The organism is Amycolatopsis palatopharyngis (assembly GCF_003385185.1).
GTDB lineage: Bacteria > Actinomycetota > Actinomycetes > Mycobacteriales > Pseudonocardiaceae > Amycolatopsis > Amycolatopsis palatopharyngis.
The window spans coordinates 171,861-277,446 of the sequence record NZ_PQHZ01000002.1; the positions used below are offsets into that span (position 1 = coordinate 171,861).

Here is a 105,586-nt window from a genome sequence, read left to right on the forward strand (position 1 = left end):
GAGGGCAACCACGTCTTCATCGAGATGAACCCCCGCATCCAGGTCGAGCACACCGTGACCGAGGAGGTCACCGACGTGGACCTGGTGCAGTCGCAGATGCGGATCGCCGCGGGCGAGACACTCGCGGACCTCGGTCTCTCCCAGGACCGGATCTATCTGCGCGGCGCGGCTCTGCAGTGCCGGATCACCACCGAGGATCCCGCCAACGGCTTCCGGCCGGACACCGGGATGATCAGCGCGTACCGCTCACCCGGCGGCTCGGGTATCCGCCTCGACGGCGGTACCGCCTTCGCCGGCACCGAGATCAGCGCGCACTTCGACTCCATGCTGGTCAAGCTCAGCTGCCGCGGCCGGGACCTGAAGACCGCGGTCGGGCGGGCCCGCCGAGCCCTCGCCGAGTTCCGCATCCGCGGTGTGGCGACGAACATCCCGTTCCTGCAGGCGGTGCTGGACGATCCGGACTTCCAGCAGGGCCGGGTCACCACGTCGTTCATCGAGCAGCGCCCGCACCTGCTGACCGCGCGGCACTCCGCCGACCGCGGCACGCGGCTGCTGACCTACCTCGCCGACGTGACGGTGAACAAGCCGAACGGCGAACGGCCCCGGCTGATCAACCCGGCGGAGAAGCTGCCGGAGATCGCGGATCAGGAACCCCCTGCCGGCTCCCGGCAGCGGCTGCTCGAACTGGGCCCCGAGGGGTTCGCCCGCTGGCTGCGTGAATCCCCGACGATCGGGGTCACCGACACCACCTTCCGTGACGCGCACCAGTCCCTGCTGGCCACCCGGGTCCGCACCAAGGACCTGCTCGCGGTCGCGCCTGTGGTGGCCCACACCGTGCCGCAACTGCTCTCCCTCGAGTGCTGGGGCGGCGCGACCTACGACGTGGCGCTGCGCTTCCTCGCGGAGGATCCGTGGGAGCGGCTGGCCGCACTGCGCAAGGCCGTGCCCAACATCTGTCTGCAGATGCTGTTGCGTGGCCGGAACACGGTCGGCTACACGCCGTATCCCACGGAGGTGACGAACGCCTTCGTCGAGGAGGCGACCGCGACGGGAATCGATATCTTCCGCATTTTCGACGCGCTCAACGACGTCTCCCAGATGCGGCCCGCGATCGAGGCCGTGCGGGAGACCGGGTCGGCAGTGGCCGAGGTGGCGCTCTGCTACACCTCGGACCTCTCCGATCCCGGCGAGAAGCTGTACACACTGGACTACTACCTGCGCCTCGCCGAACAGATCGTCGACGCCGGAGCGCACGTGCTCGCGGTGAAGGATATGGCGGGGTTGCTGCGCGCACCCGCGGCGGCACGGCTGGTCTCCGCGCTGCGCAAGGAGTTCGACCTCCCGGTGCATATCCACACTCACGACACTGCCGGTGGTCAGCTGGCCACCTACCTCGCCGCGGTGCAGGCAGGCGCGGACGCGGTCGACGGGGCCGTGGCCTCGATGGCGGGAACCACCTCGCAGCCATCCCTTTCGGCGATCGTTGCCGCGACCGATCACTCCGACCGGCCCACCGGCCTGGACCTGCAGGCAATCGGCGATCTCGAGCCCTACTGGGAGATCGTGCGCAAGATCTACGCGCCGTTCGAAGCGGGACTGGCGTCGCCGACCGGCCGCGTCTACCACCACGAGATCCCCGGCGGTCAGCTGTCCAACCTCCGCACCCAGGCCATCGCACTCGGCCTCGGTGACCGGTTCACCGACATCGAGGCGATGTATGCGGCGGCCGACCGGATCCTCGGACACCTGGTCAAGGTCACGCCGTCGTCCAAAGTGGTCGGGGACCTCGCCCTGCATCTCGTCGGTGCGGGTGTCTCGCCCGAGGAGTTCGAGGCGGAGCCGAACAAGTACGACATCCCGGACTCGGTGATCGGCTTCCTGCGTGGCGAGCTCGGCGACCCACCCGGTGGCTGGCCGGAGCCGTTCCGGACCAAGGCTCTGGAGGGCCGTGCCGAACCCAAGCCGGTGGTCGAGCTGTCCGAAGAGGACAACAAGAGCCTGGCGTCGGACCGGAGGGCAACGCTGAACCGCCTGTTGTTCCCTGGCCCCACCAAGGACTTCGAAACGCATCGGGCCGCGTACGGCGACACCAGCGTGCTGCCGAGCAAGGACTTCTTCTACGGGCTGCGCCCCGGTGAGGAGCATGCCGTCGACCTCGAGCAGGGCGTACGGCTGCTGATCGAGCTCGAGGCGATCGGTGAGGCCGACGAGCGGGGTATCCGCACGGTGATGGCGACGCTGAACGGTCAGATGCGGCCGATCCAGATCCGTGACACCTCGGTGGCCGCCGACCTGCCGGCGGCGGAGAAGGCGGACAAGTCCGATCCCAAGCAGATCGCCGCGCCGTTCGCCGGAGTGGTCACCCTTTCGGTCGGGGAGGGCGACGAGGTCGAGGCAGGCGCGACGGTCGCGACCATCGAGGCGATGAAGATGGAGGCCGCGATCACCGCGTCCGAGGCCGGCAAGGTCTCCCGCCTGGCCATCAACTCCGTCCAGCAGGTCGAGGGTGGAGACCTGCTGGTGGTGCTGGAGTGAGCACGGCGCCGGTAGAAGTTCCCCAATGTGGCATTGGGGACGTTGAGGTTCCCCAATGTGGCATTGGGGACGTTGAAGTTCCCGAAAGCCACATTGGGGAACTCCCCTGGGCGGTGCCGGCGTGAGCGGGGTGGCACCGGAAGCATGAGCGTGAGCCCGCTCGGGTCCTGGCTGCTGGGGTCGGTGCACCAGCGGGACTCCGTGCTGCGCCTGCGGGTGCAGTTGCTGCTCACCGCGTCACTGGTGATCGCCAACCTGGTCGGCATCGTCGCCGTCGTGACGCTGGTGACGATCGTGCTTCCGGGCCCCAGCGTCTTCGTCGGGGACCTCACGCTGGTCCACTTCGTCGCGCTGCCTGCCTACATCGTGTTCGCGCTGGTGATCGGCGTCGTCTGGGGAACCAGAAGGGCCCTGCGCACGCTGCGGTGGGTGCTGGAGGGCAGGCTGCCTACCGAACGGGAACGCAGGGCGACGCTGCGTGTGCCGATCCGTCTGTTCCGGCTGCAGGCCGCCCTCTGGTTCGGCGGCACGATCCTGTTCACCACGATCTACGCCTTCGAACTTCCCGACGCGGTGTTCAAGGTCGGCTTCACCGTCGGCCTCGGCGGGCTCGTCGTTTGCGCGAACGCCTATCTGCTCAGCGAGTTCGCCCTCCGGCCGATCGCCGCCAGGGCCCTCTCCAGCGGCCCAGCCCCGCGCAGGCGGATGGTCGCCGGAGTGACCATGCGAGTGCTGATGGCCTGGGCGCTCGGCTCCGGGGTGCCACTGACCGGACTCATGCTGGTCGCGCTGTTCGCCCTCGCGAGGGGTGACGTCTCGGCCACCCGGCTCTCGATCAACATCCTCGTGCTCGGCGGCATCATCCTGGTGTTCGGCTTCCTGATCGTGCTGCTGATGGCGCGGGCGACCGTGGCGCCGATCCGGACCGTGCGCTCCGCGCTGGCCCGCGTGCAGGGCGGGGACCTCGGCGCCGAAGTGGTGGTGTTCGACGGGACCGAACTCGGACTCCTGCAGGCGGGCTTCAACCGGATGGTGGACGGGCTGCGGGAGCGCGAACGCATCCGCGACCTGTTCGGCAGGCACGTCGGTCACGAGGTCGCCACGGAGGCGTTGCTGGCGAAGGACATCGAACTCGGCGGGGAGGTGCGGGAGGTCGCCGTGCTGTTCGTAGACGTCATCGGGTCAACCACGCTGGCCGCAACACACCCGCCTGCCGAGGTGGTCGCCGTGCTCAACCGCTTCTTCGCGGTGGTGGTGGCCGAGGTGCACGAGCACGGCGGCTCGGTGAACAAATTCGAGGGCGACGCCGCACTCGCCGTCTTCGGCGCTCCCACGAGCGTGCCCGACCCCGAGGGACAGGCACTGGCCGCGGCAAGGTCCATGGGCAGGCGGTTGCGGGCCGAGGTGACCGAATGTGAGGCCGGGATCGGCGTAGCGGCAGGCCCGGCCGTCGCGGGCAACATCGGCGAGGAGAACCGATACGAGTACACCGTGATCGGCGACCCCGTGAACGAGGCGGCGCGGCTCACCGAGCTGGCCAAGTCCGTTCCGGGGAGGGTGGTGGCCTCGATGCGTGCGGTCGAACACGCGGACCAGGCGGAGGCAGGGCGCTGGACGCCGATCGACGAGACCACCCTGCGCGGCCGCACCGAGCCCACCCGCGTCGCGGCCCCGGTGACCGAAACTCCCGCACTTTCCCGGGAAAGTGCGAGATGACCCCCGGCCGGGGGTCAGCCGGCCAGGGCGGAGACCAGTTCGTAGGAGCGGCGCCGGTCTTCGTGGCCGTGGACCATCGTGGTGATCATCAGCTCGTTCGCGCCGGTTTCGGCCAGTAGGTCGTCGAGACCCTTGCGGACCGTCTCCGGGGAGCCGACGATATTGCTCGCCATCCGCTCCTCGATGAACATCCGGTCCAGATCCGTGTACGGGTAGTCGGCGGCCTCCTGCGGACTTGGCAGCGGGATCGGCCTGCCGTGTCGCAGGCTGAGGAACGTCACCCCCGACGGCCCGGCGATCCACTGTGCGTGCTCGTCGGTTTCGGCGCAGATCACCGAGGCTCCGAGCATCACGTACGGCTCGTCCAGCACGGTGGACGGCTGAAACGCATCCCGGTAGATCCGCAGTGCCGGACCGGTGTTCTGCGCGCTGAAGTGGTGGGCGAAGGAGAACGGCAGACCGAGCATCCCCGCGAGCTGTGCACTGAAACCGCTCGAACCCAGCAGCCAGACCGGCGGGCGGTTGCCCTCGGCGACCGCGGCGCGAACCGCCCGGCCTTCTTCCGGCTCGAAGTACTCCATCAGCTCCGTCAGCTGCTGGGGGAACTCCTGGGCGGACAGTGCCGCGGCCGAGCCGCGCAACGCGACCGCCGTGCGCTGGTCGGTCCCCGGGGCCCTGCCGATCCCGAGGTCGATGCGGCCGGGGTGGAACGCCTCCAGGGTGCCGAACTGCTCGGCCACGACGAGCGGCGCGTGGTTGGGCAGCATCACTCCGCCGGAGCCGACCCTGATGCGCTCGGTGGCCGAGGCGACCTGGGCGATCAGGACAGCGGTCGCCGAACTGGCGATGCCCGGCATGTTGTGATGCTCGGCGAGCCAGTACCGGCGATAGCCGAGCGACTCCGTGTGCCGCGCGAGATCCACCGTGTTACGAAAGGAGGTCGCGGCGTCGGAGCCGCTGTTGATCGGCGAAAGGTCCAGAACGGACAGCGGTATTTCGGGCAGGCTGGTGCTCGGCTCGGAAGTCACGCCTGTGTGTAACGCGAAAGTACCTGCGTTGCTTCCCGTCCGTGGGCAGCCCTTGCGACCAGGCTCTGGTCGCTCAGGAACCGGCTGCCGAGCCGATCGCGGGCGGCGCGGGCGGGTCACCCGCGACCACGGTGCCGAGCGACTGCTGCCATGCCTGCTCCCACAGCCCGGCGTCCTCGATCTTCTGCAGCCAGGTGTTGATGAACTGCTTGAACTCCTGGTCGCCGTGGCGCAGACCGATTCCGTAGGGCTCGCTGGTGAACGGCTCGCCGACCACCTGGATCTTCTCGTTCAGGAACGCGAATCCCGCCAGCAGAGTCAGGTCGTGCACGTAAGCGTCACCGGTACCGTCCTCCAGTGCCTGGATGCACTCCGGCGCCGTGTCGAAGGTCTTGATCTCGGCCTCAGGGGCGTACTCCCGAATGGCCGCAACGCTGGTGGCACCGTTGACCGCGAGCACCGTCTTGCCGTTGAGGTCTTCCGGCTCGGTGATGTTCGTTTCCGATTTCAACGTGGCAATGGCCTGGCCCGAGGTGAGGTAGGGGCCCGCGAACGAAACCTTTTCCGCTCGTGCCGGGGTGATCGAGTAGATCCGGATCACCACGTCGACCGTGTTGATCTGCAGCAGTGCCTCGCGTGTCTCCGGAGTGGACTTGATGATCTTCGTGTTCGGTTCGCCGATGATGTACTTCGCGAGCATCTTGCTGAGCGCGGCGTCGAAGCCTTCGGTCTGTCCCGTCGTCGGATTCCGCTGCGACAGCAACGGCATGTTCACCTCGCCGCCGACGAGGAGTTCCCCGCGGCGCTTGATCGCCTGCGCCGTACTGGAGGAGCCGAGTTCCTCCGCGGTGGCAACGGGTGCCAGGTCCAGCAGGCTGGGAGCACCTGACGAAGCGTCCTCGCTCGGAGCTTGCTGCGCCGGCTCCGACGTGCAGGCGGCGACGGCCACCAGTACGAGGACAGCGCCGACGGCGGTCCGCACCCGGCGCGCTGAACCGCGGCGCGCGGACGGGGACAGCATGGAAGTCAACAGTGTCATCGAGACACACTCCATCTCGGCTTGCGATGTTCGCCCGCCTGATGGATCTGCATCGACGGGCTGCTTGAGCGGAGCCGCTCACGGAATACGGCCGTCGTGAATGGTACGCACTTTGGGGTGAATTCCGAACGGTGGTGTCGTCCAATTCATCGAGCCGAATAGTCGGTGACAAACCAACTCCGGCCTGAAAACGCGCGTAGTTGCCTTTGTGCTCTCTGTTGCCGGCCGGGCCGTCCGCTGTGGAGTTCAGTCCTGATCCGGCAGCCAGTCCGGATCCGAGGCCAGCACGGTGAGTTGCTGGGTGGCCCGGGTCAGGGCGACATAGAGCACCCTGCGACCGGTCGTCGACTCGGTGATCAGTTCGGTGGGTTCGAGCAGGACCACCGCGTCGTACTCGAGTCCCTTCGAGTCCAGGCTGCCGACGATCTTGAGGCGTTCGTCGGCTTGGCCGCGCAACCACCGCCGCAGTTCGCCGACCCGGTCCATGGCGCAGATCACGCCGACCGTGCCCTCGACCGAGCCGAGGAGCTCCTTCACCGCGGCCTGCACGGCGCCCTCGGCCGTGCCCCGTTCGATGGTGCGGACCTCCGGTACGAGCCCGGTCGTGCGTACGGCGTGGGGGAGGTCGCCTGCCTCGGCGTGCCCGGCGACCACCTTCGCGGCGAGTTCGAAGATCTCCGCCGAGTTCCGGTAGTTGGTCCGCAGCGTGTAGCGCCTGCGCGCGGTCCGCGAGCCGAACGCCGTGTCCCGGGCCTGCGCGGCTTCCTCCGGGTCCGGCCACGAGCTCTGCACGGGATCGCCCACCACGGTCCAGCTCGCGTATCGCCCCCTCCGGCCGATCATCCGCCACTGCATGGGCGAGAGGTCCTGCGACTCGTCCACCACGATGTGGGAGTACTCGTCGTAGTGCTCGGGACGGTGACGGTCCCGGACTGTCGTGCTGTCGCGAGTCTGCTCGGCGTCCAGCTCGAGCCTGCTGTCCCGCCTGCGACGCTTCGGCGGGGGACCGAGCAGCACGCGCAGCTCGTCCAGCAGTGCGATGTCGGCCACCGACCAGCCGCGCGTGCGATCGCTCATGGAAGCGGCCAACAGGCTGATCTCGTCCCGCGAGAGCACGTGCTTGCTCGCCTTGGCGAGTCTGCGCTCGTCACCCAGCCAGCCCAGCACCTGGGCCGGGTAGAGCACCGGCCACCACGTCACGAGGAACCGGTGGAAGTCGATCCGCTCGCCGAGGTCGTTGATCAGCTCGGCACGCTCGATGGTCCTGCCGTCGGCGCTCGCGTACTCCTCGGCCTTGTCGGCGAGGGCGTTGAGCAGGGACTCGGCCGCCCGGATCCTGGATCGGTTCGGCGGACCCCCCTGGGTGTGTACCTTGCGCCGCACCTTGTCCAGCTCCCGCGCATCCAGCCTGAGCACCTCGCCCCGGTAGACGATCCGCATCTCGTCCGGTGCCTCCGGCGGCATGGCCCGCAGTGCCTTCAGCAGCACCTTGCGCATGCGCAGGGAGCCCTTGATCGCGGCGAGCGGGGCGGCGTCCTGCCGGGTCGCCTCGATGCCGTCGAGTACCTCACCCAGCGCGCGCAGCTCCACGTTGGTCTCGCCCATCGAGGGCAGCACCCTGGAGATGTAGGTGGTGAACACCCCTGAAGGGCCGATGACCAGCACGCCCGCCCCGCCGAGCTGCTTGCGGTACCGGTACAGCAGATAGGCGGCGCGATGCAGCGCGACCGCCGTTTTGCCGGTGCCGGGGCCGCCGGTGATCTCGGTCACCCCGCGCCATGGTGCGCGGATCACCTCGTCCTGCTCACGCTGGATGGTGGCCACGATGTCGCGCATCTTCTCGCCACGGGCCCGGCCCAGTGCGGCCATCAGCGCGCCCTCGCCGACGATCCGCATGTCCTCGGGCACGGCGTCCGCCATCAACACGTCGTCGTCGACGTCGAGCACCTTCTGGCCGGAACACCGGATCACCCTGCGGCGCACGACGTCCATCGGTTCCTCGGCCGTCGCCTGGTAGAAGGCGGCGGCGGCGGGGGCGCGCCAGTCGGTGACGAGGTTGTCGAAGTCGGCGTCCCTGATGCCGAGCCTGCCGACGTAGAGCGGCTCGGTGTCCTGGGAGGCGTCGGCCCCGGAGTAGTCCAGCTTGCCGAAAACCAGGCCCTCGTACTCGGCATCGAGGGTCTGCAGTGTCTGGGTGGCGTGGAACACCATCATGTCGCGCTCGAAGAGCATCGACGCCTGCTCGAACACGGCCTCCCGCTGTGCGCCGTGGCCGATCTCGTAGCCCTTCGTGCGCATCGACTCCGCCTGCGTCCGCAGTTCCGCGAGACGGGCGTAGACGCGATCGACGTGGTTCTGTTCGACAGCGATCTCGGCTCTTCTGACCCGAGGTTCCGACACGCAGGCTCCTAGCAGCTCAAGTCGGGAGGGGGAAGAACGACAATACGCAACTCGCGCGGGCACTTCACCAGGTCCCGGCTAAAAACACACCTGCCGCCCTGTTCGATGCCGGGTGGCGCACAGTCGCTGGTTCGCCTGCCGTTGGTGTCTCCCTCGCATACGCCCGCCACGAGCCGCCCCTGCGGTGGCGGAAGAGCGTTGTCACAGCGGGGGCAAGCTCCGACCGGCCCCTGCCGGCCGTAATGCCCGCAAACCTCCTGGCCGTCCATGAGTCAAGATGTCGGGGTGACCAGGATCGTGGCCGGACAGGCGGGTGGCAGGCGGCTGCGGGTGCCGCCGCGCGGTACCCGGCCCACCTCCGAGCGGGTCCGCGAGGCGCTCTTCAACGCACTGGAGGTCGCGGGCGAACTGGACGGGGCACGGGTGCTCGATCTGTACGCCGGCTCCGGTGCGCTGGGGCTGGAGGCGTTGTCGCGCGGCGCCGCGGACGCGCTGTTCGTGGAGGCGGACCGCGTGGCCGCCGAGGTACTGCGTGGCAACGTCGCGACGGTCGGTCTCGGCGGCAGGGTGCGGCACGGGCGGGTGGACCAGGTGCTGGCCGAGTCGGGGACGGACCCGGCCGCGCCGTTCGATCTGGTGCTCGCCGACCCGCCTTATGCGGTAGAGGGGCCGGAACTGGCCGCCGCACTCGGCGCGTTGTCCCGCGGCGGCTGGATCGCGGCGGGCGGGCTCGTCGTCGTCGAACGCGCCGAGCGCGATGGCGAGCCGGACTGGCCCACCGGCTTCGAGCCGCTGCGCAGCAGACGTTATGGCGACACCGCGCTGTTCCGCGCCGAGTACGCGGGCTGAGCGATTCGGCGGCGGGCCGGAGAGGGACAGGTTCATCACAAACCGCGCAGCCGTGCGCCCGGCTTGGTAGCGTCCGCGCCATGCGGCGAGCGGTGTGCCCCGGCTCTTACGACCCGGCGACCAACGGTCATTTGGACATCATCGAGCGCGCGTCCAACCTCTTCGACGAGGTCGTGGTCGCCGTGCTGATCAACAAGAGCAAGAAGGGCCTGTTCTCCATCGAAGAGCGGATGGAGATGCTGCGCGAGGTGACCGCCAAGCTGCCCAACGTGCGGGTGGACTCCTGGCACGGGCTCCTGGTCGACTACTGCAGGCAGCACGACATCGCGGCGATCGCGAAGGGCCTGCGCTCGGTCAGTGACTTCGACTACGAGCTGCAGATGGCTCAGATGAACCGGGAACTGTCCGGCGTCGAGACCCTGCTGATGTCGAACAATCCGTCCTACAGCTTCCTGTCCAGCTCACTGGTCAAGGAGGTCGCCACCTACGGCGGGGATGTCGCGCAGATGGTGCCGGAATACGTGCACGAGCGTCTGACCGAGCGGCTCGCGGAGCGCGGCTGACCCCTCCGTTCGTCGGTGTCGGTTGGCAAACGCGCGTCACGATCGACTCGGCGGGGCTCGGACCTGGAGTCCGAGACATCACCACCGCACGTCACACGCCCCGCCTCCCCGCTCGTGGGCTCCGCCGCGCGCGTTCTCCGGGGCACCATCGCCACGGCAAGCGTTGCCCAGCAGGCTGTCGCAGAATTCACCTGAGCGCTATCGGGCGATCACTGTTGTGGCTTACGGTCGGAAAATGGCCAACATAAGGACACGTTCAGCCGCGACCCTGCTCGTGCTTCTCGTCGCCCTGTTCGGCGGTTTCGGTGCCGCCGCGCAAGCCCTGCCGGCCCAGGCTCCGGCTGTGGGCTCCCAGGCGGAGTGTGGCGACACCTCGGGCTTCGAAACGACTCCGCTCTCGGCGCTCCCGCCGGAGGCCGGGCAGACCTACGACCTCATCCAGTCCGGTGGACCGTTCCCGTACCCGGACCGGGACGGCACGGTGTTCCAGAACCGGGAGGGCCTGCTTCCGGACTGCTCGTCCGGCTACTACCACGAGTACACCGTGTCGACGCCGGGCAGCCCGGATCGCGGCGCCCGCCGGATCGTGACGGGTTCGGGCGGCGAGTACTTCTACACCGCAGATCACTACGCCAGCTTCGTCCTGATCGACGTCGAAGGAGAGCCCGGAAGCTCGTGCGGTGACCTGTCCGGACTGGACAGCGTCGCCTACTCCGCGCTGTCCGCCGCCGCACGGGCTGTCATCGACGACGTCCGCGAAGGCGCCACCGGCATCACCTACGAGAACCGGGAAGGTGTGCTGCCCTCCTGTGACTCCGGCTACTACGAGCTGCACCGGGTCGGCGACGACGACAGGGTCATCTCGGGCGAGGGCGGCGAGTTCGCCTACACCCCGGACCACTACCGCAGCTTCCTCGCGGTGGACCTCGGCGCCTGACTGCGACAGACACGCCCGGTAGTCGCCGCCTGCCCGGAATTACGGGGGTGACCAGGCAAACTGGTCACAGCCGTACGGGGATGAATGGCCACTAGGGAGTTGCCGTGTACCGGGTGTTCGAAGCTCTGGACGAGCTCGTCACGATCGTGGAAGAGGCACGCGGGGTGCCGATGACCTCCAGTTGCGTCGTGCCGCGTGGCGACGTCCTCGAGTTGCTGGACGACGTGCGGGATGCGCTGCCCGGCGAGGTCGACGACGCCCAGGACGTGCTCGACAAGCGCGACGAGATCCTGACGAAAGCCCGCGCCGAGGCCGAGTCGACCGTGGGCGGTGCCGGCGCCGAGGCGGAGCGGCTGCTCGCGGACTCCCAGGCCGAGGCGGAGCGGATGGTCGCCGAGGCGCAGGCACGTGCGGAGCAGGTCGTCGCCGATGCGCACGCCGAGGCCGACCGCGCCGTGGCGGCCGGGCAGGCCGAGTACCAGAACCTGACCGAGCGTTCGCGCCACGAGTCCGAGCGGATGATCCAGGCGGGCCGGGACGCCTACGACCGCGCGGTGGACGAGGGCAGGGGTGAGCAGGCGCGACTGGTCTCCCAGACCGAGATCGTGCAGGCCGCCCACGCCGAGTCCGCCCGCATCGTCGACGAGGCGCACAGCGAGGCGGACCGGCAACGGACCGAGTGCGACGCCTATGTAGACGGCAAGCTGGCCGAGTTCTCCGAGTTGCTGGCGACGACACTGCGCACGGTCGATTCGGGCCGCAACCACCTGCGCGCCCCCGGTGTCGCGGCAGGACAGCGCACACCGGTGTACGACTACCAGTAGTAGTTGGTCGATCCGGACCGTAACCGCGCCGTGGGCGTCCGGTTCGAACTCGCGTACGCTGGACGGGTTGCGCCAGTACCACCCGACACGCGTGAAGAGAACGATGCCCGAGAACAGAACTGCCACCGGCCACCTCGATGCGCGCAGCCCGTGGGTCGTCGACACCCGCGAACTCGGCCGCCGTGCCGGCCTCAGTCGCACCCTGCAGCGTCAGGCGCCGTTCGACGTCTCGCTCGGTGTGCCCGACGTGATCATCGTGCCCAAGGGTGCGGAGATCGATCTCGACCTCCTGCTGGAATCGGTCGTCGAGGGCGTGCTGGTGACGGGGACCGCGATGGCGCCGACCACAGGGCACTGCTCACGTTGCCTGGATCCCATCGGCGATGAGGTCGAGGTCGAACTGACCGAACTGTTCGCGTACCCGGACTCGACGACCGAGGCCACCACCGACGAGGACGAGGTCAGCAGGCTGGTCGACGACCGGATCGACCTCGAGCCCGCGGTGCGGGACGCGCTGGTGCTCGCACTGCCCCAGGTGCCGCTGTGCACCGAGGACTGCCCAGGTCTATGCGCCGAGTGCGGCGTGAAGTGGGCCGATCTCGAGCCCGGACACGGGCATGAGACCATAGATCCTCGGTGGGCCGCGCTGGTCGAACGTCTCGAAGGTACCTCGAATGGGACCGACGATGAGACTCCGGCGAGCGGTGCCGACGACAACGCTTGAGAGAGCAGCCGTGCACGGGTAACCGTCCGCGCCGGTGATGACGAAAACGCTCGCGTCCGCGAGCAAATGTTGATGAGGAGAACCAGTCGTGGCCGTCCCGAAGCGGAAGATGTCGCGTTCCAACACCCGCTCGCGCCGCGCCCAGTGGAAGACGAGCGCCGTGCACCTGGTGCCGTGCTCCAACCGCGCGTGCAAGCAGCCGAAGCCGCAGCACACCGCCTGCCCCACCTGCGGTCAGTACGACGGTCGCCAGGTCGTCGAGCCCGCCTGAGACGGCCGGTTCACAGATAATGGGGGGAAAGTCGTCACACGGCGGTCCGGCAGCTGACCCCACGCCATTGCTCGAGGCGCTCGGCGTCGATTTCGACGCCGAGCTGCTGACCCTTGCGCTCACGCACCGTTCGTATGCGTACGAGAACGGTGGCCTGCCGCCGAACGAGCGGCTGGAGTTTCTCGGGGACGCGGTGCTCGGTCTGGTCGTCACCGACCACCTGTACAACCAGCATCCCGACCTGCCCGAGGGACAGCTCGCCAAGTTGCGGGCCAGCGTGGTGAACATGCACGCGCTGGCCGGGGTGGCAAGGGGTCTCGGCGAGGGTGGGCTGGGTGCACACCTGCTGCTGGGCAAGGGTGAGGAGCTCACCGGTGGCCGGGACAAGGCGAGCATTCTCGCTGACGGTCTCGAGGCCGTGATCGGTGCTGCCTATCTGGCTCACGGCATCGACACCGCCCGCATGCTCGTGCACCGGTTGTTCGACGGGTTGCTGGCCGAGGCGCCGCTGCGCGGGGCAGGTCTGGATTGGAAGACCAGTCTGCAGGAACTCACGGCTTCGGCCGGGCTCGGTGTGCCGGAGTACAAGGTCGAGGACACCGGACCTGACCACCGCAAGGAGTTCACCGCCATCGTGCTGGTCGCGGGTCGCGACCTCGGACACGGTGACGGCAGCACCAAGAAGGAAGCCGAGCAGAAAGCCGCCGAGTCCGCGTGGCGCGCATTGTCCGCGGAACTGGGGTCCGACGGCGCGGCTCAGGGGTAAGCGCGAGTGCCTGAGCTTCCCGAGGTGGAGGTCGTCAGGGCCGGTTTGCAGGAGCACGTCGCCGGCCGCACGATCGCCGAGGTCGAGGTACTTCATCCCAGGGCAATCCGCCGCCATGTGCTCGGTGCGGCGGATTTCACCGGCCGCCTTGCCGGCGTTCGGATCGTGGCAGCTCGTCGGCGGGGCAAGTACCTGTGGCTCGAACTCGCCGATCACTCCGCGGTTCTCGCGCACCTAGGAATGAGCGGTCAGATGCGGGTCCAGCCCGAGACCGCGGCTGACGAGAAGCATCTGCGGGTCCGGATGCGGTTCGACGACGACGGTCCTGAGTTGCGTTTCGTCGACCAGCGGACCTTCGGTGGTCTCGCGCTCGCCGATCTCGTCGAGTCCGACGGCACACTGCTGCCGGAGACAATCGCCCATATCGCACGCGATCCGATGGATCCGGCGTTCGATCCCCGCCACGGCGTTCGGGCACTGCGCTCACGCAGGACAGAGGTGAAGCGGGCGTTGCTCGACCAGACCCTCGTCTCGGGTGTCGGCAACATCTACGCCGACGAGGCGCTGTGGCGCTCGCGGCTGCACTGGGCCCGCCCGGCCGATCGGCTCACGGCGGCCCAGGCTCGGACACTGCTGGAGTCCGCGACCGAGGTGATGAACGAAGCCTTGCGTGCCGGTGGTACCTCCTTCGACGCGCTCTACGTCAACGTCAACGGGCAGTCCGGGTACTTCGACCGAGCGCTGGACGCCTACGGGCAGGAGGGTCTGCCCTGCCGCCGTTGCGGCACACCGATCCGGCGTGACCCGTTCATGAACCGGTCTTCGTTCTCCTGCCCGCGCTGCCAGCCGAGGCCGCGCCGCACTCGCTGAACTCCCCCGTTACGGTCTGCGAGCCAGTGCTGTGCGCGCTACTGCGGAATGCGTGGTACTGTCCAGAACGCAAGTCGGGAGGAACACGTGGAGATCAGTCAGCTACTCAAGGGTGTGCTCGATCTCGCGGTGCTGGCGGTGCTGCGCGAGCAGGACGGTTACGGCTACGACGTACTGCGCAGGCTGAGGCAGGCCGGGCTGGACGAGGTGGGCGACGCCTCGGTGTACGGAACGCTGCGGCGGCTGTACAAGGCAGGCGTGCTGACGTCGTACGTCGTGCCGAGCGAGGAAGGCCCGCACCGCAAGTACTACAGCTTGAACGAGTTGGGGCGCCAGAGACTGGCGGAGTCGGGCAGGACCTGGCACTCGTTCGCCAAGACGATGGACGACCTGCTGGGCGAGGCGGCATGAACGTCCGCAACACGACACAGGGGTAAACACATGAGCACACAGAACTCGGGTGGGGTGCGCGACTACCTGGCGCGGGTCAGGACGTCGCTGGCCGACCTGCCAGCTGTCGAGGTGGAAGAGATCCTGGAGGACGTCCGCCCGCACCTGCAGGACATCGGCACGGAGCTGGGGGAGTCCGCGACGCTGGCCGCGCTGATCGAGCGGCTCGGCTCGCCGGAGAGTTACGCCGCGGAGCTGCGGGCAGCCGGTGGCTACCCCGCCGCTCCCGTGGAGGAGACGGCGCGGGCCGCGGCGGAGCCGAAGCGCCAGCTGGGTGCCCGGCTGGCGCTGTGGGGCCTCGTGCTCGGGGTGTTCGGCGTGCTGCTCACCGGCTTCGCGGTCGCCGTCAACCTGGCCGACGACTACCTGTTCCCGTTCATCGTCCTGCTGCCCGTGCTGGGTGCGAGCGCGTGGTACGTGTGGCAGCACGGTATTCGTCCTATGGAGGACCTTCCCGAGATGCGCCGGATCAGTACCGCCGTGGGCCGGGGCGAGAGCAGCAAGGGCGGGTCGGTCCTGCGCTACCTCGCGTCGTTGCGGCCCGCGTGGTGGCTGCTGTGCGCCGCCGTCCTGGTCGGACTTGGCGTGCTGCTGTTGCTGGGAAGCGTGAGTGCGGTGCTCGCGCTGCCGGTGTTCCTGGCCGTCGGAGTGGCCGTGTTGTGGGCCGGGCCGAAGTCCGCGACCGACCGCCGCCTGCTCTGGGTGAGCCTGCCGGTGTCCGCGTTCGTGGTGGGCAGCCTGCTTGGACTTTCGGGCCAGTTCGTGGAACTGGTGTACGCGAGGAGCATCTCCGGTGACCCGTACTACTCCACGGGTACGTACTCCTCAGGGCCGAACGAACTGACCTATGGCAATGAACTGGTCGAGAACATCTACGTGTTCGATTCCGAGGGCAAGCCGCTGACCGGCGTTTACCTCTACGACGGCGAAGGCAATCCCATCACGACGGCCCGCTACGGCTGTGACAAGAGCACCGGTAGCCAGATGCAGCTCGGTGAGGACAATCGCTTCCCGCGCCCGCACATCGAGTACGGCGCGTACGACGACCAGGGTTATTACAACGGCTACAACGCCTATCGGCCGACGTGCAGGGAGGACACCGGGGTGCCGTTCTCCGCGGTCATCCCCAAACAGGTGACGCCCCAGCCGCCGGCCGGGAAGTAGCAGGGGCGAGGAGCGAGTGGCGTCGGGGGCCGCTCGCTCCTCGTTCCGCTCGGCGTTGCTAGTTCACCGCCGCCGAGCTCATCGAGAGCCGCGCGAGCATTTCGCGCCCGTGCTCGGCGTTGCGCGGCATCGAGAGCACGTCATAGCGGCTGGCGACCAGCTGGCTGTGGGACACGAAATCGCGCCTGCCGCGAGTGGCGGCGTACCCCATCGCCGAGGACGCCAGCCCGAAGCCGACACCTGCGACGAGGCCGATCACGATCGGCAGCAGGCCACCGTCCGGGGTGAACAGGCTGAGCAGAAGTCCGACGAAAAGCCCGAACCAGGCACCCGATGCCGCTCCTCCGGTCAGCACCTTGGCCCAGGTGAGCCGGCCTTTGACCCGTTCGACCAGCATCGGCTCAACGCCGACGATCGTCACATCCTCGACCGGGAAGGCGTTGTCCGCGAGATGATCCACGGCTCGCTGCGCCTCGGCGTAGGAGTTGTAGGAGCCGATGGGCCAGCCCTCGGGCAGGGTCGGCAGTGTCGGCCCCTTCGACGGTCCGGCGAACGCGGTCCGGCTGAATGCGGCGGTCATGGTCCTCACCTCGGCAACTACATCTGTGGGTGTTACACCTTGGTCAACGTCGAGACTGCCCGTATCTGTGCCCGCTGCCGGAACTTCACAGTCGACTATCAGCCGATGCTCAGGTTCAGTGCTTGTCTGTGCGCTTGTCTGTGCGCTTGTCTGTGCGCTTGTCTGTGCATTCGGATCGCTGTGACCTCGGCATCCGCCGTTCTCACCATGCCCTCTCAGGCGAGAATTCCGCTCCTGCCGTTCGTCGTATGCATCTCCGGCATGCCCGCGGGTGTCCCGCTCGGCAGCCACTGGCCGAAGTGACGGCTGGAGAACAGTTCGTCGAGCACCATGTAGGCGGCGCCGACCAGCCCGCCTTCCTCGCCGAGGCGCGCACGGTCGATTCGCAGCTCTCTGGTGGACAACGGCAGTGAGCGCCGATAGATGGTCTCCCGGATCGTCGCGAGGAAGAGATCTCCCGCGTCGGCGACCTGGCCGCCCAGCAGTATGGTCGACGGATTGTAGAAGTTGACCATCGTCGCCAGCATCGTGCCGATCCGCCTACCGGCCTGGACGAGCAGCTGTACGGCGTGGTGATCTCCGGCTCGGGCCGCTGCCGTCACGTCCTCCCCGGTGATCGCGCCGCGGTCGGTGAGTACCTCCGCGAGCAGCTCACTCGCGCCGGAGCGCCCCAGCGTCGTGCCGTCCCTGGCGAGAGCCGCACCCCCGGCAAGCGCCTCGAGGCACCCGGTCTTTCCGCAGCGGCACACCACACTGCTGTCGTCGGAGGCCGCCGCGTGCCCGATGTCGCCGGCGCAGCCCTGGGCGCCCCGGTGCAGCCTGCCTCCGTTGCTGATGCCCGCGCCGATGCCGGTACCGATCTTGATGTAGAGCAGATCGCCGCCCAGCGGTAGTCCTGGAGTACGCAGCTCCCCGAGGCAGAGCAGGTTCACCTCGTTGTCTATCCACACCGGCGCCTGGTAGTGCCGGGCCAGCCGGTCCCGGACGGGGTGGTTGTTCCAGCCGGGCATGATCGGCGGTTCGGACGGCCGTCCCGTCGCGAACTCCACCGGGCCGGGCAGGCCGAGGCCCACCCCCCACACCTGGGCGGGGGACGTGCCGGTGTCCCGCAGGATCTCGTCCAGCGTCGCCTCGACCTCGGCGAGCACCGGGTCAGGACCCAATGCGATGTCGCAGTCGCGATGGCGCAAGGTGAGAACGTTGCCGAGCAGGTCGGTGATACCGGCCATGAACCCGGTCGCGCCGAGTTCGGCCGTCAGGATCCGGCCCGCGTCCTTGCGGAAGCGCAGTGTTCGGGCCTGCCGCCCCCCGGTGGAGGGGTTCAGGTCGCCCTCCTCGAGCAGGCCCGCCTCCAGCAACGTGGTGGTGCGCTGGGTGATCGCGGTACGGCCGAGGCCGGTGCGGAGGCTGAGCGCTGGTCTCGTCTCGGCCTCACCGGTACGGACGAGTTCCAGCAGCTTCGTGTAGCTGTCGAGCAGCTCGGTGCTCGGGGCCTCTGGAACCGGCCTGGTGTCCATACGGGTGCCCCCTTCTGTGTGGTTGGTCCAATCATATACCTCCTGTGACGTTACTTACGTTTACGAACGACATTACGCCGGAAAAAACCAGCCGAAGGTAGGGGATGTCAGCGGGGCGTTAGGGGGCAGCGGGGGCGCGTTAAGAAGTCGTCAGGGCGGGTGGGTCCGGCGGTCCATCGGCCACACGATCGGACGCACCAGGTCCACGACATCGGACCGGCTCACCGAGAGGCACCGAAACGACATGGCCGACTTGCTCTTCGCCGTTCTGCTGATCGGCGTGTTCCTGACGCTGGCGCTCGCCCTGCGCGGGCTGGAGCGACTGTGAGCGGCTCGGGATGGTGGTGGGCCGCGCCGGGCAGTTAGCCGCGAGTCGTGCCGATGCGAATCATTCGACGGGAGCACACTGAGATCGTGGAGCCTGCTGAGGACGCGCGCGCCGGATCGCGCCGGGGTGAGCTGCGCATCTATCTCGGTGCGGCGCCGGGGGTCGGCAAGACCTTCGCGATGCTCGGCGAGGCACGCAGGCGGCTGGAACGTGGCACTGACGTCGTCGTCGGATTCGTGGAGACGTACGAAAGGCCGCTAACGGCCGATGCGCTCGCCGGCCTCGAGGTGCTGCCGAGGCGTACGGTCGCGCACCGCGGGCACGAGCGCACCGAACTGGACACAGACGCGGTGCTCGCCCGCGCGCCCGAGGTCGTGGTCGTCGACGAGCTGGCCCACACCAACGCCCCCGGTTCCCGGTACGGCAAACGGTGGCAAGACGTCACCCGGCTGCTGGAGGCCGGGATCGACGTCATCTCGACGGTCAACGTCCAGCATCTGCAGAGCATGAACGACGTGGTCGAGCGGATCACGGGCGTGCGCGAGCTGGAGACCATCCCGGACGAGGCGGTGCGGGCGGCGGGGCAGATCGAACTGGTCGACATCACCCCGGAGGCGCTGCGCCGCAGGCTGGCGCACGGCAACGTGTACCCGGCAGCCCGGGTGGACGCGGCGCTGGCCAGTTACTTCCGGCCGGGCAACCTGACCGCACTCAGGGAGCTGGCGTTGCTCTGGGTCGCCGACCAGGTCGATGTCGCACTGCAGCGCTATCGAGCCGAGCAGCGCATCACCGACACCTGGGAGGCCAGGGAGCGGGTGGTCGTTTCGGTCACCGGCGGGCCGGAGAGCGAGACCCTGATCCGCCGCGCCAGCCGGATCGCGGCCAGAGCGGGCGCCGAACTGCTCGTGTTGCATGTCCTGCGTGGGGACGGTCTTTCCGGATCGGGGGCGGTTCCCGACTGGCCCGCGTCCCTGACCCGCTGCCGCAGGCTCGCCGACGAGCTCGGTGCCACCTTCCACACTGTTGTCGGCGACGACGTGCGCCATGCCCTGCTGGACTTCGCCAGAGGCGTGAACGCGACACAACTGGTGCTCGGCACCTCTCGCCGGTCGAGGCTCGCCAGGCTGTTCGACGAGGGCATCGGTGCGGCGGTCGTGCAGGACTCGGGGCCGATCGACGTGCACATGGTCACCCACGAGCAGGCGGGTGGGCGCCGTCGCCGCAGGTTCGTCCGAAGTGAACTGGCACCGTCGCGGCTGAGTCTGGGCTGGCTACTGGCGGTGCTGTTTCCCGCTGTCGTGACGGGCATCGGAGTGCTACTGCGCGCCGAACTCGACTTCTCCACCGCCGTGGTGGGCTACTTTCTCGCCAGCGTCGTCGTGGCGCTCGTCGGCGGCCTCGGACCCGCCCTGCTGACGTCGTTGTTGTCGGCGCTGCTGCTCAACTTCTTCTTCACCCAGCCCTACTACACATTCACGGTCGACGCGCAGAGCGACGTCATCACCCTGATCGCCATGGTGGTCGTTGCGCTGCTGGTGTCGGTGGTGGTCGATCTCGCCGCCCGGCGCGCTGTGCAGGCCTCCCGCGCTCGCACCGAGGCGGCCCTGCTCGCCACCTATGCCAGGACGGTGTTGAGCGATCCTCGGCCTCTGGAGCGGCTGCTGGAGAAGGTGAGGGAGAACTTCGGCCTGAAGTCCGTCGCGCTGCTGGAGAAGCGTGACGGTCGCTGGCACCGGATCGCCCACGCTGGAGTGACGCCCTGCGCGGAACCGGACGAGGCCGACGCCGATGTTCCGGTCACGGCCGATGTCCACCTCACGATGAGCGGGCGGGCCCTGCCCGCGTCCGATCGAAGGGCACTGGAAACCGCCGCCGGGCAGGCGTTGCTCGTCCTGCGTCAACAGCGTCTCGCGCAGGCGACGGCGAAGGCGGAGCGCAAGGCCGAGGCCACCGAACTGCGTACGGCACTGCTGTCCGCCGTCGGTCACGACCTGCGGACCCCGCTGACGTCGATCAAGGCGGCCGCTGGGAGCCTGCGCGCACAGGACATCGAACTGTCCATGGAGGACACCGAGGAACTGCTGGAGACGATCGAACAGTCCGCCGATCGGCTCGCCGGCCTGGTGGACAACCTGCTCGACTCCTCCCGGTTGGCGACCGGGGCGGTCAAGCCCCTGTTGCGCCCGGTCGGCTACGAGGAGGTCGTCGCCCACGCGCTGTCCAATGTGGACGGGACGGAGTCGGTGGCCGTGGAGATCGACGACAGTTTGCCGGTCGTGCTGGCGGACCCGGGACTGCTGGAACGCGTGGTGGCCAATGTCGTCGACAACGCACTGCGGCACGGGCGATCCGCGCGGCCGATCGCGGTGCGCGCGAGCGCCCACTCCGGCCAGGTGGAACTGCGGGTCGTGGACTACGGACGCGGACTGGCCAAGGGCAGGGCCGAGTCGGCCTTCGCCCCGTTCCAGCGCCTCGGCGACCGGGGTGGCACTCCCGGCGTCGGGCTGGGACTCTCCGTCGCGAAGGGGTTCACGGAGGCCATGGGCGGAACGATCAGTGCCGAGGACACACCGGGGGGAGGCCTCACGGTGGTGATCTCACTGCCGGCACGCTATCGGGCGGGAGGAAAGGTGTCGTGAACTCGACGAAGGGACACCAGCCGGGCCAGAACAGCACGGTGCTGGTGGTGGACGACGAGCCGCAGATCGTTCGTGCCCTGCGGATCAACCTGTCCGCCAGGGGTTACCGGGTGATCACCGCGCACGACGGCACCGCGGCCCTGCGCGCTGTCTCGGAGAACAAGCCGGACGTCGTCGTGCTGGACCTCGGCCTGCCCGATATGGACGGGACCGAGGTGATCGGCGGCCTGCGCGGCTGGACGACCGTGCCGATCATCGTGCTCTCGGCGCGCGGTGACTCGGCGGACAAGGTCGAGGCACTCGACGCGGGCGCCGATGACTACGTGACCAAGCCCTTCGGGATGGACGAGCTGCTCGCCCGGCTGCGTGCGGCAGTCCGCCGTTCGGCGGGCAGCGCGCTGGACGAGGCCAATTCGGTCGTGGAGACCAGCTCGTTCACGGTGGATCTCGCGGCGAAGAAGGTCATCAGGGACGGTGCGGAGGTGCACCTGACCAAGACCGAATGGGGTGTGCTCGAACTGCTGATCCGCAACCGCGGCAGACTGGTCGCCCAGAAGCAGCTGCTGCACGAGGTCTGGGGACCGACCTACGACTCCGAGTCGCACTACCTGCGGGTTTACCTGGCGCAGTTGCGCAGGAAACTGGAACGCGAGCCGTCCCGGCCGCGGCATCTGTTGACCGAGCCGGGAATGGGCTACCGCTTCGAGCCCTGAGCGTCAGTCGGTTGTGGTGCTGGAGGACGACGTCGCGGAAGAGGTCCCGGAGGTCTCACTGCCATCGTCGGGAGGCGAGGATGGCGGCTCGCTTGACGACGGTTCGCTCGACTCCGGGGGAGTCGTCGGCTCGGAGCTCGAAGTCTCTGGGGGTGGGCTGCTGGGCTCTGTCGAATCGTTGCTCGACGGCGGCAGTACGGTGCCGCCGCCGTCGCCCGGGTTAGTGGTCGAGCCGGGCAGATCGGAACGACCGGACGTGCCCGGCTGCTGCGTCGTCCCAGGTGCGCCCGAGGTTCCCGGCGCCCTCGGCGGCAGCACAGTCGTGGTCGGGGTGCCGTCAGGACCGATGCTCACGACGGTGGTCGGGGCAGCGGTGGCGGCGGAGGAGGGCAACTCGCCCGCTTCCGCCACACCGGTGACGGTCATCGTGTCCGTTCCCGGCACACCGTTGCCGGGGACCAGCTGGGCGCCCCCGGCCGGGGCGGTGCCCTGCGCGGGCGGCCCTCCAGCCGCGGCGTTGCCGCCCCCCGCCAGCTCGGCGACACCCGCGAACGCGGTGGCCACGACGAGGCCGCTCACCGCGAGCATCGCGTAGCCGGAGCGCTGGAGCTTCTCCGTCGGCGCGACGGGTGGCTTGGTCTCACCCCGTTGGCTCGGTCCTGACCCGGGCACAGGCGTCATGCATGGCTCCTTGGTACAGCTCGTGGTGGCTGGCAGATCCTCAGTCCGGTTCGTGTCCTTCAGCGGTGCGGGTCCTCGGCGTCTTCCGAGCGCCGCGACCGCAGCAATTGCACTCGGACGGGTGAGCCCGAATGGCGGACGGCGGCACGCTACCACTGTCGGGTAACTATGGGCGAGTGGCTGTGCGCTCGCTGTTCACTCTCCGCGCACGCCAGGCGTCAGGCACCATGGACGCCGTGAGAGCCATGACCGACGAGACAGCGCACGAACGTCTGACCGCCTGGGTGCACGGATCCGTTCAGGGGGTCGGTTTCCGCTGGTGGACGCGGAGCAGGGCGTTGGAACTCGGGTTGGTGGGCAGCGCACGCAATCTCGCCGACGGCCGGGTGGAGGTCGTCGCGGAGGGGCCGAAGGCACACTGTGAGCGTCTACTGACGGCGTTGCGCTCCGGAACGTCACCCGGACGAGTGGATCGTGTCGTGGAGCGGTGGTCGGCGGCCAAGGGCGGTATCGAGGGCTTCGTCGAGCGTTGAGTTCGGCAAGGGTCGCGATGAGCCACAGCCGGATCACGCCCCAGGTCCCACGGTCTCCAGGGCCTGGCGGGTAAACTCCGCCGACACCGAACTTTGCGAACCGGCAGCGGAGAGGTCAGCACCAAGTGCACCTGAAAAGCTTGACGCTCAGGGGCTTCAAGTCCTTCGCCTCGGCGACCACCCTGCGTTTCGAGCCGGGCATCACCTGTGTCGTCGGCCCCAACGGATCGGGTAAGTCGAACGTCCTCGACGCCCTGCGCTGGGTCATGGGTACCCAGGGGGCGAAGGACCTGCGCGGCGGCAAGATGGAGGACGTCATCTTCGCCGGTACCGCGGGCCGGGCTCCGCTGGGCCGCGCCGAGGTCACGCTGACGATCGACAACTCCGACGGTGCGTTGCCGATCGACTACGCCGAGGTCTCCATCACCCGGCGCATGTTCCGGGACGGCGCCAGCGAATACGAGATCAACGGCAGCAACTGCAGGCTGCTCGACGTGCAGGAACTACTGTCCGACTCCGGTATCGGCCGGGAGATGCACGTGATCGTCGGGCAGGGGCAGCTCTCGCAGATCCTCGAGGCCAAGCCGGAGGAGCGCAGGGCCTTCATCGAGGAGGCCGCCGGGGTGCTGAAGCACCGCAAGCGCAAGGAAAAGGCGCTGCGCAAGCTCAACGGCATGCAGGCGAACCTCGACCGCCTCGGTGATCTCACTACCGAGCTGCGCAGGCAGCTCAAACCGCTGGGCAAGCAGGCCGAGATCGCGCGCAAGGCGCAGGCCGTGCAGTCCGAGCTGCGGGACTCCCGGCTGCGGCTGCACGCCGACGACCTCGTGACCCAGCGGACCGAGCTGGCCAGGGAGGAAGCCGACGAGAACGCGGCGCGGGCTCGGCGGGCTGAGGTGGAGCAGGCTCTGGAGGTGGTGACCTCGGAGCAGACCGACCTCGAGGCGTCGCTGGCCGAGGACGCGCCGAAGCTCACCGCGGCCCAGGACACCTGGTACAAGCTCTCCGCGCTAGCCGAGCGGCTGCGCGGCACCGTGCGATTGGCGGTGGAGCGCCAGCGGCACCTGTCCAGCGAGGTGGAAACCGGTACGGCTGGACGCGACCCCGAGGAGATGCTCGCCGAGGCCGATCGGGTGGCCGAGCGGGAGCGAGAGCTGACCGATGTGGTCACCGAGGCCCGGTCGATGTTGTCGGCCACCGTGCAGAGCCGGGAGCAGCTGGAGCGCGAGGTACAGGCCGCGGAGAAGGCCCATATGGCCGCCGTCCGTGCCATCGCCGACCGCAGGGAGGGTCTGGCGAAGCTGACCGGCCAGGTGGAGGCGCTGCGCAGTAAGACAGGTGCGACAGCGGAGGAGATCGACCGCCTCACCATGGGTATCGAGGAGGCCTCCGCGCGCGCCGAGGAGGCCGCCGAGGAACTCGAGCAGGCCCGCGCGGAGGGCGGGGTCGAGGAGTCCGACGACGCGGACCTGCAGGATCGCCATGACCGGGCGGTGCGGGCCAACGAAGCCGCCAAGGCCAGGGTTGAGGAACTTGTCCTGGCGGAGCGGACCGCGGAGCGGGAGATCGCGTCCGAGAAGGCCAGGGTGGACGCACTGTCCATGGGCCTCAAACGCAAGGACGGCGCCGGTGCGCTGCTCGGGGCGGCCGACGACCTGCCCGGCCTGATCGGCTCGGTCGCCGCACTGCTCACAGTGGACGCCGGTTACGAGGTCGCGCTGGCCGCGGCCCTGGGCCCGGTCGCCGACGCGGTGGCTGTCAGCGCGGGCGACGACGCGGTCGCGGCGCTGAAGTACCTGAAGGACAACGAGTCCGGTCGCGCGGGCGTTCTGCCCGCCGCACAGCAGTACACAGTGGACACTGCCACCTGGCCCGCGCTGCCTACCGGGGCGCGCTGGGCCAGGGAGGTGGTCACGGCACCCGAGGCGTTGCGCCCCGCCGTCGAGCGTGCGCTGGATCGGGTGGTCATTGTGGACACTCTGGAGCGGGCACAGGACTTGGTCCTCGCCCACCCGGAACTGAGCACCGTCACCCAGGACGGTGATGTTTACGGCGCGAACTGGGCGGTCGGTGGATCGGCTCGCAGCGAGAGCGTCATCGAGGTGCAGGCCGCCGTCGACGAGGCGCAGGACCGCATGCTGGCCGCGGAACGGCTGCTGGAACGCACGGCCGCCGAACTGGAGGGCGCTCGCGCCGAACAGCAGGACCGCAGGGACGAGGTCGGCCAGGCCAAGGAAGCGCTGAGCGAGGCCAAGGTGCGCAAGGCGCGCTCCTCCGAGCGACTGAGCCGGATGCAGCAGGCCGCCCGCTCGGCCGAGGCCGATGTGGAGCGGTTGCGTAGCCAGCGCATGAAGGTCGAGCAAAGCCGGGAGCAGGCGCTGGAGCAGCTCGGTGAGCTGGAGGAGCGACTCGCCGCGGTCGCCGAGCAGCCGGTCGACGAGGATCCCGACACCAGTGAGCGGGACGAGGCGGCCGGTGCGCTGGCCACCGTGCGCCAGGAGGAGGTCGACGCCAGGCTGGCGCTGCGCACCGCGGAGGAACGGGCGAGGGGTATCGCCGGCAGGGCCGATGCGCTGCGCCGCGCCGCGCAGGCCGAGCAGCAGGCACGGGAGCGGGCGGAGAAGGCCAGGATCGCTCGGGCTCGTGGCGCCGAGATCGCCGCGGCCGTGGTGAACGGCGGGGAGACCGCACTCGAGCGCATCGAGGTGTCACTGCAGCGTGCCGCCGCCGAGCGCGACGAGATCCAGAGCCAGCGGCTGCGGCGGGAGTCGGCGCTGAGCCAGGTGCGGAGCAAGGTCAGGGAACTGTCCGGTGAGCTGGAGAAGCTGACCGACGCCGTGCACCGTGACGAGGTGCTGCGGGCCGAGCAACGGCTGCGGCTGGAGCAGTTGGAGACCAAGATCGCCGAGGACTTCGGCATGGGACTCGACGACCTGATCGCGGAGTACGGCCCGGATGTCCCGGTGCCCCCCGGTGCGGGCGAGATGGCCGAGTACGAAGCCGCGAAGGAGCGCGGGGAGACCGTCATGGCCCCGCAGCCGATTCCGTACGACCGCGATACGCAGACCCGGCGCGCGAAGCGGGCGGAGAAGGACCTGGCCCTGCTGGGCAAGGTCAACCCGCTGGCGCTGGAGGAGTTCGCCGCGCTGGAGGAACGGTACAAGTTCCTGTCCACGCAGCTGGAGGACCTGAAGGCGACCCGCAAGGATCTGCTGACCGTCATCAAGGAGGTCGACGACAAGATCCTCGAGGTGTTCGCGGGTGCCTACGAGGACGTCGCGCGGGAGTTCGAGATCGTCTTCTCGGTTCTGTTCCCCGGCGGCGAGGGGCGCATGGTGCTGACCGAGCCGAACGACCTGCTTGCCACCGGCGTCGACGTCGAGGCTCGCCCCCCTGGCAAGAAGGTGAAGCGGCTCTCGCTGCTCTCCGGCGGGGAGAAGTCGCTGGTCGCGGTCGCGATGCTGGTGGCGATCTTCCGAGCTCGCCCTTCGCCGTTCTACGTGATGGACGAGGTCGAGGCCGCGCTGGACGACACGAACATGCGCAGGCTCATCGGCTTGCTGGAGCAGCTCAGGCAGAGCTCGCAGCTCATCATCATCACCCACCAGAAGCCGACGATGGAGATCGCCGACGCGTTGTACGGCGTGAGCATGCAGGGGGACGGCATCACCAAGGTGATCTCCCAGCGCCTGCGCAATGACGGCGTGGTCATCGAACCGGAGCCCGAACCCGCTCCCGCCTGAGGTCTTCAACCCCCCTCGCACTTTCCCGGGAAAGTGCGACGCGCACCCCATCGCACTTTCCCGGGAAAGCGCGAGGGGGTGCGCGGTGGATCAGGCGGCGCGGGCTTGCTCAGGCTGGGTCGGATCCGGGGTGTCCTTGGGGTGGCGCAGCGACAGCAGCCCGCCGACGACCAGCGACACGATCACGCCGAGCGGTACATACCACGGGAACGCCAGTGTCTTCTGTTCACCATCCACAGTGAACTCCACGCCGAGGATGAACACGGCGACCACGACGACGGTCGACAGGAAGGCCACGATCGCGTCGGCCTCCCTCGCCCGCTTCACCAGCATGCCGAGGAAGAACGCGCCCAGCAGTGCGCCGTAGGTGTAGCTGGCGATGCTCAGGCCAAGCTCGACCACGGGCTGCTCGGTCGTGGTGAACAGCGACGCGAACCCGATGAAGACGAACGCCCAGACCACGGTCCACACCCTCGCGTGCTTCAGGATCGCGCTGTCCGCCAGCTTGCGCTTGGAGAAGCGCTGGTACAGGTCGCTGACCGTGGAGGTGGACAGCGAGTTCAGCGAGGACGAGATCGTGCTCATCGCGGCGGCCAGGATGCCGGCGACCAGCAGTCCGGAGAGACCGGAAGGCAGCTCGTTGACGATGAACGTGGGGAAGAGTTCGTCGCTGGCCTCCATCCCCATGTCCGCGGGTGCCAGTCCCTTGTAGAACGACCACAGCGCCGTGCCGACGACGAGGAACAGGGCGAACTGGAAGAACACCACGACACCGCTGGCGATGATGGCCTTCTGGCTTTCCTTGACGTTGCGGCAGGCCAGCAGTCGCTGCACCATCAGCTGGTCCGCGCCGTGTGAGGCCATGGCGAACAGTGCGCCACCGACCACCGCCGTGATGAAGGCGTAGTGCGATGTGACGACGTCGGAGGAGAAGTCGAAGAGCTGGAACTTGCCCGCGTCGAACGCGGCGCCGAGCCAGCCGTCCGGCAGCTTCCCGGTCAGGATCACCAGGGCGAACACCGCGCCGAGGACGTAGATGCCCATCTGGATGACGTCGATCCAGATGACGGCCTTGATCCCGCCGAGGGTGGTGTAGATGACCGCCATGAGCGCGATCGCCGCGACGATGATCCAGTACGGCGCGTCCACTCCGAACACAGCCAGCATCACCTTGACGGGGATCGCGGTCGCGAAGAGCCGGACTCCGTCGGCGAGCAGCCTGGTGACCAGGAAGGTCACCGATGCCGTGCCCTGCATGCTGCTGCCGAACCGTTTGCCGAGGAACCCGTACGCGCTGACCAGGTCGCCCGCGTAGTACTTGGGCAACAGCACGAACGCCACCAGTACCCGGCCGATCAGATAACCGATGGCCAGCTGGAGGTAGGTGATGTTGCCGAGGTAGGCCACGGTCGGCACGCTGATCACGGTCAGCGTGGACGTCTCGGTGGCGACCACCGAGAAGGTGACCGCCCACCAGGGAACCTTCCTGCTGCCCACGAAGTAATCGGAGGAGGACTGCTGTTTCCCGGCGATTGCTATGCCGAGTAGTGGTGTTCCCACCAGGAACACCACGATGATCGCGAGGTCAAGGGCGCGCATGGCTATCTCCTACCGTGTCCGTGGGATCGGCCGCTACCCGCAAGCGGCTGATTGCCGTCTGTCGTGGCTGTGGGAGGCGAAGGGCGTCCGCGCCGGGAGTGATGCTGCCCAGCAGCCGTGTGCCGCGAGCGCCGGTGGCGCCCGGTACGTTCGCCGGAAGTCCCTGCCAGGTCAGCCATCCCAGCAGAGCCGTCAGGTAGGCCTCCTTGCCCGCGCTGGAGAGGCCGATCTCGCCACTGGTGGTCACCGTGCTCCCGTCGAGGGCGGCGCGCACGGCCGCCAACAGGATCGGGTTGGCGACGCCGCCGCCGGAGCAGACGACCGTGTCCACCTTGTGTTCCCTGCAGGCCGCGGCGATCGTGGTCGCGGTCAGCTCGGTGAGGGTTGCGAGCAGATCGTGGTCGCCGACGCTTGGCAGTCCGGCCAATGCCTCGTCCAGGTACGACTGGTGGAAATGCTCCTTGCCGGTGGACTTGGGCGGCGGCGCGAGATAGTAAGGATCGCTCAGCAGGCGATCCAGCAGGTCCGTGCGCACCTGGCCGCGCGCGGCGAGTGCACCGTCGAGGTCGCTGCGCAGGCTGCCACCGCTGACCCGCGCCGCGGCGAGATCGAGCAGGGCGTTTCCGGGACCGGTGTCGTAAGCCAGGGTCTCACCCTCGGCGGTGACCACGGTGATGTTCGCGATGCCGCCGACGTTCACCGCCGCCCCCGCGCGCCCGGTCTCGTCCACGAGCGGGCGCAGCCAGAGCGAGTCGAGTGTGCTGGCCAGCGGTGCGCCGTGGCCGCCCGCGGCGACATCCCGGGCCCGGAGATCCGCGACCACCGGCAGTCCGGTTCGCTCGGCGATCCATGCGGGCTGGCCGAGTTGCAGTGTGCCCTTGGCCGAACCGTCCTCGACCCAGTGGAACACCGTCTGTCCCAGTGAGGCCACCAGGTCGGCGTGTCCACCGGCGAGCTGGTCGATCCCGGTGCGGGCGGCCGCGGCGAAGGCCTGGCCTACCTCGGTGTCGAGCCGGGTGAGTCGCTCGACGCTGCTGGCGGCGGGAGGAAGGGCGGCGAGCAGGTCGTCCCGCAGCTGTTCCGGATAGTCGATTTCGAGGCAGCCGAGCGGAACGAGGATCAGCTCTTCGCCGTCGGCCCGGAACTCGGCGGCCGCCACGTCGATGCCGTCGATGGAGGTGCCGGAGATGAGTCCGACGACCCGCAGGCCTTCATCGGGGTTCGTCACGAGATGTGGTCTAGTCCACCGCCCCGTCGTAGCACAAGATGTTTCGTTGATTTTTGTCCGAAAAGAGTTGCAAGGAGTTACGCGTTCACTTGGCGTGTCGGGGAAGTTCCCCAATGTGGCATTGGGGACGTTGGAGTTCCCCAATGCGGCATTCGGGACGTTGGAGTTCCCCAATGCCACATTGGGGGCATCCTGCTCCCGCGCCGGTCGGATGCGAGGATGGCCGCGTGTCGAGCAACCTGTGGTTCTGGATCATTGTCGCGGTCGTCGTGCTGCTCGCGATCGCCCTTGTCGCAGGGCTGACGATCGCCCGTAAGCGCAAGATCAGCCTCGATGAGCCGGACCGCCCCGAGCGGGAGAAGCCGAAGGGCGGCGGGTACCAGGCGGGCGGCGGGATCAGTCTCGCTCCGGGGGGAACCGAACGCGCCACCGAGGAGGACACCGCCCCTCCCGCCGCGCCACCGCACCCCGCGGGGGATCGCACCGAGGTCGACGGACAGCCCGGCGTCGGCGACGACGCCTCCGTGCCGAGGGACGCGCCCCGCCGTGGCATCGTCGACGTGGGCCTGCCGGACCAGGTCGAGCAGGAACCGGCGTCCGACGATACGGCGACACAGGATCCGGCCACCGTCGAGGCGGCTGAGCCGGCACCGCCCGCAGTACCTGCTCAACCCGCGCCGCCGGCGTCCACCGAGGTGGAGCCGCCCGCTGCTCCCGCAGAGCCCACTGAGCTCACCGAGCCCGCTGGGCCCACGGAGCCCGTGGAGGAGATCGAGCCCGCGAGCGGGCGGATCGAACGCCTGCGCGGCAGGCTGTCCAAATCACGTTCCTCTCTCGGGCAGGGCCTGCTCGGCCTGCTCGGCGCGGGCGACCTCGACGAGGATTCCTGGCAGGACGTCGAGGACACGCTGCTGATCGCCGACCTCGGTTCCGCGACCACCACCGAGATCGTCGAGAAGCTGCGCACCGAACTGTCCAGTCGTGGGGTACGCAGCTCCGAACAGGCACGCGTCGTGCTCAAGGACGTCCTCACCGACGCGCTCGGCCGCGACGACGACCGCTCGGTGCGCGCGCTTCCGCACACCGGCGGCCCCGAAGGGAAGCGTCCTGCGGTCGTCCTGATCGCCGGCGTGAACGGCACCGGCAAGACCACCACGACCGGCAAGCTGGCCCGCGTGCTCGTGGTCCAGGGCAGGCAGGTGCTGCTTGGTGCGGCCGACACGTTCCGTGCCGCGGCCGCGGAGCAGTTGCAGACCTGGTCGGAGCGCGTCGGCGCCGAGGTTGTCCGGGGCAAGGAAGGTGCCGATCCCGCCGCCGTGGCCTACGACGCCGTCAAACGCGGTATCGACACCGGCGTTGATGCCGTGCTGATCGACACCGCGGGCCGGTTGCACACGAAGACCGGCCTGATGGACGAGCTCGGCAAGGTCAAGCGGGTGGTGGAGAAGCAGGCCGAGGTGGACGAGGTGCTGCTGGTACTCGACGCCACCACCGGACAGAACGGGCTCGCGCAGGCGCGGGTGTTCGCCGAGGTCGTGAACGTGACCGGCATCGTGCTGACCAAGCTCGACGGCACGGCCAAGGGCGGCATCGTCTTCCAGGTGCAGCGTGAGCTCGGTGTCCCGGTCAAGCTGGTCGGCCTCGGCGAGGGGCCCGACGACCTCGCGCCGTTCGAGCCCGCCGCGTTCGTGGACGCCCTGCTCGGCTGAGCGAATCCGGATCGCTACGCGCTGGCGGCGTCCGTGCCCAGCTGGGCCGAAAGGTCTCTGGCGATGCGCTGCACCACCGGGGCGATCCGGCTGACAGCCTCCTTGGTGAGCCTGCCCTCCGGGCCGGACACCGAAACTGCGGCGGGTGTCGGCGCCCCGTCGATCGGCACCGCGACACAGCGCACGCCCAGCTCCTGCTCGCTCTCGTCCAGGGCGTACCCCTGCTTCGCGACGGTGGCGAGATGGCGCAGCAGTGTGTCCGGCTCGGTGAAGGTGTGCTCGGTGTACGCGGGCATGCCGGTGCGGGCGAGCAGCGCCCGAGTCTGCTCCGGCGGCAGCACGGACAGGATCGCCTTGCCGACCCCTGTGCCGTGCGGCAACAGCCTGCGGCCGACCTCGGTGAACATCCGCATCGAGTGCCGTGAAGGCACCTGCGCGACGTACACCACCTCGTCGCGCTCCAGCACGGCCAGGTTCGCGGTCTCGCCGACCTCGTCGACCAGTTCGGTCAGCAACGGGCGCGCCCAGCTGCCGAACTGCAGGCTCGCGTTCTCCCCGAGCCGGATCAGTCGTGCGCCCAGCGCGTAGCGCCGGTTGGTGTTCTGCCGCACATATCCCAGGGCCACCAGTGTGCGGATCAGTCGGTGGATGGTGGGCATCGGCAGCCCCGATGTCGACGCGAGCTCGGAAAGACTCGCCTCGCCGCCGGTGTCGGCCAGGTGCTCGAGCAGCTCAAACGCCCGCTGCAGGGACTGAACGCCGGTACTACCGTCACGGGTGGACTTCTGCGGCGCCACAGGCTGCTCCCTTCGTCACAACGCTGTTGATATCACACCGCCGTTGAGCTTCCGCTATGCAGAAACTATAGTCCGAGATGTAAAAACGTATGGACGTCTTTTTGAAAAGTCACAGTGGGGTGTTCGCATGTCCGAAGTGCAGGTGCTGGGCGGCTCGGTGGAGCGCGGCGACGAGATCCTGACGCCCGAGGCGCTGCAGTTCCTTGCCGATCTGCACGACAAGTTCGCCGCCCGGCGCGACGAGCTGCTCCAGGCGCGCACCCATAAGCGTGAGGAGGCCGCGCGCACCGGGAAGCTGGACTTCCTGCCCGAGACACGCGAGGTCCGCGAGTCGGACTGGCAGGTGGCCGAGGCCCCGCCCGCGCTGCGTGACCGGCGGGTGGAGATCACCGGCCCGACCGACCGCAAGATGACGATCAACGCCCTCAACTCCGGCGCCAAGGTCTGGCTCGCCGACCTCGAGGACGCCAACACCCCGCACTGGGACAACGTGGTGTCCGGGCAGGTGAACCTGCACGACGCGGTGCGCAAGACGGTCGAGCTCACCACCCCGGAGGGCAAGAGCTACCAGCTGCGCGACGACGTGGAGCACGCCACGATCGTGGTCCGCCCCCGTGGCTGGCATCTCGACGAGCGGAACCTGACCTTCGGTGGGCGCAGGGCCGTCGGTGCGCTGGTCGACTTCGGCCTCTACTTCTTCCACAACGTCCGCGCCCTGCTGGCGAACGACGCAGGTCCGTACTTCTACCTGCCGAAGATGGAGAGCCACCTCGAGGCGCGGCTGTGGAACGACGTGTTCAGCCACGCCGAGGCCGAGCTGGGCATCGACCACGGCACGATCAGGGCCACCGTGCTGATCGAGACGATCCCCGCGGCGTTCGAGATGGAGGAGATCCTCTACGAGCTGCGCGAGCACGCCTCCGGGCTGAACGCCGGTCGCTGGGACTACCTGTTCAGCGTGATCAAGTACTTCCGCGACGCGGGCGAGAAGTTCGTGCTGCCGGACCGCAACAGCGTGACCATGACCGCGCCGTTCATGCGCGCGTACACCGAGCTGCTGGTGCGGACCTGCCACAAGCGCGGCGCCTTCGCGATCGGCGGCATGGCCGCGTTCATCCCGAACCGGCGCGACCCCGAGGTCACGGAGAAGGCGCTCGCCAAGGTGCGCGACGACAAGAGCCGCGAGGCCGGTGACGGTTTCGACGGTTCCTGGGTGGCGCACCCCGGCATGGTCGACATCTGCCGCGAGGAGTTCGACCGGGTCCTCGGCGACAAGCCGAACCAGCTCGATCGGACCCGCGAGGACGTGCAGGTGACCGCAGCGCAGCTGCTCGACGTCGCCTCCACCGAGGGCAGCGCGACCGCGGCCGGGCTGCGTGCGGCCGTTGACGTCGGCATTCGCTACCTCGCGTCCTGGCTGGGCGGCAATGGTGCGGCCGGTATCCACAACCTGATGGAGGACGCCGCCACCGCGGAGATCTCCCGCTCGCAGGTCTGGCAGTGGGTGCGCAACGGCACCGAGCTCGACAACGGTGAGAAGGTCACCGAGCCGGTGGTCCGCTCGGTGATCGAGGACGTGCACAAGGAACTCGCCGGTGAGGTCCCGGCCGAGTTGCTCGAACCGGCCGTCGAGCTGTTCGAGCAGGTCGCTCTGGCCGAGGAGTACGTCGACTTCCTGACACTGGCCGCCTACGAGCGGATCCAGTAGGTGGCACCGGCAGGCCGGCTCCCGCACAGCGTTTACGCGGCCGCCGACGCCCGCCTCGCGGAGGCGGACGCCCAGGTGGCCGCGCTGTATCCCGGTGAGCCAGCAGGGCGCCAGCCGGTACACACCGTCTATGTGCCCGCGCCCCACTTCTCGGCCGACGTGGTCGAGAAGTGGGGCGCGCAGGCCCGCGACGTGCTGGAGCAGCACGGCGACGGGCTGGCCATGGACGCGGCCGTGGCCGAGCGGGTGCGGGAGAAGCTGCGCGCCGAGCCTGTCGAGGATTTGCGGATCGACTTCGAGGACGGCTACGGCAATCGGCCCGACGAGGAGGAGGACTCCGCGGCTCGGGACGCGGGACGCGTCCTCGCCGGGCTGGTCGCTGCCGGGTCGGCGCCGCCGTTCACCGGAATCCGGTTCAAGAGCTTCGAGGCGGCCACCCGCCATCGCGGCATTCGCACACTGGACCTCTTCCTCGAGGGACTGCTGCGGGATTCGGGTCTGCCGGACGGGTTCGTGGTGACCCTGCCCAAGGTGACGGCCGTGGCACAGGTGGTCGCGGCCGTAGAGGTGCTGGCCGCGCTCGAACAGGCACACTCGCTGGCTGAAGGGGCACTACGGTTCGAGGTGCAGATCGAGACACCGCAGTCGATCCTCACCCCGGACGGCACGGTCGCCGTCGCTGCCGTGCTCCGTGCGGCCCAGGGCCGATGCACCGGTCTGCACTACGGCACCTACGACTACAGCGCGGCTCTTGGCATCAGCGCGGCGGATCAGCGTATGGACCATTCGGCCGCGGACTTCGCGAAGGCGTTCATGCAGGTCGCCGCCGCGGGTACGGGGGTGCGGCTGTCCGACGGCTCCACTAACAGGCTTCCAGTCGGTGCGGCAGTGGACGTGCACGCCGGGTGGGCAGAGCACGTCCGGCTGGTGCGACGCAGCCTCGGCAACGGCTTTTACCAGGGCTGGGATCTACATCCGCATCAGCTCCCGAGCCGGTTCGCGGCCACCTACGGGTTCTTCCGCGACGGCTTTTCCGCTGCGGCACAACGATTGCGGGCGTACGCGGAGCAGGCAGGCGGTGGCGTCCTCGACGAGCCGGCCACGGCACAGGCACTGGCGCGCTTCCTCGTCCGCGGTCTGGACTGTGGTGCGTTCGATCCCGCAGAGGTCGCCGAGGCCACCAACCTGGGCAGGAACGATCTCGACGCCTACGCCTCCCGGTCGGAGATGCACAGCGCGAGGTAGACGTCCACCTGCGTGGGGAAGTCGGTGAGGTCCTTGCCGAGCAGCTCGCTGGCCCGTGTGATGCGGTAGCGCAGCGTGTTGACGTGCACATGCAACGCCTTCGCCGCCGCGCCAGGGGAACCGGAGCACTCCAGAAACACCCGCACCGTGCGGACGAGATCGCCCTGCTGGGCCTCGTCGTAGGCGAGTAGCGGGCCGAGCGTCCGCCTGCGGACGGAGTGCCTCAGCTCGTCGGCCACTCCGGCGAGCAGCAGTTGGTGCGTGCCGATCTGCTCACCCGAAACCACGGCGATCCGGTCGGTGCCTCGCGCTGCCAGCGCCAACGCGTGGCGGGCCTCCTCGCTCGCCCCGCGCAAACCGGCGATCGTGGCCGGACCACCGATGCCGACCAGGACCTGGCCCCCGCGTAGCAGCGGTTCCACAGCCGACAGTGCCGCGGTCGCCGTCTCCGCCCAGTCCTGCGGCCACTCGTCCGCCTCGACCAGCGCGCACGCCTGATCGCCTTGCTGGGTGAGCTCGCCGACGAACGACCGGCCGGGGTGCTCGGCGAGCAGCTCCACCAGCAGTTGCACGCCGAGTCCGCGCACCGGTTCCGGTGCGCGGAGCAGCAGGACCCGCAGTGCCGTGTCCGTGGTCAGCCCGGTGGCGCCGAGACCGCCGGAGAGTTCGCCTTCACTCAGCGCGGCCCCGCCGACCAGACGGAGCAAAGGCGCGGCCAGCCGGTCGGTGACCCCGCGGATCTGCTCGCTCCGGGAGCGATCCAGCGCCACCAGACTCGCGAGTTCCTCCGCGACCGCGGCCCGCGCGGGTGGCCGGTCGGCCCGGTCGCCTCCCACGACCAGCAGCCAGGGCAGGGGCGAGCGGTCGCCGAGCGGTAGCGACGTGAGTCCATTCTGGACGACCGTGCGACCGCCCGCCTCGACAAACGCTCGTGCGGCGGAGGTCGCGTCGAGCGGTTCCGGGCCGCCGGACGCCACGATCCGGCCGGTGGCCGACAGCACCCAGCACGGTGCGTCCAGTTCGGCGGCCCCGTGCCGCAGCAGCTCGGGAAGTGACGCGTGCTCGGTCGCCGCCGACAGCAACCGTTTGCGCGCACCGGGACTGTCCTCGCGGTCGCCGGCCAGCGCGAGCACCACCCGTTCGGTGATGACGGCGAACGACAGATCGGGTGGCACCTCGAGCAGCGGGATGCGGTGCCGCTCGCACGCGCGCACGAGTTCGGTGGGAATCCCATCCGTGTCCGCGCCGGACGCCGCGAGGGCGGTGGCGCCCGCGTCGGCCAGGGCGCTGACGAACGGTTCAGCGTCGTCTTCGTCGCGCCACCAGAGCAGCCCGGTGAGCACGAGTTCACCCGCAGAGAGGTAGCGGCTGGGGTCCGGGAGTTCGGTCCCGTAGATCCGGCTGACCTCCCGGTCCAGCAGTGTGGCCCCGCTGCGCAGCCGCAGCCGGAGTTCGGGGATCTCGAGCAGCGTTCGCACCGGCGTCATCAGGTTTGTAGAAAAGCACAAAGGGAAGGGCCTTGACCAGCCGCGGTTTCATACTGCGGCGCCGTTGCCGGGTGCGGGTCCGACTGTGTCTACTTGTGCAGCAGGTCACACACCAGCCGGACCGGCGCTTTCCCGGGAAAGTGCGACCTCCTGAACCGCACTTTCCCGGGAAAGTGCGAACCCGACGAAGGGGAGCAACGGTGGAGTTTCTCCGTCCCGCCACACTCGGCGAGGCACTCGCCGTCAAGGCCGAACGGCCGGACGCGGTGCCGATCGCGGGCGGCACGGACGTGATGGTCGAACTCAACTTCGACCATCGACGTCCGGAGACGCTGCTCGATCTCACCGGGATCGGCGAACTGGCCGAGTGGGAGCAGACCGATGGGCTCATCCGGCTCGGATCCGGGGTGCCCTACACGAGGGTGATCGACGAACTCGGTGCCACGCTGCCCGCGCTGGCGATGGCGTCGAGGACGGTCGGCTCCCCGCAGATCCGCAACAGGGGGACCGTCGGCGGCAACCTCGGTGCGGCCTCGCCCGCGGGCGATACACACCCGGTGCTGCTGGTCGCGGGCGCGAAGGTGGAGGCGGCATCGACAAGGGGGACCAGGCTTGTCCCCGCCGAGCAGTTCTACCTCGGGGTGAAGCGGCATGCGTTGGAGCCGGACGAGTTGATCACCGCGGTGCACCTGCCCGCAACAGCCGGCCCACAACAGTTCGCGAAGGTGGGCACCCGCAACGCGATGGTCATCGCGGTGTGTTCCTTCGCGATCGCCCTGCACCCGGATGAGGCCAGGGTGGCCGCGGCCGTCGGCTCCGCCGCACCGACACCGCGCCACGCTTCCGAAGCGGAGGAGTTCCTCACCGGTGAACTCACCGCCTCGGGTTTGTGGGAGACCCGCGCCGGTATTTCCGACTCCGTGCGCAGACGCTTCGGTGAGCTCGTCGCAGCCGCCGCGAATCCCATCGACGACGTGCGCGGCAGCGCGGACTACCGCAAACACGCACTGAGCGTTCTCGCCAGGCGCACGCTCGGCTGGGCCTGGTCGGAATTCCAAACTGGAGGCAGAGCATGCGCGTGAACGTGACGGTCAACGGTGAGACCAGGCAGGCTGACGACGTCTGGGAGGGCGAGAGCCTGCTGTACGTGTTGCGCGAGCGGCTCGGCCTCCCCGGCTCGAAGAACGCCTGCGAACAGGGCGAGTGCGGCTCGTGCACGGTGTATCTGGACGAGGTTCCGGTGTGCTCCTGTCTGGTCGCTGCGGGGCAGGTGCGGGGGCGAGAGGTACGCACGGTCGAGGGGCTGGCCGAGGGGGACCGCCTCGATCCGGTGCAGCAGTCCTTTGTAGATTGTGGCGCCGTGCAGTGCGGCTTCTGCACACCGGGACTGGTGGTGGCGGCGCACGATCTGCTGAACCGCGTGCCCGAACCGGCCGACGAGGAGATTCGCGAGGCACTGGCCGGCAACCTCTGCCGCTGTACCGGGTACGAGAAGATCCTGGACGCCGTCCGCCATGCGGCGGCGGAGAAGGCGGGTAAGTCGTGACCCGCGTCGCGATCGAGAACGCCGCCGTTTGCACTGTGGACGATCAGGACACGGAGTACCCGTCGGGCCACGTGCTCGTCGAGGACGACCGGATCGTCTCGGTCGGTCCAGGACCCGCACCCGGTGCCGCCGACCGGCGCGTCGATGCCGGCGGCTGCCTGGTCACCCCGGGCCTGGTGAACACCCACCATCATCTCTACCAGTGGGCGACCAGGGGGCTCGCGGCCGACTCCACACTGTTCGAGTGGCTGGTCGAGCTGTACCCGGTGTGGGGTGGGCTGGACGCCGAGATCACGCATACCGCGGCGTCCGCCGGACTCGCCCGGCTCGCCACGACCGGTTGCACCACCGTTGCCGATCACCATTACGTCTTTCCGTCAGATGGCGGCGACCAGCTCGACGCGCTGGTTTCGGCGACGCACCGGATCGGGGTGCGCGCTCACCTGGTGCGCGGATCGATGGACCGGGGGGAGTCCGACGGCGGACTACCGCCGGACAACCTGGTCGAGGACACAGAGAGCGCCCTGCTCGGCACGGAGCGGGCAATCAGCACCTGGCACGATCCGGAGCCCACCGCCAGGGTCCGGATCGCGGTTGGCCCGTGTTCGCCGTTCTCGGTCACTGAGCGGTTGATGACCGGCGCCGCCGAACTGGCCCGCGCCCATGGCGTCCGCCTGCACACCCACCTTGCCGAGACCCTTGACGAGGAACGGCAGTGCCGCGCGGAGAACGGTTGTTCGCCTGCCGAGTACGCCGAGAAACTCGGCTGGCTCGGCCCGGACGTCTGGCTCGCGCACACCGTGCACCTGGCACCGGACGCGATCCTGCGGCTCGGCGCCACCGGTACCGGCTCGGCGCACTGCCCCACCTCCAACGGCAGGCTGGGCACCGGAATCGCACCGGTCCGCGATCTGCTCGACGCCGGGGCACCGGTGGGGCTAGGCGTCGACGGCGCGGCCTCGAACGAGTCCGGCGGGCTCGGGGAGGAACTGCACCAGGCGCTGCTGCAGGCACGCCAGCGTGGCGGGCCGAGCGCGCTCACCGTCCGCGAGGCACTGCGGCTGGGCACCATGGGCGGAGCGCGGTGCCTCGGCAGGGAACGCGAACTGGGCTCGCTGGAGCCGGGCAAGCTCGCCGATCTCGCCGTCTGGCGCCTCGATGGGCTGGCACACAGCGGAATCGCCGACCCGGTTGCCGCACTCGTGCTCGGCACGCTCCCGCCGCTGGCGCTGCTGCTGGTCGGTGGGGAGACCGTCGTCGCCGAAGGAGAACTGCGCACCGTGGACGAGTCCGTGATCAGCAACGAGCTGCGCGCCGCGAGCGCGCGGCTGGCAACGTCTAGGGAGTCGGAATGAGCGACTGTCACCGTGACCAGATCGGGTACGGCACCAAGCGATGTGCGGCCCGCCGTCGAATGAGGCAGGGGACATGAACGCGCCCACCCAGACTGACACCGCGACGAACACCGCGAGCGGTATCGGCGGAAGTCCACAACGGCCGGACGGTGTGATCAAGGTTCGGGGTGAGTTCGCCTACTCATCCGACCTCTGGCACGAGGACATGCTGTGGGGCGCGACGCTGCGCAGTCCGCATCCCTACGCCCGCATCGGCGGAATCGACATCAGTAAGGCGCTGGCCGTGCCCGGTGTGTACGCCGTGCTGACCCACGAGGACGTCCCCGGGGTCAATCGGTACGGGCTGGAACATCCCGACCAGCCGGTGCTCGCCGCCGAGGTCGTCAGGTACCAGGGGGAGCCGGTGGCGATCGTGGCCGCCGATCATCCGGAGACCGCTCGCAGGGCGATGGAACGGATCCAGGTTTCCTACGAGGTGCTCGAGCCGGTGACCGACGCCGAGCGGGCGGTCACCGACGAGGAGGGCCCTGACCTGCATCCCGGCGGCAACGTCGTACGCCACGTGCCGATCCGCAGGGGAGAGCAGAGCGTCGAGGCGGACGTCGTGGTGACCGGCTCCTACGAGGTGGGGATGCAGGACCAGGCGTTCCTCGGGCCGGAGTCGGGAATGGCGGTGCCCGCCGAGGACGGCGGCGTCGACCTGTACGTCGCGACGCAGTGGCTGCACGTGGACCAGCAGCAGATCGTCGCGGCGCTCGGGCTGCCCGCGGAGAAGGTCCGCCTCACTCTCGGCGGGGTCGGTGGCGCTTTCGGTGGCCGCGAGGACCTTTCCATCCAGGTGCACGCCTGCCTGCTGGCCCTGCACACCGGGAAACCGGTGAAGATGGTCTACAACCGCGAGGAGTCCTTCTACGGCCACGTGCACCGGCATCCGGCGACGTTGCACTACGAGCACGGCGCGGACGCCGATGGGCGGCTGCGCTACGTCAAGGCCCGGATCTTCCTCGACGGTGGCGCATACGCCTCCTCCACCGGCGCGGTGGTCGCCAACGCGGCGACTCTCGGTGTGGGGCCCTACGACGTTCCGAACGTCACCGTGGACTGCTGGGGTGTCTACACGAACAACCCGCCCTGCGGTGCCATGCGAGGTTTCGGTGCGGTGCAGGCCGCGTTCGCGTACGAGTCGCAGATGGATCGTCTGGCTGCTGCCTGTGGACTCGACCCGGTCGAGGTCCGGGTGCGTAATGCCATGAGCGAGGGCACGGTGATGCCCACCGGACAGGTGGTCGACTCCGCGGCCCCGGTCGAAGAACTCCTGCGCAGGGTGCAGCGCAAGCCGCTGCCCGCCGAATCGTCGACAGCAGACTCGGACACACGAGAATCGGTGGGCACCGTGGACCTGCGCCGCATGCCAGGCGGGGTTTCCAACACCACGCACGGCGAGGGAGTGGTACGCGGGGTCGGCTACGCGGTCGGCATCAAGAACATCTGCTTCTCGGAGAGCTTCGACGACTACTCCACGGCACGGGTGCGGTTGGAGGTGGTCGGCGGGGAGCCGGCCGCCACCGTCCACACCGCCGCATGCGAGGTCGGGCAGGGCCTGGTGACCGTCATGCAGCAGATCGTGCGTACCGAACTCGGTGTGGAACAGGTGACGATCCAGCCGATGGACACCACGATCGGGAACGCGGGCTCCACCTCGGCCTCCAGGCAGACCTATGTCACCGGAGGTGCCGTGCGAGCCGCCTGCCTCGCGGTCCGCACCGGGCTGTTCGCCCGTGCCAGGGCGGAGTTCGGCGAGGGTGGTGGCGAACTCGACGTCACCGGGGGAAAGCTGGTCAACTCGCAGGGTGCCGTCCTGGCCGAACTGGCCGAGGTGCTCGGCTCGGAGGTGCTCGACGAGACGGTCGAGTGGCGGCACCGGCCCACCCGCGAACTCGACCCGGAGACCGGGCAGGGCGACGCCCACGTGCAGTACGGCTTCGCCGCCCACCGGGCCGTGGTCGACGTGGACACGGAGCTGGGTCTGGTGAAGGTGATCGCGCTGGACTGCGCGCAGGATGTCGGCAAAGCGATGAATCCGCAGGCGGTCCTCGGTCAGATCCAGGGCGGGTCCGCACAGGGGCTTGGTCTCGCCGTGATGGAGGAGATCCAGATCAAGGACGGGGTCATCCGCAACCCGTCCTTCACCGACTACCTGATCCCGACGGTGCTCGACATGCCACCGATGGACATCGACGTACTGGAACGGGCCGACCCGCACGCCCCGTACGGACTGCGTGGTGTCGGCGAGCCACCGACGATCTCTTCCACCCCAGCCATCGTCGCCGCGATCAGGGCGGCCACCGGCAGGGCGCTGCCCAGGGTGCCGGTTCGACCCGAGCACATCACCGGACTCGACGGCGCGTAATGAGCGGCAGCGGCCGGAACCAGAACAGACCAGATCCCAGCAGAGCAAGGAGCACATCCATGGGTGTAAGCCTGCCCAGTACCCAGTCCGCCGAGCGGGAATGGCTCGACGAGGCGGTGCGGCTCGCCACGGCCAGCGTGGCAAAGGGCGGTGGACCTTTCGGTGCCGTCGTCGTGTCCGGCGGGCGGGTCATCGCCACCGGCACCAACGAGGTGACCTCCACACTGGACCCGACGGCGCACGCCGAGGTGGTCGCCATCCGCGCCGCCTGTGCCGCCGTCGGAGACTTCCGGCTGAACGGTTGTGTACTCGTCTCTTCCTGTGAACCGTGTCCGCTGTGTCTCTCGGCCGCGCTGTGGGCCCGGGTGGACCGGGTGCTCTACGGCGCGGACCGCGACGACGCCGCGGCGGCCGGCTTCGACGATCGCGAGTTCTACGACCTCTTCGGTAAGCCGAGGGAGCAATGGCCGATGCCGGTCGGCCAGCTGTCCACAACAGAGCAGTTGGGGCATATCGCCCCGTTCACCGCGTGGCAGGAGAAGCCGGACAAGCGCGAGTACTGACCGCTCGCGCCACCGCACGCGAACCGCACCAGATCACCCGCGCGACAGCCCGGCTCCGGCAGGGCTGGCGATGCAGCACGCCCAGAATCCAGGCCACAACGACGTGGAGGACTGCCGTGACCGAGCTGCGCACGCAACGGCCGCATCAACCGCCCGAACCCGGGCGAGGACGAGCTTCGGCCATCGACCGCTATTTCAAGGTATCTGTCAGGGGCAGTACGTTTGGCCGAGAGGTGCGTGGAGGAATCACCACCTTCGTCGCCATGTGCTACATCGTGCTGCTCAACCCGCTCATCCTCGGGGCGTCGGCCGACATCACCGGTGCCAGGCTGACCACCGAGGAGATCACCACCGCGACCGCTCTGGCCGCGGGCGTCACCACGATCCTGATGGGCATCGTCGGCAACGCCCCGCTCGCGCTCGCCGCGGGACTCGGCGTCAACGGCATCGTCGCCTTCCAGCTCGCTCCCACGATGACCTGGGCACAGGCGTTCGGGCTCGTGGTGCTGGAAGGTGTCTGCATCGTGCTGATGGCTGTCTCGGGCATTCGCGAGAAGATCATCAACGCGATACCGATGCCGTTGAAGACCGCTATCACCGTCGGTATCGGTCTCTACATCGCCCTGGTGGGCCTGGTCAGTGCCGGGTTCGTGACCAGGACGCCGGACTCGGCGAATTCGACCGTACCGGTCCGGATGGGCGAGGGCGGGCACCTGATCGGCTGGCCGATCGCGGTGTTCTGTATCGGCCTGCTGCTGATGGTCGTGCTGGTGAGCCGGGGAGTGGCCGGTGCGGTGCTGATCAGCATCGCTGCCGCCACCGTGCTCGCCGTGGCGGTCAACGAGATCTTCGCGGTGAGTGGATGGGGTCTGGTGGAACCGTCCATTCCGGATCACCTGGTGGCCAGCCCGGACTTCGGGTTGCTGGGGCAGGTGGACCTGTTCGGCGGGTTCGCCTCGGCCGGGGCGGTCACCGCGACCGTGTTCCTGTTCACCCTGGTTCTGTCCGGGTTCTTCGACGCGATGGGGACGATCACCAGCGTGTCGGAGGAGGCCGGGCTGGTCCGGAACGGCCGGGTACAGGGAATGGGCCGGATCCTGATGGTCGACGGGTTCGGCGCACTGGCCGGCGGCGTCACTGGTTCCTCACCGAACACCGTCTTCCTCGAGTCGGCGGCAGGTGTCGGTGAAGGGGCGAGGACAGGTGTGGCGAGTGTGGTCACCGGTGGCCTGTTCACCGCGACCCTGTTCCTCACCCCGATCGCCGCGGTAGTGCCGGCGCAGGCCGCCGCCCCCGCGCTCGTGGTGATCGGCGGGATGATGATGGCGCAGTGCGCCAAGGTCCCGTGGCAGGACATGGACTTCGCGATCCCGGTGTTCCTGACGATCGCGATAATCCCCTTCACCTACTCGATCACCAACGGTATCGGCGCGGGACTGGTTTCCTTCGTACTGATCAAGGTGGCCAAGCGCAGGCTGGGTGAGGTGGGCTGGATACTCGGCTCGCTGGCACTGGTGTTCTTCCTGTACTTCGCCGTGGAGGGCATCACCGCCGCGGTGCGATGATGCCGGGCCACGGGACCGCGTTTCGTGCCGAGGGGGTGTGCCCGTGAGGCACGAACAGCGGGCGAACCGGTGACCGCATCACCCGACTCTTGACCAAGACGCTCGAGAAAGGGCTCGTGATGGCACTGATGTTCCTCAACGGTGGCGGGATGCGCGGTGGGCCGCTGCACGAACAGTTGCAGGGCGCGCCCCTGCTGTGTGTCGCGCGCAGTGCGCCCAGGTACCGGTACTTCTCCGTCGGCGACCGGTTCCCGGCCATGTACGAGGTCGCCGAGGGCGGGGGCAGTGTGCTCGGCGAGGTCTACGACCTGCCCCTGGCCGTTCTGCGGGAGCACCTGATTCCGGCCGAGCCGCCCGAACTGGAGATCGGTGTCATCGAACTCTCCGATGGCGCTTCGTGTCTCGCCACCGTACTGCGTCAGTCGTTCGTGGACAGTCCGGAGCTGGTGGACATCACGGCCTACGGGGACTGGCGGGCCTACCGTGGGACGAGTGCCTCCGGATCGTAACGGCAGCTCGCGTCCCACAGCAGGAACGACTGGATCCCGGCGTCCGCCGCCGCCTTGATCTGTGCCCTGATCTCCTCCGGACCGTAGGCCTCACCGAGACTGAACGCCTGCAGCCACGGGATGACGGCCGTCGAGCCGTCCCCCTTGGCCGCCAGCTTGGCGAAGTCCTGCAGCGACCGTTTGGTGATCGCGTACGGCTCGCTTTCCGGGTTGGCGACTCCGTACTCGCCCGGGCCCCAATGCGACGGGTACACCATGGGCGCGACGTAGTCGGCGTGCTCGGACATGGCTGGAATGTCCTGGGCTATCTGGGTCGGGCGGGTGGCGGCGATTCCGAAGACCGAGACACCGAGCAGCGCCCCGTGCCGGTGGACGACGGGGCGGGTCTGCCCGACGAAGTCCGCGACCGCCTGTTCGGGAGTCGTGGTGATCCCTGGGAAGCGCATCTGCGCGATCGCGCCGTCCGGGCGGCGGATGTAGTCGTACAGGATCTCGTCGAATCCCAGTTTGGCGGCCTCCTCGGCGATCGCCACGTTGTACGCGCGCACGTCGGGGTTGGCGAAGTTGGTGAACGCGTACTCGCCGTACCCGCCCGTCCACGGGGTGCCGTTCGCCCGTTGCACGACCCGGTCCCGGTGCCCGTTCTCCCAGGAGTGCTTGCCGAGAATCGGATCCCGGAACGCCACTATCCTGCCCACCACCCGGACGCCGGCCTGGTGCAGCTGGTCGAGTGCGGCCCTGGCGTCGTAGTGGTCGCGGGTCGCGCCGATCTCCCGTGCGAGCGGGACCGCGGACTGGTAGCCGATCTCCCCGCTCTCGTCCTTGATGTCCAGTTGGACCGTGTCGATGCGCTTCTCCCTGGCCAGCTGCAGTACCGGGTCGCGCAGCGAAGGGGCACTCCATGCGCTCGCGCTCATGTGCACGGCGCGCATTCCGGGGTGGCGTACGGGAATGCCCATCTCCTCGGTCGCGGCGTTGCCGGCCTTGTCCCTGGCCTCGACGGTGACGGTGGTGGTTCCGGGTTCGGTGCGCGCGGTGAAGGTGCCGTCCTCGGCCAGGGGCACCGGTTTGCCCTGTACGTGTACGGAGGAAGCCTTACCCGCGCTGCCGTGGACCTGGGCCGCGACGTTCGGTTCTACCGGTTCCACGGGGTTGACCGACAGTTCGGGTGGAGTCCTGTCCACGGAGAAGATGCGCAGCGACTCGCCTGCTGGAAGTGCGGCGATCCGGTGCGGGAGCCGCACCACGAGGGTGTGCACGCCCTCGGCGAGTTCCGGTGCGTTCAGCCGCAGCAGATCGCCTTCCCGCTCGACCGGTGCCGCCGCTCCGTCGAGCAGGACCTCGGCGCGTTCGATGTCGCCGCTCGTGCTGATGGTGACCTCGTCCAGCACAGCCGGGGTGACGATGTCGCCGTTGCCGAGCGCGGTCACGGAGACGTCGGGTCGCATCGTGATCGCCACCGACACGACGGCCGCCGCGGCGGCCAGTACCGCGGCGGCGAGAACGAGCAGGGTGCTCCGGACAAAGGAACTCGACGCCATCACTCCACCTCCGGTCTCGCGCGGTCGTGCTGTCCGAGTACCCGTAGGACGACGTTTTCCCACCGATCGGCGAGATCCCCCCGGTCGAGTGATTGGACTGCGTGGCGGAGGTCCCGCTCTTACGTTGCTGGTATGGGCATTCCTCGGCTGATCGCCTCGGCGACGACAGTGCTGCTCCTGACCGGCTGCGGCGGAGGCCTGTCCCCACCGGTCGAGGAGCTGGTCGGATCCAGCAGCCCCGCGCCGGCCTCCGGGGACCAACAGCCTCCGGTCGCCGCCGTGCGACCCGCGGACGTACGAGCGAACGAACTCGGTGTGGTTCCGGTGCTGATGTACCACCGGATCATCGCGAAACCGAGTTCGGTCTACGACCGCACGCCCGCGGATTTCAGGGCCGAACTCGAACGGCTGGCGCGGACGGACTACGTGCCGATCACCACAGCGGACTTCGTCACTGGAAAGATCGACATTCCCGCCGGCAAGCACCCCGTGGTGCTGACATTCGACGACGGTGACCCCAGTACGTTCGCCCTCGGCCAGGACGGCGAGCCCGCGAAGGGAACGGCCGTGCGAATCCTCCAGGAGGTGGCCGCCGCGAATCCGGGTTTTCGTCCCGTCGCGAGCTTCTACATCAACGCCGATCCGTTCGGAGGCGGTGCCGCGGGCCGAGAGGCACTGGCCTGGTTGCACGGCCACGGCTTCGAGATCGGCAACCACACATACGGGCACACGAATCTGAGCTCGGTCTCGGACGGCGAAGCACGGCAGGACATCGCACGCGGTGACGAGGCGATTCGGCAGGCGCTGCCCGGCTACCGCCCCACCACGCTGGCACTGCCGTTCGGCGCGCGGTCCGGGACGGACGGACTCGTGCTGCGCGGGACGGGGTACGACTACGCCGGTGCGCTGCTCGTCGGCGCGAACCCGGCTCCTTCGCCGTACTCGGTGGACTTCGATCCGGAGGCCATCCCGCGGATTCGATCCCAGGGCGCGGACGGCGAGGAGGCGAAGTACGGCTCGACGGTCTGGCTCGACGAACTCGAGGCCGATCCCGGCGGCCGCTACACCTCCGATGGGGACCCGAAGGTCATTTCCTATCCGGAGGGCACCGGATCGCCCGCCGAGCGGTTCGCGGCGAGGGCCGTGGCCTACTGAGCCGCTGCCCTACAGCGTGATCGCGAGCCGGGTCGCCTGGTCGATCGCCCGCTTCGCGTCCAGTTCGGCGGCCACGTCGGCGCCACCCACGAGATGCGTGCGCACCCCGGCGGCTCGCAGATCCCCGGCCAGATCGCGCAGCGGCTCCTGGCCCGTGCAGACCACGACGTTGTCGACGGCGAGTACGCGCTGCTCCGCCCCGACCTCCAGATGCAGACCCTCGTCGTCGATCCGGCGGTAACCGGCGCCGGTGATCATCTCGACCTGCTTGTTCCGCAGCGTCGTCCGGTGCACCCATCCCGAGGTCTTGCCCAGTCCCGCGCCCATCTTGCTGGTCTTTCGCTGAATCAGATACACCTGGCGTGGCGAGGACGGCGCCGCCCGCGTCACCCCTTCGACACCGCCCCTGGCCATCTCCGGATCGCCGACACCCCAGTCCGCACGCCACCGTTTGACGTCGAGTGCGGAACTGTCCGTGCTGGTGAGAAACTCACAGACGTCGAAGCCGATACCACCCGCGCCGATGACGGCCACCCTGCGGCCCACCCGCGCACCACGTAGAACATCCACATAGGACAAGACGGTCGGGTGGTCGACCCCGGGGATCGCGGGCGTGCGGGGTACGACGCCGGTAGCGAGCAGTACCTCGTCGAAACCGTCTTCGCGTAGCTGCGAGGTATCCACTCTGTGACCGAGCCGCAGGCTGACTCCGAGCAGGTCCAGCTGCCTGGCGAAGTACCGCACGGTTTCGTGGAACTCCTCCTTGCCGGGAATGCGTTTCGCGAGGTTGAACTGGCCGCCGATCTCCTCGGCGGCCTCGAACAGGGTCACCGTGTGGCCACGCCGCGCCAGGGTGGTCGCGGCGGCGAGCCCAGCGGGTCCCGCGCCGACGACCGCGATCCGGCGCGGCGGCGTCGCGGGGCGCAGCACCAGCTGTGTCTCGTGAGCCGCCCGGGGATTGACCAGGCAGGTCGCCGTGCGGTGCCGGAAAACGTGGTCCAGGCAGGCCTGGTTGCAGGCGATGCACGTGTTGATCTCGTCAGCGCGGCCCTCGGTGGACTTGGCCACCCATTCCGGATCTGCCAGCAGCGGGCGGGCCAGCGACACCAGGTCGGCCTCGCCGCGTGCGAGTACGCCCTCGGCGACATCCGGCATGTTGATCCGGTTCGAGGCGATCACCGGGATCGACAGGTGTGGGCGCAGCTTGCCGGTGAGGTCGGCGAACGCGGCGCGCGGGACGGAGGTGACGATCGTCGGCACCCTCGCCTCATGCCAGCCGATGCCGCTGTTGATCAGGGTGGCGCCCGCGTTCTGCACGGCCAGTGCCAGCTCCACCACCTCGTCCCAGCTCTGTCCGCTGGGTACGAGGTCGAGCAGGGAGAGCCGGTAGACGATGATGAAGTCCTCGCCGACCGCGGCCCGCACCTGCCGGACGATCTCCACGGGCAGCCGCATCCGGTTCGCCCAGCTACCGCCCCACTCGTCGCGGCGACGGTTCGTGCGGGCGGCGAGGAACTGGTTGATCAGGTACCCCTCGGAGCCCATGATCTCGACGCCGTCGTAGCCGGCCTTCCTGGCCAGCGCGGCGCAGCGGGCGAAGTCGGCGATCGTGGCGCGGATCCCGCGCCCGCTGAGGGCTCGTGGACGAAAAGGTGTGATCGGGGACTTCACCGTGGACGCCGAAACACTCAGCGGGTGGTAGGCATATCGCCCGGCATGCAGGATCTGCAGCGCGATCTTGCCGCCCGCCGCTTGCACGGCCGAGGTCACCCGCCGGTGTGTCCGCGCCTCTCGCTCCGAGGTCAGGGAGGCACCGAACGGCAGCAGCCAGCCCGTGCGGTTGGGGGAGTACCCGCCGGTGATGATCAGCCCCGTACCGCCGCGGGCGCGTTCGGCGAAGTACTCGGCGAGGCGTCCGGTATCCCTGGCGCGGTCCTCGAGACCGGTGTGCATCGACCCCATGACCACGCGATTGCGCAGCGTGGTGAAACCCAGATCCAGCGGCTGCGACAGGTGCGGAAACGGCTCGCTCATCTCCCTACCCTAACCTACTCGCCAGTAGGTTAGGGTAGGGAACATGTCCCCAATGTGGCATTGGGGTACTTCAACGTCCCCAATGCCACATTGGGGACATCCTCAGCCTTGGTCGGGGGACTCGCGAGGGGCGCGCAGCTCGTCGGCTTGGGCGCGCTGAGCAGCCTCGCGCATCTCGATCAGGTCGGTCAGCCAGTCGCCGGTCTCCCTGGCGACGTCGCGGACCGCGCCGGTCACGATGGTCGCGATGTTGCCGATGTGCGTCGCTGCCGACTCGGTCAGCTCCTGCACGGTGTCCTTCTGGCTCTCGAACCGACCCACCATGTTCGTAATCCTTACGCAGCCGTGCGTGCCTTGTCGCGGTCCAGGGTAGAGCCAGCGTCGTCCGGTCCGCTCGGAGCGACGTTCCCGCGAACGCCCGGCAGCGCGAGCTTGACGAGTTTCTTCGCCACCGAGCCGAGCTGCCTGCCCAGCGAGCCGGTGTTGTACGGCAGGCCGTACTTCTCGCAGATCGCCCGCACCTCGTCGGCGATCTGCGGGTACCGCCGTGCCGGGATGTCGGGGAACAGGTGGTGCTCGATCTGGTGCGAGAGGTTGCCGGAGAGGATGTGGAACAGCTTTCCTCCGGAAATGTTGGCCGAACCGAGAATCTGCCGGAGATACCACTGACCCCGTGTCTCGTTCTCGGTCTCCTCCTCGGTGAAACTTTCGACATCCGCGGGGAAGTGGCCGCAGAAGATGATCGAGAACGCCCACAGGTTGCGCGTCAGGTTCGCCGTCGCGTTGCCGAGGAAGGTCAGCGGCGCGAGCGGGCCGGTCAGCAGCGGGAACAGGACGTAGTCCTTACCGATCTGCCGGGAGGCCTTGCGGATCATCTTCTCCCGCGCCTCCTTGGTGTCGGCCCAGGTGCGCTCACCCTTGACGATCCGCTCGAACTCCAGGTCGTGCAGCATGACGCCCCACTGGAAGAACACCGCGAGCAGTACCGCGTACACCGGATTGCCGAGGTAGTACGGGTGCCACTTCTGCTCGGGATCGATCCGCAGAACGCCGTAGCCGATGTCGCGGTCTTTGTCGAGGATGTTCGTGTAGGTGTGGTGGATGTAGTTGTGCGAATGCCGCCAGTTCTCCGCGGGGGCCACCGTGTCCCACTCGAACTTCTGTGAACTCAGCGCCGGGTCCCGCGTCCAGTCGTACTGGCCGTGCATGACGTTGTGGCCGATCTCCATGTTGTCCAGGATCTTGGACAGCGAGAGCGCGCCGACCCCGGCGATCCACGCGGGCGGGAAGAAGCCGGCGAACAGCAGACCTCTGCCGAGGATCTCCAGTCCGCGCTGGGTCTTGATGACGTTGTGGATGTAGTCGACATCCTCCTTGCCGAGGTCGGCCACGACCCGCTGCCGGATGGTGTCCAGTTCGCGGCCGAATTCCTCGACCTGTTCGGGGGTGAGTCGGTCCTGCAGTCCAGTCATGGTGGGCCCTTCTTCGCAGTAGTCGGTCGTCGTCGAGTACTCGGTGTGCTGTCCAGTTCTCGCCACGCCGTACTCAGGCGTTGATCTCGACGTCCCCGACGGGAACGGAGATACACAGCTGAATCTCTTCGTTCTCCTCTTCGGACATCTCGCCGGAGAGGGCGTTGCGTACGCAGCCAGTGGTCTTCACCTTGGTGCAGGAAAAGCAGATCCCCATCCGGCAGCCGTGCTCCGGGCGGAGGCCGGCGTCCTCGGCCTGTTCGAGGATCGGCTTGCCGGAGTTCTGTGCCTCGGCGCCACTGTGGGCGAAGCGAAGCGTGCCGACGGCGTCGCCGGTGTCGAGCATGAGTTTGGGCGGGGTGAACTCTTCGGTGTGCAGGTGTTCGCTCAAACCCTCCTTGGCGAATACCGAGCGGACGGAGTCCATCAGTGGAGTGGGTCCGCACAGGTAGGTCTGCGCCTCGGTGTACCAGGGTGCGGCGCTGCGCAGATGCCGCGCGGAGAAGAACCCGTGCAGATCGGCGCCCCGCTTCGCGTGGGTGTAGGCGATGGCGACCCGCGTCCTGCCGTGCTCGGTCGCCAGCGCGGCCAGTTCCCGCCGGTAGAGCACGTTGTCGGCCGTGTTGGCGTAGTGCAGGAAGGTGATCTCCCCCGGATACCCCTCGTCCACCAGTGTGCGCAGCATCGACAGCACCGGCGTGATTCCGCTGCCGCCGCTGATCAGCAGCACCTTCTCCGGTCGCGGCTGCGGCATCGTGAAGCCGCCGTCGGGCTGGGAGAGTCCGAGGACCATTCCTGGCGCGGCGTTCTCTTGCAGGTGGCGGGAGACCAGTCCCTGGGGATCCGCCTTGATCGTGAGTTCGAGCCTGCCGTCGGGGCGCCGCTCGGAACAGGCTGGGGAGTAGCAGCGGGTCCGGCGCACACCGTCGATGTCCACCGAGACGCGCACGTACTGCCCCGCGCTGAAGCCGCGCCAGGCCCGGCTGGGGCGGATCGTGAGGGTGACGGTGTCGGCCGTCTGGTGCCGTACCTCGGTGACGACCCCGCGGATCTCCCTGCGCACCAGCATCGGGTCGAGGAGTTCGAGGTAACGGTCCATTCCGTGCGGGGTGAGCAGCGCCTCGGCGATCGAGGCCAGCTTGCCCGCTCCCCGCCGTGTCCGTTTCGGCAGCAGCGCTGTCATGACATCTCCCACATCGGTGCCCGGGTTGGCAGGCGTCCTTGTATTACAGTGAACACTTGTACACTCACTAGTGGAGTGTATGTCCACGACAGCTGTCAACCGGAGAGGGAGGTGATGTGACGTGAGCAATACCGCAAGTACGGTTGCGGTCGTGTCCACCGAGTCCGTGAGCCGTCAGGAACGTAAGCAGCGCACCAGACAGGCGCTGCTGAACTCGGCGCTGGAGCTGCTGGCGGACCGTGGGTTCGCCAGCTTGAGCCTGCGCGAGGTCACCAAACGGGCCGGAATCGTGCCCACCGCGTTCTACCGGCACTTCGAGTCGATGGACGAGCTCGGCGTGGCGCTGGTCGAGGAGGCCATGCGGACCCTGCGCAGGATGATCCGGGCGGCCCGCGACGACGTCACCAGTTACGCCGGGCTGATCCACGCCTCCGTGGCCATCCTGTTCGAGCACGTCCGCGCGCACGAGGAGCACTTCCGCTTCCTCACCAGGGAACGCTACGGCGGGGCCGGTCCCGTGCAGCAGGCGATCAGCACCGAACTCAGGCTGTTCGCCAGCGAACTCGCGGTCGATCTGGCCCGCTTCGACTACCTGCGCGAGTGGACCACCGAGGACCTGCACATGATGGCCGACCTGATCGTCACGGCCATGCTGTCGACCGTGGTCGAACTGATCGAGGCGCGGCCCCGCGACGCGGAGACCGACGAACGGATCGTGCGCACCGCCCGCAAACGCCTCCGGCTCATCGTGCTCGGCGCCGCCAGCTGGCGCAGTAAGCCCTGACAGAGTTCGCAAACAGCCCTTGAGTCGCTGCCGCGAGCCGGTGTCGTCGTGGTAAACCTGGTGATCGCGATTACAGTGACGGAGGTCTCGTGGTGGTGGATACCGGCTCGCTCACGGTCGGGGTGGTACGCGAGTCAAGATCGGGCGAAACGCGCGTCGCACTCGTGCCCAAACTCGTCGAACGGCTGCGCGGCCGGGGTCTTCGCATTGTCGTGGAGTCCGGAGCGGGGGCAAGTGCCCGGCTGGCGGACGAACTCTACGAGCAGGCGGGGGCGAGCATCGGCGACGCGTGGGCCGCTGACGTCGTGCTCAAAGTCGCTCCGCCGACCCCGGACGAGGTGGGCAAGCTTTCGCGAGGAACCGTCCTGATCGGATTCCTCGCGCCACTGTCCGATGTAGAAGGGGTGCGCGCTCTGGAGGAGGCGGGCGTGACCGCGTTCGCGGTGGAGTCGATTCCACGGATCTCCAGGGCACAGGCGATGGACGCCCTGTCCTCACAGAGCAGTGTCTCCGGCTACCGCGCCGTGCTGCTCGCCGCACAGCGATTGCCCCGGTTCTTCCCGATGCTCACCACAGCCGCGGGGACCGTGCCGCCGGCGAAGGTACTGGTGCTCGGCGCGGGAGTGGCCGGTTTGCAGGCACTCGCGACGGCCAAACGCCTCGGTGCCCGGCCCACCGGATACGACGTCCGGCCGGAGGTCGCCGAACAGGTGCGCTCGGTGGGTGCCCAGTGGCTCGATCTGGGGATCGAAGCCGTTGGCGAGGGTGGCTACGCCCGCGAACTCACCGAGGAGGAGCGAGCCGAGCAAAAGCGCAGGCTGAGCGAGGCGATCACCGGGTTCGACGCGGTCGTCACCACTGCCCTTGTTCCCGGCCGCACGGCTCCCACCTTGGTCACCGCCGACGCCGTGCGGGGTATGCGGCCGGGCAGTGTCGTGGTCGACCTCGCGGGTGAGTCCGGTGGCAACTGCGAACTCACCGAACCCGGCGCCGAGATCGTCGCGCATGACGTCACGATCTGCGCGCCGCTGAACCTGCCCGCCGAGATGCCCGAACACGCCAGCGAGCTGTACTCCAGGAACCTGACCGAGCTGCTCGAATTGCTCGTCGACGCCGAGGGCGGACTCTCGCTGGACTTCTCCGATGAGGTCGTCGCGGGTGCCTGTGTCGCTGGTGCGGCCCCCGAGGTGCCCGAGACGAAGGGGAACGACTGATGCTCATCCAGAATCTCGCGATCCTGGTGCTGGCCGGCTTCGTCGGCTTCGCCGTGATCTCCAAGGTGCCCAACACCCTGCACACACCCTTGATGTCGGGCACCAACGCGATCCACGGGATCGTGCTGCTCGGCGGGTTGATCGTGCTGGGACTCGGCGCCGAGGGGGTGCTGAACAAGGTGTTGCTGGTGATCGCGATCGCCTTCGGCACGATTAATGTCGTCGGCGGGTTCCTGGTGACCGACCGGATGCTGGCGATGTTCAAACAGAAGAAGCCCGAGGACGGGGCAGGCTCATGAGCAGTGCCGTCGGTGTCCTGTACATCATCGCGTTCGCCCTGTTCATCTACGGATTGATGGGCCTGACCGGGCCACGTACGGCCGTACGTGGCAACTGGATAGCCGCGGTGGGCATGGCCATCGCGGTGATCGCCACACTGTTGCTGCCCGGCATGGGCAACTGGTGGCTGATCGCACTGGGTATCGCGATCGGTGCGCTGGTCGGAGTGCCCGCGGCCCGTAAGGTCAAGATGACCGCGATGCCACAGATGGTGGCGCTCTTCAACGGGGTCGGCGGCGGGGCCGTCGCACTCATCGCGTGGGTGGAGTTCCGGACCACCGACGCTTACGCGCACGAACCCCGCTACGTGGCCATCGCGTCGTTGTTCGCCGCGATCGTCGGCTCGGTGTCCTTCTGGGGCTCCAACATCGCGTTCGGCAAACTGCAGGAGCTCATTCCCGGCCGTTCCGTCACCCTCGGCAGGTTGCAGCAGCCGCTCAACGCGCTACTGCTGCTCGCGGCACTGGCCTGCGCGGTGGTGATCGCCGCAGGCGGTGACGGCGAGCTGCTGATGATCGTCCTGTTGCTCGCCGCAGCGGCTTTCGGCGTCATGGTCGTGCTGCCGATCGGCGGCGCGGACATGCCCGTGGTGATCTCGCTGCTCAACGCCCTCACCGGGCTGTCGGCCGCGGCGATGGGGCTGGCGCTGGACAACACTGCGTTGATCGTCGCCGGCATGATCGTGGGTGCTTCGGGTTCGATCCTGACCAATCTCATGGCCAAGGCGATGAATCGTTCGATTCCGGCGATCGTCGGCGGTGGCTTCGGCGGAACGACCGGCACGACGGGCGGGACCAAGACGGAGGACAGGCCGGTTCGCCGGACGAGCGCTGCCGACACCGCGATCCAGATGGCCTACGCGGGCCGGGTCGTGGTCGTGCCCGGATACGGGATGGCGGTGGCGCAGGCGCAGCACGCGGTGCGGGAGATGGCCGACCTGCTGGAGGCCAAGGGGATCACGGTGTCCTATGCGATCCATCCGGTCGCCGGCCGGATGCCGGGGCATATGAACGTGTTGCTCGCCGAGGCCGACGTGCCCTACGACCAGCTCAAGGAGATGGACGAGAGCAACTCCGAGTTTCCCCAGACCGACGTCGCACTGGTGATCGGCGCCAACGACGTGACCAACCCCGCGGCCGAGACGGATCCGGGCTCGCCCATCTACGGCATGCCGATCCTCAAGGTGAACACCAGCAGGTCGGTGATCGTGCTGAAGCGTTCGATGAGTTCCGGTTTCGCCGGGATCGACAACGATCTCTTCTACGACGCCAGGACGAGCATGCTCTTCGGGGACGCCAAGTCCTCGGTCGGTGAGATCGTCGAGGAGCTCAAGGGCCTGTGAACCGCCCGGCGGAGCCGGCCTGAGCGAGTGAGCCGCTCAGGCCAGGTTCGCCGCGGAGAAGGTGACCGGCGGCGCCTTTCGGGGCGTCCGCCGCGCCTTTGGCGGCTGTGCCGCCTTCGCCGGTGTTGCCGCGGCGGACATCGAGGCCTTTGCGGACTTTGAGGTCTTCGCGGGACTGGCCTTCGTGGTCTTCGGCGCCTTCGGAGTCTTCGAGGCCTTGGCGTCCTTGGCGGCCGGCTTCGTGGCAGCGCCCTGAGTGGCGGCGCGCTTGGTGGCCGACGTCTTGGTGGCGGACGCCTTCGCGGACGGAGCTTTCGCGGCCGGTGCCTTCGTGGCGGACGTCTTCGTTGAGGACGTCTTCACGGACGCGGTTTTCTTGGCCGTCTTCGCGGGTGCGGCCTTGACCGCTGTGGACTTGCGCGCGGCGGTCTTGTTCCCTGCCTTCGCCGTCGGCTTTTCGGTGCTCGCCTTCGCCGTGCTCGTCTTCGAGGTGCCTGCCCGCGTGCCACGGCTGCGGGGCTTGGCGTAGGCGCGCGGTGCACGTTTACGGCCACCGACGCGCCTTCCGTGCTCGACGTAGTCGTCGAACACCGCGCGCAGCGCCTTGGCGTTCGCGCCGGAGAGGTCGATGTCGTACTGGACACCGTCCAGTGCGAATCGGACGGACTCTGCGGCAGGCTCACCGTCGAGATCGTCCAGGACGTGAACCGCCTTGCTCTTGGCCACGAAGACCTCCCCCGTGCTCGATTGTTGATCATGGTAACCGGCACGGTTACGACCTCGTCGAAGTACAACCGCCGAATTTCCAGCTTCCTGCGAAAGGATACCTCCCTGTCTCCCGAATCCCGTGTGGGGAGCCGGATTCGCGTCAGAGGTGCGGCAGCCCACATCGAAGGTCCCGCCGGAGATGTGTCCTAATTGGACAGGGTAGGGGACCGTGCCGGCAGGAGCCGGGGGCTCAGGGGGTGAGCGGGACGACGAGCCCGGCGTCGGCGGCCCGCGCGAGAGCCGGGTCGAGCGGGTCCGAGGCACCGTCCGCCCAGCCCGCCTGAACGATGCGCACATCGGTCGCGCCGGTCTCGCTCGCGTAGGCGGCGCCGGCGAAACCCGGCTCTGGTGGTGCCCACTGGCCGGTCTCGGCAGCGAGGTCCACCATCGCGCCGTTGCCGGGAGTGTCGGACAGGCGCCTGATCTCCTCCGGCCGAACCTCTCCGGAGAATCTGAGTTCGGCGACGGACACGGCGATGCGCCTGCCGTTTTTCGTCGTGGTGAAGCTCCCCCTGGTCAGGCCGGCGCACTCCTGTGAGCGCAGTGCTCGCTGGAGTTCGCCGGTCGCGTGCGGCGCGCAGGTGGTGGACTCGGCAACCGCCACCGTGGTCAGTGGCAGACCGTCGATCATCCGCACAACCGGTTCGGCCTGCTGGTCGGAGGCATCCGCAGCCTCATCGCCACCGCTGGTGGCCGCCAGCACGACGGCCACGACCACGAGCGCCAGGAGCAGTCCGAACGCGGCGAACGGCAGCCAGCGCGCGATGGCGGGTTTCTCGGCACCGGGGGTGGACAGTTGTGGTGGCCGTGGAGCGGCCAATGGGCCGGGCGTCGCCGAGGTGGTGGCGGCGGCGGGGTCGCCCGGCGGACGAGGAGCGGGTGGGGCCGGCGCCGGGGCCTGCTCCTCCGCGTTCGGCCGCGGCTGGGGAGCCGGATGTGAAACCTGTGCCGACGCCTGCGCGGGGAAGCCCTCGGCGATCAGCAGGTTCGCTTCCTGTTCCTGCGTGTCCGGGGCAAGTGTGTTCAGCAGTTGCCGAACCACGGGCACCGGCATCGGCTCCCGCGCGGTGGTCAACGACACGATCGCGGCCAGCATGCTGGCCGGTGTCGGGTGCAGCACGCGGACTCTGCCGGCAAGGTCGGCAGCGGGTTGCTCCACCTTCCCGACGTACGGCCCGACCGCCACGACCGTGCCGATGGCGGGGGAGGCGCCAGCCACCGCCCGTATCCGCTCCTCGACGGCCGCCGCGATCGCCAGGGCGTCGGTGGCCGGATTGACGGCGTCGTCGGTGCGCACGAGCGGCCAGCCGTCGGCCTTCCACCTGTCCCGCAGTGGGGCGTCGAGGCGGACGGCGGGATCCGGCAGGTCCACCCCGACCACGATCACGATTCCGTCCGGGCGCAACACGATCGCGTCCACCGGTTCGGTACAGCCCTCGGGGCGTGCGCCGATGAGCGCGATGCCGCCGATCACCGTGCTTCCCCGCCCGAGCGCGGTCAGTGCGGCACGAACGTCCTCGGAGACCACCGCTGATCGTCGGGCGAGCCGGACCAGTCGCACCCGAGCCTCCCAAATCGGTTGTTGTCTCTACACGCTAGTGCGCCGGTCTTTTTCGCACTTCAGAGAGGTGCTCACCTACTCAGGTATCACCCGAATGAGGGGTAGCAGAAGTTCGATGAGCGGAACGTAGTTGTTGACAGTGATTGCTATCACCTAGTTGAGTGGCTACTCGTCAGTACACGGGGGCTGTCAGAAACAGGAGACGCAAGATGCGCACACGATCCGCGCGGCTGCGGCGATCATTCGCGATCGCCGCCGCCGTCGTAGTTCTCCCGGTTACGGGCGCCGTGCCCGCAACGGCCGACACCCAGGAATCGCTCACTCCAGTTTCGGACACGCTCGGCGCGCTGCTGTCGTCCGCGGCGGGCTCGGCCAGTGTGACCACGCTCGTGCACGGCACCGATCTCGCCGCCGCGGAGCGAGCGGTGAGCGAAGCGGGGATGCAGCGGATCACCAGCTTCCGCAAGATCGGCGTCGTAGCCGCCAAGGGCACCGCCGACCAGGTGCGTCAGGTGCGCGCGGCCGACGGTGTGACCTATCTGGAGAACAACGACCCGATCACCATGTTCGGGACCTCGGGCACCGAGGCGACCCGCAGCGCCGAGGCCCGCAGCACGCTGACCGGCGCGAACGGTGCCCCGCTCGACGGCAGTGGTGTTTCCGTTGCGGTCATCGACACCGGCGTCGATCCCACCCACCCAGCGTTCCGTGGCGCCGACGGTTCCAGCCGGGTCGTACGCAATCTCAAGAGCCTCTGCCAGCAGGGCACCGACACCGGCTGCATCGTGTCGGTACCGAACTCGGTCGACACCGACACACTTTCCCTCGGTGGTCACGGCACACACGTCACCGGGATCGCCGCGGGCAACACCCTGTCTCTGAGCGACGGCAGCAAGGTCGGCGGCTCGGCCCCCGGTTCGAAGATCGTCTCCATCTCCACCGGTGCCGCACTGGTGGTGCTCGGCAGTGACGCCGCGCTCAACTGGGTCCTGGAGAACCACGCCGCCCCCTGTGGTGCGGGTGTTCCCGCCACCACCTGCCCGCCGATCAAGGCGGTGAACAACTCCTATGGGCCCAGTGGCGGAGGTGAGTTCGACCCGAACTCGGCCACGGTCAAGCTGCAGCGAGCACTGGCTGACGAGGGCGTGGTGACCGTCTGGGCCAACGGCAACGACGGTGGCGACGGCTCGCAGAACCTGTCCAACCCGCCCGGGCAGGACCCGACTCCCGGCGTGTTGTCCGTGGCGTCCTATTTCGACCAGGGCACCGGAACCCGGGACGGCTCCGTTTCGGACTTCTCCTCCCGCGGTTCGGCCACGGAGCAGCAGAGCTGGCCGGACATTTCGGCTCCTGGCGAGGAGATCCTCTCCTCTTGCCGCGTCTACCTGCCGATCTGCTCGACCGGTCTGCAGCCGAAGAACGGGCCCGGGCTGCTCGACCTGGGGACGTACAACGTGATCAGCGGCACCTCGATGGCCGCACCGCAGATCACCGGCATCGTGGCGCAACTGTTCCAGGCCAAGCCGAACGCGACTCCCGCGGAGATCGAGGACGCGCTCAAGTCAACGGCCTACAAGTTCAGTGACGGCGCGGCCTACGAACCGGCCGGCCCGTACACGTCCAGCTTTGACAAGGGCACCGGCCTCGTCGACGTCGTCGCCGCGGCCAACTCGCTCGGCGCCACTTCCTGACCGGCAACGGTGTGTGATCCGGCGGCGACCCGCTGCGGCGAAATGCCGCTGCCGGGTCGCCGCCGGCGTTATGCGGACCGAACAGGAGTGAGACTTCTGGGGTTCGTGTGGCCAAAAGGCATGATTGCGGTGCACAATGTGCGTGGAGTCGCTACGAGTGCATCCGATGCTCGCGAGGTCGTAGGGGAAGACGCCCCTCGTCGAGTAGCGGAGGTCAGCAGTGAGCACCCGTGGCAACACCCGTGGCGTGGTGTACGTCCACTCGTCGCCGTCTGCGGTATGTCCGCACGTCGAGTGGGCTATTTCGGGCACCCTAGGTACCCGTGCAGATCTACAATGGACGGCGCAACCCGCCGCCCCCGGTCAGTTGCGCGCAGAGTGCAGCTGGCGCGCGCCCGCAGGTACCGGTGGCAAGCTCGCCGGCGCGCTGAAGGCATGGCCGATGGTGCGGTTCGAAGTCGCCGAGGAACCGAGTCCCGGAGTGGACGGTGAGCGATTCTGCTATGCGCCGGGTCTCGGACTGTGGCACGGCCGGACCAGCGCCAACGGAGACATCGTCGTCGGCGAGGATCAGTTGCGGTCGTTGGTGGCCAGGAGCAGGGCGGGTGAGGCGCTCGCGCACAAGCTCGACGAGTTGCTCGGCGCCAATTGGGACGAGGCGCTGGAGCCGTTCCGGCACGCCGGTGACGGCGCACCGGTGACCTGGCTGCATCAGGTGGGCTGAGCGAATCGGCACCCATCCGTCCATGGAGCCTGGGCACCGCGCACGACGGAGGCGGTTGTTTAGGGTTGGCGGGTGAGCAGCACTCCGACGACCGTGCCGGGCCGCCCGCGATGGCTGGTGCCGGTGCTGATCGTCGTCGTGTCGCTGACGGTGGGCGCCGGGCTGCTGGCGCGCGAGCTGTACCGGTTGCCCGCGGACGTGACCGTACCGCCGGTGACCGTGCCGAGTACCACCTCGCTGGCCCCCGCCGAGCAGCCGGGATCGCCGACCGTCGAGCTTACTCCCGGTGCGGCGGCGCATCCGGCACATGAGCCGGTGCGTCAGTTGCTGCAGACCTACTTCGACGCCATCAACGGGCGCAGTTACGAGCGGTGGAAGACGACGGTGACCGCCGACCGGATCCAGGCGCAGCCTCGGCGTGAATGGCTCGTCGACTACCGCTCCACCAGGGATGGCAGCATCATCGTCCGGCGGATCGAGACCAGGCCCGACCAGCGGCTACAGGTGCTGGTCGGGTTCACAAGCACTCAGGATCCCGAGGACGCGCCGCTGGCCCTGCCGGTCGGGTGTATCCGCTGGAACCTGACCCTGCCCCTGCAACGGGAGAACGGTCAGCTCAGGATCGCGGCGGTACCCGCGGGCACGATCCCGCACCGCGAGGCCTGCTGACCCCCTCGCACTTTCCCGGGAAAGCGCGATGGTTGCACGCGCGCGGTATCGCACTTTCCCGGGAAAGCGCGACATCGCCGAGGTCCCGTCCCAGCTCACGGGCTTGCTCCCGCGCACTTTCCCGGGAAAGTGCGAGGGAGGGGTGCTCAGGCGGTGGTGAACAGCAGGGCCGTGTTGTGCCCGCCGAATCCGAACGAGTTGCTGATGGCCGCGCTCAGTTCGACCTTGCGCGGACTGCCTGCCACGACGTCGAGGTCGACCTTCGGGTCGAGGTTCTCGAGGTTCAGCGTCGCCGGGACGATGCCGTGGTACAGCGCCAGAATGGTGGCGATTCCCTCGACCGCACCCGCACCGCCGACCAGGTGGCCGAGGGCACCCTTCGGGGCGGTGACCACCGGATGCCTGCCGATCGCCGAACGGATCGCGGCGGCCTCACCTACGTCACCGACGACGGTCGAGGTGGCGTGGGCGTTGACGTGGCCCACGTCGGTGGCCTCGAGCCCGGCCATCCGGATGGCGTTGCGCATCGCCGAGATCTGGCCGATGCCCTCCGGGTGGTTGCCGGTGATGTGGTGGGCGTCGGAGGTGATGCCGTACCCGCCGAGCTTCGCGTACACCCGCGCTCCGCGCTGCGCCGCGAGGTCGGCGCGCTCCAGGATCACCACGCCCGCACCCTCACCGAGGACGAAGCCGTCCCGGTCGGTGTCGAACGGCCGTGAGGCGAGTTCGGGAGCGTCGTTGCGGGTGGAGACCGTGCGGGCCTGGGCGAATCCGGCGATGGTGATCGGGTGGATGCAGGACTCGGCCCCGCCCGCGATCACCACGTCCGCGCGACCGGACTGGATCATCTGGACACCGTTCGCGATCCCCTCCGCACCGGAGGCACACGCCGAAGCCGGCGAGTGCACTCCGGCACGGGCCCTGAGGTCGATCCCGACGTGCGCGGCAGGGCCGTTCGGCATCAGCATCGGGACGGTCAGCGGAGACACCTTGCGGATGCCGTGCTCCTCCAGCAGATCGTCCTGAGCCAGCAGGGTCAGCGGGCCACCGATGCCGGTACCGATCGAGACGCCGAGCCGCTCCGGGTCGACGTCGGTGTGCTCCTCCGTCGGCTCGGTGTAGCCCGCGTCCGCCCATGCCTGTCGCGCGGCGATGAGCGCGACCTGCTCGCAGCGGTCCAGGCGGCGCGCCTGCACGCGCGGGATCTTCTCCGCTGGGTCCTCGGCGAGGGTGGCACCGATCCGTACCGGCAGGTCGAATCGCTCGACCCAGTCGGCCTCGATCGGGCGGATACCACTTCGGCCGTCGAGCAGTCCGTCCCAGGTGGACGCGACGTCTCCGCCGAGCGGCGTGGTGGCGCCGAGCCCGGTGATCACGACGTCGATGTTGCTCATTGCATTCTCCCCGAGGGTTTGCCAGCGGTGTTTGCTACTTCGGTTACTTCGAGTTGTTGGAGACGTAGTCGACCGCGTCGCCGACCGTCTTCAGGTTCGCGAGCTCGTCGTCCGGAATCTTCACCCCGAACTTGTCCTCCGCCTGCACGGCGATCTCGACCATCGACAGCGAGTCGATGTCGAGGTCGTCCACGAAGGACTTCTCGGTCGTCACGTCGTCCTGTGCGACTCCGGCGACCTCCTCCACGATCTCGGCGAGGCCGGAGAGGATCTCTTGCTTGTCAGCCACTGGGGTGTTCCTTCCTGATTACTGGTCCTGCTCGGTCCGGTGGGCACGGTGCCCGCCGGGGTAAGTGGTATCACGGGCAGATGATGACCTGGCCCGCGTAGGACAGTCCGGCGCCGGAGCCGACCGCGAGCACGACGTCGCCCCGCTTCGCCCTGCCCTCGGCGCGCATGTGATCCAGCGCCAGCGGGATCGAGGCCGAGGAGGTATTGCCGGAGTACTTGATGTCGTCGGCGACCACCATGTCCTCCCGCGCTCCCTTGGCCCGCAGCCGTTTGGCGATCGCCTCGACGATGCGCAGGTTCGCCTGGTGCGGTACGAGCACGTCGACGTCGGCGGGCTCGAGTCCGGCCAGCTCCAGTGCACGCAGGGCGATCGGCGCTATCTGCGTCGTCGCCCAGCGGAACACCGCCTGCCCCTCCTGGTAAATGTACTTGTGTTCGCGCATGTAGATCGTGTCCACCAGATCACCGGCGCTGCCCCAGGCCACCGGCCCGATGCCTGGCTCTTCGGCAGGACCGACCACGGCGGCGCCCGCACCGTCGGCGAAGATGATCGCGTTGGACCTGTCCACCGGGTCGACGACATCGGTGAGTTTCTCCGCGCCGATGACCAGCACCCGGCCCGAGGATCCGGAACGGATCAGGTCGGATGCCACCGCGAGGCCGTAGCAGAATCCGGCGCATGCGGCGTTCAGGTCGAACGCGCCTGCCGCCGTGATGCCGAGCCGGTCGGCGACCTGCGCCGCGGCGTTCGGGATGGGCGAGGGCATCGTGCAGTTCGGCACGATCACGGTGTCCACGTCGCCCGGTTCGAGACCCGCGTCAGCCAGCGCCCGCACGCCCGCGGTGACCGCCATGTCCGGCAGCGACTCGTCCTTGTCGGCGAATCGGCGTTCGATGATGCCGACCCTGTCCCGGATCCACTGGTCGGTGGTCTCCATGATCTTGGAAAGGTCGTCGTTCGTGACGATCCGCTCGGGTTGCGCGCTACCGAGACCGAGCACGCGAGTGGCCGCGGGACCCTGCTTGAGGCGAAGTGCAGGGCTCATCGCGCGTTCTCCTGATCGTTGTCGGTCAGCTCTGCCGCCGCGCCGAGGTTCTCGGGTGTCTTCACCGCCACGGTCGCGGTGACCGTGCCCTTGAGCTCACGTTTGACCAGGCCGGTGAGCGTGCCCGCGGGCGGTAGCTCCACGGTGGCGGTGACGCCCATCGAGGCGAGGCCCCGCATGGTGAGATCCCAGCGGACCGGGCGGGTCACCTGCGCGACCAGGCGCTCCAGGTACTCCGCGCCGGTGTCCACCACCGTACCGTCGGAATTGGACAGCAGCGGCCGGGTCGGGTCGCCGGGGGAGATGTCCGCCACATGTGCCCGCAGCGCCTCCTCGGCGGGGGCCATGTAACTGGTGTGGAAGGCGCCCGCGACCTTGAGGGCGCGAACCTTGGTGCCCTCCATCGGTTCGGCGACGATGCGTTCGATCGCAGCGGCGGAACCCGAGGCGACGATCTGACCCGCACCGTTCTGGTTCGCCGCGATCAGCCCGTGGCTCTCCAGCCAGGCGACGACCTCCTGCGGGTCGCCGAGCATTACAGCGGCCATGCTGGTCGGTTCGGCCGCGCAGGCCTTCGCCATCTCCGCGCCACGGACCGCGGCGAGCGCGACGGCCTCGGCCGGTGAAAGCACGCCGGCGACGGCGGCGGCCGCGAGCTCACCCACGGAGTGCCCTGCGACGGGGGCGTCGGCCGGGAGGTCGACCTGTGTGCTCAGCTGATCGAACGCGAGCAACGACAGCGCGACGATCAGGGGCTGCGCGACGGCCGTGTCCTGGATTTCCTCCGCACCCGCCTCGGTGCCGAGGTGGACGAGATCGAGTCCGCTGCGCTGCGACCACTCGTCGAGACGAGCCCGTGCGCCGTCGACCTCGAGCCAGGGCGCGAACATGCCGGGGGCCTGGGACCCCTGTCCGGGGGAGAGGAGGGCAATCACCCCTCTAGGGAACACGGTGAAGCGGGGTTCCCGTGATGCCGCCGGTCACCAAGTCCGCCGTGTGGAATTGGAGGGATCCTACAAAAGTTACGTCGAGATGAACGGTCGTAACGACGCCAGGTTGTCGGGTTCGGGTAGTTTTCGGTGACCCAGCTCACCACAGGCCCCGGCCGCGCGCGAGCCTGCCGACCGTGAGCGCGATCCGCAGCACCAGCGCGTCTCGTGGTTCGGCGGCGTGCCTGCCGGTCAGTTCCGCGGCCTTACGCAGCCGGTATCTGACGGTGTTGGGGTGGACGAACAGGATGCGGGCGCAGGTCTCCAGCACGCCACCGCTCTCCAGGTAGGTCTCGACGGTCTGCAGCAGCGCGGGGCCTGCCTCTTCCAACGGGCGCGCGATCTCTTCGATGAGCAGCCGTTCGGCTTCGGCGTCGCCGGAGAGTGCGCGCTCGGGTAGCAGTTCCACCGACCGGACGGGCCGGGGCGCGGACGGCCAGCCGACCACCGCACGCAGACCGGACAGTGCCTCCACCGCGCTCTGGTGGGCATCGGCGAGACTGGTCGCTGTCGGCCCGGCGACCACAGGACCCTCGCCGAAGGCGACCGACAAGGACGCCAGCATCTCGCGGTCCTTCGCCGTTCCCTCGGTGGGGCCGGCCACCACGACGACCAGCCGGGAACCCTGTACCCCCAGCAGTACCGGCCTGCCGACACGGGCGGCGCGGCTGCGTACCTCGAACACGACGGTCGGCGGATCTTCCGAGGGCGGGTTGCCGACGAGCACGGTCGCCTTGGCCGCCGGGTCCCAGCCGAGCGCAGCGGCCCGGGAGAGCACCGATTCCTCGGCGTCACCGCGAACAACGCCGTCCACCACGAGGGCCTCGAGTCGCGCGTCCCAGGCTCCGCGGGCCTCGGCCGCCGCCGCGTAGGAGTTCGCAGCGGCGAAGGCGATCTCCCGGCCGTAGCGGAGGATGCCCTCGATCAGGGCTGCCCGTTCCGTCTCGTTCGCCGCGAACTCCGGCAGTTGCTCCTCGAAGACCTCGATCGCCAGCCGGACCAGTCCGACCGTCTGCCGCAGGCTGATCCACCGGGACAGTTCCTGTGGTGCCCCCCGGAACGCCTCGGTGGTGAGGTTGAGTGCTTCTTTCGAATCCCGGAGCCAGCCGACGAATCCGGCGGCACCCGTTTGAGTGATCAGCAGGACTCCCGCACGTTGATCGGCGGGCATCCGGTTGAACCAGGGAAGCCGCTCCTCCATCGCGGCCACGCTCGCCGAGGCGAGCCTGCCCGATGCGCGTTCGAGATCGCGGAGTGTCTTCGCCGAGAGGCCGTGTTGTTTGGGGGCCTGACCGCGGGAGTTGGTCTGTGTCATGACGTGGTCGATCGTACGTCGCTCGGCCGGGAACGAGGGTGCCGCCGCTCGTCACGGGGAAAAACCCGAGGCCGCCCGGCGCGCTGCGGTTCTCGCTGCGCCGGACGGCCTCGTCTCCCCGGTCCCCACCGGTACTTCCACTATGGACCGAGTGGATCTTCCGCGCCAGCGGGCTCACTCGTTCGTGGGGTGCTCGAGTTGCTGGAGTGGCGCAAGTGCACAACGATCCCGGCACTGAAGAACTCACAGCTCGACCTAGGAGGAGATAGTGGGCGAGCAGCTCAAGGACGGGCTGGGCCAGGCCTGGAGTCTGGTTGCGACATTCGTACCGAAACTCATCGGCTTCCTGATCATCCTGCTCATCGGCTGGCTCATCGCGAAGGCGGTGTCCAAGGCGCTGACCATGGTGCTCGGCAAGCTCGGGTTCCGCACTCTGATCGACAAGACGGGCCTGAAGGGGATGCTCCGGGAGTCGAACCTCGACGCCGTGAACATCATCGGCAAGCTGGCCTATTACTTCATTCTGCTGATCGCCCTGCAACTCGCCTTCGGCGTGTTCGGGCCGAGCAATCCGGTGAGCCAACTGCTCAACCAGGTAATCGCGTTCCTGCCGCGGATCGTGGTCGGCATCGTGCTGCTCATCGTGGCGGCGGCGATCGCCAAGGTCGTCCGCGACATGGTCACCAGCGCACTCGGTGCACGGCCCGCAGGCGGCCTGCTCGGCACGATCGCCTACTGGCTGATCATGGCGCTGGGCATCATCGCGGCACTGAATCAGGTGAACATCGCGACCACGGTGACCACGCCGGTGCTGATCACCGTGCTGGCCACTATCGGCGGTGTCATCGTCGTCGGCTTCGGCGGCGGTCTGGTGAAGCCGGCCCAGCAGCGCTGGGAAGGCTGGCTGAACAACCTGCAGGGTCAGCTCGGCAAGGGTGCCGACCAGACCGGCAGGACCTCGGTGGGCACCGGTACCGGAAGTGCGGCCACCTCGTCGGAGTCCACCCCAAGGGGAGAGGTCTGATCGCCTAGCGGCTCCGGACCCCGGGTCGTTGGATGTCCCCAATGTGGCATTGGGGACATCCAACGACCCCAATGCCACATTGGGGAACTTCCAGTCGGGGGACGCTCGTCAGCGAAGGGTCGCGTGGGTCGGGCTTAGTTCGGCGATCGAGCGCACTCCGAGCAGTTGCATCGTCCGGACGATCTCGGCACGCAGGATGTCCACCGTGCGCTGTACTCCGCGCTCGCCGCCGGCCATCAGTCCGTACAGGTACGCGCGGCCGATGAGACAGGTCTGTGCGCCCCTGGCGAGGGCGGCCACGATGTCCCCGCCGGAGAGGATGCCGGTGTCCAGCCAGACCTCGGCGTCGTCGCCGACCGCGTCCAGCGTCGGTGGCAGCAGTTCCAGCGGCGTCGGCGCCCTGTCCAGCTGACGGCCTCCGTGATTGGACAGTACGACGGCCTCGGCGCCGTGTTTGACGATCTCGGCGGCGTCGTCGGGGTTCTGGATGCCCTTGACGACGAGCTTGCCCGGCCAGCTCGCCCGCACCCAGTCGAGTGCTTCGTAGTCCAGCGTCGGGTCGAACATCTTGTTGATCAGGTCGGCCACTGTGCCACCCCACGAGCTCAGTGAGGCGAAGGTCAGCGGCTCGGTGGTGAGCAGGTTGATCCACCAGGCAGGGTGCATGGCGCCGTCGAGGAAGGTGCGCAGGGTCAGCGCGGGCGGGATGGTCAGTCCGTTGCGGACATCGCGCATCCGTGCACCGCCGACCGGGGTGTCGACGGTGAGCATGAGCGTGTCGTAGCCCGACTCCCAGGCTCGCTGCATCAGGTCCTTGCCCGCGGAGCGATCGCGCCACACGTAGAGCTGGAACCACTTGCGGGCCCGCGGGGCGGCCGCGGCCACGTCCTCGATCGACGTCGTGCCCATTGTGGACAACGCGTATGGAATGCCCTCGCGCTGGGCGACCGTGGCGACCGCGCGTTCTCCCTCGTGGTTCATCATCCGGGTGAAACCGGTGGGGGCGAAGGCGAACGGCAGGGCGGAGCGGACCCCGAGGATGTCCGTACCGGTGTCCACCTCGGCGACACCGCGCAGCACGTTTGGCCGGAACTCGATGTTGCGGAACGCCTGCCGGGCGCGGCGCAGGCTGTCCTCGAGTTCGGCCGCGCCGTCGGTGTAGTCGAAGACCGCCCGTGGGCTCCGTTTACGGGCGATCGTGCGTAGGTCGGCGATCGTGTGCGCCTTCGCGAGCCTGCGCTCGGTCGGGTTGAGCACGATCGGCCGGGGCCGCAGGATCTCTGCCAACTCGGCAGGGCGGGGCACACGGCGCTGGGTCATGCCTTCATCTCCACGTCGGTTGTTCCCCAATGTGGCATTCGGGTACTTGAGCGTCCCCAATGTGGCATTGGGGACATCCAACGTCCCCAATGCCACATTGGGGAACTTCGAGACCGCGGTCAGGCGACGCCGGAATCCGAGGTCTGGGGACCAGCGGCGGAGACGTCGTCGATGCGGTACTTGCGAGCTGCCTCGGCCGCCTTCGACTGCTCGATCTCGCCTCGACGGGCCAACGCGGTCAGCACGCCGACCGTGATCGACTCGGCGTCGACCAGGAAGTGCCTGCGCGCCGCGGGACGGGTGTCGGAGAACCCGAACCCGTCTGTGCCCAGCGTCAGCATGTCGGTGGGCACCCACGGCCGGATGAGGTCCGGTACCGCGCGCATCCAGTCCGACACGGCGACGATCGGGCCCTGTACGTCCTGCAGCGCCGAGGTCACGTACGGCACGCGCGGGGTGTCGCCTGGGTAGAGCAGGTTGTCCCGGTCGACATCCACCGCCTCCCTGCGCAGCTCGGTCCACGACGTGGCCGACCACACCGAAGCCCGTACGCCCCACTCCTCGGCCAGCATCCGCTGTGCCTTCAGCGCATCGGGCATCGTGACGCCGGAGACCATGATCTGGGCCTCGGGTCCGTCGCCCTCCGGAGCGTCCGCGTAGCGGTACAGACCGCGCAGCAGGCCGTCGACGTCCAGGTTCTCCGGCTCCGCCGGGTGCTGGTACGGGTCGTTGTAGATGGTGATGTAGTAGAAGATGTTCTCGCCGTTGCCGTCCGGACCGGTCTCGCCGTACATCCGGCGGAGTCCGTCACGCACGATGTGCGCGATTTCGAACGACCACGCGGGGTCATAGGTCACGGCCGCGGGGTTGGTCGCCGAGAGCAGGATCGAGTGTCCGTCCGCGTGCTGCAGCCCCTCACCGGTCAGTGTGGTGCGGCCCGCGGTGGCGCCGAGCACGAATCCCCTGGTCATCTGGTCGGCCGCGGCGTAGAGCGAGTCACCCGTGCGCTGGAAGCCGAACATCGAGTAGAAGATGTAGATCGGGATCATCGGCTCGCCGTGGGTGGCGTAGGACGTGCCCACCGCGGTGAACGACGCCGTGGACCCGGCCTCGTTGATGCCCTCGTGCAGCAACTGGCCTTGCTCGGACTCCTTGTAGGCCAGCATCAGCTGCGCGTCGACCGATGTGTAGCTCTGCCCGTGCGGGTTGTAGATCTTGGCCGTCGGGAACATCGAGTCGAGGCCGAAGGTCCTGGCCTCGTCCGGGATGATCGGCACGATCCGCTTGCCGATCTCGGCGTCCTTGGCCAGTTCCCGGATCAGCCGGACGAACGCCATCGTGGTGGCGACCTCCTGCTTGCCGGAGCCCTTGCGGATCGAGTCGTACGTCGAGTCGCCGGGCAGTACCAGCGGCTTCGACTTGGCGCGGCGCTCGGGCAGGAAGCCACCGAGCGTGCGCCTGCGGCTGAGCAGGTACTCGATCTCCGGTGAGTCCTCGCCGGGGTGGTAGTACGGCGGCAGCTTCGGGTCGCGTTCGAGTTCCTCGTCGCTGATCGGGATGCGCTGGGCGTCGCGGAGGAGCTTGAGGTCGTCGAGGGTCAGCTTCTTCATCTGGTGCGTGGCGTTACGACCCTCGAAGGAGGAACCGAGCCCGTAGCCCTTGATGGTGTGCGCCAGGATCACCGTCGGCTGGCCGTTGTGCTCTAGCGCCGCCTTGTAGGCCGCGTAGACCTTGCGGTAGTCGTGCCCGCCGCGCTTGAGGTTCCAGATGTCGGCGTCGGAGAGATCCTTGACCAGTTCCTTGGTCCGCGGGTCGCGGCCGAAGAAGTGCTCGCGGACGAACGCGCCGTCGTTCGCCTTGTACGTCTGGAAGTCACCGTCCGGTGTGGTGTTCATCACGTTCACTAGTGCACCGTCGCGGTCGGCATGCAGGAGCGCGTCCCACTCCCGGCCCCAGATGACCTTGATCACGTTCCAGCCCGCGCCGCGGAAGTACGACTCCAGCTCCTGAATGATCTTGCCGTTGCCGCGCACCGGCCCGTCCAGGCGCTGCAGGTTGCAGTTGATCACGAACGTGAGGTTGTCCAGGCCCTCGCCCGCGGCCACGTGGATCAGGCCGCGCGACTCCGGCTCGTCCATCTCGCCGTCGCCGAGGAACGCCCAGACGTGCTGGTCACTGGTGTCCTTGATGCCGCGGTCGTGCATGTAGCGGTTGAACCGCGCCTGGTAGATGGCGTTCATCGGGCCGATGCCCATCGACACCGTCGGGTACTCCCAGAAGTCCGGCATCAGCCTGGGGTGGGGGTAGGACGGCAACCCGCCGCCCGGGCCCGCGTGCGAGTACTCCTGGCGGAAGCCGTCCAACTGATCGGCGGTGAGCCTGCCCTCGAGGTAGGCACGGGCGTAGATACCGGGGGAGGCGTGTCCCTGGATGAAGATCTGGTCGCCACCGCCCGAGTGGTCCTTGCCGCGGAAGAAGTGGTTGAAACCGACTTCGTACAGCGCGGCGGACGAGGCGTAGGTCGAGATGTGCCCGCCGACGCCCACACCGGGCCGCTGCGCGCGGTGCACCATGACCGCCGCGTTCCACCTGATGTACGCGCGGTAGCGCCGTTCGATCTCCTCGTCGCCGGGGAACCAGGGCTCGTTCTCCGTGGGGATCGTGTTGACATAGTCCGTCGTCGACAGCGGCGGGACGCCGATCCTGCTCTCCCTGGCCCGCTCCAGCAGCCGCAGCATCAGATAACGCGCGCGCTGCTGGCCGCCGCGGGCCAGCGCGGCGTCGAAGGAGTCCAGCCACTCGGCTGTCTCCTCCGGGTCGATGTCGGGCAGGTGCGCCGCCAGTCCGTCACGAATGACGCGGACGCGAGCCGGGGCCTGCTGGCCGTCGGCGTTGTTCTGCGGGGCCAAGGGATCTCCTCGCCGGTTGTAGCCGTGTTGCTAGCTGTTGCCTTGTGGTCGTGACACAGTCGCCGTTTCGACGGCGGCGAAATGTCGTTCGCCTGCCATCGTCGTCGCAAACGCGGCTCCCGTCACCGCTACTGAGCGGTAACGTTCGCCTACCCCGCTGCGGCGCGTTTCGGCTGCTCCCGCCCCGTTCGGGGCACACCCTCCACCCTAGGCCAGACCGCTGTCGGCGGAACGGGCGAGCCGGTGCTGGGGCCGCCGGACAGCCGCCACTGCGGCCGGATCTGATACCGCCGAGTGACGTCCGGCGTGGCGCGGCGTGAGACACGACTTGTCGACGATCCGGTGTGGCCGGTTGCGTCGTCGGCCTCACCAGTGTTCGCTTACCCCATCTTTGTACAAACGTGCGGCGGCCAGACCGTCTGGAGTGACACGTCGCACTCGGCTGCAGTTGGAGGAGTGAAGTCGTGGTCGCCGCGGGAGACGCTGAACACAACGGCGTCGCCGAGAGGCTTGGGATCAAGCCGGACATGGTGGTCCAGGAGATCGGCTGGGATGAGGACGTCGACGACGACGTCCGCGCAGCGATCGAGGAACAGATCGGTGCGGAACTCCTCGACGAGGATGCCGACGAGGTCATCGACGTCGTGCTGCTGTGGTGGCGCGAGGACGACGGTGACCTCGGTGACGCGCTGGTCGACGCCCGTGGACCACTCGACGACAACGGCGTGATCTGGGTGTTCACACCCAAGACCGGGCAGCCGGGGCACGTCGAACCGAGTGATATCGCCGAAGCGGTCCCCACAGTGGGCCTTTCGCTGACCTCCAACGTGAGCATCAGCCCGAGTTGGGCAGGTGTGCGTCTGGTGCCGAGGTCCAAGTAGTCGATCAGCAAGTGGGCCATCAACGGGTGAACCCTGCGAGATAGGGTGATCTGGCACGGTAGGACGCAGCAGCGCTCACCAGGGAGAGGATTCGCGGTATGGCGGTCGAGATCGGTTCGCAGGCTCCGGACTTCACGCTCAAGGACTTCAACAAGCAGGACGTGACACTGTCGTCCTTCCAGGGCGACAAGCCGGTGCTACTGGTCTTCTACCCCTTCGCGTTCAGTGGGATCTGCCAGGGCGAGTTGTGCCAGCTGCGCGACGAGTTCGCTGACTACAGCGACAAGGGCGTGCAGGTGCTCGGCGTTTCCGTCGACACCCCGTTCTCGCTGAAGGCTTGGGCCGAGCAGCAGGGGTACCAGTTCCCGCTGCTGTCGGACTTCTGGCCGCACGGCGAGGTCGCGCAGGCCTACGGCGTGTTCAACGAGAAGGCGGGACTTGCCAACCGGGGCACCTTCCTGATCGACAAGGAAGGCGTGGTCCGGTTCGCCGAGATCAACCAGCCCGGCGAGGCCCGCGACCAGCAGGCATGGAAGAAGGCGGTCGCCGATCTGGGATGATCGGTACCAGGTGACGTCCGGCCATTCCGGACGTCACAGCCAGGGCGCATAGCTCAGCGGAAGAGCACCTCGCTTACAACGAGGGGGTCGCAGGTTCGAACCCTGCTGCGCCCACCCATCCATATCAGTGCGAACCTTTCGCACCGAAGTCCTGTCGGCCTTTGCTTCGGGTGCCCGGGGATTTCGGCATCTGCCGAAATGACGTATGGGGTTTTGGCTTCGTCGCGGCGGGTGCGTAGTTCGGTGAGGTGCTTGCGCGGCTTTGGACGCGTGGTGGTGGGGTTCGTGCTCATCGGAGGAATCCGTAGGCGTCGGTGTTGATCAGGATGATGCTGGCGACCATGCCCCATGCCGGTGCGAGGATCCACAGGCTGTTCGTTCCGCCGATGAAGATCGCGAGGTCGCGTTTGGTGTGCCCGACGTGTTCCTTGTTGAAGAAGTAGGCGACGTAGTAGAGGACCGTGCCGTAGAACATCATCCAGAAGACGATCAGGCCCATGATCCCCAACGTGCGTGCCGGCATGATGTCGAAGGTGAGACCGTAAATGAACAGCAGCGACGGGATCAGCGTCACGTACCCGTTGCCGGAGTCGATCCAGAACCCGAACGACTTGCGGTTGGCATAGGCGGGATCGAACAGCGAGTACGACGACCAGACCTGCGCCCAGGTACTTGGCCGCGCGATCTCACGGAGTCGGATGGGCGCGGTGAAGAAGTCGCGCACCCGGTCGAGTTCGCGTCCGCGGTAGTCCGCGACGAACTGCTTGTGCTGCCGCTCGACCAGTGAGATGCGCAGATTCAGCGAGATCTCCCACAGTGCGATCATCACGTTGATCCAGGTGAACGTGACCAGAATGATCTGCCCGATGTTGAGGCCGTATCGCGCGATATGCAGGGCGATCGGTATCGCGGCGCCGGCCACGACGAACGCGGCAACCACCATCCAGACACGAAGAACACCGGCGCTGCGAACAGGATGTGCCGCTGTGGACTCGGTTACTTCCAGCATTGGGTCCGGGCTCCTTCGAGAGCTTGTTCGGTGAGCTGATGCAAGGTCGGGCCACGGGGATCGTCGCGTTCGAGCCAGCGCAGGAAGGCGAACTCGGCGGCAGCGAGCACTGTGTGGACGAGCAGGCCGGGCCGGAGGTCCTCGTCGGGTCCCGCGCCCATCCGGTCGCCGAGGAGTTTGGTCAGCTGCGCGCGCTCGAACGGGCCGATCAGTGCGACTCGGTCGAGTACATGCGGTGCTGCCCGAATCGCGGCGCGCCAGTTGCCCAGTGCCTCCTCATCGGCGATGAACGCTCGGCTCCACTGCAGGCTGGCCTGGCACAGCGCTTCTTCGGGCGACTCACTGCGCGGCCGTGCCTGCAGGTTGTCGACGAGGGCCGTGCCGGCCCGGCGAAGAGTGCCCAACAGCAGATCCTCTTTGCTGGTCACATACCGGAAGTAGGTGCTGTGCCCGATACCTGCGGCCGCCGCGATTTCCTCGGTGGTCACCGCATCGAAACCGCGCTCGGCGAACAGTCGCAACGCTGCCCGTTGAATGTCCTGACGGATCAGTGCCTTCTGCCGGTCCCGCAATGATTCAGCCACGCGCGTCACCCAGATCCGCTTCGATCGCCGCCTTGCCAACTCCGCCGGTAGCCCATCGGGCAACGCGCAACATGAACCCTCCCGAAGACAGAGCCTCTTAATGTGAGAGAGACTCTCTTAAGAGGGTAGGGTATCGCAACGGCGCGGATCCGGAAACGGATAGCGGAGGGCAACCTCGCCTGTGGATAACCTCGGCAGCGCGGAACCGGGCCCAGGAAAGCTGTTCGCTGACTCGGCTCTTTGCCGTCGAGTTGGCTAGCCGCCGAGGGCTGGTCCGATCCAGCGCCGGACGAGAGTCCGCAGTTCGTCTTCGCTGAGTGCTGGCGTCGAGGGGTACTGCAGAAAGGACATGAAGAGTCGCATCAGGACCTCGGCGAGTCCCTGGAGGTCCTCGTCGGTGGTGACGCCGACGGCGGACCAGTCGACCGGCACGTTGCGCAGAATCCGCGCGCCATAGGAGAAGGACAAGGAAGAGATGACTCCGTCGGTGAAGAAGTCGGCCTCGCCCGCCTGCAAGAGCAGGCCCAGATAGGGCTCGTCGGGAATCGTCCGGACGGCGAACACCACCGATTCCGCGGCAGCTTCCGCGGGGCTGCCAGACGAAGCCAGGTGGCGTTCCATCCGCTCGGCGAACTCCTCGACACCGGCCAGGGCAACGGCACGGAGAATGTCTTTCAGGCCCGGGAAGTAACGGTAGACGGTCTGCCGGGTCACACCGGCCTCGGCGGCGACGTCGGAAAGGTTGGTTTTGGCGAGCCCCACGCGGTCGAGGCACGTTGTTGCCGCCGCGACGATCCGACAGCGTGCCTCGTCCTCGGTGCCGGGCGGGTTGCCCTGCCATCCGTGATGCCCCATGCGCTCCATCCTCCCCCGAGCCCGGATAGCTCACACCGGGGCAGGTGCCCAACGGCGCGCGAGATCCTTCCGGTACAGCGCGGTCAGCAACAGGCCAGCCCCGAGGAAGCAGGCGAACGCGTAAGGCCCGCTTCCGACCGGGGTGCCGTCAGCGGTGATGCCGTCGTCCGCGGCGAAGTACGCGGGCAGGGCACTGATCCAGAACACAGCCATTCCACTCAGGTAGGCGGCGGGGTAGAACCGGGCGAAGGTGGACAGGGGCTCGTCCGTCCCAGGGTCTGGAGACCTCAGGTGCGAGACGACGATCCAGGCGCCGGCCAGCCAGATCAGGGCCAGTTCGACGCCGAGAACCCAGGCCTGTGCGGTTGTGTTGGGATTGTCCCCGCCGAAGAAGCTCGACGGGATGCCGGCGACCGCCATGGTCGGCGGTGTGAGGACACCGGCCACCGCGGTGCGCAGCACCAGTGACCACCCGCGCCGTGGGCCACCGTCGGGCGCCGGGCCACCGGTCAGACGCACGACCAGATAGGTCATGGCCGCCATCGAGACGGAGGCGAACAGCAGCATGCTGTTCAGCGGCACTGCCGCCATGGCGGGGTGGTTGACGATGTGGTTGTCCATGTTCCAGGACCACCACTTCAGCTGTGGGCCAAGGTGATCGAAAACCTCGTAGAACACGTGGCAGACGAACGCGACGGCCACCGACCCGGCCATCGGGCCACGGCGCCGGAAGATTCCGAGCGACCGCACGAGTTCGTAGGCGAGCTGACTGATCACCGGGTAGAACGCGATGATGTAGAGCGGCAGCCGGTCCCCCATGAACTGCACGGTGAACTGGTTGTGGGCAAAGATGAAACCGTACAGCTCGTCCAGGCCGAACCACTCCGGGAAGTACAGCGGTGGTTCGGTCACGAAGAGGTAGACAAGCGAGGCGCACCACAGTGCCAGGTTGACCGGATCGCCCGCGCGGTGCCGGCGGACGGCGTGCACCAGGGCGAAAACGGCGCCGCCGATGATGAGCAGCTCGAGCAGCGGCATCGTCCAGTGTGCGAGCTCCCAGGGGGAGCGGATCGAGACCACCGGGGCGACGTCGTGGCAGTCGAAACCGAGGTCGCGGGTGAGTTCCTCCGCGTCCGGGCCGCACACGGCGCTCATCGTGCGACGGTCGATGTCATGGCACTGCCGGTGCCCTCCGGTGAGTAGTCGGTGGCAGGTGGTTCGGCTTGCGGATCGAACCCGAAGGGGATCCGGTGCCGGCCCAACGCAGCGCGGATGCGGTAACGCACGAGTCCCGCGATCACCCGCGGGTTCCGCAGCATGTCCCCCAGCGACTCGTCGAGATTGAACACCTTGGCGAAGTGCTCATCGACAACATCGTCCTCACGGGCGGCACCGACGATGAGACTGAACGCCGGGACAGACACGGCCGCCAGGATGCGACGTCGCCACTCGGGCACCTTCTCCGTACCCACCGCACATTCGTAGCTCTGGTCCCTGGCCATCACCAGGCGCCACGGCACGCTGAGCAGTTTGCGCTGTGCTTTGAGGAACCGCGAGAAGAACCCCGCGTCGAGCCGCTCGGCGCGGGAGAGGTGCTCGCGCAGCAACAGTGCCGAACCCGACGCGGAGCTGATGCCCTGTGCGTAGAACGGGTTGAACGCGCAGATCGAGTCGCCGATGAACACCAGACCCCGCGCAGGCGTGCGCAGACGGTCGTAGCGTCGCCACTTGTTGCCGGTCGACCGGGTCAGGTGCACCTCCGAGGTGGGAGCGCACTGGTCCATCGCGGCCGCGAACAACGGTGTCCGCACCCGGCGGGCCGATCCGACGAACGCGTCGGTGGTGCGCGGCATCTCGAGTCCCCATGAGCCCATGCAGGCGATCACCCGGTTGCCCTCGATGGGGAAGAAGTTGACCAGGAATTCGTGCTCGGCGGGGTGCTCACCCTTGTCCGGGGTTGGCATGATCACCAGGTGCTGCCACCACCAGGACCCAGGCCGCTGCGCGGGTGAGGGCAGGTCATACCAGCGCGAGGTGTAGGTGACCTTGGCGTCGAGCGTCCGCACCTCGGGCTCGGGCCAGCCCGCCGCCGCCAGCCACTTGCCGACCGAGGAGCCGCGGCCCATCGCGTCCACCACGAAGTCGGCGTCGACGTGCTCGTCGCCGGTGGACGTGGCGAAGTCGACCCCGGTGACCGCCCCGTCGCGGGTGCCGCCACCCCGCACGGTCAGGCCGCTCACCGCGGCACCTTCGCGGATGACGACGTTGGCCAGACCTCGCACCTGGTCGCGCAACACCCGCTCGATGAGGATCCGCGAACCGTAGATCATCGTCATCGAGCTGCGCTTGCGTGCCGACCAGCCCTCCCCGTCGAGGTATGCGGCGTCCATGGACGGCATCAGATGCAGCCCGCCCGCGGCGATGAGGTCGTCCTCGAAACCGGGGAACAGCTCCCCGATCGCTCGACGCCCCGAATTCAGCAGGAAGTGCGGGTGTTTGCTCTGCGGCACGCCACGCCGGTGCTCGGCCTCTGCCGGAAGCTCATCGCGGTCCAGCACCAGTACCTGGTCGAAGTGCGGGGCGAGCGCCCCCGCGGTGCACAGACCGGCGGCACTGCCGCCAAGGACGACGGCGGTCTTGCCAAGCCGCATGCGGATCAACTCCACTCATTCATACAAAGTGACAGCTAACGTATGAATGTTCGGTGGGCGTGTCAAGGGACCGGATGCACGGGACGGCTCAGCGGCCGGTCTGGCCGCCGTTGGTCTCGATGTCACCCGGCGATCGCCGGAACCGGAGGTGCTGGGAACTCGCGCGCTCTCGCCGTTTTGCTGGCAAACAGAAGCAGCCCGGTGTGCGGATTCCGCTCACGGAACCGAGCTGTGCGGCGTGCGGCAGTGGAATGGGGCATGAAGTGCAGGCACGCGGCGGAAAGGAAATCAGAGTGGCCATTGGTCGACGTCTAACCACGCACCAAAGGGTCCGCAGTTAGCGACCTCTGCTCCTCGCCTCTTCTCCCAGACGAGCAACGCCGCGTCCGCATCCGGCCGGTGTCGTCGTTCTCCGCCGGTTCGCTCAGGACAGTAAATGCCTCGTCGCTGGCAATGCCTCGGCTTGCTCAACCGGGCGCCCCGCAACACCTGCTGTGCCGCCCTCCGCTGCCGTCCTTTGAGGTCAGCCGGCCGTGCCAACAGCCCCTGCAGGTCGCTCTGCACGGCAACCACTTCCCCGGGACACCAGAACTGCAAAGTCGGGCCCCGGAACTGCCAACTCGGGCCCGGGAACTGCCAACTCGGGCCCGGGAACTGCTAAGTCGGGCCCGGGAACTGCTAAGTCGGGCCCGGGAACTGCTAAGTCAGTGGACTTGGATGGTGTGGGGGGTTTGCGGGATGAGTTCGCCGATGACCGGGGCGCCGGGGATTTCGCCCGCTACCAGTAGGCCGCCGGAGGTTTGGGCGTCGGCCAGCAGGAGGGCCTCCTCCTCGGAGATCGCCGTCAGGTCGACGTGCGGGCGGACCCAGTCGAGGTTTCGGCGGGTGCCGCCGCTGACGTGACCTTCGCGCAGCGCCTCGCGGGCGCCGTCGAGGTAGGGCACCGCGGCGGAGTTCAGCACCGCCGTGACGCCGCTGGCCCTCGCCAGCTTGTGCAGGTGGCCGAGCAGACCGAACCCGGTGATGTCTGTGGCGCACCGAACCCCGGCGGCCAGCGCGGCCGTCGCGGCGGCCGCGTTGAGCGAAGCCATGGTCTCGATCGCCTGCTCATGCCGTTCACCGGTCGCCTTGTGCCTGGTGTTGAGCACGCCGATGCCCAGCGGCTTCGTCAGCGACAGCGGCACGCCCGGCCTGCCCGCGTCGTTGCGCAGCAGCCGCTCCGGATCGGCGGTGCCGGTCACCGCCAGTCCGTACTTTGGTTCGGGGTCATCGACGCTGTGCCCGCCCGCGAGGTGACAGCCCGCTTCGGCGCATACATCCGAACCGCCGCGCAGCACCTCGCCGGCCAGTTCGAACGGCAGCACGTCGCGCGGCCAGCCGAGCAGGTTCACCGCGACTACCGGCCGCCCGCCCATCGCGTAGACGTCGGACAACGCGTTCGCCGCCGCGATCCGGCCCCAGTCGTACGGATCGTCCACCACCGGGGTGAAGAAGTCTGTCGTGGCGATCACCGCGATGCCGTCGGCGATGCGCACCGCAGCCGCGTCGTCACCGTGCTCGAGGCCGACCAGCAACTCGCCCGCAGCCGTGCCCTGCACGGGCCGGGACAGGCCGCTGACCACATCTTCCAGTTCGCCGGGCGGAATCTTGCACGCACAACCACCGCCGTGCGCGTACTGCGTCAGTCGGTAACCCATGTCCCCATGCTGCCCTATCGGTCGCGCATCCCGCTCTTCCTTGCGAGGATGGCAGGGCTGTGTCCGTTTTCAGGGAGGCGTATCCGGTCTGGTGGCCGGCGCGGTCTTCAACACCGTTGAACGGCAGGCACTGCCGTTGGCGGGTTCGATTCCCGTCCGCCTCCGCCAACCGCCCCACGGGAGGCATGCCCGCATGGCCGGTGAGCCGGATGACGATCCGCGCAGGCGGATCCCGCGTACCGACGCCGTGCTCGCGCATCCCGGACTGGCCGAGGCCGAGCGGCTTCTCGGCCGGACGCTGGTGAAATCCGTCGTGGTGACGGCGCAGGAAAGGGCGCGAGCGGGTGAGATCGCACCGGACGAGGTGCCCGGCGCCGCGCTGGCCGCCCTGCCGTCCGTGGCCACCGGTGCTCGCGCGGTGCTCAATGCCACCGGGGTGCTCGTGCACACCAACCTCGGCAGGGCGCCGTTGTCGCAGGCCGCGGTCCAGGCGGTCGTGACCTCGGCAGGCAACACCGACGTCGAGTTCGACCTGAGCACCGGAACACGCGCACGGCGGGGCAGGGAAGCGCTGGCGGCACTCGCCGAGGCCGTGCCGTCGGCAGGCGACGTGCACGTCGTGAACAACAACGCCGCCGCGCTCCTGCTCTGCGCCCTCGCACTGGCCGCCGAAGGCGGCGAGATCGTGATCAGCAGGGGCGAGCTGGTGGAGATCGGCGACGGCTTCCGGATCCCCGAACTGCTCGCCTCCACCGGGGCCAGGCTGCGGGAGGTGGGCACGACCAACCGCACACACCTCGCCGACTACGCCGATGCGATCGGCCCGGCCACGGCGTTCGTGCTCAAGGTGCACCCGTCGAACTTTCTGGTCTCCGGCTTCACCTCCGAGGTCCCGCTGGCCGAGCTCAGCGGTCTCGGGGTGCCCGTCGTCGCCGATATCGGCTCCGGGCTGCTGGCTCCACATCCGGCGCTACCCGACGAGCCGGACGCGACCAGCGCGTTGCGCGAGGGCGCCCACCTGGTGACGGCCAGCGGCGACAAGTTGCTGGGTGGCCCGCAGGCCGGGCTGCTGCTCGGCGAAGCCGACCTCGTGCGCCGCCTACGCAGACACCCTGCCGCCCGTGCCCTGCGGGTGGACAAGCTGACCCTCGCGGCGCTGGAAGCGACGCTGCGCGGTCCGGCGCCGCCGGTGCGGGCCGCGCTGGACACCGAGCTGACCCCGTTGCGCGACCGGGCCGACCGGATCGCGGACAAGCTTCTCGCTGAGGGCGTCGACGCCGTGGCCGTCGAATCGACGGCGGCCGTAGGCGGGGGCGGTGCCCCCGGCGTGCGTCTGCCCAGCGCCGCTGTCAGCCTGCCAGGAACCTACGCCGCCGTCCTGCGCGTCGCGGAACCCGCGGTCGTCGGCCGGATCGAGCGCGGCCGGTGCCTGCTCGACCTGCGCACCGTGCCGGAGGAGTACGACGAGCAGCTGCTGGAGGCCGTTCGCCGATGCACGTCGTAGCCACCGCGGGCCATGTGGACCACGGAAAGTCCACATTGGTTCAACGGCTGACCGGTATGCAGCCGGACCGGCTGGCCGAGGAAAAGGCCAGGGGGCTCACCATCGACCTCGGGTTCGCCTGGACCGAACTCGAAGGTGAAACACTGGCCTTTGTGGACGTTCCTGGGCACGAGCGGTTCGTGCCCAACATGCTCGCGGGGGTCGGTCCCGTGCCCGCGGTGATGTTCGTGGTCGCCGCGGACGAGGGCTGGATGCCGCAGTCGGAAGAGCATCTCGCCGCGGTGGACGCGCTCGGCGTCCGCCACGGCCTGCTGGTCGTCACCAAGGCGGACAGGGCGGACCCCGGACCCGCGAAGGAGGAGGCACTGGGCAGGCTCGCCGCGACGAGCCTCGGCGCGACTCCGGCGGTCGTGGTCAGTGGTCGTACCGGCGAAGGATTCGACGATCTGCACACCGAACTCGCGGCGCTCGTCCGACGGCTGTCCGCACCGGAGCGCGATGCCGGCGTCCGCCTCTGGATCGACCGGGCGTTCACAGTCCGGGGGGCAGGCACCGTGGTGACCGGCACGCTCGCGGCCGGAACGCTGCGCGCCGGTACCTCGTTGACCGTCGCGAGCAGTGGGGAGACCGTCCGGGTTCGCGGCCTGCAGGCGCTCGGCACGGACGTCACCGAAGCCGCCGCCGTGTCACGGATCGCGATCAATCTGCGGGGCACCGACCGCGGCCGGGTCGGCAGGGGCGACGCACTGCTCACGCCTGGCGCGTGGCCGTACACCGGCGAGCTGGATGTGCGCCTGCGTGGCGACGAATCCGCCGCGTTACCCCGCGAACTCGTGCTGCATGTCGGTTCGGCAGCCACGTCCGCCCGCATCCGGCCGCTCGGTGTGGACACCGCCCGGCTCACCCTCGCGCACCGGTTGCCGCTGCGGGTCGGCGATATCGGCCTGCTGCGCGATCCGGGACAGCATCGCGTCGCCGCAGGTGTGGACGTACTCGACGTCGACCCGCCCCGGCTCGACCGGCGCGGGGCGGCGCGGGCGCGAGCAGTGGAACTCGACGGCGCTGGACCAGCTGAACTGAGCCGCATGCTGCTCGAGCGGCGCGGGTACGTTCGCGCGGACGAACTGCGAGCGGCCGGTCTGCCCGAAACCGGCCGTCGTGTGGGCGGCTGGCTCGCCGACGAAGCGCGCTGGAAGGAACTGGCGGCGCGGGCGGAGGACGTCGTGCGGGCCTGGTACGGGCGGGACCCGGTGACCGCGGGGATGCCTGCTGAGGCATTGCGCCGCGAACTCGGGCTGCCCGCCGCCGACCTGCTCACCCGGGTGCTCGCCGACACCGGGCTGGAAGTCTCCGGCGGTGTCGTGCGACGCGCGGGCGCCGGACTGCCCCGTGAGCTCGAACGGCCGGTTGGTGTCCTGGAGTCCCGGTTCGCCGCCGAGCCCTTCCGTGCCCCGGAGGCCGACGAACTGGTGGAGCTGGATCTCGGTCCCCGTGAGCTGGCTGCCGCCGTTCGCGTCGGGCGGCTGTGCAGGATCGCCGACGGCGTCGTGCTCGGCCCGGACGCGGTGACCAGGGCCGCGCAGGTGCTGCGAGGGCTGGAGCAGCCGTTCACCGTGAGTCAGGCCCGCCGGGCCCTCGACACCACCCGCAGGGTCGCCGTGCCGCTGCTGGAGCACCTCGACGGGGCAGGTGTAACCGTGCGGGCCGCCAACGGCACCCGCAGCTGTGCGCCGGGCGCCTGAACCCGCGCCAGCCGGCCGAGCGGCGTCAGTTCCGCTCGCAACGGGTACTTCGCTCCCATGACCGTCGTACAACTCCTGGGCCTCGGGTTGATCGTGCTGGTGGCGCTGGACGCCGCCGTGACCGTGCTCCACCCGGACGCCGAAGGGCTGGTCGCCACGACGATACGGCGGACGGTGTGGCGGGCGACCGCACTGCTGAGTGCGCGGCTGGCCCGTTCCGGCAGGCACGTACTCGGGCTCGCCGGGCCGCTGATCGTGGCGCTCACCTTCCTCAGCTGGATCGTGCTGAGCACCCTGGGCGTCGCATTGGCGGTCTGGCCCATGCTGGGCACCGACTTCGCGTTGCAGACCTCGCTCGGGCCGCCCAGCTTCCTCGACGCCATGTACTTCGCGGCAGGCACGACCACCGTGCTCGGATACGGTGACGTGACCCCGTTGTCGACCAGCGCCCAACTGGTCTCGGTATTCGGTGCGGCGGTCGGTTTCACCATGTTCACCGGAATGGCGACCTACGTGATCGAGATCGTCAGTGGTGTCACCACCAGGAACCGGTTCACCCTTGCCATGCACGACGACGTCCGGGACGGCGGGGGTGTCACTGTGCTGGCCGACTGTCTCGCCGAGGCGGGCGCGGGTGAGGCGAGGCAGCGCTGCCAGAGCTGGACCGAGCACCTGCGTGCCGTCGACGAGATGGTGCACCGGTATCCGCTGGTCGCCTTCACCTATCGCTCCCGCAGGCACGAGTACGACCCGGAGCCCGCGCTGCGGCACGTCGCCGAGGCGACGGTGACGGCACTGGTCGCGGCCGGTTACGAGCCGGGCCTGCGCCAGAGCGCGGAGGCATTGTGCTCAGCACTCACGCGACTGCAGTCCACGATCGCGCAGACCTACCTCGATGGCCGGATCTCGGCACAGCTCGCCGAGCCTGAACCGACGGCTCGGGATCGCACTGCCGTGGCCGGAGTCGACCGCGCCCTGTCCGGCGCACTCGGCCTGAGTGTGCCCCCGGCCGAGCATCCGCGAGCGGTGGAGACCGTCTGTCGCAGCAGGACTTTCCTCGCCGGCCTCCATCGCTGGTCGCGTACCGCAACTCCGCCCCAGGAGTGGGACGGCTGAGCGCCACACTGCGGGTGCGGCAGTGAGACCTTAACGTTGGTGAGGTCGGCGGGAACGGCGACCGGAAGCGGTGATGAGTGTGCGGCAGTGGATCGAGGGCTGGCCGGTGATCCGGCAGCTCACCGGCAAGGACCGGCTCGGTCTCGGCGCCGCGGCCAAGTCCGATGGGTCGCAGCACCTGCGGGCGCGAGTCGAGGACGCGGACAAGGTCGTCAAGTCGATCTGCCCGTACTGCGCGGTGGGTTGCGGACAGCGAATCTACGTCAAGGACGGCGAGGTCTCCCAGATCGAGGGCGATCCCGACTCGCCGATCTCCCGCGGCAGGCTGTGCCCGAAGGGTGCGGCGAGCAAACAGCTCGTGACCAGTCCAAGCCGTGTCGACCGCGTCCTGTACCGGCGTCCCTACGCTCGCGACTGGGAGTCGCTGTCGCTCGACGATGCGATGGAGATGATCGCCGACAGGGTCCTCGCCACGCGCAGGGAGACCTGGCAGGACACCGACGAGCACGGGGTTCGGCTCAACCGCACCGAGGGCTTCGCGAGTCTGGGCGGGGCCACGCTGGACAACGAAGAGAACTACCTGATGAAGAAGCTGTACACGGCGCTCGGCGCGGTACAGATCGAGAATCAGGCCCGTATTTGACACTCCTCCACGGTTCCCGGTCTGGGGACCTCCTTCGGTCGCGGCGGCGCCACGACGTTCCAGCAGGACCTCGCGAACTCCGACTGCATCGTCATCCAGGGTTCGAACATGGCCGAGTGTCATCCGGTCGGCTTCCAATGGGTGATGGAGGCGAAGAAGCGCGGGGCGAAGATCATCCACGTCGATCCGCGGTTCACCAGGACCAGTGCGCTCGCCGACTCGCATGTGGCGCTGCGCGCGGGCAGTGACATCGCCTTCCTCGGCGGCCTGATCAACCACGTACTGCAGAACGGCCTCGAGTTCCGCGACTACATCGTGGCCTACACCAACGCAGGGGCGATCCTGCGCGAGGACTTCGCCGACACAGAGGACCTCGACGGGCTGTTCTCCGGCTACGACCCTGAGGGCCGCCAGTACGACGTGGCCAGCTGGTCCTACGAAGGTGCGGAGGTCGCGCCCGCGGCGGGTAAGCGGGAGGCCTGGATCCCGGCCGAGGAGGAGATGCGGCGCGACCAGCAGCAACAGGGTGGCGGCCAGCAGCACAAGCAGACCGCGCACGGGGACAGCTACGGCAGTGGCGGTGCGAGCGTGGGCGCCAAGCCGAAGATCGACCCGACGCTGGAACACCCACGTTGCGTCTACCAGGTGCTCAAGCGCCACTTCGCCCGCTACACCCCGGAGGTGGTCGCCGACGTCTGTGGCGTTCCCGTCGAGCAGTTCCTCGACGTCGCCGAGGCGGTTACGGCGAACTCGGGGCGCGAGCGGACCACGGCGTGGGTGTACTCCGTCGGCTGGACACAGCACACGGTCGGCGTGCAGTACATCCGGACCGCGTCGATCCTGCAGGCGCTGCTCGGCAACATGGGCAGGCCTGGCGGCGGAATCCTGGCCCTGCGCGGGCACGCCAGCATTCAGGGCTCCACCGACATCCCGACGCTGTTCAACATCCTGCCCGGCTACATCCCGATGCCCCACGCCAAGGCGGAGCTGGACATCGACTCGTTCGTCGGTTCCGACGCGGGCAAAACCGGCTTCTGGGGCAATATGAAGTCCTATGTGGTCAGCCTGCTCAAGGCTTACTGGGGTGAGCACGCGACAGCGGACAACGACTTCCGCTTCGACCACCTGCCCCGGATAACCGGCGACCACGGGACGTACCAGACCGTCTACAACCAGCTCAAGGGCGAGTGCAAGGGCTACTTTCTCGTCGGGGAGAACCCTGCCGTCGGGTCGGCCAACGGCAAGTTGCAGCGGCTCGGTATGGCCAATTTGGACTGGCTGGTGGTCCGGGACCTGCAAATGATCGAGAGCGCGACGTTCTGGAAGGACGGACCGGAGATCGAGACCGGCGAGCTGCGGACCGAGGAAATCGGTACCGAGGTCTTCTTCCTGCCCGCCGCGTCGCACACCGAGAAGGACGGAACCTTCACCAACACGCAACGACTGCTGCAATGGCACCACAAGGCGGTGGAACCTTCCGGGGACGCGCGCAGCGAACTGTGGTTCTACTACCACCTCGGCCGGATGATCCGGGAGAAGCTGCGGACGAGTACTGATCCGCGCGACCTGCCGGTGCAGGAACTCACCTGGTCCTACCCGACGGAGGGAGAGATCGCCGAGCCGAGCGCGGAATCGGTGCTGGCCGAGATCAACGGCAGTGGCCCCAATGGGCCGTTGTCCGGGTATCCGGAACTGAAGGAGGACGGTTCGACCTCCTGCGGTTGCTGGATCTATTGCGGGGTGTATGCCGACGGCCACAACCACGCGGCGAATAGGCGACCTGGGGACGAACAGAGCTGGGTGGCCTCCGGCTGGGGCTGGGCATGGCCTGCCAACCGCAGGATCCTGTACAATCGCGCCTCCGCCGACCCGGAAGGCAGACCGTGGAGCGAGCGCAAGCGTTACGTCTGGTGGGACGCGGAACAGGGTAAGTGGGTCGGTGCGGACGTGCCCGACTTCGAGGCCACCAAGTCCCCGGACTACGAACCACCGGAGGACGCCAAGGCACAGCACGCACTGTCGGGGACCGAGCCGTTCATCATGCAGACCGACGGCCGGGCCTGGCTGTTCGCGCCTGCCGGACTCGCTGACGGTCCGCTGCCCACCCACTACGAGCCGTTCGAGTCGCCGTTCGACAACCCGCTGTACGGCCAGCAGGAGAACCCCGCCCGTCAGGTTTTCGGTGGCCCGCACAACCGGTACAACCCGGCGCGCAGCGAGGTGTATCCGTACGTGTTCACCACCTACCGGCTCACCGAGCATCACACCGCGGGCGGAATGAGCCGGAGCCTGGCCTATTTGTCCGAACTGCAACCCGAGTTCTTTTGCGAGGTTTCTCCGGAACTCGCGACGGAACGCGGTCTCGAACATCTCGGCTGGGCCACGATCGTCTCGGCACGTGCGGCGATCGAGGCCAGAGTGCTCGTGACCGAGCGGATGAAACCGCTGCGGGTGCGCGGCCGGACCATGCACCAGGTGGGCCTTCCGTATCACTGGGGCCAGAACGGACTGTCCACAGGAGATTCGGCGAACGACCTGCTCTCCGTGGTGCTCGATCCGAACGTGCACATCCAGGAGGCGAAGGCCGCCACATGTGACATCCGGCCGGGCAGGCGACCCCGTGGCCCGGCCCTGCCGGACCTGGTGCACGAGTACCAGCGTCGGGCGGGAACCGAAGGGAGCGAGACGTGACCGAGATGGGCTACGCGAACCCGCAACCTCGTATGGGGTTCTTCACCGACACCTCGGTGTGTATCGGTTGCAAGGCCTGTGAGGTCGCCTGCAAGGAGTGGAACCTGGTGCCCGCCGACGGCCCGGGGGACATGGACCTGCTCGGCACCTCGTACGACAACACCGGCGATCTCGGCGCCAACAGCTGGCGGCATGTGGCCTTCATCGAGCAACGGGTGCCCGCCCGGTCGATGCACGACGACATGGACGTGCTGGCCGCCGCGAGTGTGGGCACCGCCGATCCCGGCACCGGCGCGCCGTCGTCGAGCACAGCGGAGAGCGTGCGCGGCGACGATCTCGGCATGCCGACGATCGGTGCTCCCCGGCAGGACGTCGTCGATGCCGACTCCGGAGTTCGCTGGCTGATGTCCTCGGACGTCTGTAAGCACTGCACCAGTGCCGCCTGCCTCGACGTCTGCCCGACAGGCTCGCTGTTCCGCACCGAGTTCGGCACGGTGGTGGTGCAGGAGGACATCTGCAACGGTTGCGGTTACTGCGTTCCCGCCTGTCCCTACGGGGTGATCGAGAAGCGGGAGAGCGATGGCAGGGCGTTCAAGTGCACACTGTGCTATGACCGGCTCGGCGCGGGTATGGAACCCGCCTGCGCCAAGGCATGTCCCACCGATTCCATCCAGTTCGGGGAGCTGGACGAACTGCGGGAGCGGGCCGCGCAGCGGCAACGAACGCTGCACGACGCCGGGGTCAGTGAGGCCCGGCTGTACGGGCACGACCCGGACGACGGGGTCGGCGGTGACGGCGCGTTCTTCCTGCTGCTCGACGAGCCCGAGGTGTACGGACTCCCACCGGACCCGGTGGTGACCACAAGGGATCTGCCTGCCATGTGGAAGGGAGCCGCCGCCACCGCACTCGGGGTCGCGGCCGCCGTCGTGGCGTCGTTCCTCGGGGCCGGCCGGTGAGCCCGCGGCGCGAGCGGGAGATGGCCGAGCCCGCGGAGTTCCGTTCGTACTACGGCAAACCGATCCTCAAGGAACCTGCGTGGAAGCAGCCTGACGTTCCACTGTACCTCTTCCTCGGCGGCGTGGCCGGTGCCTCCGCATCGATGGCCATCGTCGCGCGACCCGCAGGCCACGCGAATCTGGCCAGGGTGGCCACGGTGGCGGCGGGTGCCACATCGGTGGCCAGCGTGGCAGCGCTGATCCACGACCTGGGCAGGCCCGAACGTTTTCTGAACATGTTGCGCGTGTTCAAACCGACCTCACCGCTTTCGGTGGGGTCGTGGATACTCGCGCCGTTCTCCGGACTGGCCAGCGCTGCCGCGCTGAGCACGATCACCGGCCGCCTGCCCAGGCTCGGAGCGCTCGCGGGCGTGAGCGCCGGCCTGCTCGGCCCGGCGATGTGCACCTACACGGCCGTGCTGCTCGCCGACACCGCGACGCCGGCCTGGCACGAGGGACACCGGCAGCTGCCCGTGCTGTTCGCCGGAAGTGCGTTGACCGGGGGAGCGGGTGTGGCGCTGCTCGCCGTCACTCCAGCGGAGGCAGTACCGGCGCGCAGGCTCGGGCTTGTGGGTGCGGCGGCGGAACTCGTCGCCTCGTCCCGGCTGGAGCACGGGCTCGGTGTCGTATCCGAGCCCTACCGCACGGGCAGGGCGGGGGCCTTGCTCAAGGCGAGTAAGGCGTTGACGGTGGCGGGCGCGGCACTGTCCGTGTTCGGCAGGCGCAACCGGATCGCCTCAGCGATCGCGGGATCGGCGTACCTCGCCGCGGGTTTGTGCACCAGGTTCGGTGTCTACTCGGCCGGGGTCGAGTCCACCAAGGACCCGAAGTACGTGGTCGTGCCGCAGCGTGAGCGCATGGCGCGGAAGGCGAACGCCAGTACGTAGAACGCGATGACTAGCCAGGGCGATCTGTGGGTATGCGGTCGTCATGGACGGACGTGTCATGGTGTTCGCGCCCTCGCCTCTGCTGACCGTGACCGTGGAGGATCTCGGCGGCGCGCCGGATCTGCACCTGCACGCGGGTGGCCAGGGGGTATGGCAGGCACGGATGATCGCCTCGCTCGGGGTCCCGGTGGCGTTGTGCGCCGCACTGGGCGGTGAGGTGGGGCAGGTGCTGCGGCACCTGCTGGACGAAAGCGGTATCGAGCACGTCCAGGAGCCGGTCACGGCACGCAACGGGGCTTACGTGCACGACCGGCGGGGGGTCGAACGGCAGGAGATAGCCGACATTCCAGGTGATCCGCTCTCCAGGCACGAACTGGACGCGGTGTACGAAACCGCGCTGTTGCAGGGCATCAAGAGCACGGTCTCCATCCTCAGTGGTCCTTCGGATCGCCGCACTGTGCCCGCGGAGGTGTACCGGCGGCTGGCCGCGGACCTCAGATCCAACGGCTGCGTCGTCGTCGCGGACCTCGCGGGGGAGCGGCTCAACGCGGTGCTCGAGGGCGGCCTCGAGCTGGTCAAGGTGAGTCATGAGGAACTGCTGGACGACGGCAGGGCCGAGTCCGACGACGCGGAATCACTGGTCCGCGGAATGCGCACCCTGCGGGAGGAGGGCGCGGAGACGGTCGTGCTGTCCAGGGCGGGCGAACCCGCGCTGATTCTGGCCGGGGACGAGGTGTGGGAGGCGCATATGCCCCGGCTGCACCCGGTGGATCCCCGTGGTGCGGGGGATTCGATGACCGGGGCCATAGCGGCCGAATTGGCCGTCGGTACGTCGTTGCAGGACGCGATCAAGGTGGGTGCCGCGGCGGGCGCACTCAACGTCACCAGGCACGGCCTCGGGTCGAGCAGCGGCGAAGGTGTGCGTGACCTCGCGGATCTTGTGGATCTGCGCACCTGGGCCGGGCCGTGACAGCACCACCGTGAGGAGGATGCCGATGGGGCACGGGCCTCGAACCCTGATCACCAACGACGACGGGATCGCGTCGCCGGGACTGGCCGCGCTGGCCGTGGCCGCCGTCCGCGCCGGCTTCGACGTCGTGATCGCCGCGCCGCACAAGGAGGCCAGTGGTGCCAGTGCCGGGCTGACCGTGGTGGCCGAGTCAGGCAGGGAGGTGGTGCGTGAGGAACACGTGGCGGGGCTGCCGGAGGTTCCGTGTTTCAGCGTTTCCGCGCATCCCGCGTTCATCACCCTCGCCGCGTTGGAGGGCACCTTCGGCGATCCGCCCGAACTGGTGCTGTCCGGTGTGAACCGGGGACTCAACGTGGGCCGTGCGGTGATCCACTCAGGCACCGTGGGTGCCGTGCTCACCGCCGCGGTCAACGGAGTGAGCGGGCTGGCCGTGTCGCTGACGGTCGAGAACGCGGACCACGTGCGCTGGGCGATCGCCGATCCAGTCATCCACGCCGCGTTGCCGCTGATCCGGGATGCTCCTGCCGGTTCGACGCTCAACGTCAACGTTCCCGACGTTCCGGCGGCCGAACTCGGCCCGCTGACCAGGGCGACGTTGTCGAAGGCGGGGGCGGTGCAGACCCGGCTGAAGCAACGCGACGGCCAGGAAGAGGTCCTCAGCACCTTCGTCGGGGGCGAAGCGGAACCGGGAACGGATGCCTACCTCCTCGACCGCGGGTGCCCGACGATCACCGCACTACAGCCGGTTTCCGGTTCCACACAACCGGAACTGCCAGAGCAAGTACCGCTGTCCGGCAGTCTCGAACAGGAGGGATCGCAATGCGTTTCGGGTACACCTTGATGACCGAGCAGGCAGGGCCGAAGGAGCTGGTCCGATTCGCGATCGACGCCGAGGACGTGGGCTTCGACTTCGAAGTGAGCAGTGACCACACCTCGCCCTGGCTCGTGGAACAGGGCCATTCCCCGTACGCGTGGAGTGTGCTCGGCGCCGCGGCTTGGGCCACCGAGCGGGTCGAGCTGATGAGCTACGTGACCTGTCCGACGATGCGCTACCACCCGGCGGTCATCGCCCAGAAGGCCGCGACGACGCAACTGCTCTCCGACGGGCGGTTCACCCTCGGGCTCGGTGCGGGGGAGAATCTCAACGAGCACGTGGTCGGGCAGGGTTGGCCGGCGGTCAACGTGCGGCACGACATGCTGGCCGAAGCCATCCAGGTGATCCACGGCCTGTTCGACGGCGGTTACGTCAACTACGCGGGCGAACACTTCCGGGTCGACTCGGCGAAACTCTGGGACCTGCCCGAAGTCAGGACGCCGATCGGCGTCGCCGTGTCCGGCGGGCAGTCGGTGCAGCGGTTCGCGCCGGTCGCCGACGCGATGATCGCGGTCCAGCCGGAGAAGCAGCTGTGCGAGGAATGGGACGCACACCGGGTCGCCGAGCAGGGCCCATCGCGCAAGATCGGCCAGCTGCCGGTGAGCTGGGGAACCGACCGGGAGGCCGCGATCGAGCGCGCCCACGAGCAGTTCCGCTGGTTCGCAGGCGGCTGGAAGGTCAACTCGGAACTGCCGGGACCAAGCGGTTTCGCGGCGGCCACGCAGTTCGTCACCAAGGACGATGTCGCGAAGGCCATTCCCTGCGGCCCGGACGTCGATCCGATCGTCGAGAAGGTGCGGGCCTTCGCCGACGCGGGATTCACCGACCTGGCTCTCGTGCAGATCGGCGGCGACCAGCAGGACGGATTCCTGGACTTCGCCAGGGACAGCCTGCTACCTGCGCTCAGGTCCAGCTTCTGAGTCCGTTGCCGCGGTGGGCGGACCGGGGTCTGCCGGGAATCAGACCTCGGTCCTCCGGGCGGGGGCGCTGTCGTGCGTCGTGCGCTCCAGCGCGGCGTGGATGTCGGCGAGATCGGCGTAGGTGTTCTCCGGCAGCACCGACAACCTGCCGAGGACCTCATCATCCGCACCCTGGGCGGCGGCGTGCCGGATCAGCGCCTGGCGTTCGCACGGGAACACCATGCCGGTCAGCGCCGCGTCGATCCGGTCCTGCGCGAAATCCCTCATGCCGCCCGGCTACCCGGATCGGCAGCACACAAACCCAGGCATGGGCAAGTGACAGCGTCGAGATTCACCCGGCCGATGATCGGGTAGTCCCGACGACAGGAAGCACGGCCGAACCGACCGGGGAGTTGACACGATGACGACCGCCATCTGGATGTGGCATCACGAGGGCACCCGCTATGCCATCGAGCCCTGCAACCGGGGCGGCTATGACACCGTCGTCGAGTACGGGCTGGAGAACCGGCCAGACCGTGAGCACTGGGCCAATGTGCAGGAGGCGCGGGATCGCGTTCGCGGCCGGGTCGCCGAGTTGGCCGACAGTGGTGACGAGGGCGCGAAGGCCGCACTGGCCGAGCTCGACCAGTTGATCTCCTAGATCGGCGGTACGGACGTGCTCGATCATCCGGCGTTGCGCCGCGTCGGCGCGCACTCGTGGGCAGCGCTCGGCATCGTCGGAATCGCCGTGGTGGCCTGGTTCGTGCTGTCGCGGCTGTCGATCGTCGTGGTCCCGCTGCTGCTGGCCTTGTTCCCCGCCGCGGCGTTGAGCCCCGCGGCGGAATGGTTGAAGTCGCACGGAGTCCCCCGCGCACTGTCCGCGCTCCTGGTGGTGCTCGGGGGCTTCGCCGTGCTGTCCGGCATCTTCGCGGCGATCGTTCCCCCGTTCATCGCGCAGGCGCCGGGACTGGCGGATTCCGTCGGGCAGGCATTCGTCCGGCTGGAGCCCACCGTCCAGAAGCTGCCCGGCGTCGGTTCGGACACCTCGCTGGCGGAACTGGCGGAACAGGTGATGGGCAGCTGGAGCGGGCTCGCGGCCGGTGTGGGCCGGGACCTGCTCAACGTGCTCACCGGGCTCGTGCTCCTGATCGTGGCGCTCTTCTTCTACCTGTACGACGGTGGCCGGATGGTGCACGGGATCCTGCGGCTCGCGCCGCGGCAGCACCGCGGGATCGCCCGGGAGGTCGCCGAGCGGCTCTGGGCGACCATTGGCGGATTCCTGCGAGGACAGACCATCGTGGCCCTGATCGACGCGGTGCTGATCGGTCTCGGTCTGGCGCTGCTACAGGTTCCACTGGCCCTGCCGCTGGCGGTGCTCGTGTTCTTCGGCGCGTACCTGCCGTTCATCGGCGCGGTGCTCACCGGCCTGCTGGCGACCCTGGTCGCACTCGCGGACAGCGGTCCGGCACTGGCACTGGCCACGCTCGGCATCGTCGTGGCCGTGCAGCAGGTGGAGGGCAACCTCATCGAGCCCGCCGTGATGGGCCGGGTGGTCAGGCTGCCGCCGTTCGCGGTGATCGTCGCGATCAGTGCGGGCGCGACGCTGCTCGGTGTGCTCGGCGCGTTCCTCGCGGTCCCGGCCACGGCGGCCGCGGTACAGATGGCGGAAATCGCCCGCGAACGCATCAACCACACCGACCCCGACCCCGACCCCGACCCCGGCACCGGCACCGACACCGGTACCGACGAAGGGGAGGCTCCGAACCCGTCCCCGGCCTGAGTGGGAGTTCCCCAATGTGGCTTTCGGGAACTCCAACGTCCCGAATGCCGCATTGGGGAACTTCAACGTCCCGAATGCCGCATTGGGGAACTTGAGCGTCCCGAATGCCACATTGGGGACATCACACCGGTTGGGTGAGGGTGGCGGTGGCGGGGGGTGCCGCGCCGTTCCAGGTCATCCTGGACCAGGGGAGTGCCAGCTCTTCCACGGCGGACACCTGGTGCGGCCGCAACGCCGCGAGGTGCGGTGCCTCCTCGTGCCTGCCGAACACCGAGTCGACATATCGGTGCCCGGTGTCGGCCGCGACGAACAGTACTGTTCGTTCCGGGTCGTCGCGGCGTTCCCACCTGGCGGCGAGGTACGCGGCGCCACTGGACAGGCCAGCGAAGATCGCGTGTTCACGTAACAGGGCGATGCTGCCCGCGAGTGCCGCGTCGAAGGATGTCCAGTGGATGACGTCGTACAACTCGTGTGCCACGTTGCCGAACGGGATCGAACTGCCGATCCCCGCGATGATGATCTCGGGGTCGTCGACGTGCTCACTGCCGAAGGTGACGCTGCCGAAGGGCTGGACGCCGACCAGCCGGACGCCGGGGTCGTGCCTGCGCAGGAATGTCGCCAGCGCCCCGGTCGACGCGCCGGAGCCGACGCCGCCGACCACGGTCAGTCCGCACTGCCCGATCTGCTGCCGGATCAGGTCGGCCACGGCCTCGTACCCTCGATAGTGGACACTGTCGTGATACTGGCGCATCCAGTGGAAGGACGGATTCTCCCGCAGGATCTCCTGGATCCGTCCGACCCGCCTGCGCTGATCGTGCTTGAGGTCGCGGGAGGGCTCCATCTGGTCCAGTGTCGCGCCGAGGATCGCCAGCTGTGTCCGCAGTGCCGCGTCGACAGTGGTGGACCCGACGATATGGCAATGCAGGCCGTAACGGTGACACGCCAGAGCGAGGGCGTAGGCGTAGATTCCGCTGGAGCTGTCCAGCAGCGTGTCACCGGGACGAACCACGCCCCGGTCGAGCAGGTGCCGTACCGCGCCCAGCGCCGAGACCACCTTCATCGTCTCGAACCGCAGGCAGACGAGCCGTTCGCCGGCGCGCACCAGATCCGGCAGGCCGATCGAATCCGCGATGTGGTCGTACACGCGCACATTTCCTTTCGCTGACACCGCTGTCGAAGATCCGGGTTACCGTGATTCCGTTGTCGCGCAGTGCGTGTACACATTCGCGCAGCCGGCGGGACAGCCGTGGCAGGTACGGGTCGAACAGCAGTCCCGCCACATTGCCGCTGTGCGCGACCTGCATGCCCGCCGCCCCGGACGCGTCCGCGATCGCGGTCAGGATCTCGAACTCCGCCTTCGGTAGCACCCGTTGGTTGAGCCGGGCACTCTCGGTGCTGACTCGCCCGAGCGCCGCGACGTCGGAGTCGGCGATGGCTTGCCGCAGCGCGATCCTGAGCCTCTCGAACGCGACGAGATCCGCACCGTCGAAGTCGGGAGCGGGTAGTGCCAGGGTGTCGACGGCATCGCCGCACCCCGTGGTGCACCCGACGACGAGCGCCGAGGGCAGTGCCTCGCCGAGCACCTCGATCACCCGCCCCTCCCGCTGCGCGAACAACAACGGCTCGTCCGGCAACATCAGGGGGTCGGACGCCTGCTCGGCTCGCACGGCGAGTGCGGCGATGACCGCGGGCGCGAGCCGGACGCCGAAGCTCGAAGCCACCGCCCGGACCGCGGCGAGGATGTCGCTGGTGGAGGAACCCATCCCCAGGCCGATCGGAATCTCGCTGCGCAGCCGCAGGTGCCCGCCGCTGGGTGGGTGCGGTCCGAGCGTGCCGCACAGTTCGACGGCGAGGGTGGCAGCAAGCGACGCCTTGGTCCTGCCGGCCGGTGTCACCGTCACCGTTCGCGGTGACGTGCCCGGCTCGCGGAGAAACTCGGCGTGTGTGCCGAGTGCGCTCAGCGGCAGCGTGACGAGTCCACGGCAGAGCGACCCGTTCTCGTCGCGAAAAACGCCCTGCAGGATCTCGCCGTGATGACAGTGCGCGAATCCTTTGCCCCGTACCACGGTCAGCTCCCCGGGTTCGTGCTCGCCGGTGTGGAACCCGTGCGGGACACGGTGAGCGCGGCGACGAGCGCGATGAGGGTGAGGCCTGCGAAGACCACCGCGGCGCCAGGATACCCCGCGGCCGCGAGGCCGACCACGCCGAGGCCGGCACCGGCGAAGACACCCAGACTCATTCCGGCCGCGTTCACGCTGAGCGCCGAACCGCGCAGCGAGCCACATCGCCGGACCAGGAGGCTCACCACGCAGGCGGCCACGGTGGCGTGGCTCAGCCCAAGCACGGCGGTGAGTGCCAGTGCCACGGGTAGTGCGGGCGAGAAATAGAAGCCGATCATCGCGACGAGGGCGACCAGAAGGCCGATCACCAGCACCCGCTCCACCCTGTCGCCGGAGCCCGCGGCATTGATCAGTCTTCCCACAAGGAGATTGCCCAGGAAGAACGCGGCTCCCGACAGTGTCCACACCAGCGCGAAGATCTCGGGCGCAAGCGCGAACCGCTCGTCGTAGAACGCCGCCAGGTATGCCAGGTAGCCCATGAACGCGGCCGTTCGCAGAGCCGCGACCAGGACAAGTGCCACCGCTCCACGGACAGCGGCCAGCGCGCGGAAGGAGGCCAGGTAGCCGAGCCGTGGTCGCTCGGACGCTTCCGCGGGCTGGGCACGCCGCCTGCTCAGCAGGATGACCGCCAGCAGCACGGCGATACCGCCCACCGCGAGCAGATCACCCTGCCATCCCCACAGCAGCGCGGGCAGTGCCAGCAACGGTGCCGCGAGCATCGCCGTCAGCGACTGTGTCGCGGTCACCAGGGTCGCCGCCCTGCCCGCGGCGGGTCCCGAGCCGTAGTGGTCGGCGGCGGCGGTACCCAGCGCCGGGTTGAGCACGGCCGTCGCGGCACCGATCAGCAGGCAGAACGCAGCCAGCGCCACGAGGTCGCCCAGCGCGCCGAGTGTCGAGGACACACCGAGCAGGACCAGCCCACCCGCTGCCGTCCATTCCCTTGGCAGCCTGTCGATCAGCGGGGCCAGCGCGGTACCCACGACCAATGCGGCCAGCCCACCAAGGCCCCGCAGACTGCCCATGGTGGCCACGCTGGTGCCCGCACCTTCGGCGATCGGCACCAGGAAGGTACTGAACACCGTGAACGGCACAAGGCCGACAGCGGAGGCGAGGAGCACCGGCCACAGCTCCACCGTCATCCGCAGATCTCCGGGAATCGGCTCCCGCACCGCGGGCTCCTTGTCGGTGTCGCCCTCCGCGGCGGCGGGTCGTGCGCCACTCACCGCCGGACCACCTCCCCTGGTGCCTCACGGTAGCGGTACAGCGTCGTCGGGTCGGCGCTGAACTGGGAGAACGGGAACGGCTCCGCGGACACGGCGGTCACGCCGGATCCGAGGAACGCGCGTGCGATCGCGCTGCCGGTCTGTGCGTAGACGATCAGGGCGATCCCGCGTTCGACGCACCGGTGCAGGATCTCGTCGAAGCTGCCATTGCTCAACGTCATCCCGGTGGCGACGATCGCGTCGGCTTCGTCGAGCACCTCGGTCATCGAGTCGGTGACCACGTCGCCCCACTGGGTACTGCGCAGGTTGAGATCGCAGGGCAGACATTCCCCTCCGCGCTCCCGGATCGCGGCGACCAGCGGGTTGACCACTCCGATGAGTCCGACCCGTGCCCCGGGGCCGATGTCGAGCAGTCCCGCGATTGCCGCGTCCCGTGCCTTTGCCCGTACCAGTGGATCCCCCGCGGGCAACTGGACCGTTTCCGCGCGGGAGTCGGCCTGGTGTGGCCGCACCTCGGCGAGGTATGCGTCCAGCGCCGCGATCCGCAACGCCGCAGGCCCCTGTTCGATGAGTGTCGCGAGTGGACTTCCGGAGGCGGCGCCGCAGATCGCCGGGTCCAGTTCGCCTTCCTCGAATGCGCAAGCTCCGAAGGAGCGCCCGGAGCGGACGAGCACGTAACGGTTGCGGTAGGTGGTGTCGCCTCCCGCGAGGCGAGTGCCATGGTGCAGCCAGAAGACGCTGGTTCCGACAAGACCGGCAGGCGCGGGGCCCTCCGATCCGGCGAGTACACGGTCGGCAAGGTCGGCGACGGTGTGGGGTGGTGTGGTCGATCGTGTGCTCATGCCCGCGCTTCCTGTCGCAACCGGAACACGTAGGTCCGCACGGCGTCGTCCCATTCGTGCAGGTGGTGCACCTCCGGACGCAGACCGTGTGCCATCGCGGCTCGCGCGATTCCGCGCAGGTCCGCGGTGTTGGAGGCGACCACGAACACCTCCGCGCCGGGCGCGAGCAGGTTCCTGCCGGTCAGTTGTTCGAAGAACGTGATGAGCAATGGGGTACCGACGCATACGTTGCGCACGATGTCAGGGTCTTCGCTGACCGGCTGGCTCACGGCGGGCGGATTGAAGGTGACGACGTCCAGCTTCACCCCGTCGGGAAAACCGTCGAACACGTCGGCGACGACCGGGACGAATCTGGTTCCTGCGCGCCGCCCGACCAGCCGTTCGTAGTGCCGTCGCGTCGTTTCGACACTGCCGGGATGCACGTCGATGGCGTACACCTCGCGCGCACCGCGCAAGCCTGCGACGACGGCCTCTACCCCGAGACCGGCACCCATCGCGGCGTACACCTTGTCCCGCACTTCGATCGTGCCGTCGAGCAGTCGCTCATGGATCATCCGGCTGGTGGCTCCGGGGAGGAAGACGCCGGGCGGCACCTCGAAGTCCCAGCCGTTCCACTGATAGTCACGGTAGGTGTGCAGATCCACCTTCGGTTGGTTGAGGGCGATGATCTGCGGGACGGGTAGCGGGCCGGGCAGCTGCTCCAGCAGCTCGCGTCCGGTCGCCGTCGGCTGTGCCATGGTTCCTCTCTTCTCGTCCTCGGGACAGGGGATGGGCGGGATCGGTCAGCGACCGATGGAGCGGAGGTATTTCGCGAACTGTTCCGCGCCCTCGATGTTGCGCGGCCCGCTCACCGCCTGCCCGTAATCCAGGACATAAAAATGTCCATTTCGGACCGCGGGGCTCGAGGCCAGTGAGGGGGAGGACTTCAGGAACTCGATCTTGTCCTCGACCGGCTGGTCGCCGTAGTCGACGACAGCGATGACCTCGGGAGCGGCATCGACCACGGGCTCCCAGCTGACCGTGGTCCAGCGTTGCGGCAGCTCGGTGAAGATGTTGCGGCCGCCGGCGAGGGAGACGAGCGCGTCGGGAGCGCCCTGCCCGCCTGAGGTGAACGGCTGGTCGGTGCCGGAGTCGTAGATGAAAACCCTGGCAGGTGTGCCCTCGGGCCGATTGGCGCGCAGCACGTCCGCCCGCTCACGCAGGTCCGCGACCAGCTGCCGCGCCCGGTCCTCGACCCGGAAGATCTGGCCGATCTGGGTCAGGTCGGTGTAGAGCGCCTCCAGCGGCGGAACCCGCACCGGGTTGTCGCCGTAGTTGAAGCAGCTCTCGGTGTGCTGGTAGCTCTGGATACCGACCTCGTTCAGCAGCTGCGGCGTGATGCCGCGGGCTTCGCTGAATCCGGAGTTCCAGCCTGCCAGCACCCAGTCGGCCTCCGCGTCGACCACCACCTCTCTGCTGAGCACGTCGGTGCTCAGTGTCTCGACGGCGCGGTAGTCCGCGGCCCACGGGGATCTGGCGACGGCCGGGTCCGCTGTGGACGGCATCACGATGCCGCGCATACGGTCAGCGAGTCCCAGCGCGAACATCTTCTCCGTGCTGCTCATGTCGTAGGCCACCGCTCGCTGCGGCACCGGGTAGGTGATGCTCTGTCCGCAGTTGTCGATCGTGACGGGGGCGGGCCCCTCGGCGGAACGCTCGGCGACCTCGGCCCCGCAGGCCGTGGCCAGCAGGCAGGCCACCAGCGTGGGCACGGCGAGGAATCGATGTCCGGACAACCTGTACACAGGCGCATCCCTTCTTGGTGTGTAGGTCATGACTCGATTGAGGTCGTGCGGGCGAGTTCGCTGGACAGTGCACTGCTGCCGGCCGGGCCGCCGACGTCGAAGAGCAGTTGAGGCACCCCGGTGCGGGGATGCGGCACGATCGAGGGCGTCACCCCGAACACCTGGCGGATCAGGCCGGGTTCGAGCACGTCGGCGGGCGTACCCGTCGCGACGAGCCGCCCCTGGCGCAGTACCGCGAGCCGATCGCAGGTCGAGGCCGCGAGGTTCAGGTCGTGCAGGGCCACCACGACCGTGAGTCCGCACTCGCGCAGGAACGTCAGGAGTTGCACCTGGTGGTGCACGTCGAGGTGGTTGGTCGGTTCGTCCAGCACCAGCAACCGGGGTTCCTGGACGAGTGCCCTGGCGATCAGGACGCGCTGCCGTTCGCCACCGGAGAGCGAGAGCATGCCCCGATCGGCGAGGTGGGTCACCTCGGTGCGCAGCATGGCTCGGTGACACAGTTCCAGTTCGGACTCGCTGAGTGCCTGGTTGCCACGCAGGTGCGGAAACCGGCCGAGCGCGACGACTTCCGCGACGGTGAAGTCGAGTTCGGTGTGGCTCTCCTGGGTGAGTGCGGCGACGGACTGCGCGGTCGTGCGCAAGGACTGCGTCGCGATGTCATCGCCGTCCAGCCGGACAACGCCGGTGGTCGGGCTCAGGGCGCGGTAGATACAACGCAGCGCAGTGGACTTGCCGCTGCCGTTCGGACCGACGAGCCCGAGGATCTCGCCGCTGCCCACGGTGAGCTCCAGTGCCCGGATCAGGGTCGCATCGGCGATCTCGACGGAGATCGCCTCGAGGTCGAGACGCATCTCAGCGACCTCCGAAGAGGTAGCCGCGCCGCCGCATCAGCGTGACGAACACCGGAACGCCGATCAGCGCGGTGATCACGCCGAGCGGTAGCTCCCTGGGGGCGACCAGCGTCCGCGAGATGAGGTCCACCCAAACCAGGAGGATGGCGCCGGCCAGCGGTGCGATCGTGAGCACCCTGGCGTGACCTGCGCCGACCAGAATGCGCACGAGGTGCGGCATCACCAGGCCGACGAAACCGATCGCGCCGCTGACCGCGACCAGTGCTCCGGTGGTGATCGCGGTGAGCAGGAACAGTGACCGCCGCAGCGATGTGGTGTCCACACCGAGACTCGCGGCGGTCTCGTCGCCCATCGCCAGCACGTCCAGGGAACGACTGCGGCGGAGCAGGAGCACCACGGTTGCGAGCACCACGACCGCCGCGACGGGCAACGAACCCCAGGTGGCGCCGCCGAGGCTGCCGAGCAGCCAGAACAACACGGTGCGAGCGGCCTCGCCGAACGGGGCGAAGAACACGATCACGCTCATCACGGCCTGAAACCCGTAGGCAAGCGCGACGCCGGTGAGGACGAGCCGCAGTGGACTGAGTCCGGCCCTGCTGTGCGCTGCGAGGTAGACCAGCGCCGAGGCGAGCAGCGCGCCAAGGAAGGCCGCGGCGGAGAGCGCGTACACACCGAGGCCCGCGAACAGTCCGAAGGAGACCACGGCACTCGCTCCGACGGAGGCGCCGGAGGAGACGCCGAGGATGAACGGATCCGCCAGTGCGTTTCGCACCATCGCCTGCACGACCACACCGATGGCGCTCAGACCCGCGCCGACCACGACCGCCAGCAGTACGCGAGGTGTGCGCACCTGCCAGATGATCGAGTAGCCGGTGATGTCGTTCGCGTCGAGCTTGCCGCCGGTGAGGGCGGAGGCGAGGTAGCGCAGGGTGTCCGGTAGCCCGACGACCGTCGGTCCGAGCGCGATCGCGATCACCACGGACACGACCAGCACCGCCGAGAGCGCCAGGACCGTCACCGTCAGGCCGGTCCGGGTGTCCACCGCGTACGAGGTCTGCCTGGCCTGCGTGGTGGTCACTCGGCCTCCCGTCTTCCGCTGCTGTCGCCCTATCGGATGACCAGGATTATGTTAATGACATTCATTGTCAAATATCCGAAGCCGCATGCGTTCCCTGTGTGGGCACAAAAAGCGGGGCAGGGCCGGATGGCCCTGCCCCGCCGCGTTCGGTCGGCTCAGACGACGTTGAACTCGTCCGGGTTGGGACCAACCCGCTTGCCCTGGTCCAGTTCGGACAGTGCGGCCAGGTCGCCCTCGTTGAGGGTGAAGTCGAACACCGCGAAGTTCTCCCTGATCCGGGACGGGGTGACGGACTTCGGGATGACGACGTTGCCGAGCTGCAGGTGCCAGCGCAGGATCACCTGCGCGGCGGAGCGCTCGTGCTTGTCCGCGAGTGCGCGGACGGTCTCGTTGCCGAGCAGGTCGCCGCCCTGCGCCAGCGGGCTCCAGGCCTCTGTCGCGATGCCGTGCTTGGCATGGAATTCCCGCAGTTCGGCCTGCTGCAGGAAGGGGTGCAGCTCGATCTGGTTCACGGCCGGGACGACCCCGGTTTCGGTGATGATCCGGTCCAGGTGTGCGGGCTGAAAGTTGGACACCCCGATGGCCCTGATGCGGCCGTCGGCGTGGAGCTTGCCGAACGCCTTCCAGGTGTCCACGTAGCGGTCACGTTCGGGGGTCGGCCAGTGGATCAGGTAGAGATCCAGCGTCTCGAGCCCGAGCTTGTCCAGGCTGGCGTCGAATGCGCGCAGCGTGCTGTCGTAGCCCTGCTCGCTGTTCCACAGCTTGCTGGTGACGAACAGTTCTTCCCGGGAAAGGCCGGAGTCGGCGATCGCCGCCCCCACTCCCGCCTCGTTGCCGTAGATCGCGGCGGTGTCGATGCTGCGGTAGCCCGCCTGTAGTGCGGAGGTGACCGCTGCGGTGGTCTCCTTGTCCGGGATCTGGAAGACGCCGAAGCCGAGCTGCGGCATGGCAACGCCGTTGTTCAGTGTGACGTCGGGAACGCCGGTCATATGGTGATGGTCCCTTCCGGGTGGGAACGGTAGTCCGCACGTGATAGTTGCATGCGCCTTATACAACTATACGCCCAATACATCACCTCGCAATGATGCATAATCGCAGCTCAGCGCGCCGTACTCCGAGCCTCAGGCGAGCTTTCCGCCATCGTCCGCAGTAACCGTTGTGCCCGCAACGCGAGGTGCATACTCAGCCGGTCGTCCGCGTCGTCAAGGCGGTCACCGAAGAGGTCCTTGAGCTGGTGCATCCGGGATCGCACCGTCTGCGGATGCACCTGCAGACGCCTGGCGATCTCCGGCGCGCCCCCGCGGGTTTCCAGCCAGGCGAGCAGTGTGTCACCGAGTCGCTCACGCTGCTTCTCGGTGAGCGCGTCGAGGGGATCGAGGCTGCGCTTCGCGACCTCGGCGGGGAAGAAGTCCTCCGCGAGGATCCAGAGCGTCGCGAGATGATCCTGGCACCAGATGACCGGAGCCGTCTCGGTGGCCGCGCCGCCGAGCAGACGCAGTGCGCGCCGTGCGGTTCGCAGCGCGGAGGGGGATTCGGCGAGTGGCACGGGCGGCGATACCGCCGCATGCCAGCCGGTGACCCTGCCATCGCTCAATGCGGCGAGGTCCCGTTGCGGATCGGTGGTGAGCAGGATCGGCTCCATCGAGTCGGTATCGCTCAGCACGTCCTCGAGGTGCTCGAGCCAGGCCAGGTCACCGCTGCCGTTCGTGCGTCGCAGGACCACGACCGTTGCGAGCTCCGGCAGTGACCAGCCCGCCGCGCAGGCCAGGCCCTGCATGGTCAGTGGTGCGGTGACGGTCCCGGCGAGAATGAGTTCCAGCAACTGTCTTCGGCTGTGTTCACCGGCTCCGGACGCCTCGGCCTGAGCCGCGTGGTAGCCCTCCAGCGCCGTCGCCGAGAGTTCGTCGACGAAGGCGAGGATGCCCTCGGCGCAGACGGAGACCAGGTCCGGCGCCTTCTCCATGATCTGCGGAGTGATCAGGGCGGAGATGTAGCGCCATGCGGCACGGCCACCCACCCTGGCCGCCGCCTGCAGCGCGTCCATGTTGTGCCGGTGGTGGAACTCGAACCGTCCCCTGGCGCGGAAGAACTCAACCCACCTGCCGTTCCCGACGCTGGGGTTGCCGAGACAGTCGAGGCAGTGCAGTACCGCCTGCTCCACTCCCTCGACCAGCGTCCTGCCGAAGGTGCCACGCAGTGGTTGCGCGTAGGCGGGCACCGACTGCTGGATCTCCTGGATGATCGCCGCGGAGATGCGGCCAGCATGCGGGCGCAGGAACGTGGCAACGTCCGGTGGCAGCGAGCTGAGCAGCCTGGCACTGCGGAACTCCTCGCCGACGTGCTCGGTGGCGGGTTTCGCCTCGCCGTATCCGGACACACGATCACCTCCCCTGCCTGGGCAACGACCTCGTGCTGTTCCGGCCGCTATCGCGCTTGCTGGCCCTACGGGCGGGTAACCTACGCCTTCGTAACCTGCGGCGGAACCGACGAGAGTAGGAGGGTTTCGACCACCTCGAGCGGGCGGCGTCTCCGGCCGAGGACGGGTGGCTCGGGGCCGGGCCTCGTTGACAGGAAGATGTCGAAACGTTCTCCCGTTACGCGCACCGGCGCCTTTTTGTATCGCTGATGGCCGAATCTGTTTCCCCGTCTTGTCATCGGTGTGACAATTGCCGTCCGCTATGCGCCTGGCGCCGATTAAGTCGGTGATATGCCGCGGTGAACTCGGCGACGAAGGTCGCTTGCGGGGTCCGGGCTGTTGTGCCGGTAGTGGTTTCCGTTGCCGTCGTGCTGCTGCGGATAACAAAAAACGCATTTGCGCCAGGAATTCCTCGGCCGCTCGTGGCCGCTTCTTGTGTGACCAGTTGGTGATCAGTAACGTACCGCTCGGTAACGAATTCGCCGCCAATCATGGCCGCGGTCGAAACAATTCCTATTTCCCCAGGGCAGGTATCGGCAGATGAAGCCACGTCGATCGGGCATCGCGCCCCGAGCGCTCGCCGTCGCTCTCGTCATCGGGGTGACCGGGGCCATGCTGAGCTCTGGGTCCGCTGCTGCCGGGATCGAGGCACGGCAGGCCGCCGCGTCCGCATCGACGATGCCGTCCCCTGGTGCCACGGACGCGCCCGATGGAGACGGCATCGTCGCCGGTTACTGGGTGGACTCGGTCACCCGTATCGCGAAACTGGGCTCCACCCTCACGGTTCCCCGTGGCCGCTTCGACGCGCTCGTCGAGACGACGGGAACCCTGCGGGGAAACCTGTCGCTTCCACCCGCGAAGGGATACTTCGTCACCTTCGGCATCATGCCGGTGACCAGCAGGGTGGAGCTCATTCCTGACGGTGTGGCCACGGGCACCGTGCAGATCGTGCCGGGCGAACATGGTCTCGCAGCGAACGCCGACGTCACCGCGAAGGTGTTCGTCGCACTCAGGGACCTCGAAGTGGACGGTGTTCCGCTGGATGCCGGACCGCATTGCCGCACGAGGATTCCGGCGTCCATCCGGATCAAGGGCCTCCTCGGACTGACCCCCGAGGCGCCGCCGACCGAGGTGATCTCCACCTTCGATCTGCCCTCGTTCGACGGCTGTGGTGTGCGGGAGGACCTGGACCGTCTGCTCAGCGGACTCGTCTCCGGACCAGGCAACGAGCTCCGCACGACGCTGAGCATCCGGTGCATCACCAGAGAAGTCTGTGAGGCGTGATGGGCGTGGAGGTCGAAGTACAGGGCTTGACCAAGTCCTTCGGTAAGCAGGCGATCTGGCGGGACGTGACGCTGAACCTGCCTCCGGGTGAGGTGTCGGTGATGCTGGGTCCGTCGGGAACGGGAAAGTCTGTCTTTCTGAAGTCGATGATCGGTCTGCTCAAGCCCGATCGGGGCCGTTGTGTGATCAACGGTGTGGACATCGTCACTTGTTCGGAGAGCAAGCTGTATGAGACCCGGAAGTTGTTCGGGGTGCTGTTTCAGGACGGCGCGTTGTTCGGGTCGATGAATTTGT

91 protein-coding genes and 2 tRNA genes (1 of these 93 running past the window's edge) are annotated in these 105,586 nt (G+C 68.4%); 52 read left to right on the forward strand and 41 right to left on the reverse strand.

Going from position 1 to position 105,586, the window contains the following annotated elements:
• On the forward strand, positions 1 to 2,535 hold the 3' portion of the coding sequence (locus tag D0C15_RS02155) for a pyruvate carboxylase (RefSeq protein WP_116040666.1). 840 nt of this gene lie to the left of the window's left edge; the window shows 2,535 of its 3,375 coding nt (coding positions 841-3,375); its start codon lies beyond the left edge, outside the window; its stop codon occupies positions 2,533 to 2,535.
• A gap of 144 nt (positions 2,536 to 2,679) precedes the next feature.
• On the forward strand, positions 2,680 to 4,251 hold the full coding sequence (locus D0C15_RS02160; RefSeq protein ID WP_116040665.1) for an adenylate/guanylate cyclase domain-containing protein: 1,572 nt from the start codon (positions 2,680 to 2,682) through the stop codon (positions 4,249 to 4,251).
• Positions 4,252 to 4,265: 14 nt separating this feature from the next.
• Here D0C15_RS02160 and D0C15_RS02165 read toward each other — a convergent pair whose 3' ends face one another.
• From D0C15_RS02165 to D0C15_RS02175, 3 genes are all read right to left on the reverse strand, one after another.
• Complete coding sequence (locus D0C15_RS02165) at positions 4,266 to 5,246, reverse strand: LLM class flavin-dependent oxidoreductase (RefSeq protein WP_116040704.1); 981 nt, start codon at positions 5,244 to 5,246, stop codon at positions 4,266 to 4,268.
• 106 nt (positions 5,247 to 5,352) lie between these two features.
• Positions 5,353 to 6,318, reverse strand: coding sequence for a glutamate ABC transporter substrate-binding protein (locus D0C15_RS02170; RefSeq protein ID WP_245975518.1), 966 nt, complete (start codon positions 6,316 to 6,318; stop codon positions 5,353 to 5,355).
• A 246-nt stretch (positions 6,319 to 6,564) separates the two neighbouring features.
• The gene (locus D0C15_RS02175) at positions 6,565 to 8,718 is read right to left on the reverse strand and encodes a HelD family protein (RefSeq protein ID WP_116040664.1); all 2,154 of its coding nucleotides are present in this window, start codon (positions 8,716 to 8,718) and stop codon (positions 6,565 to 6,567) included.
• Positions 8,719 to 9,003: 285 nt separating this feature from the next.
• On the opposite strand from D0C15_RS02175, the gene rsmD reads away from it, so the two are divergent.
• From rsmD to D0C15_RS02225, 10 genes are all read left to right on the forward strand, one after another.
• Positions 9,004 to 9,567: a 16S rRNA (guanine(966)-N(2))-methyltransferase RsmD gene (gene rsmD / locus D0C15_RS02180; RefSeq protein ID WP_211323060.1), complete on the forward strand. Its 564-nt coding sequence runs from the start codon at positions 9,004 to 9,006 to the stop codon at positions 9,565 to 9,567.
• An 80-nt stretch (positions 9,568 to 9,647) separates the two neighbouring features.
• Entirely contained in the window at positions 9,648 to 10,130 is a 483-nt protein-coding gene (gene coaD, locus D0C15_RS02185) for a pantetheine-phosphate adenylyltransferase (RefSeq protein WP_116040662.1), read from the forward strand.
• 235 nt (positions 10,131 to 10,365) lie between these two features.
• Positions 10,366 to 11,067 (forward strand): ribonuclease domain-containing protein, encoded by a 702-nt coding sequence (locus D0C15_RS02190; RefSeq protein WP_116040661.1) that lies wholly within the window; start codon positions 10,366 to 10,368, stop codon positions 11,065 to 11,067.
• A 104-nt stretch (positions 11,068 to 11,171) separates the two neighbouring features.
• Positions 11,172 to 11,891, forward strand: a complete 720-nt coding sequence (locus tag D0C15_RS02195) for a flotillin family protein (protein WP_116040660.1) — start codon at positions 11,172 to 11,174, stop codon at positions 11,889 to 11,891.
• Between the two features lie 103 nt (positions 11,892 to 11,994).
• On the forward strand, positions 11,995 to 12,615 hold the full coding sequence (locus D0C15_RS02200) for a YceD family protein (RefSeq protein ID WP_116040659.1): 621 nt from the start codon (positions 11,995 to 11,997) through the stop codon (positions 12,613 to 12,615).
• 88 nt (positions 12,616 to 12,703) lie between these two features.
• Positions 12,704 to 12,886, forward strand: coding sequence for a 50S ribosomal protein L32 (rpmF, locus tag D0C15_RS02205; RefSeq protein WP_091672203.1), 183 nt, complete (start codon positions 12,704 to 12,706; stop codon positions 12,884 to 12,886).
• Between the two features lie 19 nt (positions 12,887 to 12,905).
• Positions 12,906 to 13,652, forward strand: a complete 747-nt coding sequence (gene rnc, locus D0C15_RS02210; RefSeq protein WP_116040658.1) for a ribonuclease III — start codon at positions 12,906 to 12,908, stop codon at positions 13,650 to 13,652.
• A gap of 6 nt (positions 13,653 to 13,658) precedes the next feature.
• Positions 13,659 to 14,522: a bifunctional DNA-formamidopyrimidine glycosylase/DNA-(apurinic or apyrimidinic site) lyase gene (gene mutM, locus D0C15_RS02215; protein WP_116040657.1), complete on the forward strand. Its 864-nt coding sequence runs from the start codon at positions 13,659 to 13,661 to the stop codon at positions 14,520 to 14,522.
• 87 nt (positions 14,523 to 14,609) lie between these two features.
• Positions 14,610 to 14,933, forward strand: coding sequence for a PadR family transcriptional regulator (locus D0C15_RS02220; protein WP_116040656.1), 324 nt, complete (start codon positions 14,610 to 14,612; stop codon positions 14,931 to 14,933).
• Positions 14,934 to 14,963: 30 nt separating this feature from the next.
• A complete protein-coding gene (locus tag D0C15_RS02225; RefSeq protein WP_116040655.1) occupies positions 14,964 to 16,136 on the forward strand; it encodes a DUF1700 domain-containing protein in 1,173 nt (390 codons plus the stop codon).
• Positions 16,137 to 16,194: 58 nt separating this feature from the next.
• On the opposite strand, the gene D0C15_RS02230 is transcribed toward D0C15_RS02225, so the two are convergent.
• Positions 16,195 to 16,716 carry a YflT domain-containing protein gene (locus tag D0C15_RS02230; protein ID WP_116040654.1) on the reverse strand — a complete coding sequence of 174 codons (522 nt, stop codon included), beginning with the start codon at positions 16,714 to 16,716 and terminating at the stop codon, positions 16,195 to 16,197.
• A gap of 215 nt (positions 16,717 to 16,931) precedes the next feature.
• Positions 16,932 to 18,233 (reverse strand): ROK family protein, encoded by a 1,302-nt coding sequence (locus D0C15_RS02235; RefSeq protein WP_116040653.1) that lies wholly within the window; start codon positions 18,231 to 18,233, stop codon positions 16,932 to 16,934.
• Between the two features lie 381 nt (positions 18,234 to 18,614).
• On the opposite strand from D0C15_RS02235, the gene D0C15_RS02240 reads away from it, so the two are divergent.
• Both D0C15_RS02240 and D0C15_RS02245 read left to right on the forward strand, forming a co-directional pair.
• A complete protein-coding gene (locus tag D0C15_RS02240) occupies positions 18,615 to 21,200 on the forward strand; it encodes a DUF4118 domain-containing protein (RefSeq protein ID WP_116040652.1) in 2,586 nt (861 codons plus the stop codon).
• Positions 21,197 to 21,913, forward strand: a complete 717-nt coding sequence (locus D0C15_RS02245) for a response regulator (RefSeq protein WP_116040651.1) — start codon at positions 21,197 to 21,199, stop codon at positions 21,911 to 21,913. Before D0C15_RS02240 ends, D0C15_RS02245 begins: the two co-directional genes overlap by 4 nt.
• A gap of 3 nt (positions 21,914 to 21,916) precedes the next feature.
• On the opposite strand, the gene D0C15_RS33905 is transcribed toward D0C15_RS02245, so the two are convergent.
• On the reverse strand, positions 21,917 to 22,594 hold the full coding sequence (locus D0C15_RS33905) for a hypothetical protein (RefSeq protein ID WP_162829871.1): 678 nt from the start codon (positions 22,592 to 22,594) through the stop codon (positions 21,917 to 21,919).
• 245 nt (positions 22,595 to 22,839) lie between these two features.
• Between D0C15_RS33905 and D0C15_RS02255 the strand changes: the two genes are divergently transcribed.
• Both D0C15_RS02255 and smc read left to right on the forward strand, forming a co-directional pair.
• Positions 22,840 to 23,127, forward strand: coding sequence for an acylphosphatase (locus D0C15_RS02255; RefSeq protein ID WP_116040702.1), 288 nt, complete (start codon positions 22,840 to 22,842; stop codon positions 23,125 to 23,127).
• A 125-nt stretch (positions 23,128 to 23,252) separates the two neighbouring features.
• On the forward strand, positions 23,253 to 26,870 hold the full coding sequence (gene smc, locus D0C15_RS02260) for a chromosome segregation protein SMC (RefSeq protein ID WP_116040649.1): 3,618 nt from the start codon (positions 23,253 to 23,255) through the stop codon (positions 26,868 to 26,870).
• Positions 26,871 to 26,960: 90 nt separating this feature from the next.
• On the opposite strand, the gene D0C15_RS02265 is transcribed toward smc, so the two are convergent.
• Positions 26,961 to 28,469, reverse strand: a complete 1,509-nt coding sequence (locus D0C15_RS02265) for a sodium:solute symporter (RefSeq protein ID WP_116040648.1) — start codon at positions 28,467 to 28,469, stop codon at positions 26,961 to 26,963.
• Entirely contained in the window at positions 28,456 to 29,697 is a 1,242-nt protein-coding gene (locus D0C15_RS02270) for an anhydro-N-acetylmuramic acid kinase (RefSeq protein ID WP_116040647.1), read from the reverse strand. The genes D0C15_RS02265 and D0C15_RS02270 overlap by 14 nt, the downstream gene beginning before the upstream one ends.
• A 227-nt stretch (positions 29,698 to 29,924) precedes the next feature.
• Here D0C15_RS02270 and ftsY point away from each other — a divergent pair, with 227 nt between their 5' ends.
• Positions 29,925 to 31,406 carry a signal recognition particle-docking protein FtsY gene (gene ftsY / locus D0C15_RS02275; protein ID WP_116040646.1) on the forward strand — a complete coding sequence of 494 codons (1,482 nt, stop codon included), beginning with the start codon at positions 29,925 to 29,927 and terminating at the stop codon, positions 31,404 to 31,406.
• Between the two features lie 14 nt (positions 31,407 to 31,420).
• On the opposite strand, the gene D0C15_RS02280 is transcribed toward ftsY, so the two are convergent.
• Entirely contained in the window at positions 31,421 to 32,203 is a 783-nt protein-coding gene (locus D0C15_RS02280) for an IclR family transcriptional regulator (protein ID WP_116040645.1), read from the reverse strand.
• A 127-nt stretch (positions 32,204 to 32,330) separates the two neighbouring features.
• Here D0C15_RS02280 and aceB point away from each other — a divergent pair, with 127 nt between their 5' ends.
• The gene (gene aceB, locus D0C15_RS02285) at positions 32,331 to 33,911 is read left to right on the forward strand and encodes a malate synthase A (protein ID WP_116040644.1); all 1,581 of its coding nucleotides are present in this window, start codon (positions 32,331 to 32,333) and stop codon (positions 33,909 to 33,911) included.
• Positions 33,912 to 35,156, forward strand: coding sequence for a DUF6986 family protein (locus tag D0C15_RS02290; RefSeq protein WP_116040643.1), 1,245 nt, complete (start codon positions 33,912 to 33,914; stop codon positions 35,154 to 35,156).
• Here D0C15_RS02290 and D0C15_RS02295 read toward each other — a convergent pair.
• On the reverse strand, positions 35,120 to 36,643 hold the full coding sequence (locus tag D0C15_RS02295) for a PucR family transcriptional regulator (RefSeq protein ID WP_116040642.1): 1,524 nt from the start codon (positions 36,641 to 36,643) through the stop codon (positions 35,120 to 35,122). The two genes, D0C15_RS02290 and D0C15_RS02295, sit on opposite strands and share 37 nt — an antisense overlap.
• 200 nt (positions 36,644 to 36,843) lie before the next feature.
• Here D0C15_RS02295 and D0C15_RS02300 point away from each other — a divergent pair, with 200 nt between their 5' ends.
• The 7 genes from D0C15_RS02300 (at position 36,844) to D0C15_RS02330 (ending at position 44,591) form a co-directional block, all read left to right on the forward strand.
• On the forward strand, positions 36,844 to 37,725 hold the full coding sequence (locus D0C15_RS02300; protein ID WP_116040641.1) for an FAD binding domain-containing protein: 882 nt from the start codon (positions 36,844 to 36,846) through the stop codon (positions 37,723 to 37,725).
• A complete protein-coding gene (locus D0C15_RS02305) occupies positions 37,716 to 38,189 on the forward strand; it encodes a (2Fe-2S)-binding protein (RefSeq protein WP_116040640.1) in 474 nt (157 codons plus the stop codon). Before D0C15_RS02300 ends, D0C15_RS02305 begins: the two co-directional genes overlap by 10 nt.
• The gene (locus tag D0C15_RS02310; RefSeq protein ID WP_116040639.1) at positions 38,186 to 39,544 is read left to right on the forward strand and encodes an 8-oxoguanine deaminase; all 1,359 of its coding nucleotides are present in this window, start codon (positions 38,186 to 38,188) and stop codon (positions 39,542 to 39,544) included. Before D0C15_RS02305 ends, D0C15_RS02310 begins: the two co-directional genes overlap by 4 nt.
• 73 nt (positions 39,545 to 39,617) lie before the next feature.
• Positions 39,618 to 41,954: a xanthine dehydrogenase subunit D gene (gene pucD, locus D0C15_RS02315; RefSeq protein WP_116040638.1), complete on the forward strand. Its 2,337-nt coding sequence runs from the start codon at positions 39,618 to 39,620 to the stop codon at positions 41,952 to 41,954.
• A gap of 59 nt (positions 41,955 to 42,013) precedes the next feature.
• A complete protein-coding gene (locus D0C15_RS02320) occupies positions 42,014 to 42,517 on the forward strand; it encodes a nucleoside deaminase (RefSeq protein WP_116040637.1) in 504 nt (167 codons plus the stop codon).
• 116 nt (positions 42,518 to 42,633) lie between these two features.
• Positions 42,634 to 44,082: an NCS2 family permease gene (locus D0C15_RS02325; RefSeq protein ID WP_116040636.1), complete on the forward strand. Its 1,449-nt coding sequence runs from the start codon at positions 42,634 to 42,636 to the stop codon at positions 44,080 to 44,082.
• Positions 44,083 to 44,201: 119 nt separating this feature from the next.
• Positions 44,202 to 44,591: an allophanate hydrolase-related protein gene (locus D0C15_RS02330; RefSeq protein ID WP_116040701.1), complete on the forward strand. Its 390-nt coding sequence runs from the start codon at positions 44,202 to 44,204 to the stop codon at positions 44,589 to 44,591.
• Here D0C15_RS02330 and D0C15_RS02335 read toward each other — a convergent pair.
• Positions 44,561 to 46,132, reverse strand: coding sequence for a putative glycoside hydrolase (locus D0C15_RS02335; protein WP_116040635.1), 1,572 nt, complete (start codon positions 46,130 to 46,132; stop codon positions 44,561 to 44,563). The genes D0C15_RS02330 and D0C15_RS02335 overlap by 31 nt on opposite strands.
• 132 nt (positions 46,133 to 46,264) lie before the next feature.
• On the opposite strand from D0C15_RS02335, the gene D0C15_RS02340 reads away from it, so the two are divergent.
• On the forward strand, positions 46,265 to 47,287 hold the full coding sequence (locus D0C15_RS02340) for a polysaccharide deacetylase family protein (RefSeq protein ID WP_116040634.1): 1,023 nt from the start codon (positions 46,265 to 46,267) through the stop codon (positions 47,285 to 47,287).
• 9 nt (positions 47,288 to 47,296) lie between these two features.
• Here D0C15_RS02340 and D0C15_RS02345 read toward each other — a convergent pair whose 3' ends face one another.
• The 4 genes from D0C15_RS02345 to D0C15_RS02360 form a co-directional block, all read right to left on the reverse strand.
• Positions 47,297 to 49,321, reverse strand: coding sequence for an NADPH-dependent 2,4-dienoyl-CoA reductase (locus D0C15_RS02345; protein WP_116040633.1), 2,025 nt, complete (start codon positions 49,319 to 49,321; stop codon positions 47,297 to 47,299).
• A 102-nt stretch (positions 49,322 to 49,423) separates the two neighbouring features.
• Positions 49,424 to 49,645: a hypothetical protein gene (locus tag D0C15_RS02350; protein ID WP_116040632.1), complete on the reverse strand. Its 222-nt coding sequence runs from the start codon at positions 49,643 to 49,645 to the stop codon at positions 49,424 to 49,426.
• Between the two features lie 11 nt (positions 49,646 to 49,656).
• Positions 49,657 to 50,793: a fatty acid desaturase family protein gene (locus D0C15_RS02355; RefSeq protein ID WP_116040700.1), complete on the reverse strand. Its 1,137-nt coding sequence runs from the start codon at positions 50,791 to 50,793 to the stop codon at positions 49,657 to 49,659.
• 73 nt (positions 50,794 to 50,866) lie between these two features.
• On the reverse strand, positions 50,867 to 51,976 hold the full coding sequence (locus D0C15_RS02360) for a ferredoxin reductase (protein ID WP_116040631.1): 1,110 nt from the start codon (positions 51,974 to 51,976) through the stop codon (positions 50,867 to 50,869).
• 151 nt (positions 51,977 to 52,127) lie between these two features.
• Here D0C15_RS02360 and D0C15_RS02365 point away from each other — a divergent pair, with 151 nt between their 5' ends.
• From D0C15_RS02365 to D0C15_RS02380, 4 genes are all read left to right on the forward strand, one after another.
• The gene (locus tag D0C15_RS02365; protein ID WP_116040699.1) at positions 52,128 to 52,760 is read left to right on the forward strand and encodes a TetR family transcriptional regulator; all 633 of its coding nucleotides are present in this window, start codon (positions 52,128 to 52,130) and stop codon (positions 52,758 to 52,760) included.
• 92 nt (positions 52,761 to 52,852) lie between these two features.
• The gene (locus tag D0C15_RS02370; RefSeq protein WP_211323064.1) at positions 52,853 to 53,974 is read left to right on the forward strand and encodes a Re/Si-specific NAD(P)(+) transhydrogenase subunit alpha; all 1,122 of its coding nucleotides are present in this window, start codon (positions 52,853 to 52,855) and stop codon (positions 53,972 to 53,974) included.
• On the forward strand, positions 53,974 to 54,273 hold the full coding sequence (locus D0C15_RS02375; RefSeq protein WP_116040629.1) for an NAD(P) transhydrogenase subunit alpha part 2: 300 nt from the start codon (positions 53,974 to 53,976) through the stop codon (positions 54,271 to 54,273). The genes D0C15_RS02370 and D0C15_RS02375 overlap by 1 nt, the downstream gene beginning before the upstream one ends.
• Positions 54,270 to 55,655, forward strand: a complete 1,386-nt coding sequence (locus D0C15_RS02380; RefSeq protein ID WP_116040628.1) for an NAD(P)(+) transhydrogenase (Re/Si-specific) subunit beta — start codon at positions 54,270 to 54,272, stop codon at positions 55,653 to 55,655. The genes D0C15_RS02375 and D0C15_RS02380 overlap by 4 nt, the downstream gene beginning before the upstream one ends.
• 36 nt (positions 55,656 to 55,691) lie before the next feature.
• On the opposite strand, the gene D0C15_RS02385 is transcribed toward D0C15_RS02380, so the two are convergent.
• The gene (locus D0C15_RS02385; RefSeq protein ID WP_116040627.1) at positions 55,692 to 56,381 is read right to left on the reverse strand and encodes a histone-like nucleoid-structuring protein Lsr2; all 690 of its coding nucleotides are present in this window, start codon (positions 56,379 to 56,381) and stop codon (positions 55,692 to 55,694) included.
• A gap of 232 nt (positions 56,382 to 56,613) precedes the next feature.
• Positions 56,614 to 57,984: a hypothetical protein gene (locus D0C15_RS02390; RefSeq protein WP_116040626.1), complete on the reverse strand. Its 1,371-nt coding sequence runs from the start codon at positions 57,982 to 57,984 to the stop codon at positions 56,614 to 56,616.
• 209 nt (positions 57,985 to 58,193) lie between these two features.
• On the opposite strand from D0C15_RS02390, the gene D0C15_RS02395 reads away from it, so the two are divergent.
• The 3 genes from D0C15_RS02395 to D0C15_RS02405 all read left to right on the forward strand — a co-directional run bounded on the left by D0C15_RS02395 (position 58,194) and on the right by D0C15_RS02405 (position 61,068).
• Positions 58,194 to 59,675, forward strand: coding sequence for a S8 family peptidase (locus tag D0C15_RS02395; protein WP_116040625.1), 1,482 nt, complete (start codon positions 58,194 to 58,196; stop codon positions 59,673 to 59,675).
• A 220-nt stretch (positions 59,676 to 59,895) separates the two neighbouring features.
• The gene (locus D0C15_RS02400; RefSeq protein ID WP_116040624.1) at positions 59,896 to 60,399 is read left to right on the forward strand and encodes a DUF3145 domain-containing protein; all 504 of its coding nucleotides are present in this window, start codon (positions 59,896 to 59,898) and stop codon (positions 60,397 to 60,399) included.
• Positions 60,400 to 60,471: 72 nt separating this feature from the next.
• Positions 60,472 to 61,068, forward strand: coding sequence for a hypothetical protein (locus D0C15_RS02405; RefSeq protein ID WP_211323058.1), 597 nt, complete (start codon positions 60,472 to 60,474; stop codon positions 61,066 to 61,068).
• Between the two features lie 146 nt (positions 61,069 to 61,214).
• Here D0C15_RS02405 and D0C15_RS02410 read toward each other — a convergent pair whose 3' ends face one another.
• The 5 genes from D0C15_RS02410 to D0C15_RS02430 all read right to left on the reverse strand — a co-directional run bounded on the left by D0C15_RS02410 (position 61,215) and on the right by D0C15_RS02430 (position 66,103).
• Positions 61,215 to 62,462 carry a beta-ketoacyl-[acyl-carrier-protein] synthase family protein gene (locus tag D0C15_RS02410; RefSeq protein WP_116040623.1) on the reverse strand — a complete coding sequence of 416 codons (1,248 nt, stop codon included), beginning with the start codon at positions 62,460 to 62,462 and terminating at the stop codon, positions 61,215 to 61,217.
• Positions 62,463 to 62,505: 43 nt separating this feature from the next.
• A complete protein-coding gene (locus D0C15_RS02415; RefSeq protein ID WP_116040622.1) occupies positions 62,506 to 62,751 on the reverse strand; it encodes an acyl carrier protein in 246 nt (81 codons plus the stop codon).
• 70 nt (positions 62,752 to 62,821) lie between these two features.
• A complete protein-coding gene (locus D0C15_RS02420; RefSeq protein WP_116040621.1) occupies positions 62,822 to 63,799 on the reverse strand; it encodes a beta-ketoacyl-ACP synthase III in 978 nt (325 codons plus the stop codon).
• Positions 63,796 to 64,749 carry an ACP S-malonyltransferase gene (locus tag D0C15_RS02425; protein WP_116040620.1) on the reverse strand — a complete coding sequence of 318 codons (954 nt, stop codon included), beginning with the start codon at positions 64,747 to 64,749 and terminating at the stop codon, positions 63,796 to 63,798. Before D0C15_RS02425 ends, D0C15_RS02420 begins: the two co-directional genes overlap by 4 nt.
• Before the next feature lie 139 nt (positions 64,750 to 64,888).
• On the reverse strand, positions 64,889 to 66,103 hold the full coding sequence (locus D0C15_RS02430) for a PucR family transcriptional regulator (protein WP_116040619.1): 1,215 nt from the start codon (positions 66,101 to 66,103) through the stop codon (positions 64,889 to 64,891).
• Positions 66,104 to 66,371: 268 nt separating this feature from the next.
• Between D0C15_RS02430 and D0C15_RS02435 the strand changes: the two genes are divergently transcribed.
• The gene (locus D0C15_RS02435; RefSeq protein WP_116040618.1) at positions 66,372 to 67,127 is read left to right on the forward strand and encodes a mechanosensitive ion channel family protein; all 756 of its coding nucleotides are present in this window, start codon (positions 66,372 to 66,374) and stop codon (positions 67,125 to 67,127) included.
• A 108-nt stretch (positions 67,128 to 67,235) separates the two neighbouring features.
• Here the strand turns inward: D0C15_RS02435 and D0C15_RS02440 are convergent, their stop codons facing one another.
• A complete protein-coding gene (locus D0C15_RS02440; protein ID WP_116040617.1) occupies positions 67,236 to 68,447 on the reverse strand; it encodes an alpha-hydroxy acid oxidase in 1,212 nt (403 codons plus the stop codon).
• A 119-nt stretch (positions 68,448 to 68,566) separates the two neighbouring features.
• Positions 68,567 to 71,356: a pyruvate dehydrogenase (acetyl-transferring), homodimeric type gene (aceE, locus tag D0C15_RS02445; RefSeq protein WP_116040616.1), complete on the reverse strand. Its 2,790-nt coding sequence runs from the start codon at positions 71,354 to 71,356 to the stop codon at positions 68,567 to 68,569.
• A 464-nt stretch (positions 71,357 to 71,820) separates the two neighbouring features.
• Here aceE and D0C15_RS02450 point away from each other — a divergent pair, with 464 nt between their 5' ends.
• The 3 genes from D0C15_RS02450 (at position 71,821) to D0C15_RS02460 (ending at position 72,911) form a co-directional block, all read left to right on the forward strand.
• Entirely contained in the window at positions 71,821 to 72,237 is a 417-nt protein-coding gene (locus D0C15_RS02450; RefSeq protein WP_116040615.1) for a DUF3052 domain-containing protein, read from the forward strand.
• Positions 72,238 to 72,335: 98 nt separating this feature from the next.
• On the forward strand, positions 72,336 to 72,797 hold the full coding sequence (locus D0C15_RS02455; RefSeq protein WP_116040614.1) for a peroxiredoxin: 462 nt from the start codon (positions 72,336 to 72,338) through the stop codon (positions 72,795 to 72,797).
• A 42-nt stretch (positions 72,798 to 72,839) separates the two neighbouring features.
• Positions 72,840 to 72,911, forward strand: a tRNA-Val gene (locus tag D0C15_RS02460).
• A gap of 175 nt (positions 72,912 to 73,086) precedes the next feature.
• Here D0C15_RS02460 and D0C15_RS02465 read toward each other — a convergent pair.
• The 6 genes from D0C15_RS02465 to selD all read right to left on the reverse strand — a co-directional run bounded on the left by D0C15_RS02465 (position 73,087) and on the right by selD (position 79,593).
• A complete protein-coding gene (locus tag D0C15_RS02465) occupies positions 73,087 to 73,806 on the reverse strand; it encodes a hypothetical protein (RefSeq protein ID WP_116040613.1) in 720 nt (239 codons plus the stop codon).
• On the reverse strand, positions 73,794 to 74,390 hold the full coding sequence (locus D0C15_RS02470) for a TetR family transcriptional regulator (RefSeq protein ID WP_211323056.1): 597 nt from the start codon (positions 74,388 to 74,390) through the stop codon (positions 73,794 to 73,796). Before D0C15_RS02470 ends, D0C15_RS02465 begins: the two co-directional genes overlap by 13 nt.
• Before the next feature lie 255 nt (positions 74,391 to 74,645).
• Positions 74,646 to 75,245, reverse strand: a complete 600-nt coding sequence (locus D0C15_RS02475) for a TetR/AcrR family transcriptional regulator (RefSeq protein WP_116040612.1) — start codon at positions 75,243 to 75,245, stop codon at positions 74,646 to 74,648.
• A gap of 30 nt (positions 75,246 to 75,275) precedes the next feature.
• Entirely contained in the window at positions 75,276 to 76,400 is a 1,125-nt protein-coding gene (locus D0C15_RS02480) for a DUF7802 domain-containing protein (RefSeq protein WP_116040611.1), read from the reverse strand.
• Complete coding sequence (locus D0C15_RS02485) at positions 76,397 to 77,896, reverse strand: FAD-dependent monooxygenase family protein (protein ID WP_116040610.1); 1,500 nt, start codon at positions 77,894 to 77,896, stop codon at positions 76,397 to 76,399. Before D0C15_RS02485 ends, D0C15_RS02480 begins: the two co-directional genes overlap by 4 nt.
• Positions 77,897 to 78,600: 704 nt before the next feature.
• Positions 78,601 to 79,593 carry a selenide, water dikinase SelD gene (selD, locus tag D0C15_RS02490; RefSeq protein WP_116040609.1) on the reverse strand — a complete coding sequence of 331 codons (993 nt, stop codon included), beginning with the start codon at positions 79,591 to 79,593 and terminating at the stop codon, positions 78,601 to 78,603.
• A gap of 73 nt (positions 79,594 to 79,666) precedes the next feature.
• Between selD and D0C15_RS02495 the strand changes: the two genes are divergently transcribed.
• From D0C15_RS02495 to D0C15_RS02545, 10 genes are all read left to right on the forward strand, one after another.
• Positions 79,667 to 79,761, forward strand: a tRNA-Sec gene (locus D0C15_RS02495).
• A gap of 25 nt (positions 79,762 to 79,786) precedes the next feature.
• Positions 79,787 to 81,097 carry an L-seryl-tRNA(Sec) selenium transferase gene (gene selA / locus D0C15_RS02500; protein ID WP_116040608.1) on the forward strand — a complete coding sequence of 437 codons (1,311 nt, stop codon included), beginning with the start codon at positions 79,787 to 79,789 and terminating at the stop codon, positions 81,095 to 81,097.
• On the forward strand, positions 81,085 to 82,839 hold the full coding sequence (gene selB / locus D0C15_RS02505) for a selenocysteine-specific translation elongation factor (RefSeq protein ID WP_116040607.1): 1,755 nt from the start codon (positions 81,085 to 81,087) through the stop codon (positions 82,837 to 82,839). The genes selA and selB overlap by 13 nt, the downstream gene beginning before the upstream one ends.
• 57 nt (positions 82,840 to 82,896) lie before the next feature.
• Complete coding sequence (locus D0C15_RS02510) at positions 82,897 to 83,955, forward strand: potassium channel family protein (RefSeq protein WP_116040606.1); 1,059 nt, start codon at positions 82,897 to 82,899, stop codon at positions 83,953 to 83,955.
• A 73-nt stretch (positions 83,956 to 84,028) separates the two neighbouring features.
• Positions 84,029 to 87,289 (forward strand): formate dehydrogenase, encoded by a 3,261-nt coding sequence (gene fdh / locus D0C15_RS02520; protein WP_162829869.1) that lies wholly within the window; start codon positions 84,029 to 84,031, stop codon positions 87,287 to 87,289.
• Between the two features lie 5 nt (positions 87,290 to 87,294).
• Positions 87,295 to 88,245: a 4Fe-4S dicluster domain-containing protein gene (locus D0C15_RS02525; protein WP_116040696.1), complete on the forward strand. Its 951-nt coding sequence runs from the start codon at positions 87,295 to 87,297 to the stop codon at positions 88,243 to 88,245.
• Complete coding sequence (gene nrfD / locus D0C15_RS02530; RefSeq protein ID WP_245975516.1) at positions 88,242 to 89,171, forward strand: NrfD/PsrC family molybdoenzyme membrane anchor subunit; 930 nt, start codon at positions 88,242 to 88,244, stop codon at positions 89,169 to 89,171. Before D0C15_RS02525 ends, nrfD begins: the two co-directional genes overlap by 4 nt.
• A gap of 43 nt (positions 89,172 to 89,214) precedes the next feature.
• Positions 89,215 to 90,141, forward strand: a complete 927-nt coding sequence (locus D0C15_RS02535; RefSeq protein ID WP_116040602.1) for a 1-phosphofructokinase family hexose kinase — start codon at positions 89,215 to 89,217, stop codon at positions 90,139 to 90,141.
• A gap of 25 nt (positions 90,142 to 90,166) precedes the next feature.
• Positions 90,167 to 90,982, forward strand: coding sequence for a 5'/3'-nucleotidase SurE (gene surE, locus D0C15_RS02540; protein WP_116040601.1), 816 nt, complete (start codon positions 90,167 to 90,169; stop codon positions 90,980 to 90,982).
• The gene (locus tag D0C15_RS02545) at positions 90,961 to 91,935 is read left to right on the forward strand and encodes a TIGR03557 family F420-dependent LLM class oxidoreductase (protein ID WP_116040600.1); all 975 of its coding nucleotides are present in this window, start codon (positions 90,961 to 90,963) and stop codon (positions 91,933 to 91,935) included. Before surE ends, D0C15_RS02545 begins: the two co-directional genes overlap by 22 nt.
• Before the next feature lie 39 nt (positions 91,936 to 91,974).
• Here the strand turns inward: D0C15_RS02545 and D0C15_RS02550 are convergent, their stop codons facing one another.
• Positions 91,975 to 92,202 (reverse strand): DUF2795 domain-containing protein, encoded by a 228-nt coding sequence (locus D0C15_RS02550; protein WP_116040599.1) that lies wholly within the window; start codon positions 92,200 to 92,202, stop codon positions 91,975 to 91,977.
• 133 nt (positions 92,203 to 92,335) lie between these two features.
• On the opposite strand from D0C15_RS02550, the gene D0C15_RS02555 reads away from it, so the two are divergent.
• Positions 92,336 to 92,575, forward strand: coding sequence for a hypothetical protein (locus D0C15_RS02555; RefSeq protein WP_116040598.1), 240 nt, complete (start codon positions 92,336 to 92,338; stop codon positions 92,573 to 92,575).
• A 15-nt stretch (positions 92,576 to 92,590) separates the two neighbouring features.
• Positions 92,591 to 93,694, forward strand: coding sequence for an AI-2E family transporter (locus tag D0C15_RS02560; protein ID WP_162829868.1), 1,104 nt, complete (start codon positions 92,591 to 92,593; stop codon positions 93,692 to 93,694).
• Between the two features lie 121 nt (positions 93,695 to 93,815).
• Here the strand turns inward: D0C15_RS02560 and D0C15_RS02565 are convergent, their stop codons facing one another.
• The 10 genes from D0C15_RS02565 to D0C15_RS02610 form a co-directional block, all read right to left on the reverse strand.
• A complete protein-coding gene (locus D0C15_RS02565) occupies positions 93,816 to 94,754 on the reverse strand; it encodes a pyridoxal-phosphate dependent enzyme (RefSeq protein WP_116040596.1) in 939 nt (312 codons plus the stop codon).
• Positions 94,687 to 95,760, reverse strand: coding sequence for a GHMP family kinase ATP-binding protein (locus D0C15_RS02570; protein WP_245975515.1), 1,074 nt, complete (start codon positions 95,758 to 95,760; stop codon positions 94,687 to 94,689). Before D0C15_RS02570 ends, D0C15_RS02565 begins: the two co-directional genes overlap by 68 nt.
• A 2-nt stretch (positions 95,761 to 95,762) precedes the next feature.
• A complete protein-coding gene (locus D0C15_RS02575) occupies positions 95,763 to 97,037 on the reverse strand; it encodes an MFS transporter (protein WP_245975514.1) in 1,275 nt (424 codons plus the stop codon).
• Positions 97,034 to 97,879, reverse strand: a complete 846-nt coding sequence (locus tag D0C15_RS02580; RefSeq protein ID WP_116040595.1) for a Rossmann-like domain-containing protein — start codon at positions 97,877 to 97,879, stop codon at positions 97,034 to 97,036. The genes D0C15_RS02575 and D0C15_RS02580 overlap by 4 nt, the downstream gene beginning before the upstream one ends.
• A complete protein-coding gene (locus D0C15_RS33910; protein ID WP_162829867.1) occupies positions 97,876 to 98,616 on the reverse strand; it encodes a class I SAM-dependent methyltransferase in 741 nt (246 codons plus the stop codon). The genes D0C15_RS02580 and D0C15_RS33910 overlap by 4 nt, the downstream gene beginning before the upstream one ends.
• A gap of 45 nt (positions 98,617 to 98,661) precedes the next feature.
• A complete protein-coding gene (locus D0C15_RS02590) occupies positions 98,662 to 99,663 on the reverse strand; it encodes an ABC transporter substrate-binding protein (RefSeq protein ID WP_483964182.1) in 1,002 nt (333 codons plus the stop codon).
• 26 nt (positions 99,664 to 99,689) lie between these two features.
• Complete coding sequence (locus tag D0C15_RS02595) at positions 99,690 to 100,514, reverse strand: ABC transporter ATP-binding protein (protein ID WP_116040593.1); 825 nt, start codon at positions 100,512 to 100,514, stop codon at positions 99,690 to 99,692.
• 1 nt (position 100,515) lies between these two features.
• Positions 100,516 to 101,538, reverse strand: coding sequence for a FecCD family ABC transporter permease (locus D0C15_RS02600; RefSeq protein WP_425455355.1), 1,023 nt, complete (start codon positions 101,536 to 101,538; stop codon positions 100,516 to 100,518).
• A gap of 209 nt (positions 101,539 to 101,747) precedes the next feature.
• Positions 101,748 to 102,581 (reverse strand): aldo/keto reductase, encoded by an 834-nt coding sequence (locus tag D0C15_RS02605; RefSeq protein ID WP_116040592.1) that lies wholly within the window; start codon positions 102,579 to 102,581, stop codon positions 101,748 to 101,750.
• Positions 102,582 to 102,691: 110 nt separating this feature from the next.
• Positions 102,692 to 103,969 (reverse strand): PucR family transcriptional regulator, encoded by a 1,278-nt coding sequence (locus tag D0C15_RS02610; RefSeq protein ID WP_245975513.1) that lies wholly within the window; start codon positions 103,967 to 103,969, stop codon positions 102,692 to 102,694.
• 579 nt (positions 103,970 to 104,548) lie between these two features.
• On the opposite strand from D0C15_RS02610, the gene D0C15_RS02615 reads away from it, so the two are divergent.
• Both D0C15_RS02615 and D0C15_RS02620 read left to right on the forward strand, forming a co-directional pair.
• Positions 104,549 to 105,292, forward strand: a complete 744-nt coding sequence (locus D0C15_RS02615; protein ID WP_116040590.1) for a hypothetical protein — start codon at positions 104,549 to 104,551, stop codon at positions 105,290 to 105,292.
• Positions 105,292 to 105,586 (forward strand): ATP-binding cassette domain-containing protein (locus D0C15_RS02620; RefSeq protein ID WP_116040589.1); only part of this gene is annotated, 295 nt, incomplete at its 3' end. The genes D0C15_RS02615 and D0C15_RS02620, both read left to right, overlap by 1 nt.

Bases quoted from the DNA above. Each gene is read 5' to 3' on its own strand.
- D0C15_RS02160 (WP_116040665.1), top strand. From the start codon at position 2,680: ATGAGCGTGAGCCCGCTCGGGTCCTGGCTGCTGGGGTCGGTGCACCAG.
- D0C15_RS02170 (WP_245975518.1), bottom strand. From the start codon at position 6,318: ATGACACTGTTGACTTCCATGCTGTCCCCGTCCGCGCGCCGCGGTTCA.
- coaD (WP_116040662.1), top strand. From the start codon at position 9,648: ATGCGGCGAGCGGTGTGCCCCGGCTCTTACGACCCGGCGACCAACGGT.
- D0C15_RS02190 (WP_116040661.1), top strand. From the start codon at position 10,366: ATGGCCAACATAAGGACACGTTCAGCCGCGACCCTGCTCGTGCTTCTC.
- D0C15_RS02200 (WP_116040659.1), top strand. From the start codon at position 11,995: ATGCCCGAGAACAGAACTGCCACCGGCCACCTCGATGCGCGCAGCCCG.
- rnc (WP_116040658.1), top strand. From the start codon at position 12,906: ATGGGGGGAAAGTCGTCACACGGCGGTCCGGCAGCTGACCCCACGCCA.
- D0C15_RS02225 (WP_116040655.1), top strand. From the start codon at position 14,964: ATGAGCACACAGAACTCGGGTGGGGTGCGCGACTACCTGGCGCGGGTC.
- D0C15_RS02230 (WP_116040654.1), bottom strand. From the start codon at position 16,716: ATGACCGCCGCATTCAGCCGGACCGCGTTCGCCGGACCGTCGAAGGGG.
- D0C15_RS02235 (WP_116040653.1), bottom strand. From the start codon at position 18,233: ATGGACACCAGGCCGGTTCCAGAGGCCCCGAGCACCGAGCTGCTCGAC.
- D0C15_RS02240 (WP_116040652.1), top strand. From the start codon at position 18,615: ATGCGAATCATTCGACGGGAGCACACTGAGATCGTGGAGCCTGCTGAG.
- D0C15_RS33905 (WP_162829871.1), bottom strand. From the start codon at position 22,594: ATGACGCCTGTGCCCGGGTCAGGACCGAGCCAACGGGGTGAGACCAAG.
- D0C15_RS02255 (WP_116040702.1), top strand. From the start codon at position 22,840: ATGACCGACGAGACAGCGCACGAACGTCTGACCGCCTGGGTGCACGGA.
- D0C15_RS02265 (WP_116040648.1), bottom strand. From the start codon at position 28,469: ATGCGCGCCCTTGACCTCGCGATCATCGTGGTGTTCCTGGTGGGAACA.
- aceB (WP_116040644.1), top strand. From the start codon at position 32,331: ATGTCCGAAGTGCAGGTGCTGGGCGGCTCGGTGGAGCGCGGCGACGAG.
- D0C15_RS02295 (WP_116040642.1), bottom strand. From the start codon at position 36,643: ATGACGCCGGTGCGAACGCTGCTCGAGATCCCCGAACTCCGGCTGCGG.
- D0C15_RS02305 (WP_116040640.1), top strand. From the start codon at position 37,716: ATGCGCGTGAACGTGACGGTCAACGGTGAGACCAGGCAGGCTGACGAC.
- pucD (WP_116040638.1), top strand. From the start codon at position 39,618: ATGAACGCGCCCACCCAGACTGACACCGCGACGAACACCGCGAGCGGT.
- D0C15_RS02320 (WP_116040637.1), top strand. From the start codon at position 42,014: ATGGGTGTAAGCCTGCCCAGTACCCAGTCCGCCGAGCGGGAATGGCTC.
- D0C15_RS02330 (WP_116040701.1), top strand. From the start codon at position 44,202: ATGGCACTGATGTTCCTCAACGGTGGCGGGATGCGCGGTGGGCCGCTG.
- D0C15_RS02335 (WP_116040635.1), bottom strand. From the start codon at position 46,132: ATGGCGTCGAGTTCCTTTGTCCGGAGCACCCTGCTCGTTCTCGCCGCC.
- D0C15_RS02340 (WP_116040634.1), top strand. From the start codon at position 46,265: ATGGGCATTCCTCGGCTGATCGCCTCGGCGACGACAGTGCTGCTCCTG.
- D0C15_RS02345 (WP_116040633.1), bottom strand. From the start codon at position 49,321: ATGAGCGAGCCGTTTCCGCACCTGTCGCAGCCGCTGGATCTGGGTTTC.
- D0C15_RS02350 (WP_116040632.1), bottom strand. From the start codon at position 49,645: ATGGTGGGTCGGTTCGAGAGCCAGAAGGACACCGTGCAGGAGCTGACC.
- D0C15_RS02355 (WP_116040700.1), bottom strand. From the start codon at position 50,793: ATGACTGGACTGCAGGACCGACTCACCCCCGAACAGGTCGAGGAATTC.
- D0C15_RS02360 (WP_116040631.1), bottom strand. From the start codon at position 51,976: ATGACAGCGCTGCTGCCGAAACGGACACGGCGGGGAGCGGGCAAGCTG.
- D0C15_RS02375 (WP_116040629.1), top strand. From the start codon at position 53,974: ATGCTCATCCAGAATCTCGCGATCCTGGTGCTGGCCGGCTTCGTCGGC.
- D0C15_RS02380 (WP_116040628.1), top strand. From the start codon at position 54,270: ATGAGCAGTGCCGTCGGTGTCCTGTACATCATCGCGTTCGCCCTGTTC.
- D0C15_RS02395 (WP_116040625.1), top strand. From the start codon at position 58,194: ATGCGCACACGATCCGCGCGGCTGCGGCGATCATTCGCGATCGCCGCC.
- D0C15_RS02410 (WP_116040623.1), bottom strand. From the start codon at position 62,462: ATGAGCAACATCGACGTCGTGATCACCGGGCTCGGCGCCACCACGCCG.
- D0C15_RS02420 (WP_116040621.1), bottom strand. From the start codon at position 63,799: ATGAGCCCTGCACTTCGCCTCAAGCAGGGTCCCGCGGCCACTCGCGTG.
- D0C15_RS02430 (WP_116040619.1), bottom strand. From the start codon at position 66,103: ATGACACAGACCAACTCCCGCGGTCAGGCCCCCAAACAACACGGCCTC.
- D0C15_RS02440 (WP_116040617.1), bottom strand. From the start codon at position 68,447: ATGACCCAGCGCCGTGTGCCCCGCCCTGCCGAGTTGGCAGAGATCCTG.
- D0C15_RS02455 (WP_116040614.1), top strand. From the start codon at position 72,336: ATGGCGGTCGAGATCGGTTCGCAGGCTCCGGACTTCACGCTCAAGGAC.
- D0C15_RS02465 (WP_116040613.1), bottom strand. From the start codon at position 73,806: ATGCTGGAAGTAACCGAGTCCACAGCGGCACATCCTGTTCGCAGCGCC.
- D0C15_RS02475 (WP_116040612.1), bottom strand. From the start codon at position 75,245: ATGGGGCATCACGGATGGCAGGGCAACCCGCCCGGCACCGAGGACGAG.
- D0C15_RS02480 (WP_116040611.1), bottom strand. From the start codon at position 76,400: ATGAGCGCCGTGTGCGGCCCGGACGCGGAGGAACTCACCCGCGACCTC.
- D0C15_RS02485 (WP_116040610.1), bottom strand. From the start codon at position 77,896: ATGCGGCTTGGCAAGACCGCCGTCGTCCTTGGCGGCAGTGCCGCCGGT.
- selD (WP_116040609.1), bottom strand. From the start codon at position 79,593: ATGGGTTACCGACTGACGCAGTACGCGCACGGCGGTGGTTGTGCGTGC.
- selA (WP_116040608.1), top strand. From the start codon at position 79,787: ATGGCCGGTGAGCCGGATGACGATCCGCGCAGGCGGATCCCGCGTACC.
- selB (WP_116040607.1), top strand. From the start codon at position 81,085: ATGCACGTCGTAGCCACCGCGGGCCATGTGGACCACGGAAAGTCCACA.
- D0C15_RS02510 (WP_116040606.1), top strand. From the start codon at position 82,897: ATGACCGTCGTACAACTCCTGGGCCTCGGGTTGATCGTGCTGGTGGCG.
- D0C15_RS02525 (WP_116040696.1), top strand. From the start codon at position 87,295: ATGGGCTACGCGAACCCGCAACCTCGTATGGGGTTCTTCACCGACACC.
- D0C15_RS02535 (WP_116040602.1), top strand. From the start codon at position 89,215: ATGGACGGACGTGTCATGGTGTTCGCGCCCTCGCCTCTGCTGACCGTG.
- surE (WP_116040601.1), top strand. From the start codon at position 90,167: ATGGGGCACGGGCCTCGAACCCTGATCACCAACGACGACGGGATCGCG.
- D0C15_RS02545 (WP_116040600.1), top strand. From the start codon at position 90,961: ATGCGTTTCGGGTACACCTTGATGACCGAGCAGGCAGGGCCGAAGGAG.
- D0C15_RS02550 (WP_116040599.1), bottom strand. From the start codon at position 92,202: ATGAGGGATTTCGCGCAGGACCGGATCGACGCGGCGCTGACCGGCATG.
- D0C15_RS02555 (WP_116040598.1), top strand. From the start codon at position 92,336: ATGACGACCGCCATCTGGATGTGGCATCACGAGGGCACCCGCTATGCC.
- D0C15_RS02565 (WP_116040596.1), bottom strand. From the start codon at position 94,754: ATGAAGGTGGTCTCGGCGCTGGGCGCGGTACGGCACCTGCTCGACCGG.
- D0C15_RS02580 (WP_116040595.1), bottom strand. From the start codon at position 97,879: ATGAGCACACGATCGACCACACCACCCCACACCGTCGCCGACCTTGCC.
- D0C15_RS33910 (WP_162829867.1), bottom strand. From the start codon at position 98,616: ATGGCACAGCCGACGGCGACCGGACGCGAGCTGCTGGAGCAGCTGCCC.
- D0C15_RS02595 (WP_116040593.1), bottom strand. From the start codon at position 100,514: ATGCGTCTCGACCTCGAGGCGATCTCCGTCGAGATCGCCGATGCGACC.
- D0C15_RS02605 (WP_116040592.1), bottom strand. From the start codon at position 102,581: ATGACCGGCGTTCCCGACGTCACACTGAACAACGGCGTTGCCATGCCG.
- D0C15_RS02615 (WP_116040590.1), top strand. From the start codon at position 104,549: ATGAAGCCACGTCGATCGGGCATCGCGCCCCGAGCGCTCGCCGTCGCT.